Below are 112,080 nucleotides of genomic sequence, written 5' to 3'. Positions count from 1 at the left end.
GCGCCCATCGTCGCCAACGCGTTGTCGAGCAGCAGCGTGTTGGCGACATGGGTCCGGTAGTTCCGGGCGAACCAGATCTTGTACATGCCGTTGTCGAGGCAGACGATGCCGTCCTCCGGCATGACGGCACGGACATCGTGGACGATGCGCTGCGGCGTGATCGGGAAGCGGTCCTCCTCCGCGCGCTCGTTGATCTTGGCAAGAACCGCCTGGCGTAGGTCCAGCATCGAGGCATCGGGCTCGATCTTGCCTGCGAGCCTGTCGGAAAGCCCCGTCACGGTCGCGCCGATATCGCCGATCACCTCGGCATCGGGGTGATAGACCTGTTCGACGCTGGCCGACTGGTAGCCGATATGGATGACGTTGCAGCCGCCGGCGTTCGTCATCAGGAAAGGCGGTTTCTCGATCGTGTCGTGGCCGATGGCAATGATCAGGTCGGCATGCGCCACGGCCTGGTGGACGTAGTCGCGCTCGGACAGGGCGGCGGTGCCCATATAGAGGTTCGAACCGCCGGTGACGGCGCCCTTGCCCATCTGCGTGTTGAAGAAGGGCAGCCGCGTGCGCCGCACGAAGGACGAGAGTTCCTCGACCAGCCGGGGCCGGTTCCCGGCGGCGCCGACCATCACCAACGGGCGTTTAGCGGCCAGGATCATCTGCGCAGCCCGGTCGAGCACCGAGGCCGGGGCGACCGGCCGCTCCAGCGCATGGACAGGGATGACGAAGGCGTCATCCACCTCTTCGGCCGCCACATCCTCGGGCAGTTCGAGATGGACCGGACCCGGCCGCTCCTCCATCGCGACGCGGAAGGCGTCGCGGACCATGGCCGGGATGCTGGCGCCGCTGACGATCTGGCGCGTCATCTTGGTCAGCGGCTTCATCGAGGCGACGACATCGACGATCTGGAAGCGCGCCTGCTTGGCGGTCATGATCGCCTTCTGCCCGGTGATCATGATCATCGGCATGGCGCCAAGATGCGCATAGGCAGCCCCCGTCGAGAAGTTGAGCGCTCCCGGCCCCAACGTCGCGATGCAGACCCCGGGCCTGCCCGTCAGCCGGCCATGGGTCGCCGCCATGAAAGCGGCTGCCTGCTCGTGCCGGGTCAGGATCAGCTTGATGCTCGACGTGCGAAGCGATTCCAGCACGTCGAGATTCTCCTCGCCGGGAACGCCGAAAATGCGATCGACGCCTTCATTCTCCAGCGCCTTTACGAGGAGGTCGGAACCCTTGAACATCGCGCAGCATCCTTTCGATCAAACGACAAGGTAGTGACACACCCGGGAGATTTCAGCGTCGGGGGCCATGGCAACTTCGCGGCTGTCACCGCCTGCGGCGGTGTCGAGCGAACGAAGATGGCGAACGCCGAGCCATAAGAGATAGATGGCCCCGCAAGACGAAAGGCAGTGAAGAGCACAGCGTTGGCCGCAAGCAGCGCGCCGACGCCGACCGCCGACAGCGACGCCAGAATGATGATGGCCGCAAGATCGCCGCTCAACGCCACGATGGCACGCCGCGGACCGTAAGTGATCGCGTTATTGACCGGGAAGACCGTCGACGGGCCAGGCGTCGCGACCTGGGCAGTGCTGATCAGCACAAATGTCGCAAAGTCGTGAGGCTTATCCTGCGCACCAGACATCAGAGAATGATAGAGGCGTCACGACCGCTCGTCGGTCGGGACGTGCACGACGACTGGCTCGCCGGCGAACATCGGTTCGAGCGCCGCGATGAAGCGCGCATGCGCGTCACTCGGTTCGAAGGCCAGGGTGTGAGCGGCCAGATCCCGCCACTCGACCTGGAGCAGGTAAAGCTCAGCATCGTCGAGACTGGGAACGAGGCGGTGCCGCACGTAGCCGTCGGCACCCATAAGCAGTGAAGCGACGCGGGCGAAGGCGGCCTCAAAAGCGGGGCCGGCGCCCCGTTCCAGGCGCAGGAGCGCGAGTTCGGTCACCATTGGATTTCTCCCAAATAAGTGGAGGACGGACGACCGAGGTAGAGGGTACCGCCGGTCTTCCGTCCGAAGCGTCAAGCCCCTGGTATGATGGGGGGTAACGCAAGCGACTGGCCCGTCACGTCGATCGCGACCTTGCCGCGCAAGCCCCGTGCGGTGCCGTTCTCCAACAGATCGTGGGCCTCGCTCATTCGTGCGAGCGGTAAAGTCGCGCCGATCACGGGCTTCACAAGACCGCGCTCGACAAGCTTCGTAAGGGCATCGAGCTTGCCCCGGTTTTGGCGAGTGAACACAAAGTGATAGGCGGCGTTCTTGCCCCACGCCTCGACGAGGTTCTGTGGTTTCGCGATGTCGACGATACTGACTACGCGCCCAAACGCCGCCAGCGCCAGCGGGCTTCTCGTGAGCGCATCGCCGCCAATCGTGTCGAAGACGACGTTGACGCCCTGTCCGCCGGTTAAGCGCGCGACCCCCTCCACATAATCTTCGACAGTGAAGTCGATGGCGTCATCGGCACCAAGCGAGCGCACGAAATCGTGGTGGCTAGCGCGCGCCGTCGTGATCACCCGGGCGCCAATTGCCTTAGCGACCTGAATCGCGATCGTACCCACGCCCCCTGCCCCGCCATGGATGAGGATTGTCTCGCCCACGCTTAACTGCGCGCGCTGAACGAACGCCTCCCAGACCGTGCCGCCAACGAGCGTCAGGCTCGCAGCCTCGAGGTGGGTTAGATTTCGGGGCTTGCGGCCTACGAGCTCGACGTCGGCGACGTGCTGCTCGGCATAGGAGCCCGCACCGCCGAAGATCTTCGGCGTGTAGTACACCTCATCGCCGACCGCGAACTCGTGAACATTCGACCCGATCTCCTCGACGACGCCCGAGATGTCGTGGCCGATGATGGCGGGCAGCGGGACGTAGTCGACATAGTCGCCGCGGCGGATCTGGTAGTCGAGCGGGTTGACCGCTGTGGCGTGGACCCGCACTCGAACCTGGCGCGGGCCGACCGGCGGCACCGGCACCTCACGCAACTCGAACGCGTCCGGTCCCCCAAAGCGAGTGAGAACGACGGCCTTCATGGTCTTGGTCATGTGAACTCTCCTTATGCAGGAAGGTCGGCAAACAGGCTCAGCGGCTCGCCAAGACCTCGACGGAGCCGGCGCCGGTCGGGCGGCAGACCCGGACCTCACGGCTGACCGGCGTCGGCGGAAACTTGCCCGGCGGGCCGTTGTGGCGTAGCTCGCGGCGCATTTCGATCCGGCAGCCCTCGACCGACGTGACTTCGGTGGGACCGGACACAGATGTGCAAGCGGCGAGAGGCAGGGCGATTGCGAGGAGCGAAACGCGCACCGTCGCACCGCCGGCAATGAAACCGGTTTTCATTCGAGATATCCTTTCCAGATAAGATCAGCCGATCGGCGGAAGGCCCGCGATGTCGATCACGATTTTGCCCAAGGCCCGTCCGGCCTCGGCCTTCTGGTGTGCGCGGGGCAGATCTGCGAGCGCGAAGTGCTCGGGTTCGATGAGCGGCCGGAGCTTGCCGGCCTCCGCCAGCGCCGCTGCCGCGCGCAGCAGGCGGCCATGCGCCTCGCGGCCGATGTCGTGGAGCATCGGGATCAGCATGAACACGACGTGGAGGCTCAGGCCCTTGGCATGCATGAGCACCAGGTCCGCCTCGTACTGCGAGACGATCGTCACCACGTGGCCGTTCAGGCGAGCCGCGGCGAAGGAGGCCGCGATGTCGTTGCCACCCGTGGCGTCGAACACGACGTCGAAGCCGCGGCCGCGGGTCAGCCGCGCGACGTAATCGGAGACACCCTCCTCGCGATAGTTGATCACGTGATCGGCGCCGAGGCGGTCGGCGATCGCCGCCTTTTCGTCGGAGGAGACGGTGGCGGAGACGGTCGCGCCCCGTGCCTTGGCGAGCTGGATCGCGATATGCCCGACGCCCCCGGCGCCGCCATGGATGAGCACGCTCGTGCCCGCGCCGACGCTGGCGCGCTCGAGGCCTTCCCAGGCGGTGATGGTGACGAGCGGAAGCGCGGCGGCTTCGCGCAGCGTGAGATTCGAGGGCTTGTGCGCCAGAAGGCGCGCGTCAGCAGCGATTTGCTCGGCATATGACCCGCCGCTCACGCCCGCCACGCCGCCCGCGCAGCCATAGACCTCGTCACCGATTTTGAAGTCAGTGACACCAGCACCGAGTGCTACGATGGTTCCGGCGACATCGCAGCCTAGTACGGCCGGCAGCGCCGGTGCGATGGAGGGGCCATGACGCCTCAGCTTGTAGTCGACCGGGTTGACGCTTGTGGCCGCCAGCGCCACGACCACCTCGCCAGGCGCAGGCCTCGGCTCGGGCAGCGACGTGAGCCGGAAAACGTCAGTCTCGCCGAAGGCATCGATGATCTGGGCACGCATGACCATCTCCTGTTCGTATCGGCAGGCTCGCAGGGCCGCCGTGGTGTCACGCCATTTGAAATTTCGCGATTGCGCCCGGTAGTGGCCGGAAACTAGGATGAGCTTCAACGAAATCTTGAAAGTGGACCGTGAATCTCGACGATCTCAGGCTGTTCACACGTATCGCTCAGTTGGGGAGCATCAGCGCGGCGGCTCGTGACCTCAGCCTGACGCCAGCCAGCGCCAGCGCGCGGCTCGCGGCATTCGAGAGGCGATTGGGCGCGCGGCTACTCCATCGAACGACGCGACAGGCGACGTTGACGGTGGACGGTCTTGCGTTCTTGCCGCATGCCGAGCATGTCCTCGACGCGGCCCATGCCGCTCAGGCGGTGCTGGGGCGCGAGCAGGCCGCCCCGCGCGGCACGCTCCGGGTGGCGGCTCCGGCCTCGTTCGCGCGGATGCACATCGTACCGGGCCTACCGGACTTTTGCGTCCGCTACCCTGACCTCGCGCTCGATTTTCGCATCTCGGACAGCGTGGTCGACCTCGTCGAGGGCGCATTCGATGTGGCGGTCCGCTACACTGAACTCGGCGACTCCTCTTTCATCGCGCGGCGCCTCGCGCCGGATCGGCGCGTCCTAGTCGCGTCGCCCGAGTACCTCAAGCGCCGCGGACGGCCGAAGACGCCCGACGATCTTGCCGGGCACACCTGCCTGGTCGTCAGCACGCTTGATCTCTGGACCTTCCTGGATGCGGATCGAAAACCGATCGTACGAAAGGTTTCACCCGCGCTGCGCATCAATGACGGAGCAGCCGTGCGGGATGCAGCCTGCGCCGGGCTTGGCATCGCGTGGATGGCGACCTGGTGCGCTGCCGACGAGCTTCGCAGCGGCGCCCTTGTGCCAGCGCTTCCCGAATTTCCGCTCGTCTCCACCCAGACCCTATGGGCGCTCTATCCGAGTTCGCGAGAGCTCGCGCCGAAAGTGCGGGCGTTCATCGACTGGATGGTCGATCGAATAGGACCCGATCCGTACTGGGATCGCGAATTGGAAGCTCTTTTTGGTCAAGAGGGTGGCAGGTTGGGACGCACGAATTCCGACTAACTTAGGCCGGCAGCCCCCCTTGGCCAACTACGCAAAGAGCGGCACATTCAAGCGCCGGCCCATGACCTCGGCAGTATCTCAAACAGCGACGCCTTCTTTGGCAGCGTCGTCCAAGGTCGATCCTACAGGGGCCTCCGCCATCGGCTCCTCGCGATTAGTGCAGACGGGCCTTCGTCCGGATCCAACATCGGTATGTCGTCGGAATGGGAGACGCGGCCCGCGAACGAAGACGATTGAAGTACGCTCAACGCCAGGCAGCGCCCACTGCCGACGAACTCTGCCGGCGGCGACCTTCCTGTGGAACGACTGGAAGCCCGTCCCGCGTGCAATCGACGTAGGTAGGCTTAAGCCCGACATCGGCACGATGGGCCCCAGAGAGTCGGATCCCGACGGCGTCTCCGGGCGGCACATGAGCCGTTAGCCTGAGGGGGAGGTCTGCGGCAGCGAGCGCGCCGTGTCGACGATCAGCGTCCGGAGCCATTGATGGGCGGGGTCGTGGCGGTAGCGCACATGCCAGGCGAGTTCGACCGGGAAGGTTCCGAGATCGACGGGGGTCGCTAACACTTTCAGGCGCTGGTCGCGCTGGAGACCGCGACAGATCAGGCTCGGCAAGGTCGCACAGTAATCCGTGACGGCAATCATCTCGGGAACCGCGAGGAAATGCGTGACCGAGACCGCGACCTCCCGTTTGAGGTTTTGCTTTTCCAACGCCTGGAACAGGCCGGCTCGGATTCGCCCCGGCGGCAGGACGTTAACGTGCTTCAGGCTCTCGAACTGATCGCGTGTGATATGGTCACCGACATCGGGATGGTCGCTTCGCACGATGCAGGCCAGTCTGTCGTCCATCAGATGCTGAACGACGAGATTGTCTGGGGGATCGACGACCCGTCCCAGAACCATCGCCGTCGTTCCCGACATGATCCCGGTCTCGGCGAGATCGTTCCCGAACGGCTGCATCCGCAGTTTGATACCGGGCGCCTGCTCCCGCAGCCTTGCGACCAGCGCCGGCATCAGGGTCAGCTCCACATAGCTGTTGGGCGCGATCAGGAACTGGCGCTCGGCATTGGCCGCGTCGAAGTCCTGCTGATGGACCACCAGCTCGTCCAGCTGGGCAAGGGCTGCCGCGATGGTCGGCGCGAGTTCCTCGGCCAGTTGGGTGGGCCTGACACCGTATCGTTCGCGGATGAACAGCGGATCGCGGAGCATGTCGCGCAGGCGGTTCAGCGCGTTGGAGAGTGCAGGCTGCGTGATCCCGAGCCGATTGGCCGCCCGCGTGACGCTCCGCTCCTCCATCAGGGCCATGAAGACCGGCAGCAGGTTGAGATCGTATTTCATCGAGATATGCTCTCACATGGATATCTAAAATCCAACAAATCAATTTGTTGAATAGCTGCGCGAATGACATCTTCCTCCCATCGAAAGGCCGATCCGGCTGATCGAAATCAGCCCGCCCCGGCGGCGATCAAGATGAACGCGGCACCAGCAAAGGATACGACGATGAAAGTTCTCATGGTTTTGACGTCTCACGACAGGCTCGGAGACACGGACAAAAAGACCGGCTTCTGGCTCGAGGAATTGGCCGCGCCCTACTACGTCCTCAAGGACGCCGGCGCGGAGATCACGCTGGCTTCGCCTGAGGGCGGCCAGCCGCCGCTGGACCCCAAGAGCGACGAGCCGGACTTCCAGACCGAGCACACGCGGCGTTTTAAGGCCGACGCCGACGCCAACGCCCAGTTGGCCCGGACGGTCCGGCTCGACAGCGTCGATCAGCGGGATTTCGACACGGTGTTTTATCCCGGCGGCCATGGCCCAATGTGGGATCTGGCCGAGGACGCGAATTCGATCCGGCTGATAGAATCCTTCATCGCCGCCGGCAAGACGATCGCGCTCGTCTGCCATGCCCCCGGCGTCCTGCATCACGTCAAGAACCCTGACGGCTCGCCATTCGTCCAGGGCCGTTACGTGACCGGCTTCACCAACACCGAAGAGGCAGCCGTCGGGCTCGACAAGGTCGTGCCGTTCCTGGTCGAAGACGAGCTGGTCAACCTCGGCGCGGTGTTCTCGAAGGTCAAGGACTGGGGCGTCCACACCGTGGTCGATGGCCAGTTGATCACCGGCCAGAATCCGGCCTCATCGGCTGAAGCCGCGGAAGCTCTCGTGGCGGCCCTGGGCCAGGCGCGGGCGCGGGTCGCCTGAGCCCAATCCAGCTGATGGACCGCCGCCGAGCCCAGGCTGGCGGCGGTCCACTTGAAGAACGGAGATCGCAATGGCCACGCTTTCGCTTACCGACGCGCGCGCGAGGATCGACAGAGCCATCGCCGCGGCCGAGGCCCTGAATGTCGCCTGCTCGATCGCAGTCGTAGGGCCGACCGGAGATCTGGTGTCCTTCGTCCGTCAGGACACGGCCATGTCGGGCTCGGCCGAACTCGCGATCAATAAGGCATTCACAGCCCAGATCTTCAACACGAGGACTGACGCGCTGGCGACCCTGGCTCAGCCCGGAGCGGAGCTGTTCGGCATCCAGCACTCCCATGGCGGCAGGATCGTCGTCTTCGGAGGCGGGGTCCCGATCAGGTTCGAGGGCGAGACCATCGGCGCCATCGGCGTCAGCGGCGGCAGCGTCGCCGAAGACGTCGCCATCGCCGAGGCCGGCGCCGTCCAAATGCTGGGCAGATCCCGAACAGGCTAGCGCCGATCTGGCACTACGCCCCGCCGCTCCCGGCGGCCACCGGCCTGAACGGCCACCACTTAACCCTATGGAGTTGAAAATGAGCGAAGGAATCGAAGGCAAGGTCGTCCTGATCACGGGCGGCAGCACCGGTCTGGGCGCCGAAACCGCGCGGCTGCTTGCCGCGCGCGGGGCAAAGGTCGCAGTCGCTGCGCGCCGCAAGGACAGGCTGGACGGTGTCGTGGCGGACATCGAGGCGTCGGGCGGAACGGCTAGGGCCTATGCGCTGGACGTAACCGACAAGAGGCAGGTCGAGGCGGTCGTCGCCGGTGTCGTCGCCGATTTCGGCCGGCTCGACGTGCTGGTCAACAACGCCGGCGTGATGCCGATCCGCCCGATGTCGGAGGTCAACACAGACGAATGGGACCAGATGATCGACGTGAACCTGAAGGGCGTCCTCTACGGCATCGCCGCGGCGCTGCCGCGCTTCCTGGCGCAGGAGAGCGGGCACATCATCAACCTGAGTTCGGTTGCCGGCATCAAGGTGTTCGCACCGGGCGGCACCGTCTATTCGGGCACCAAATTCGCGGTCAGCGCGATTTCGGAGGGGTTGCGGCAGGAGGTTGGCGACAAGCTGCGCGTGACCTCCATCGAGCCGGGCGCCGTCGATAGCGACCTCAAGCACGGCACGTCGGGCACCGCCACCGACACAGTGCTCGACTTCTATAAGCAGGCGATCCCGGCATTGTCGGTCGCTCGCGCGATCGCCTTCGCGATCGAGCAGCCGGCGAATGTCGACATCAACGCCATCGTGCTGCGGCCGACGAGCCAGCAGTTCTAAGGCGAACTGGTGCGCCAACAGTAAAAAAGGGGGCTTCGCCCGTGTAGGTATTCAAGATCGCCATAGCAGTTTTTGGATGCTGATGAGGAGATGAAATTGATCTTCAAGAGCGATGAGCTTCATCAAGCAAAAACGGCTGTCGCGATAAGCGTACAGTTGACAGCACATACTGCCGACGAGCTACCCGCGCAGCGACCATTCTTATTGGAATCCGGCCCACTAAATATTGATTCTGGCCCGCTTTGACCTGGTATCACCATTACAGGCTGGAGAGAGCCGGATTACGAACCGTGCGTAGGGAGCCCGACCGCGACCTGATTCTTGATAAATATTCGAGCGAGTACCTGGTTCGACGAGTAGCCGACCTCGGCTGCGATTTCCGTGACGGGAAGATCTGTCATTTCGAGAAGCTCGCAAGCTCGCTCCAGCCGCAGGCGCGTCAGGTAGACACGCAGCGGCACGCCGGCGCTCTCCTTGAACATGCGTGCAAAATGAAACGGCGAGACCCGCGCCTCTGCGGCCAGCTCGTCGAAGTTGATGTCCTCCGACAGCCGCTTCTGCATCAGTTCGAGGCAACGCCGCTTGGCCCACGGTGCGAGCCCGCCCCTTACCGGCGCGAGCGAAGCGTCGCTCAACTGGCACAGCTCGGCGAGAATCTCGCAACCCGCCGCGCGCGCCAGCAGACGCGACGCGCTCCCTCCTCGTCGCTCAACGCCCACAGGTTCCTGAGCGTCGATTGGATGGCCTGCCAACGAAACGGCCCCCTGAAGAGCTGCAGGCTCCCCAGCAAGTAGTCTCCACCGGCAGCTTCGTTAAGCACGCTCTCCCATTGCGCGCCGCTCGAGACGCAAGATCGGCACCCTCGACGCAGGGCCTGCAACGCATCGCGCCTCGGCCCCCAGTAGATTGCGTCGACGCTCGCAAGCGGCGATCTCTGCAACGGAGGCCTACCATGATCGGCACACGCGCAACTGCTGCGGCAGGCAAACCTGATATCATCATCGTCGGCGCGGGCTCGGCCGGCACAGTGCTGGCGACCAGGCTTAGTGAGGATCCTGCGCGCAAGGTGCTGCTGCTCGACGCTGGCCCGGATTTCGCGCCGAACGCCTATCCAAACGGCCTGACGGACGCCGGCAACGTCGCCAGTCCAGACTTCGACTGGAAGTATTCGAGCGACGACAAGGCGAAGCTCGGCCACGATATCCCAACGCCGCGCGGCAAGGTCATAGGCGGCAGCTCCGCCGTGAACGGCACCGTCGCGATACGGGCGCGGCCGTCCGATTTCGGCCGGTGGAGCAAGCGCGGCATTGAGGGCTGGTCGTGGGACGATGTGTTCCAAGTCTATAAGGCACTCGAGAACACGCCGGCCGGCGATGATCGCTGGCATGGGCGCACCGGCCCGTTCCCGATCCGCCAGCGCTCGATGGAAGAATTGACGCCCTCCGCGCGCGCATTCGTCGAGGCCGCGCGTACCAAGGGTCTGGCATCGGTTAGCGACTTCAACAGCGACGTGGCTGATGGCGTCGGACCCTATTCGCTCAATGTCATCGACAATGTCCGAATGAACACTGGCATCACGTACCTAACCGACGCGGTGAGGGCGCGGCCGAACCTGACGATCCGCGCAGGCGCTGAAGTCGATCAGCTGGTACTTGAAGGCAAGCGGGCGACCGGCGTGCGCCTGGCATCGGGTGAGGTGATTTCGGGCGGCGAGGTCATTTTGTCAGCCGGCACGTTCGGCAGCCCTGCGATCCTGATGCGCTCTGGCATCGGACCTGCCGCACATCTGCGAACCTTGGACATCCCGGTTGTGGTTGATCTCCCCGTCGGCAAGAGGCTTCAGGACCATCCGATCTATTATCATGTCTATGCGCTGAAGGCGGCGTACAAGTCGCAGCTGCCGGCCGCCGGGGCGTTAGTCTGGAAGGGCTCCAAAGGTGCAGCCGCCGGGGATCTCGATCTTCAGATCTCGGCCACTCATTTCTTCGATCCCAAGAACAGCCCGACCGGCGGCGCGATCGTGCTGGCATCCGCGGTGGTGCTTCCGCGCTCGGTCGGCTCGTTCCAACTCACCTCGAGAGACCCACGCGCGGCCCCACGCATCCACTACAACTTTCTCGACGATCCCAGCGACATGGACCGGATGATCGAGGTGGTCACGCTTGCGGATGCGATCGGGCGTAGCGAGCCTTTCGCCGGGATGGTCGAGGCGGACATCTTCCCGCCTACGCCGATCGCGGCCAACGAATTGCGAGAGCATCTGCGCACCAACGTCCAGACCTACGCGCATCCAACCTCGACCGTGCCGATGGGCTTTGACGGCGATCCGACGGCGGTTGTGGACCCCTGGGGCAAGGTTCGCGGCTTTGGAAACCTTCACGTCATCGATGCTTCGATCATTCCCGAGGTCCCCTCGACGCCGACCAACGTGACCACGATCATGATTGCAGAGCGCATCGCCGGCCGCTTCCGGGTCTAAGCCCGGTCCAATCGCGCGGTGCATGCCCCCGCGCCATTAAGACAGCCCCCCGGAAAAACCTAGGAGTTACATGTGACCACGAACACACAGCAGGATTCAGACATCGCCCTCAACTGGATTGACGGCGAATGGGTCGGCTCGGACACGATTTTAGAGTCGGTCAATCCGGCCACCTACGATGTCATCGGGCGCTATGCCGATGGCAACGAGGAAATCGCGAAGGCTGCGATCGTCGCGGCGAAGCGCGCGATGAAGGAAACAAACTGGGTCCATGACCGCAAGCTGCGCGCGCGGGTTCTCGACAAGCTCGCCGATGCCTTCGAGCGCAACCGCGAGGAGCTGATCAAAATCCTCTACACGGAGAACGGCAAGATCCAGATGGATGCGACGTTTGAGGTTGACCTGTGCGTGCCCTCGCTGCGCTATTTCGCGGCGGTCGCGCGAACCGAAGCGGGCCGGATCGTCGATTCCCGCCCAGGTCGCATCGCCATGATGGTTCGCCAGCCGATCGGCGTAGCCTGCATTATCGCGCCTTGGAACTCGCCCGTCATCCTGATGGTGCGCTCGCTCGGACCGGCGCTCGCCGCAGGCTGCGCCGTCATCATCAAGATGCCGGGCAAGAGCGCACAGATCAACGCGACGATGTCAAAAATATTCGCCGACGTTCCGGAACTGCCGCGCGGTGTCATAAACCTGTTTACCGAGCAGGAAGGCAACGGCGCCAAGCACCTCGTCGCTTCTCCTGACGTGCCGGTGATCAGCTTCACCGGCAGCACCGGGACCGGCAAGGCAATCGCGGCCAGCGCCGCAACGCAAGTGAAGCGCATCGGCCTCGAACTTGGCGGCAAGACACCGTCAATTGTGTTCGATGACGCTGATCTCGATCTCGCGATCCCTGTACTTACGACGGCGCTGACGCGCTTTGCCGGCCAGTTCTGTGTCACCGGCCAGCGCGTCATTGTGCAGGCCGGCATTGCCGATGAGTTTAAGATGCGCTTTGCGGAGCACCTCCGTGCGGTGAAGGCAGGGCCAGCCGCAGATCCTTCGAGCGAAATGGGGCCGATGATCGACCGCGAGAATGTCGCGCGGGTCGATGACATCGTTGAACGCGCCATTTCCGAGGGGGCCGAGGTCATTGTTCGTGGCGGTCCGGTTACCAAGGGGCCGCTCGGCAAAGGGGCGTTCCACTTGCCGACCTTCCTGGAAATTACCAATCCCAAGATGCAGGTCGCGCAGGAGGAAACGTTCGGCCCCGTCGTGACGATGCAGCGGTTCACAACGGAGCAAGAAGCGCTCGATCTCGCCAACGACAGCATTTACGGGCTAGGTTCGAGCATCTGGACGCGCGACGTTGCCAAGGCGCTGCGCATCGCGCCGAGCGTCGAAGCCGGCCTGGTGTGGATCAACGAGTGGGCTGCGCTCAGCGAGGACACCGAAGAGGGCGGCTCCAAGCACACCGGGCTGGGCCGCTTGAACGGCGCCACCGCGATCGACGACTTCACCGAGATCAAGACGATCACGCTGAGCCCCGGTCTGATGGAACGCTGAGACGACCTCTGGGTCGCACCATCGCCTGCGGCCGCGCTCGCCAGCGTGCGGTCGCAGTGCGGCGGGGTTGTCGAAACGGTGGAGCGGGCGCGCCAGCCGAGCTGACCGCAAGACGTCTGAGGAACCGACCTGGCAGACAACAAGAAACGGCAATTCCTGCTCAGCGCCCGACCAGAAATTCGGGCAAAAGGAGCGATTTGCCCTAATCTGTGTTTCGTCAGAACATTTGGCACAACTCGCGGCTTAGATTAGCGGAGTGCGGCCTCGTCTGAAGGTTGAATTTGGGCGGCGAAATTTCGGTGAGCTCCAGCAAGCGCCGATGCTCGATGGTCTGTCGCTTTATCCCTTCGTGCTGTTTTCGATGATGACTGGAGCCCTGTCGACGTAGGCGTCGGCGGGCGTCACGTTGTCCAGGCTCGCGTGGTAGCGCCGTGGATGTAGTGCTCGACGAACGCGCCGATCTGAGCTTCAAGATCGCCGAGCAGGAAGTAGTTTTCCAGCAGGATGCGGTTTTTCAAGGTCTGGTGCCTACGCCCAGTCTTGCCCTGAGTCTGAGGGTGGCACGGGGCGCGGCGCACGGGGCTCAACTTCCGGACCTCGATGTATCCGTCAGTTCCCCGGCGATGCAGCTGGGGCCATTCTCGCTGAGTAGCCGGGGCTTTGCGCAGCACCTTGGCGCTGTCGCAGCCCGAGGCCTTGAAGGCGGTCTAGCGTCTCGGTCACATCCTCGGCCCGCATGTTGGTGCACCGCTTTAAAGCGAAGATGTTGACCGTGATCTGGAGGAGCCCGGAGCGCTCGCCGCGAAGGGCTGAAGCAGCGATTATTGCTGCACCGACGTGGGCGAGCATGAAAGGATGAAGCCTCGGATCGACGCGCACCGTAAGGCGCCGCCAATCTGAGGGCTTTAAAATTCGCGTCAGGAGATTTTGTATTGTCCGCCGTCGACCGGCAGTGCCTGCCCGGTGATGAAGGCTGCATCCTGGCTCGAGAGGAACACGGCGGCCCCGGCGATGTCGCCCGGGTCCGCGAAGCGCTTGATCGCCTGACCTTTCCAAGTGCGTTGCTTCTCCTCCTCCGGCATATCCTTCACCAGCGCGGTATTGACCAACGATGGTAGGATGGCGTTCACAGTAATGCCATTCTCGGCAACGTCGTTAGCGAGGCCGCGCACGAAACCGAGGACGCCCATCTTGGTCGCCATGTAATGGCTCATTCCGGGGATCGCGATGCCGATCGAGTTGGATGAGATATTGACGAACCGACCCCAACCCTTCTGACGCATCTGTGGCACAAATTGCTTCGCGCTCAGGAAATGAGCGTCGAGGTTTATCGAAAAGATGTAGCGCCACTTCTCTATGTCCAATTCCTCGATATCGGTCGGGCCGCCGATACCTGCGTTGTTCACGACGATGTCGGTGCCGCCGAACTTTTGTTGGATCGTGTCATCGATCCGCTTCCAGTCGCTCGCGCTAGATACGTCGGCAGCGATCGTCAGGGTTTCCTCGGCGATGAGGCCTGCCGTCTCGCTCGTTTCCGCCAAATCTACCAGCACCAGGCGCGCACCATGTTCGGCGAGCCTCAGTGCAATCGCCTGCCCGATCCCCCGGGCTGCGCCCGTGACGAGGGCGACACGGCCCTCGTGACTCAACTTTGTTCCAGCCATAGCTAGGTCCTTCAGCTCGGAATTCACGATGTAATTGAGAACATAAATCCAGTCAGAAACGAGCGTCGCCCATGTTCTTGATGAACGTCATCGGATCCCAATACTCGCGGTAGTTAGTCATCAGCCCGTCGCGGAAGGTAACGAAGGTCGCGTACTTCATGTCGTAAATATTGCCATTGGGCAGAACCTCCCCAGAGACGCTCCATTCGATAATCGCGGTGTTGGGATCGTCGGTGGCGTAGGCCTTCCACGTCGGCATCGAGCGTATGTCGATCACACTCGGGTAATTCTTGATATACTCGTAAAGCGCGTCGCGCCCTTCCAGACGACGCGGCGAGCCCTCGGGGGCGAACGGGAATTCAGTCAGGATGTTCTCATCGGCGAGGGCAACCCAGCCCTTAACATCCTTTGACACGAAGGTCTCTACGCTGCGCTTTGCGAGCTCTACGGCGGTTGGCAGAGCCGCAAGGGTGGTGAGCTTGATCATAGTAATCTCCATTTGCATCATTGTTGATTGCTCGGCAGAGCAACGCGTTGCCTGTTTTCATCAAGTAAATGTCGATTTATATAGACATAATCTGAGATGTACGTGACATTCGATAGAACTGATCAGTATTAGAATCGTCGATCTATGCATGAAATCTAGCGGAAAATTGGTATGAGCGCGTATCTGATCCTGCTGCGAGAGTGTCGATTTTGCGGTTTCGTATGCATGAGTTGCAGTGTGTTGTCCCCACAGCAACACGGGGCTGGTGCTTGCACATCACCGGCACCCTGATCCGCCGCCATTGAAGTGGTCCGCCCTTAGGTATGGCTCGTTGAAGCCGAAGGAGGACGGAGGGATGTCGCGGAAGAGACATAGGTCCGAGGCGATCGTCGCGAAGCTGCGCCAGGTGGACGTTCTTGTCTCACAGGGCAGAGCCTGGCGGATGCCGTGCGCCCGATCGGGGTGACGGAGGTGACCCATAGCCGCTGGCGCCAGGAGTACGGCGGGCTCAGGTCGGACGAGATGCGGCGGATGAAGGAGCTTGATCTCGAGAACCAGCGGCTTCGCAAGACCTTGGCCGACCTCACCCTCGACAAGCTCATCCTGGCGAAGGCCGCCCGGGGAAACTATTGAGTCCCGCTCGCCGGCGCGCCCGCGTCGAGCCCGTGATGCTGACCCTGAACGTCTCCGAGCGCCGCGCCTGCCGGGCGCTCGTCACGGTGCAAGGTGCCGCGGGGCAGAGATGACGAGGAGCAGCTCACGGCGGAGCCGATCGAACTAGCCCGCCGCTACGGCTGGTATGGCTATCGCAAGATCAGCGCCCTGCTGAAGGATGCGGACTGGCTCGTGAACGACAAGCGCGTGGAGCGGATCTGGCGGCGCAAGGGCCTCATGGTGCCGGCCCGGCAGCCCACGCGCGGACGGCTGTGGCTGAACGACCGCTCCTGCGTGCGGCTTCGGCCCGAGCACCGGGATCACGTCTAGAGCTATGACTTGCTGTGCCATTCGTTGTAGAACGAGCAGGCACGCATGATCGTTCTCGTCTGAACTGGCTAAGTCGCTTCTTTTAGACGATCGGTACCACGGCTACCTAGTCGAATGGACGACTGGCAGGGCTTCAGGTGCGACGCGTCCCAACTACGTGACTGACTGGGCGACGCATTAACAAAAACAGCTCAACGCCGACCGCCAATAGGCTCCGCGGCTGAAGGAACTCGCTGGAGATCGTGCCGCTCGCCGGAGCGCGTCGGATCGCGGACCGCACGACGGTAATCGGTAGGGGTCATGTTCTGAGAGGCGAGGAACACGCGTGCGAGCACCTGGCTCGACGAGTACCCGACCTCGAAGGCGATCTGCGTGATGGGAAGGTCTGTCGTCCCGAGGAGCTCGCAGGCTCGCTCCACCCGCAGACGCGTCAGATGGACCCGAGGCGGCACGCCGACACTCTGCTTGAACATGCGGGCGAAGTGGAACGGAGAGAGCCTCGCCTCGGCCGCGAGTTCGTCGAGACTGATGTCATCCGCGAGACGCGCCTGCATCATGTCCAGACTGCGCCGTTCGGCCCACGGTGCGAGCCCGCCGCTCGCCGGCGCGATCGACGCCCCGCCCAGCCGACACAGCTCGGCGAGTATCTCGCAGCCGGCTGCCCGCGCCAGCAGACGCGACGGAGCGCCCTCCTCGTCCGAAAGGGCCCACAGTTTTCGAAGCGCGGATCGGACAGCCGGCGAACGGAACTGTCCCGAGTGGATCTGCGGCAACTCCAGCGTGAGCCCTCCATCGGCGGCATCGTCGAACACGTCCCGCCACTGCCCGACGGGAAACGACAGCGCGCGAAAATGATGCTCCTTGTCGATTACAACGCTGTTGGCGAAGTCGGGCGCGGCGACGAAGAAGCAACCCTGCTCGCTCCCCGCTCGAAACTTGCCCGATCCCAGATCGGCGTCCACGCGGTTGCCGCCCCGCATGTCCAGGTAGACGGTGATCTCCGGCAGGGCGGGCCGTGACACGTCGCCCGCGGGCTGCACCACCTCGATCAAATTCAGAACGCCACCAGGCGATTTCATCGAGCGGACGTACTGCGCAAGCTCGCCCTCCTTATACCACCGGACGAAAGACTGATCCGCAGAGGTTGTCATTTCGTGCCTCCATGCGGTTGGATGTCGCTGCCGCTCCGGCGGCGGCGCCTCGATCGCGCCACCGCCTCCAGGTGTCGGCAATTTATCTCCGTAGTACCAACCATAGTGCGCGATCGAATACCAAGTGAGAAGGGGTTCAGGGAGGCCGGCGCGAGCGGCTCGTACTGCTCCTGGCCGAACACGACCTTTTGGGTCATGACGGTCAGGATCAATCTCACCAGCTTTATCTCGTCCTCCGGCACGCCGGAAATAGTCGCGGTCGAGGACTGCGAAGTCCGCCAGATGGCCCGGAGCAATCATGCCCATCTCGGCCTGGGCGTCTGTGAACCACGCGGCTACCTTGGTGAATATGCCCAGCGCCTGGACGCGGGAGAGGCGATTGTGTTCCCCCAAGACCTCGGCGCCCGAGACGGAGTTGCCGTCACAGTACAAGCCATGACGACACACATATTGTACTTGGTGACTGGGAACGAGTCCATGGTCACGGCCAAGGGTAGCCCGCTGTCGAAGAGCGCGCGCAGGCGCGGTCTCCAGCGCCTTCTCGCGGCTGTAGGTCTCGATGAACGCATCGCCGTGCAGGGCCGCGCCTTATAGCGAGCGACTTCCCCGCCGCCCGCTCGAGGTAGGGCGCGGCCGCGAACCGAGAACGAGTCCTGTTCGTGCAGCACTAATTGGCGAAACAGCAAGATCGGCACCGTCGCGAGGAGTTCCGCGCCGCAGGCATCGCCATCGCTCGCTAAATTGAACTCACGGGCGCGGCGCTTCTGCCGCCTCGCCATCCGCCGCGCCCGCGTTCAGGCGAGACTTCGTGCTCGCCAGAGAGCGCCATTCGCAAAAGAGCCTCCCTCGGACAACAAGGCGCGACCCCATGGACAAGACCAAGCTCGGCATCATCATCGGCAGCACGCGCCCCGGCCGGTTCGCAGACACGCCGGCAGCCTTACTCGAGCGACTTGCCCTTGAGATGGAGGGCTTCGAGGTGGACGTCCTCGACCTGCGCGCGTTCGACCTGCCCTTCTTCGCCGAGGAGGCGTCGCCGGCGCGCGGCAAGCCGGCCTCGGATGCCGCGCGCGAGTGGGCCGCCCGGCTCGCCTCGTGCGACGCCTTCGTCGCGACCGTGGCGGAATACAACCACGGCCCCACAGCCGTTCTGAAGAACGCCCTCGATTATGCCTATGCGGAGTGGAAGCGGAAGCCCATCGGCTTCTTCGGGTACGGCGGCGTCGGCGGCGCGCGCGCGGTCGAGCAGCTGCGGCTCGTCGCGATCGAGCTTCAGATGGTTCCGGTCCACAACGCCGTCCATCTGCAGATGGCGGATTTCATGGCGGTGATGAAGGGGACGACCCCGCTCGGTGACCTCCCGCATATCCAACGCAGCGGACTGGACATGCTGGCCGAGCTGCGCTGGTGGGCCGAACTGCTCAAGGACGCGCGCCAGCACGCGCGAGGAAGGGACGACGGAGAACAAGACGGCCCTCGGCGGCAGCGTGAAGCGTTTTAAAGACGCCTCCGTATCCAGGTGAAACCTAGCGCACAGCTTCGGATGTCGGGCCGCGGCGAACGCCAAAGAGAGTGCAGCTCCCAGCGCCCGCTACATGACCAAGACGGGCGGCGATGTGGACGACTTCTACAGAGAGGCCGGCCCAGCGATGCGCCTGTGATCCTGGTTCTGCACGGCTTTCCGACTCGGGAGCCGTGGCGTCCGACGGCTATCTGTTGGACACCTTCTTCATGCACCGACCCAGGCACAGGAGATCCAGCTCGAACTGATCCTCAGCTACCGAACCAACGTCGCGCTCTATCCGGGTTCCCGGAAATACCTGCGCACCCACAGGCCACCCCTGCTGGCCGCCTGGGGCAGGCACGACGTCTTCTTCCTGCCACCGGGCGCTAGGCCAGTCGGCGCGACGTCGCCGACTCGGAAGTCCACCTGCTGGATGCAGGCCACTTCGTGCTGGAGACCCATCTCCGGGAGACCGCAGCGCCGATGCTTGACTTCCTCGGCCGCAAGCTCAGCACGTGAGGAGCGAGAACCGTGACAGTCTGCCCTGAGTCCTTCTGCCCGACGCGGCTGCCCAATGGAGATCCGGCCTCAGCGCGACGTAAGCCGGCGTGCCCTGGCGAGGTTGGCGATGAGTTCGGGCTTGGTCTGTTGATTGAGCGCGACCCAGGCCGGCTGACCGGGAGCGCTACGCCAGGCTTCGCTCAGCGGACTATTGTCGACGGTGTCGAAGCCGATGCGGTCGAGGAGGTCGGCGACGAGCGCGATCGCCTCGGGATAATTGCTCGAGATCGGCAAGGCGATCCGGTCCGGAGCGCCGGCCGGTCGCGCACGCGCGGCCATGTGCGGTGCCTGGATATGGGAGAAGGCCTGCACGATTTTGGCCGTGGGCAGTTGCTCCTGCCGCAGCTCGTAGATCGTTTTCTCGCCGGAATCGACCCGCGGATAGTTCCCGTCGCGCCAAATCATGTAGTTGTTCGTGTCGAGCACGATCTTACCCGCCAGTTCCTCGACGGGCATGTGGTTCACGAGCTTGAGCGGCACCGCGATCACGGCGAAGTCGCCAGCTGCGGCAGCCTCGGCAGCCGTTCCGGCGCGTGCGGACGGACCGAGTTGGTCAACCAATTGCTTCAGGGTCTCGGGGCCGCGCGAGTTCGCGATCACGACCTCGGAGCCAAGCCGGACCGCTGCCTGTGCAATCGCGGTGCCGACCTCGCCCGCGCCAATGATACCTATGGTCGTCATGGAGATCCTTTCCAGATTAGGTCGGGGCGGCGTAGGCCGCCGCCGCGCGGACTTCAGGCCGCAGCGACCAGTTGCTCGCTCTTTGCCCACAGTCGCTTCGCCTTCTCGCTATCGAGGGCGTAGAGGCGAACTCCATCGGCGAAGGGGTTGGGCGTATCGTCGATGGTCGCGACAGCGACGTCCTCGAGGTACTTGCCGCCAATCTCCTCGGGATCAGCAACGACCGCGGCCCAGACCGTGGTGGCGGCCGCTTGCGAGATGTCCTTCAGTTCCGCCGGAGGCAGCCCCGCCTCGGCGCGCGCGCTGCCCACGGTGGCGAACAGGTCCTGCAATTCCTCCTCGGAAAAATGCCGGGGAAGGTCGGTCAGGCTGTTGCCCGGCATAACCGAGGCCGCTCGCACACCACGGTGGCGGTGGCGGCGATCGAACTCGACGGCGAACAAAGCGTTGGCTGTTTTCGAACGACCATAGGCCACGAACGGTTCGTACTCCTGCCGCTCGAAGTTCGGATCTTCGAGGTCGACATCCGAAACGCGATGAGCCTGGGACGAGAGCACCACAAGACGCCCGCCGTCCGCGATCAGCGGCTCGATGGCCGTGATCAGGGCGAAGTGACCCAGATGGTTGGTCCCAAACTGCGTCTCGAAGCCGTCCACCGTCCGCCCCTCGGGTGTCGCCATCACGCCCGCGTTGGCGATGACCGCGTCGAAGCGCCGGCCGTCTCGCAGAAGCCTCTCGGCGCCAGCGCGCACGCTCGCCTGAGAAGCAAGATCAACCTGGACCAGCTCGAAACCACCACCAGCGTGCGCCGCCGCGTCCCGCACCTCGGCCGTGGCGGTCTCGGCCTTGGCCCGATCCCTGACCACGCCCACGACTTCGGCGCCGTGAGCCGCCAGCGCGCGAGCGGTCTCGCGTCCAATGCCGGACGCCGTGCCGGTCACCAAGAAGCGCCTGCCCTGCAGATCGGCGCCCTCGAGCACCTCGTCCGCGTTAGATTTCGCGTCAAAAACCTTCGTCATCTTTCGCTCCTCTCGTTTAAGCTGGAACAACCGGCGGCCGCGGAACGCTGGCCGCCGGTCGGTCGTCAGATGCCGAGTCCGCCAGCGATATCGTGCGTGCCGCCGGTGATGTAGCCGGCGTCCACTCCCGCGAGGAAGCAGACCAGGGCGGCCACTTCGTCGACGTGTGCGATGCGGCGCACCGGGTGCATGTCGAGGAAGGCGTCGGGCGCTTCGGTACTACCGAGAGCGTCCACCATCATATCGGTCGGCATGGCACCCGGCTGCACCACGTTCACGGTGATGCTGCGCGAGCCCAGGTCCCGGGCCACGCCCCTCGCATAGCCGTTGAGCGCCGCCTTCGACCCGGCATAGTCGGCAACTCCGGGGAACAGGGCGTGGCTGCCGTTGAGCGAACCGATGAAGATGATGCGCCCGCCATCGGACATCACCGGCGCGGCCGCACGGGTCGTGGCCACTGGACCCATGACGTTCACCTGCCACATTCGGTCCAGCGCGGCGGTGTCGAGATCGGGGTCGTCGATCTTCTTCCCACTCACCACGATCGCAGCGTTGTTGACCAGGATGTCGAGCTTGCCGAAGCGGCTGACAACCTCGTCTATAAGCGATTTTGCGGCCGCGAGGTCCGACTGGTCGCTGCGGAATGCCGCGGCTCGGACGCCCTTGGCCTCGAGCTTCGCGACGACCTGCTCCGCCTTATCTGCGGACGCGACATAGCTGATCGCCACGTCTGCACCGCGAGCCGCCAGAGACTCCGCGATCGCGGCACCCAGGCCTCGTGACCCGCCGGTTACCAGCGCAACCTTGCCCCTTAGTTCATCAGACATTTTCACACCTTTCCAATTTCATCGGCTCTCTCCGCGGACTACGACGCAGAAAAATCATAACGTTCGTTATCGTAACGGCAATTATGATACTGGACAGCGCTTGTCAACCTTTTTATAACGGTCATTATGGAAAATAGGGAGGTGTTCTGATGGGCCGCCATCGCGAGTTCGACGAGGAGAAAGTGCTGGACGCGGCCGTTTGCGTATTCTGGCGCAAGGGCTACGAGGGCACCACTTACGCTGACCTTGTTGAGGCGGCCGGTATCGAGCGGCCCGCCTTCTACTCCGCCTTCGGCAACAAGGAGGCGCTCTTCCGCAAGGCGCTCGTCCGCTACGACGAGCAGTTCCTCGAATACACGCGCGAAGCCTTGAAGGCGACGACGGCGCTCGGGGTGGCGGCGGGCATTCTGCGCGAGGCGGTGGAGCACAACACACGGTTCCCGGAACGGGGGGGATGTCTCGGCATCAACGGCGCGATCGCCGCGTCGGACGGCGCCGAGCCAATCAGGCAGGCGTTGGTGGATTTCAGGGCGGCAGGTCGCGAACGGCTACGCGAGCGCCTAGAGCGTGCGAAAGCTGAGGGTGACCTGCCGGCGTCGGCTAGCGCTGAAGCGCTCGCGGCCTTCGTGATGACGATCACCCAAGGAATAGCAGTCCAGGCGAAGGCGGGCTTGAGTCGCGATCTGCTTCATCAGGTTGTGGAGCAGGCGCTGACCTCCTGGCCATTGCCTGACGTGTCCATGACCTAACGAAAGCAAGTTCGCCTTGCTGGGAGCGCAACTGGCAGAATTCAGTGCCACACCGGCAAGCCGGCGTTGGATGCTTCGAGAGCCACGCGGCGCATATCGCTCCGCAATCCCTCCTCTCGGGCCCTGGTATCTGCTAACCCACAGGCGCAATTTCACCTCACTGAAGGCACCTCCAGGTCCTTAGGCTGGTGAGATAATGTCTCTAAGCCAACGGGTTGTTTCCACGACATCTTCGTCTGCCAGTTCATGACCCGCTGGAACGTCCCGGAAATCCACGCGGGCGCCACGGCCGATCAAGGGAGCCTTCAGTTGCGGCGCAGTGCGGACATAGGGATCGTCGCGCCCACTAAGCACCAGCACGTCGATCCCTGAGAGGTCTGCTTCCGGCGGGCTGTCCAGGGCCTGAAGGCCGCGCAGCAGCACGGCGCGGCGAACGAGATCGGGATGAAGCTGAATGACCGCCGCGAGGAAGTTCGCCCCGTTGGAATAGCCCAGGAAAACGACCCTGTCGGGGTCAAGCCCGTAACCCGTCACAGCGCCATCGACGAAGGCCGAGAATGCTTCGGCTTCGCTGCGGATATCCGCCTGGTCGAACGTCGTCGCATCGAGGCGACGGAACCAGCGATTGGTGCCTTCCTCGGTCGCCCTGCCACGCACACCCAGCAGAGTCGCACGTGGCGCGATGCGGCGGGCGATCGGCATCAGGTCGGCCTCGCTCCCGCCGGTGCCGTGCAGCAAGACCAGGGTCGTGCCGTCGGGGTCTTCCGGCCGATTGAAGCGATGGACGAACGGGAGGTCTCGAACCGGAAACCTCTCCTCGCCAGGCAAGGCAAACTGAGGGAGCATTGCTCTCAGATCCTGGGCGCGATCGGCCTCACGCGGTGGTAGAAACAGGGTCCGCCCAAGCTCGTCGGGGGTCTCGTCGACGGTCATGCCCGGCCCATCGGTCGCATATTCCATGAGGATGCCGGCCGGCTCGCGAACGTAGAGCGACAGAAAGTACTTTCGGTCGTGAACCTCGGTCGGTCCGTGCTCCTGCAGCGAAAGCCGCATCGACCGGATGGCCTCGGCATCCGGTGCGCGGAAAGCTACATGATCGGGCACGCCCGCCCCCGGCACGGACCGCACGAAGCCCGATACCTCCCTGACATCGGCGATATCGGTATCGGAGACCATCCGTTGCGTCTGGCCGGCGCGCTCGCCCGTCCTGTAGCCGAAGCGCGTCAGGAAGCTCGCGGTATCGGTCGCCTTGTCCGTCAGAAGCGTAACACCCCGGATCCGGGCGGGCGAGCCGGCAGTCGGAGCCGGCGTCGCCATATCGACGCCCACCAACTTCACGATCAGCCCATCCGGGTCCTTCAACCGGAGGGCTGACTCTCCAAACTCCCGAGTAGGCCCCTCAAGCGGGATGTTGGCGGCAAGCGCCTTGGTGAGCCAATCGCCAAGGGAGCTTGGCGGCACCGCCAGCGCAACCTCCGAGACCTGTCCAATGCCGGTGCCGCCACGGCCGGCAGCCTCCCAGACGAGGAAGGTCAGCAACGAGCCGGGGCTGCCGAGCCCATCTCCATAGATGAGGTGCAACTGCTCGGCATCCGCAAAGCCTCCGGTTTGCTTCACGAGCCTGAGGCCAAGAAAGCCGACGTAGAAATCGACGTTCGCCTGAACGTTGGACGTGATGCCGGTAAAGTGGTGGATGCCGCTGGTCATTCGTTTGATGTCCTTCGACGGTCAGCCGCCGGCCTCGCGTGCCAGCACTTTCCGCACGCTCGGATCGGCGGCCAGCCGGTCATGCAGCGCCAGTACATTCGGGTACCGGTCAAGGCCGCCAGGCAGGAGCTTCATCGCCCATCGGACCATCGGGAAGGCGTAAGCGTCAATCACCGAGCGACCTCCATCGAGGATATACTCCCGCCCGTCGAGATGGCGGTCCAAAACGTTGAGCTGCTTGGCGACCAGCCTGTGCCCTGCTTCGACAACCGACGCTCTGGCCGCCTCGCTTTGGTCTGTCGTGTAGCGATACGGCATGAAGATCGGCCAGAAGGCGGCGTGAAGGTCCGAGGTGAAGAAGGCGGACCAGCGATGTGCTTCGGCTTTGGCCCTCGCGCCGGCGCCGCCGGCGAGCCTGGCCTCGGGATGCTTGTGTGCCAGATAGTCGAGGATGGCGCCGGCCTGTGTCAAAAGCCAGCCGTCATCTTCGCGGAAGGTCGGCACCGCGCCAGCGGGGTTCACCGCAAGCAGCTCGTCGGAGCCGTATTGCACCTTGACCGCTTCGTACGGCCTACCGATCCATTCGAGCGTGATGTGGGGAGCCAGCGAGCAGGCGCCTACGGCATAGTAAAGTGTTGGCATTGAAGTTCTCGATCTCCGTGTTTCCTGTTGCCGGTATTGTCAGTTGTGGGGCGCCAGGCGGCGACGCCGTCCTCACCGGCTCCAGGCGGACTGGATGTGACCATCTCCTGTTTGGATCGGCGACACCGCGCGCCGCCTTGGTGGCAGCCCATTTGACATTTTTCCAGTTTGCGCCCGGTGGCGGCCTTAAAAACTAGGATCAACTTGACCGAAATACTGAATGTGGGCCGTTGGGTGCAATTATACTCTGGTGTCGTCCGTCTGAGTCCCTAGTTGTGCGGCGACGAACCTATCGGCAGTCCGCACGACGTCGGCGACCGAGTTCGCCCGCAGCTTCTGCATCACCTGGGCGCGATGGGCAGCGCGCCGTGAGCCGCAGCCATCCAGGGCGAGCGCCATCGTTGCGATCAACGGCCCTGGTTCAATCCACCGTTTCGTATCACGGAACGAGCAAGACACGTCCCAGACGCGTGCGCCCTTCGGCATAGCCATGGGCTTCCGCGGCTGCGGCGAGCGGGAACCTGCGGTCCACCATCGCGTCCAGCTCCCCATTTGCCGCCTGCTCCAGCATGCGAGACACCGCTTGATAGACATCTGGCTTTTCGAATTGCGTCCCCATGAAGACGCCGAAAGGCAACTGGTTCGCCTGTAGCGCAGGCCAGAGATCAAGTTGAAGCTTCGATCCGCCCGCGTTGCCGACGAATACCAGTCGCCCCTCGGACCTCGGCACGGCCAAGGAGGTCCGCAGGGTCGCGCCGACCGGATCCACGACGAGATCGACGCCCCGCCCTTCCGTCAGACGCTTAAACTCTTCGAAAACGTCCACCGCACGATGATCGATCGCGTGGTCGAGGCCTCGCAGGAGCAGTTGTCCGGCTCGCTTTGAGCCGGAGACCGTTGCCAGCACGGTGGCCCCCGCTCGACGGGCAAGCTGGATGGCGACAACTCCGACGCCGCCGGCGCCCGCCTGTATGAGGACCGTCTCTCCACTTTTGAGCTCGCCGCGGGCGAAGAGACAGTGCTGGGCGGTCCCGAAGGCGATCGGCAGCGCAGCGGCGGCTGCTATGTCAAGCCGATCAGGCACCAGCCAGGTCCGGCTGGCGGCAACGGCGCGCAGCTCGGCATGCGATCCCGACAGATCGAAGCTGGTCACCTTCTGCCCGATATGACGGGCGCCGACATCGTAGCCCACGGCAATGACTTCACGAGCGGCCGCATAACCGCCGACATAACCGGGGTGCGGTGGCGGCGAGGATGCCCGGTTGATCAGGTCGCCACCTTCAATGGAAACTGCCTGAACGCGGATAATGACACCGTTGGCTGGACATGCTGGATCAGGAACGTCCGCCTAATGCAGGACGTCAGCTGCTCAGCGTCGGTCGTAGATGGCTGCTTTCATAGCCTCCTCGATCAGATCCCGTCGCATCCGGTCGGTCTAGCGGTTTGGTGTGCCTAGGTGTTCAGTCCCAGCATGTCATGGCTTGGCTGACGAACGAAGAGCTCTGGCTTTTCGACGCTGATGGTTTTGATGGCCTCGAGTGGCGTTTTGAAGCGGAGTGCCTTTAGCTGTTTGGCGTAGTTGTAGGCGAGCAGCCAGTCCCGGACGTGGCGTCGCAGGTCGTCGATCGAGGCGTAGTGGAAGGCGCGGACGGTCGCCTCCTTGATCGTGCGGACCATCCTCTCGGCCTGGCCGTTGGTCCACGGATGATAAGGCTTGGTGAGCCTGTGCTCGACGCCGCGCTCGGCACAGACCCGCCCAAAAACATGAGCGACAGAGCCGCACTCGGCCTTTTTGTCGTGCTGGACGAACTGAACACCGTTGTCGGTCAGCACGGTGTGGATCCGGTAGGGAACGGCCATGAGCAAAGCCTTGAGAAAGCCGGCCGCGACCAGCTTCGTCGCCTTCCGGTATATCCGGGCGAAGACGAGCTTGGAGGTCCGATCGACCGCCACAAACAGGTAGGCCTTGCCGCCCTCGTAGCGCAGTTCGGCAATGTCGATGTGGAAGTAGCCGATCTCGTAGGCCTTGAACCGTTTGGGCTTCTCGCGGTCGGCCTTCGGCAGGCGGGAGATGCCATGGCGCTGCAAGCAGCGATGCAGCGACGACCGCGTCAGATGCGGGATGACGTCCTTCAGCGCGACGAAGACGTCGTCCAGCGGCAGACGGGCCTGGACGCGCAGCGCCACGATCGCGGCCTCCTCAATCGCGGAAAGAACTGAGCTACGTCGCTCCTTAGGGCCCATCGGCTCGTCCTCGACCACCGCGCGCGACCGCCACTTCCTCACGGTCTTCTCGTTGATCCCGAAGCGCCTTGCGAGCTTCGCGGACGAAGCTTGCGATCGCTGTAGCTCCGCTCGAACGGTGTGCGTCGTCTTGGCGCTCCCGTGAAGAACCTGGCCCATAGCGCGTCCCTCTCCAACGGCGACAAAGATACGCCATCACACTGCGGGACTAAACACCTAGGCCGCATCGCGCTCTTCACCAGCAGCGCCCGCCGTGACCTATTTCCCAAGCGGATCGCGCCACCGTCGATGCTGCGCGTTAAAGGTGCCGACCGAGAAAAACCCGGATGAACTGAGCTATTTCGTTAGCGTGCGTCTCGAGCGCGAAGTGGCCGGTGTCGAGCAGATACACCTCGGCATGCGGCAGGTCGCGCTTATAGGCTTCGGCGCCGGCCGGGATGAAAGCCGGATCGTGCCGGCCCCAGACTGCGAGGAAAGGCGGCTGATGATCACGAAAATACGCCTGGAACTCGGGATAACGCTCCAGATTGGTGCGATAGTCTCGAATGAGATCGAGCTGGATGTCTTCGGCTCCTGGCCTGGCCATCAAAGCGATGTCGAGCGTGTATCCGTCGGGGCCGAGGCGGCGCGGATCGGTGCCGGTACGATACTGCCAGTTCTCGATCACGTCTGCGGAAAGCGATGCCCTGCAGGCCTCGCGGTTCTCCGCGCTGTCGTCGCGCCAATAGGCTTGCCACGGTTCCCACTCGTCGCTGAAGCCGTCCAGATAGGCGTTGCCGTTCTGGCTGATCAGCGCCGTCACGCGTTCAGGATGCGCGGCCGCCAGCCTGTATCCGACGGGCGCGCCATAGTCGAAAACATAGAGCGCATAGCGGTCTAGCTTCAGGGCTTGCGTGAAGCCCTCTATAACTTTGGCCAGATTGTCGAAGGTGTAGTTGAACTCGCCACGCGCGGGGGCCTTCGTGCGGCCAAAGCCTGGCAGATCCGGCGCGATCACGCGGTAGCGGTCGGCAAGCAGCGGCATGAGCTCGCGAAACATGTGGCTGGACGTCGGAAAGCCGTGAAGCAGGAGGAGCGTCGGCGCATTCGTCGCACCGGCCTCCCTGTAGAACACATCAACATTGCCGACCTTTTGGGACTTGTAGCTGACCGTCATCGCCGCGTCCGATCGTTTGGCCGCCGTATGGGCCCGTCCCAACGGCTTCATGTCATAAATACTACCGATCGGTCGTTTGTAAAGAGGGGAGCAATCTGTTAGTGCCTGTTACGGCATCGCACTCGATCTTGCGGCAGTGGCGCAGACCGTTATCCAGGTAGCATCATGAAGGTCACGAAGGATGAGATCGTCGCTGCTGCGCGGCATCTGTTTCGCGAGAAGGGATACGCCGGCGCCTCGATGCAGGACCTTGCAAGTCTCGTCGGCTTGCGGAAGGCCTCCCTCTACATGCGTTTCCCCAACAAGGAGGCGCTCGTGCCCGAGGTGCTCGCGCTGACGCTTAGGGACACTTTTCCCGACGCACGTCTCATGACTGGTCCCTGGCAGGTCGCCTATGAAGCAGCTATCCGAGGAATTGCTGCCAATCTCTCGACAGGCAAGCGCTGCGTCGGCCTGCACCTTGCCTATGGCGTCGGTGACGACACTCCCGTTGCGAAGGAGGCCGTCCGGGAATTCTTCCAGTCAATGCGAACTTTCTTGAGCGATATTCTGGCCAGAGCCATGCCTCGGGAAACCGCCGACATAGTCGCTGCCGATGCGCTCATTCGATTGGAGGGCGCGACACTGCTGATCACGGTCTTCGACGATACCGAGACGATGCAACGGACCGCGCGAGCGGTAATCAAGGACGCGACCGAAGCGGCGTGGGCGGCGCGCTGAGACGTAGCGCTTGCCTTGGATGCCCTTAACGCCAACGACGACTGCCTAGTCCGTGCGCAGCCGCCTCATCGCCGGGTACGAATGAAGCGCTTAAAGCCGGTCCGACGCGACAGGATCGGAACTTGAGCTGCCGTTGGCAAGCGAATTGGTACCCTTAAGAGACGTCCGTGTCCCCCGCCCGAGCCCCGAGCCCGAGAGGGACCAGACGAGCAGGCTTCAAAACATCAAGCATCAGCTTCGGTCCGATTTGTGTTACCCAGTCAACGGATAGGGGCCACTTCTGGGCCGGTCGTGCATGGCGATGTGCGAGGTTTTGTGAGCGCGAACAAACTGATGCCCGGCGGGCTCTCGCCGCTGGCATCGCCGCCAGCCAGGAGCCAGTTGCGGTTGGCGGCGTGCCTGTCGGCCCTGCTGATCGGCGCGCTGCTCGTGGCCGCGCCCTACGCGCGCCAGCCCACCGTCAACACCGAGGCTCTGCTGCCCGCCTATGCTTCAGCCGTGTTGGTCGTCGAGCTGCTGACGTCGGCGCTGCTCATGGCACTGTTCTCCATGCATCGTTCCCGGCCGATGCTGCTGCTCGCGGTCGGTTATCTGTTCTCGGGTGTCATGGCAGTGCCGTGGGCGCTGACCTTTCCCGGGGTGTTCGATGAGCTGATGCTTGGAGACGCCCTGCAGAGCACAGCTTCAATTGCGGCGATTAGGCGCCTGGGTTTTCCGCTCTTCGTCATCGGCTATGCGGTGCTGTCCGATCGCAAATTTCCGCCGGGTGCCGCGAGAAGGATCATCCTTCTCAGCATCGCCGGCGTCCTGACGATCGTGAGTCTAGTGACACTGGTCATCGTCTCGAACGACGATGCACTACCGAAATTCATGGTCGATGCACGCAATGTCAGCGGGCTTTGGCACTTCGTGCCTGCGACGGCCATCGGGCTTTATTCAATCGGCCTGGTGACGCTCGGCCTGCGCCGGCGCTCGATGCTCGACATCTGGCTGATGGTCGTCCTGTTTACCCTCCTGATCGAGGTCATGCTGATCTCCTATATCAGCGGGGGCATCCGTTTGAGCGTTGGCTGGTGGGCGGGGCGATTCTATGGATTGGCTTCCGCCAGCCTCGTGTTGCTCGTTCTGTTGTCGGAGGCGACCACGGTCCATGCCCGCCTGGCGCTCTCGGTCCTCGCCGAACGGCGAGCCCGCCAGAACCGGCTGACTGCGATGGAAGCACTTTCGGCGTCGATCGCGCACGAGATCAACCAGCCGCTAGCCAGCATGGTGACGAACGCTTCGGCCGGGTTGCGCTGGCTTGAGCGCGATCAGCCGCGTATCGACAAGGCACAGGCGGCTTTGGGCCGGATCGTTTCGGAAGGTCACCGCGCCAGCAAGGTCGTCACCGGCATCCGCACCATGTTCCTTAAGGGGGCCCAAGAGCGTGAGCCGCTCAATCTCAACGATCTCATCGCAACTGTGCTGGCGCAGTGTGAGACTGAAGCCCGGCTCGGCCGCATCACCGTCTCGACAGCTTTGGCGAACGACTTACCTCACGTTGTCGGCAATCCGCTGCAGTTGCAGCAGGTGATCACCAATTTGGTTGATAATGCCATCGATGCCATGCGCGGCATCACGGACCCGCGCCAAATGCGCGTTACCACTCAGTGCCATGAGTTCGGCGAGGTGCTCGTCATAATCGCCGACAATGGGGCGGGTTTGGCCGCGATCGAGAAGGATCGTATATTTGATCCGTTCTACACGACCAAGCCGGATGGGATGGGCATGGGCTTGATGTTCTGCCGCACTGCTGTTGAGGCACATGGCGGACGACTCTGGGCGTCGGACAATGCGCCGCATGGAGCAGTATTCCAGTTTACGCTGCCTGCCTCTTTAGCGAAGCCAAACGATTCGGAGCTGGTCCGATGAGCAAGAATGGCTCCATCGTCTTCGTCGTCGATGACGATCCCGCAATGCGGATGTCGCTCGAAAGCCTGCTGCAGTCAGTTGGCCACACGGTTGCGGCCTTCGAAACCGCGCGTGAATTTCGCATGGCTCCGCGTCCGGACTTGCCGAGTTGCCTGGTGCTCGACGTCAGGCTGCCGGGGCAGAGCGGGCTGGAATTCCAGCGCGAAATCGGCCGCACCGCTAGTCCGCCCCCCATCGTCTTCATCACCGGGCATGGCGATGTGCCGATGTCGGTCGCCGCGATGAAGGCGGGTGCGGTCGAGTTCCTGACCAAGCCTTTCCGCGATCAGGATCTGATCGACGGCGTGCACCGCGCCATCGAGCTCGACCGGCGCCGGCGCGCCAAGGCGGCAATGCTGGGGGAGCTGCGCGAGCGCGTCGCGACGATGACGCAGCGCGAGCGCGAGATCCTGCCGCTCGTCGCGGCCGGCCGGATGAACAAGCAGATCGCCCAGACGCTCCAACTCAGCGAGGTTACGGTGAAGGTCCATCGCGCGCAGGTGATGCAAAAGCTCAAGGCGAACTCGGTGGCAGACCTCGTCCGGATCGCAGACAGGCTCGCCGCTATTGAACCCGAGGCTCAGATAGACGACACTATCGTATAATTGCTCCAGCGCATCCGCATCTCCCATGCTTGGCGCACTTGAACCCGGCGGTGGATCACGATCTAGCCGGATGCGCTGAGGCTAAGCCGTAACGGATGCCTGCTATTCTCCCGATCGCGGTGGTCGACGACGACGCCTCGGCCCGCGTGGCGATGGTCGATCTGATCATGGCCATGGGCTTCACGGCGATCGGCTTTCCAAGCGCGGCCGCCTTCCTCGGCTCCGATCAATTCATCCATGTGTGCTGCCTGATCGCGGATATGCGCATGGCCGGAATGAGCGGCCTCGAACTCTGCCGGCGCATCGCCGCCTCCGGCAGAACGCTCCCCACCATTCTGATGACGGCATACCCCGATCACGCGACCCGCGTGTTGGCGCAGGAGATCGGGGTCAGATTTTATCTGACTAAACCGTGCAATCCCGATGAGCTGCTGCAAGCACTGCGCTCGACCCTTGCCGGCTGACATCGGCCGAAGCCCATATCCCAACGCACAGGGTACGGGACACCTCAGGATAATTGTCCCGACCTACCGTCCATTCGTAAAACCTCATCGCCGTTCGCAATATGGCGATGGACGAGAAGGCGCTGGCCGCGAGAGCGCTGCTCGAAATTCTGGCATCCCGTCGAGGCTAGAACCAAGACGTCTCTCCCCAATTGCGGGAGAGAGTATCATAGGGCGCCTGCCGCTTACGCTTGCGTCGCGGCGGGACGCTGCGGTCCATCGTGAAAGGCGACGTTTCGCGTATTCCGATGCAGGAAGCGCATTCCGAAGTCGCCTCCCAAGGAGATATCCCGTGTGCCGCTTCCTGGCCTACCGGGGCAAGCCGGTCCTGATGTCGGATCTGGTGTGCGCCCCTGCCCATTCTCTCGTCCAGCAGTCCCTGCATGCTCACGAGGCGAAGACAGAGATAAACGGCGACGGTTTCGGCTTGGGCTGGTACGGGGAGCGTGAGACGCCCGGTGTCTTTCGCGAGGTCCGCCCCGCATGGTCTGACGAGAATCTCCGGTCACTCTGCGAACAGGTCCGCACACGGCTATTCTTCGCCCACGTTCGTGCCGCGACTAGTGGGACGGTCGCCAGGGCCGCCTGTCACCCGTTCGCCTATGGACGTCACCTGTTCATGCACAACGGTCAGGTCGGCGGCTATGAGCGGATCAGGCGGCGGCTCGAGAGCCACATACCGGACGCACTCTACGCCCACCGGCAGGGGACAGGTGACACAGAGGTTCTCTTCCTAATCGCGCTGGCTCAGGGGCTTGCTGACGACCCCATCGGGGCCGTGCAACGAACTCTCCGGCTCACCGTCGATGTCATGACGGAGGCAGGCATCCGTGAACCCCTCAGGTTCTCGGCTGCATACACGGATGGGTGTTCGATCCATGCGTACCGTTGGTCAACGGACTCGAGGCCGCCGACCCTCTACTACCGAGATGGGACCTCTGGCCTTATCGTGGCGTCGGAACCGTTCGACAACCAAACGGTCGGATGGAACGCGATCCCAAAGAACGCGGTTCTATCGGTGCATGGGGATGGCTCATTAACCATCCAACCGATGCGAGTGCATCCGAACCGGGTTGGAGACGTCACAAGCCGGCCTGCTGCGGCAGGAGCAGCCCAAACACATTAGGGTTAGTCCACTTCTACGGGGTCATGCCACGTCATCGATGCCCCCGCCGTCACGTCCGTAATGGGGGGCACAAGGGTAATGTGGCACAAGGGTAATCCGGTCCACCTTCGACACATCCAATGATGGCGCGCGATCGGACGGGTGTCACATGGGGCTGATCTCGCCACTCGGCCTGCGAGGCGATGGTTGGTCTGATACGGGCTTTAGGCTTCGTGGCGGTCGGTTATCCGAGCGCGGCTGCCTTCCTCGGCTCTGAACACTTTCTCCATGCATGCTGCCTGATCGTGGACATGCGGATGGCCAGCATGAGCGGCCTCGAGCTCTGCCGCCACATCGCCACCTCCGGCCGGGCGCTGCCCACCATTCTGATGACGGCATACCCCGATCACGCGACAAGGGTGTTGGCTCAAGAGATCGGGGTCAGATTCTATCTGACAAAGCCGTGCAATCCCGATGTTCTACTGAAAGCACTGCGCTCGACCGTTGCCGACTGACATCGGCCCAAGCGCCTATCCCAATGCACAGTATACGGGACACCTCAGGATAATTGTCCCGACCCACCGCCCTTTCGTAGAAGCTCATGGCTGTCAGTGAGCTGTCGAGACGAGAACGCGAGCGCCCTGGATCCTATTTGCTGGCGTTAGTGACCTCGGTTTGTGAGACGGACCATTTCTCGCGACCGGCGTCACGACGACTGACACTTCCGACAATCCATCCCCTCGTGTCCCTTTACCGGAGTCATCCACATGCCAACCGCTGTCGCCGCTCCCGGCAAGGCTCTTCTCTCGCCGCAGGACCACGCGCTGATCCTGATCGACTTCCAGTCGCAGATGTCCTTCGCGACCAAGTCGATCGACGCCGTCGCACTGCGCAACAACGCCGCTCTGATCTCGCATGCCGCCGCCGGGTTCGGCGTCTCGACGATCCTGACCACGGTCGCCGAGAAGAGCTTCTCAGGCCCGATGTTCGGCGAGATCACCGAGGCCTTCCCAGGCCAAGCGCTGCTCGACCGAACCTCGATGAATACCTGGGAGGATGCTGGCGTTATCGACAAGGTCAACGAGATCGGCAAGTCACGCATCGTGCTGGCCGGGCTCTGGACCAGCGTCTGCATCGTGGGCCCTGCCCTATCGGCGCTGGAGCAAGGTTTTGATGTCTACGTCATTGCCGACGCCTGCGGCGACGTCTCGACTGAGGCGCATGAGCGCGCCATGGAACGCATGATCCAGGCCGGCGCACGGCCGATGACCGCCTTGCAATACCTGCTCGAACTACAGCGCGACTGGGCCCGCACGGGGACCTACGACCTGACCACCGGCATCGCCAAAAAGCTCGGCGGCGCCTACGGACTCGGCATCGTCTATGCCAAGACCATGTTCGGCGCTCAGGAAGGTCACTGAGCCATGCCGACGATCACCACGAAGGACGGCGTCGCGATCTTCTTTAAGGACTGGGGTCCGAAGGATGCCAAGTCGATCATGTTCCATCACGGCTGGCCGCTGAGCGCCGATGAATGGGACAACCAGATGCTCTTCTTCCTGTCGAAGGGCTATCGCGTCGTTGCTCATGACCGGCGCGGCCACGGGCGCTCGGAACAGGTTGCCGATGGACATGACATGGACCATTACGCCGCCGACGCCTCCGCGGTCGTCGAGCATCTTGACCTGCGTGGATCGGTCCATATCGGCCATTCCACCGGCGGCGGAGAGGTCGCCCGCTATGTCGCGAGGCATGGCGAGCCGCAGGGACGGGTCGCTAAGGCGGTGCTTGTCAGCGCCATCCCACCGCTGATGGCGAAAGCCGAATCCAACCCGGGCGGGCTGCCGATCGCGGTCTTCGATGGATTGCGCAAGGCACTCGCCGATAACCGCGCACAGTTCTTCCTCGATCTGCCGACCGGTCCATTCTACGGCTTCAACCGGCCGGGCGCGACGGTCTCCCAGGGGGCCATCCAGAATTGGTGGCGCCAGGGCATGAGCGGCGGTGCCAAGGCGCATTACGACGGCATCAAGGCCTTTTCCGAGACCGACCAGAGCGAGGACCTAAGGGCAATCACCGTACCCACGCTGGTGCTGCACGGCGAGGACGATCAGATCGTGCCGATCGCCGCTTCGGCCCACCTCTCGGTCAAGCTGCTCAGGAACGGCACGCTCAAGACCTATCCGGACCTCTCGCACGGCATGCTGTCCACCCACGCCGACCTAATCAACGCGGACCTCTTGGCCTTCATCGAAAGCTGATCGGCAGGGGGCCGTTTTGGCCGGCCAATTATGGCGGAGATTGGAGGGCACAATGAAGCTGTACCTGATGGCGCTCAGTGCAGGCCTGCTGGTCGGCGTGATCTACAGCCTGCTCAACATACGCTCGCCAGCGCCACCGATCGTGGCGCTGATCGGACTGCTCGGCATTCTTGCCGGCGAGCAAATTGTCCCTGTCGCAAAGCGCTTGATGGCCGGCGAAAAGCTCAGCCTCGGCTGGCTTAGAAGCGAATGCGGCGAGCATGTCTTCGGGGCCTTGCCCGCTCGCACCGCTCTTAACGATCGCGCGAGCGACTCCGGAGGCACACCATCATGAACCCGACACGCAGACAGACGGCGCTTGGTGGCGCAGCGGGCGCACTTTCGGCCCTTATCAGCGGATCGACCGCCGCCCAGACTGCCGGTTCAGGAGCGATTGCCATGATCGCAGACCTTATTCTTGTAAACGGCCGCTTCACCACGCTCGACCAGACAAACCCAAACCCGCAGGCCGTCGCCATCGCGGGAGGGCGCTTCATCGGCACCGGTTCCGAGCCGGAGATGCGGGCGCTTGCCGGTCCCGCCACGCTGGTGGTCGATCTCGGCGGCCGCCGCGCGGTGCCGGGACTGATCGACAGCCACATGCACATCATCCGCGGCGGGTTGAACTACAATATGGAGCTGCGGTGGGACGGGGTGCGCTCGCTCGCCCAGGCCATGGAGATGCTGAAGAAGCAAGTCGCCGTGACGCCGCCGCCGCAATGGGTGCGCGTCGTTGGCGGCTTCACCGAGCATCAATTCGCCGAGAAGCGTCTGCCGACACTGGACGAGATCAACGTGATCGCGCCGGACACGCCGGTCTTCATCCTGCATCTTTACGACCGGGCTTTGCTCAACGGGGCCGCCCTGCGCGCAGCCGGCTATACCAAAGACACGCCCAATCCGCCGGGCGGCGAGATCCAGCGCGACAATGCCGGCAACCCGACAGGCCTGCTGCTGGCCAAGCCCAACGCCACGATCCTCTACTCGACCCTGGCCAAGGGCCCCAAGCTGCCGCCCGAGTACCAGCTCAACTCCACCCGGCACTTTATGCGTGAGATGAACCGGCTCGGCGTCACCACGGTCATCGACGCCGGCGGCGGCTTCCAGAACTATCCTGACGATTACGCGATCATCGAGAAGCTGCATGCCGAGGGACAGCTTACCCTTCGGATCGCCTACAACCTATTTACCCAGAAACCGAAGGAGGAGTTGGCCGACTTTGCTGGCTGGGCCAAGCAGGTCAAGCCTGGACAGGGTGACGATCTCTACCGCCATAACGGCGCCGGGGAGATGCTGGTCTACTCGGCCGCCGATTTTGAGGACTTCAAGTTCGAACGGCCGGAGATGCCGCCGTCGATGGAGGGGGATCTCGAGCCTGTGGTGCGGCTGCTGGCGGAGAACCGCTGGCCCTGGCGTCTTCATGCCACCTATAACGAGACGATCACGCGGGCCCTCGACGTCTTCGAGAAGGTCAATCGCGACGTGCCGCTGCAGGGCCTGCACTGGTTCTTCGACCATTGCGAGACCATCAGCGACCGAAATATCGACCGCATCGCCGCGCTCGGCGGCGGCATTGCTGTGCAACACCGGATGATGTTCCAGGGCGAGGATTTCGTCGAGCGCTACGGCGCCAAGGCGGCCGAGCGCACGCCGCCGATCGCGCGCATGCTGGAGGCCGGCGTCCCGGTCGGCGCCGGCACGGATGCAACCCGCGTCGCAAGCTACAACCCCTGGGTCTCGCTGGCCTGGCTCGTCACCGGCAAGACGCTGGGCGGCCTCAAGCTCTATCCGCAGCGCAACCTGCTCGACCGCGAGAGCGCGCTCCGGCTTTGGACGCAGGCCAATACCTGGTTCTCGACCGAGGAAGGCAAGAAGGGCCAGATCAAAGCCGGCCAGCTTGCCGACCTTGTCGTGCTCGACCGCGACTATATGAACGTGCCGGAAGACGAGATCCAGGACATCGAGAGCGTGCTGACGCTGCTCGGCGGCAAGGTCGTCTTCGGCGCCGGCGATTTTGCACCGATGAGCCCACCGTTGCCGCCGGTGATGCCGGACTGGTCGCCGGTCAGGAGCTTCGGCGGTTACCAGAAGCGCGCCGCGCTGGACGACCGCAAATACGCATTCGCGGCGTCGTGCGGCTGCGCCAGCGCCTGTGGCGTCCATGGCCACGCTCATGCAACCGCACTGACCGCGGCGGCGCCGGCCCGCGATGAAGGCGCCTTCTGGGGCGCGCTCGGATGCTCGTGCTGGGCCTTCTAAGCAGTACCTCTCAACGAAGGATTTGCGTCATGTCGGCTTCGCCGCTCTCCGCCGTCCAGTCGGCCGCCGAAAACCTGCTCGGGCAGTCTTGGCTGGCCATGATCGCTCGGATCGCGGTCACCCTGCCCTTCCTGCTCAGCGGCGTCGCGAAGCTCGCTGATTTCGGCGGCGCGACGGCCGAGGTGCGCGGCCTGACCGGGTTCGAGCCGGCGGCGCTCCTCGCCGTCTTAGTCATCATGACCCAGCTCGGCGGCTCGGCCCTGCTGATCGCTGGTGGGCGTTATGCCTGGATCGGCGCCGCGGCGCTCGCCGGCTTCACCGCCATCGCAACGCTCTTCGCCCATGCCTTCTGGTTGAAACCGGCGACTGAGCGCTTCCTGCACCAGAACATCTTCTTCGAGCATGTCTCGATCATCGGCGGCCTCGCCCTGCTGGCGATCCTCGCGGCCCGCTCCTGCAGAGGCCGAGCCCGATGACCGAAGCGCCACATGCCGCCCCCACAGCGCCGATCCCGTCATCGGCATTTTCGCCTTTGCGGCAGACGGTCTTTGCCGTGCTCTGGGCGGCGACCATTCTGGGAAACATCGGCACGTTCATGCGCGATGTTGCCAGCGCGTGGCTAGTGACGGATCTGTCCGGCTCGCCCTCTGCGGTGGCGATGATCCAAGTCGCCGGCACCCTGCCAATCTTCCTGCTGGCGATTCCTGCTGGCGTGCTGTCCGACATTGTCGACCGCCGTAAGCTTCTTATAGGCGTGCAGATCCTGCTCGGTCTGATCAGCGCATCCCTGCTCGCCCTGGCGCTTACCAACAGGCTGACCGTCGAGATCCTGGTCGGGCTGACCTTCCTTGGCGGCGTCGGCGCAGCGTTGATGGGGCCGACCTGGCAGTCGATCGTGCCCGAGCTCGTACCGAGATCCGACTTGCGCAACGCGATCGCGCTCAATTCACTCGGCTTCAACATCGCCCGCTCAATCGGTCCGGCGCTCGGCGGGGTCCTGCTCGTCACCTTCGGAGCGGCGGCGACCTATGGCGCGGACGTGCTCAGCTATGTCCTTGTCATCGCCGCCCTGGTCTGGTGGCGGCGTCCCGCCGGAGCCGATGACGAGCTGCGCGAGCATTTCGGTGGCGCCTTCCGAGCTGGGCTGCGCTACGCCCGCGCCAGCCGCGAGCTGCACCGGGTGCTGCTACGCGCAACGCTCTTTTTCATTTGCGCCAGTGCGATCTGGGCACTGCTGCCGCTGGTGGCCCGCCGGCTGCTTGAAGGCGGTGCCGGCTTTTACGGCCTTCTCCTCGGCGCGGTTGGCACCGGAGCGATCATCGGCGCGATCGTGCTGCCGCGGTTCCGGGCGCACATCGGCGTCGATCGCATAATGCTCGGTGCAACGCTCGTGACCGCTGCAGTCACCGCGGCGCTTGCGGCCGCGCCACCGCAATGGCTCGCGGTCATCCTGCTCCTCATCCTCGGCGGCGCCTGGATTGCGGCCCTGACCACGTTCAACGGCACGATACAGGCGATCCTGCCGAACTGGGTGCGCGGCCGGGGTCTGGCGATCTACCTGACGGTGTTCAACGGCGCCTCGGCTGCCGGAAGCCTTCTCTGGGGCCTCATTGCGGAAGCGATAGGACTTCAAGGCGCATTGGTCGCGGCGGCTTTGGCGCTGGTCGTCGTCGCCTTCGCAGCGTTACGCCTACCGCTGCCGGAGGGCGAGTCCGACCTGACCCCCTCGTCGCATTGGCCGGAGCCCGCCATCGCCGAGCCGGTCGAGCATGATCGTGGCCCGGTGACGATCACGATCGAATACCGCATCGCCCGCGAGAATCGCGCAGCCTTTCTGGCAGCCATCGCCCGGGTCGCCCCCGAGCGGAGGCGCGACGGCGCCTTCGCGTGGGGCGTCAGCGAGGATGCGGCCTCGCCCGAGCGCATCGTGGAATGGTTTATGGTCGAGTCCTGGGCGGAGCACCTGCGGCAGCACAAGCGCGTGTCGAAGGCCGATGCCGACCTCCAGGCCGAGGTGAGGCGCTTCCATGCTGGGCCTGAGGCACCGATCGTCACGCATCTGCTCGGGCTTTCGCCGCAACGGGAGGGCCGCAAGACTGGTGCGGCGGATCACGAGTCATGAGCTCGGCATGGTCGGATTCATGGCCGGATTGCCGCCTCCGCGATGTCGCCGGCGCAGCGCTGGTCGCGATCCTCGGACTGAGCGAGACCGCCGCCCTCGCACAGACCCCAACCAACCGCCCTGCCTATGAAAGCCACCGCTTCAACGAGGATTGGACGCCCCTGCGCGACCCAGCTCTGCAGACCGACCCGTTCGACCCGGTCAAATGGATTCCGCTAAGCGGCGACGGCTCGGTGTATCTGACGCTGGGCGGCGAGTTCAGGGCGCGCTTCGAATCCTCGCGCGATCCGGTCTTCGGACTCGGTTCGCCGCGCCGTAATGACTATACGCTGCTGCGCTCCTTCCTGTTCGCCGACCTCCATTTCGGCACCAATGCCAGGGCCTTCGTTGAACTGGCCAGCGGCCTCGCACCGGGCTGGGCCGGCAAGCCGCCGCCGACGCAGAAGGACCAGGTCGATGTCCTGCAGGCCTTCGGCGAGCTGTCGCTCCCGGCTGCTGGCGGCGAGATCATGCTGCGCGGCGGCCGCCAGGAAATGAGCTTTGGCTCCTCACGTCTTGTCTCGGTCCGCGAAAGCCCGAATATCCGCCGCGCCTTCGACGGCGCCCGCGCCGCCTGGATTGGATCAGGCGAGTCGCGGATCGACGCCTTCCTGATGCGTCCGGTCGCCCCGCAGCTCGGGGCCTTCAACGATAGCAACGATCGGGCCCAGCTATTTTGGGGCGCCTATGCGACAGCGGCGATCCCCTTGATGCCCGGCCTCAAGGCCGATCTCTACTATCTCGGCCTTGAGCGCGACGAGGCCCGCTTCGCCCAAGGCACAGCGACCGAGCGCCGGCACACGCTCGGCACCCGGCTCTTCGGCAAGCGAAGCGGTTTCGACTGGAATATCGAAGCGGCCTTCCAGTTCGGCAGCTTCGGCACGGCCGATATTTTCGCCTGGACCGTCTCGGGGAACCTTGGCTACCGCTTCGCCGATCTACCCTTCTCGCCGCGCCTCGGACTGAACGCCGACGCCATCAGCGGCGACGGGAACCTGCGCGACAACCGACTCGGCACCTTCAACCCGCTGTTTCCGAAGCTGCCATACTTCTCCGAGGCCAATCTCGCCGCGCCGGCCAACCTGATCGACATCCAGCCGAACCTGACCCTGTCGCTCACACCAAAACTCAGCGTCACGCTCGGTTGGAACCCGCTCTGGAAACAGGCCGAGGCCGATGGCTTCTATGCGCCGCCGCTCAGTCCGGTCCGCGGGACCGCCGGCGGAACCGGCCGCTTCATCGGTCAGCAGACCAGCGCGGCATTCGAGTGGAGCGCGACGGAGCACCTGACGATCGGCGGGACCTATGTCCACTACACGCCCGGCGAGCGGCTGAAGCAGGCCGGCGGGCGCTCGGGTGATTTTGTCGCCGGTTGGGCGCAGTTCATATTTTAATCGTCAGGCGTTGGCACACCGCGTACGCCTTCCCCATTACAGTGCGACAAGTGTAACTGCGGGGGCACGATCGCCAATCAAACCGGCCGAAGAGGACGTTCCTAGAGTTAGCTATGGGCCAGAATCGCTCTTGTTTCTCCCGGGTTTGATGCGCCAAACTCCGGCGGACGTGAAACTGGCTGGGGGACTAGGACTCTGAGACATTTCCAAAAATCGCCAAAAACAGCACAAATTCGCAGTTTTTGCGTGATTTCGGTCGATCCCTTCCATCTTCGCGCACCTCCAGTGGACCTGTTTGGTGGACCAACGTCAAGAGTCCGTTTCGGAAAATGCGCACCGTCGTGTTGAACGTCGATTGCTGCGATCTCCTTAGCCGAACTGCCGTGAGAAACCGGTAAGAGTCATGTTTTCGGCAATCGCATCATGCGGGATCAGCGCGTAGCGCCACGACTTGCCGCCGTAGCTTGCCGAATGATTGCTCGCGTGCCGGCACCATTCGAGCGCTGAATCGCGCTTCGCCAGCACCTCGGGCTCAGTCGTCTGGTTTGAGGCCTTGAGGGAACGGAGCCAGCCGCTACTATCTTGGCTGCATTCGACGGCAGCCTAAGCCTCTACACACCAAACGCTCTTGGCCCCTTTTTTTTGGCTTGGCGAGGACGTCGAGCCACTTGCGTCGGCAGGTTCACTGGACTGGTGCTGGCTCGTTGCCGCCAAAACTGCCGCCGACGCGTCCACCGGGCGTACTGCCGCGCTCCTCTGGATGGTCACGCCCAGATATCAAATTTGCCCCCTCCTCGGGACCACTCTAAACGACCAGTGACACCTTCCTCTCAACGAGACCGAACAATGGCCGATACACCCCCGGCAGCCGGCAAATTGGATCCAAATGGACGATTTTCGGTTTCAGCGGACGAATGGTTTGCTTTAGCCGAAGAGGCCCTTGCCGCGCTAGCTGGCGTTCAGCAGAAGCGACGCGGCAAGATTCTTGAAGATCTAAGTTCCCGCTTCGGTCCTCACCCTACGCACATTCGTCGTGCGGCCAAGGCAGGCGCCTTTTTGAGGGTCTTGGCCAGCTCTGAGCCGATCCTGGCAAAGGCACTTCAAAAGCAGTCATTTCAAGCAGTCGAGATCATCGAACGCTGGTATCGCAGCGATACAAGGGGCGCACGGCGAGCTGCACGGCGCCTCCTGAACGGGGATTATTCAATCGCGTCACTTGCTGCCGATCAGAGGAATCGCACCGTCCTGCAGGTCGACCTCGACGATGCACTCGATGAACAGCTTGTGGCGTCATTTTCGCGGCAAGCGTCACAACTGGCTCATAAAATTCTTGGGCCTCTGAGCAACGTGCAAGCGAGGCCGCCCGGTCTTGGGCTCGGATCCCTGGTCGATCAGATCGTCCGCGACGACGGCGACAAGGCCTATGCGATCTTTCTCGCCGAGCGTCTCACGAGCGCGTCAGAATTGGCTATCCGCGATTCCCTTCTCATAGGCGACATTTTGAAGTGTATCGCTTTGAACATCACGCCTGTCATCGCACACGATAAGGACCGGAACATGGGTCCCCTGCGGGATATGTTCCGGTCCTTCGGTATCGCAGAGACAAAGGCTGTCTTCGTCGCTGTTGATTTTACGCCGAGGCTGGCCACGCTTGAGATAGCTGGAGACTGAAAGTCCACGATTAGTTCTGAGAGGTGGCAGGCCCCCTACCAGCCGCTCCGATCACTTCATCCTCGATCTGGACTTCTTTCCGCACCGCCGCTTCGTGGGCCACTTGGAGATCCTGAATCGTCTGCTGGATGAAGGCGATGCCAGCGTCAGGATTCTTCTGGGCCTCTTCATAGGCAGTTTTGGACGGGGCCGCTCGTGCCATGCCGAGAGACATGGCGGCCCACTTAACAGCGACTGCCGGCTTCAGGTTCAGCTTGCCGTTGACGGCCGTCGCGTTGATCAACGCCATCGCGGCGTTGAAGATCAAGTTCGAGTCCCGGGTCGCGCTGTAGGGCTCGAATTCAACGGGCGCAGCCTGGCCCGTCCCCATAGCGAACGACTTCGATGCGTTCTCGTTCATGCGGTCGCTCCCACTAGGCCTGCGTGCCCGGCTTCTGCGAGCCGGACTGAACGGGCTGACCCGCCGACTGCGCCGCAGCGCGAGCGCGCGTTTCGGCATCGCGCTGCTGGATCACCTTGTTGACCTCATCGCGCAGCAGCTGCTCCTTCCGCATCTTCGCCTTGATCTTCGCCTCGTCGGACTTGCGCTTCCGCTCGGCGAGATAGCGGCTCTGTTCCTGCTGCAGCAGCGGCGTCCGCTCATCGAAGATCAAGCCGGCGTCGTAGGCGGTCCGCACGAGCTTTGCGACAACCTCATTCTTGCCGGCGCGGGTGGCGCGTTCGGCAATCTCCTCGATGAGGGCGACCGGCTTCCCGGCGGCGGCCCACGTCTGCCCGACACCATTCATCAGCTTCCCCTCGGCGGCGACGTCGTCGAACCGCACTCCCATCACACTATTAGCCATCTGAAGATCCTTTCACAGCCGCTGCCATGGCGACAGCACCCTGCATATGAATGATTCGCACACGGATTACAATGTATATAGTAAATCAGCAAATACCGTGTAGGGTGCCAGGAGGGTCCAGTGGAGGACGGCACGTCCTCCCGGCCCGCCTAGGCAATCCGAACAGCTCCAAGGTCGCCGTTCCAAATTGCGCGTGCCTGGCAGGGGCCTGTGAAGATCTTGATGGAGGAATGCGTGTTCCACTTCGGTGCCCGATGGGTTCGAGCTGATCCTGCGAAAGGCTCTTTCTCGGCGGGCTCAAAATCCGCTTATATTGCCGGCGAAACGCATTGGCTCGGACGAGCTTTGTCGCGTCCTCACCATCCAAGCGAGATCGCATGCGTCGGCATTAGCGTTCCTGCTGGTGTTACGCGCGACAAAGTGCAGCTTTGGCAGGCCGCTGACCAGATGGAGCGCCGGAAGGACGGCGAGTATCAGCGCCGGGCGGGCAAGGCGCCACGCGTTGCCGTTCATATTGACGCAGCCCTTCCATACGGGCTGACAACGCAGCAGGCTCAAGCAGCAACCGAAACTTTCGCGGCCGCGCTGGTCGGTCGGTTCGGTGTGTTCGCGCAGTGGGCGGTGCATCACAAGGAAGGCAGCGCTAACGACCATATGCACATCCTTATGTCGACCCGACGATTTGCGGAAACCGATTTCGGGCGCAAAGTTCGTGCGCTAGACGGCATCGCGGCCCGGAAGAAGGAACTTGCCGAGGGCAATCCGCTCATCGTCGAGACCCGCAATGGCACACGACAAATCTCCGGAGAGATGGAGTGGATGCGCTCGACCTGGGCTGATCTTATTTCCCAGTTCACCCTCGAGCGTGTCGACCATCGGTCCTTCGCACGCCAAGGCATTCCGGATGAACCGGTCACCATCCTCCGACGTGGCGAGATCGAATATCAGAAAAGGCTCGAACGTCGCGGCATCCCTCACATATCATGGCGCCAGACAAGGTCTGTCGAGTTGGAGGCGCGAGAAGTAACATCCTGGGGTTCGCCGTTACTCGCGTCGACATCGAACCTGAGCGCGTCCGACCGATCGCGGTCGCGGAGGAACCGGCTACGTCAACTGCATCGCGATGAACTCACGCCGATGCAAGGCGAGGTCGTTGCGGCGAGCACGACCCATCAGCACGATGTTTTGCTGGGCGCGAGCTCGGATGTCGATCTGTCAATCGTCACCGCCTCCTCCGCCTCAGTCCCAAACGCTTCATTATCGACGCGCTCCCGTAATGCTAAGCGCCGTCGGGCACGCATGAGGCAAAGCGGTATTGAGCGGCTTACCGCTAGGTTGGATGACGCGCCGCTGCTGGTTTTGCCTCCCCAGCGAAACCGCAGCGATCGTCTTGTTTCGGATCAGACAAGCGCCAGGCGCGCACGTCTTCGGCTGCAAAATGCTGCAGCGATGGTCGCCGTCGCTGCGCCCGATAAGCGAACAAGACAGTTTCGGGACGATTGCATCAAAGCGCTGAAGAAGCGGGGTAGAGCGATCCTTTTAGCAAAAATCAGCAAGGATGGTAGGCGAGCTGGCGACCTTGAACCAAGCCGTCTGAGGACGGCTATGCAACACGCAATCGAGGCCCAGATCGAAGACGCCAAGGGATCTTTAGGGAACGACACAAGGATCATCGATTTGTTTCGCCAGGCCGAACGTGAACGGCAGCGCCTCATTGTGGATCTGCATCGAGCTGCTGGAGTCCTAGCGCATCTAGGAAAGCGCGGCCGCAGGGCGACATTGGAGGCATTTAGGATCTTCCGCACATTGGAGGGGCGGCGCCTCGCTCTGGATCTCCGCCATGACGACGAAGCTAAAAATTTGATGGTTCAGACCATCAATCAACTAGGTGAGCTCCCGACTTGGGCGCAGGTCAGCCGGTCCGTGCCCGCGATCCAGCCCGACGCTCATTTCCTTTATCCGGTTTCGGTAGTTGATAACGCCGCGCCCACTCGTAACGCCGGGCCCACCAGCGCGCCTGCGGCTTCGAGGCGATCGGAATTCGAAGAGGTCCTTGGAGAGACCGCGTATCGAATGCATATCCATAACAAGCTGACAGGGCCTCGAATGGTCGCGATGTCAGCGGCAGCTAGCATAAACGCAAACGACCTTGCTAAGGCCGCACAGCGGTGGGCAGACCGGGGATCTGCTCCGCGCAGCTGGGGAGATCTAACCGAGGCCCTGTCTAAATTTGGTCGGGAGGGTCGACTCGTTTCTCAAATCGTCGCCAGCGTCCAAGTGATCCATCAACATCCGACGAAGCCCTTCGCAAAATCCGAAAACGCCACCGCACCCAAAAGCGCCACTAAACTGCCGGAAATTTAGCGTCCTCACGTCAGCCCAACCACACGCAGTCGAGATAATCACCTCCTCGTCTCGCAGGGCGAGGCCTGCGTAAAACGCGGGCGAACGAATGGTTCGCTGATGCGTTCGCCATGCATTTGCGCTACACGCGCCCTGCTCTGCACCCGGGTGGAATGCGCCAACAGCTGACGCTGGAGTGCCACCCAGGAACGGACTTTGAGGTTTCGAACAGTGTCGAATTACAAGCCCTCTAGATTGCACCTCGCTCGTCAGACAGACTTTAAGACGCGATGCTACGTCATACCGATCAGGCGCGCGCCATCGCGAAACAGCGTCTCGTCATCAGTGTTGAAATGCATCGCGGTGAGGAAATCATCGACGCCGTATTGCGGCAGTTCCGTACGGATGGCTTCGAGATGAGCCTGCGCCTTGTCGCGCCGGCCGGCGAGCCCAAGCGCCAGGGCGGCGATCGCTAGGATCTGGGCATGAGCATTCGGGCGAGCGGCGGCCTTGACCGCCCAATCAGCCGCCTCGTCGAACAGCCCAAGGCGAACCAGCGCCATGGCGCGGGCGCCGAGCATGCCGAACAGCATCGGGTCGAACGGGCTGAGCTGGCGCGAATGATCCGAGGATACAATGGCCGCTTCAGCATCGCCGGCCTGCGAGTGGATGAAGGCCAGGGCATAATGCCCCTGAGCGAAGTTGGGGCTGAGATCGATCGCCTGCTCCAGCTCCGTGACCGCCTGGTCGTGCCGGCCGCGCAGCCAGAGCGCCCTGCCCATGGCCCAATGCGCCGCCGGATCCCTGTCATCGACCATAAGGCTTTGCCCGGCCGCCTCAAAAGCCCGGTCGATTTGGGGCGCTCGGGCGGTCCAGCCCTGAAAGGCATTCTGGAAATGGGTGAAGGACAGCCCAGCATAGGCACGCGCGAAGGTCGGATCGAGCTTTACCGCCTTCTCGAAGAAATGCCCGGCCTGTTCGTTGTCGGCCTTGTTGAACCGGTACATATGCCAGAGGCCGCGGTGATGCGCCTCCCATGCGTTCAGGCTGCTCGGCGGCTTGAGGATCGCGCGGTTGCGCTCGGTGGTTTCGATCTCGCTGGCGACGCTGGCGACGATCCGATTGCCGATCTCGTCGAGCACGATGAACGTTTCGTCCAGGGCGCGGTTGAAGATCTCGGCCCACAGGATCCTGCCGCTGTGGCTCTCGCTCAGTTCGACCGTGACCGTCAGGCGGCTGCCGTGATGCCGCACCGAACCGCTGACGACGTATTCGACCTTCAGCATTCGGCCTGCCTGCTGTGGGCCGATATGCCGGTCATGCAGCCTGAAGACGGAACCCTGGGCGATGACGAAGAGGCTGCGCAGCTTCGCGAGCCGCGTGATGACGTCATGGGCAAGCGCTGCCGCAGCCCCGCCATTTTCGCCGGCCGTCACGGACTGATCGATGAATGGCATCACCGCGATGGAGGCCCGGTGCGCCGCGACGATGACCGGCTCGCTCTCGTCTGCGATGGCGTTGGCTGCAGCGAGGACGGCACGTGTTGGCGCACGATCCCCGTCGCGCGTCCTGGCTGCATGCCATGCCTTGCGAAGGGGGCTGCTATCAAACCCGTCGGCCTCGAACAGACGCATTGCTGCCGCCAGATGCTCGTCGCCATCCCGAATCTGGCCATTGCGTGCGAGCCGCTCGAACAGAACGCCGTGGGCGTTTAGATCAAACGGGGCGAGCTCCAACCAGCGATCGAGGCAACCGGCGCCATGGTCTTCGCCGCTGGCGACGAGCCTTTCGAGCAGCGCGATATGGCTGTGATGAAAACGCCGCCGTTGCGCGACGAGCCAGTTGCCATAGGCCGGACAGCGTTCGATCTCCAGACCATCAAGGATGTCGCCTTCGAACAGATCTGCGAGCGCTCTCAATCGGGCTGGGGAAAGCGCCGCGATGTCGCTCTGACTCGCGCGGACGATGTCGCGCGCATCGACGCTGCAATCCGACAGATCGAGCCGAACCGTGTCGGACTGCGTGACGACCCTTGACCGGCCCGGCTCGTCGACGAGGTGCCTGATCTTGCTGAGGCACCAGCGCAACTCACCGCGCGGGTCGTTGGGACCATCCCAGAGCAGTTCACAGAGCTTGGTCCGCGCGACCGGTTGCGGAGCGAGCACGAGATAGCCCAACAACGCGAGAACCTTGCGCGACGCAGGGAGCGCGAGGAGCGAGCCGTTGCGCCGGATCGCGAGCGGTCCCAGGAGCCGCAGCTGCAGGACCGATGCTGCACCGGACTCGCGGCTTATGTCGGATTCCACGGCCATATCCACGTCGGCTCCCACGCTCGGTTCCACGAGTGGCACTTACCGTCTGCAGTGTCGTCTCTCGTCTCGCAACGGCAGGCCAATGGACAGCCGCAGCGAGTCGAATTGCGACAGCACGACACTGCACATGGGAGAGCGATCGATGTCAGCCACAGCAGCAATCCAGGGCCAGGCCCCGCAGACCGTAGACTTCCCGGCAATCAAGGCACGCCAACAGGCGGCCTGGTCCTCGGGCGACTATGCCGTCGTCGGCACAACGCTGCAAATCGTCGGAGAGAACCTGTGCGAGGCCCTCGATCTACGCTCGGGCCAGACGGTGCTCGACGTAGCTGCCGGCAACGGCAACGCCAGCCTGGCGGCAGCCCGGCGCTGGTGCAAGGTGACGAGCACAGACTATGTCGGCGCGTTGCTCGATCGTGCTCGCGAGAGGGCCGGTGCCGAGCGGCTGGAGATGTCGTTTCGTGAAGCGGATGCCGAGGCGCTGCCGTTCGCGGACGCCAGCTTCGACGCCGTCCTCTCGACCTTTGGCGTGATGTTCACGCCTGACCAGGAGCAGGCGGCCGCCGAACTCGTGCGTGTCTGCCGGCATGGCGGCAAGATAGGCATGGCGAACTGGACGCCAGAAGGTTTCATCGGCCAGCTCTTCAAGACAATCGGCAAGCATGTCCCGCCGCCGCAAGGCGCGCGTTCGCCGGCTCTGTGGGGAACGCAGGCGCGGCTTGCCGAGCTTTTCGACCCCCGTCTCGCCACGATCGAGGCGACGGATCGTCACTTCGACTTCCGCTATCGCTCGCCGGAGCATTGGCTCGAAGTCTTCAAGGGCTATTACGGCCCCGTGCTCAAGGCGTTCGCATCGCTGGCGCCACCGGCACAGGCAGCACTGGAGCAAGATCTGATGGCGCTCATCGCCCGGTTCAACCGCTCGGGAGACGGTACCATGGTAGTGCCGAGCGCCTATCTGGAAGTTATCATCACGCGGCGTTGATAAAGGGCGTTGCAGCCGACAGAAGACGCCCGCGCTATGGCGCGGGCGCAACATGCGCCAGAAGGACACCGAGATCGCGGAGCTCACAAAAAGGGTTTCCGCCAGACGCGAGCTCGTCGAGCACGTTGGCTTTTTCTACGCCAAGAACGAGGCCGGAAAGGCAACGGGAATTCCGTTTTGCTCTGCATGCCTTGAAAAAGATGGTGCGCAAATTCGACCGGCGCATCAACTGGCGGGCGTTTACAAATGCCCGCGATGCAACGCTCTCTATGCAGACCTCGTGAAGCTGCCCTGACCTCAGATACACGCGGCCGCAGCGATCAGCCGGCCGGATTGGATCGGCGGCCTCTTGCGAGGCTGTGGACAGCCACAGTCGGGCGGTTGCTCGACGGCGCTTCATTGCCCAGCGTGCGGGTATGAGCCGATCCCTTCACTTCCGAGTTTGGGTCCCGCTTGGGCTTCTAGCTCTGCTTTTTATTCTCGGCGTCCTCTGGATCGCGGGAGGCGACGTCTGCACGGCTCGCTCTGACGATATCGAATTGAAGAAGGCCGCGAATTGCTTCGAATTTTGGTTCAATCGCTATCAGTCGCTGGCTGGAAACATCATTACCGCCGCGGTCGCCGCCCTTACCTTGCGTTGGGCTGCCAAGCAGCTGGGAGCTGCTGACAGGCAAGTGGCGGCCGCTAACCGTCAAGCCGCTGTGGCCGGCGCGGAAGCTTTGCGAGCAGTGGCTGCTGACCTCAACAAGATACGAGCCGATCTTGAGCTATGCGGTTCAGGAATCGGAAAATGGGCACGCGCCGCCGATCTCGGTGTAGAATTTGACGGAAGCGGCGCGACTGGCCTTTTGATGTTCCATCGACGCGTCGACGCAATTCTTTCCAGCGTCATCGAGGTGCTCTCGCCTCTCGAGACGGTCCAGCTTCAGAGCGGGGACGACGAGATATTTCAGCTTACGGAGCGTCTGCGGATGAGGCTCACAAGTGTGATCGTCGGCGCAGGTCAAATCAGGATATTGAGGGGCAGCGATATGCTCACCGGTGGGGATGGGCCCGCGTTGCACTCGATGACTACAATCCAGCAAGAATGCCGGGCGGGCATCGAGGTCAACAACGAGGCCCTGACGCTCATTAGGCGTCGCGTAGCGCAGACATGGAAGGCAATCAGGGCTTTTGAGGACGAGGCGATCGGACGCACCTCAGGACCGCCGCTGAAAGCCTGATGACACAATCGATTCTCAGCCCCCGAGCTCCTCCCGCTGCGCGATAAGCCTGCGAACGACCTCCCTTGTCACCCTGAGCCAGTGGTACATGGCGACGTCATCGTCAGCCGACGCTGCTGAATCCGTGCCTCGATTAGCGTCGTCTCGATGAAGTAGGCCATCGTGCCGAAGCCTCGCGCATCAGCGTCGGCTTTGACTGCCTCCAGCCTTTCGATCAAATCATCGACCCGTCGAAGCGGGATCAGCGGCACCACCGACATCACTCATCCTCACCACCAACATGCCGCCTTCGCCCATCTGCGCCGGCTTGGCCGAGAGAATGTCTGCCTTGCGGCCCTCGATCAAGAAGAGGCGGATCAAGCTGGGCGGAAGATCCCGTAGCCGGCCGGAACTGAGGTACGAGATGTGGGCAGCGGCGTCGCGGTCTGAAGAGTACCTTACGGCTCGTGTTCAAGCGCCACCCAGCGCTGGGCAATGCGCCTCCAACGAGCCCCGGACCTGGCCAGTCGTCAAGCGGCCTCTGTCAACGCGAGATTGTGCTGGCCCATCACGACTCGATTCCGGCCGGCGGATTTCGCCTGGTATAGCCCCTCATCGGCGCGGGCGATGACATCCTCGATATCCCGATCCCGCGGACCGGCCATAGCCGCGCCGACGCTGATCGTGATCGAGAGATGGGCCAGCCCCTGCGTCACGATCGTATTCTCGACGGCCTCGCGGATGCGGTTCGCCAGCAGCATCGCCCCGGCATCGTCGGTCTCGCGCAGCAGCACGACGAACTCCTCGCCGCCGAAGCGGGCGACCTTGTCCGTGGTGCGAACCTGCCCAGCGATGATCTTGCCGACCGCGCGAATGACTTCGTCGCCGGCGGCGTGGCCGAAGGTGTCGTTGACGCGCTTGAAATGATCGATGTCGAACATCAGCACGCCGACATCACGCTTGTAGCGCTTGAAATAGTTCATCGCGTCTTCTGCGAAGGGCAGGAAGGCGCGGCGATTGAAGAGGCTGGTCAGTGGATCGGTGTCGGCGAGAGCGCGCAGCGTGTGGATGTCCGCCCCGAGGCGGCGGGTCTTTTCGTCGGAGGCGCGGGCCTGTTCTTCCGCCCTAAGCTCGACCTCGCGCGCGGCCTCCCTGGCTTCCTGCGCGCCCCTTTCGGCAGTGCCGACGCGGCGCAACAGTGAGCGCACGGTTCCGGAAAGCTGAAGCAGATCGCGCGAGCCATGCTGGCGTTGGACGCTGTCGGCACCGGGATGGCGGCCGATCAGGTCGATCGCGCGACACAACCGCGTCAGCGGTCTTGTCACCGTGCCCGCGAGAAACCAGGCGAGGGCTGAGCCCAATGCCGCGATCAGCATGCCGAGCAGGCCGATCGTGAGCGCCAGGCGATTGGCCGGCGCCAGCGCAACATCGACCGGGCGCCGCGAGGCGACGATCCAGCCCAGCCCGGGATACTCGCCCTCGCCCTGTGTCGCAACGAGCGTCGTCAGCATCCGGCGCCCACCGCTCGTATCCTGGAACGTCGCCGGCTTGCCGGATCTCGCTGCATGCAACCAGGCGGCCGGCACTGCACCAGCGCGCTGCGGTCCCAGCAGGATATTGCCATCTCGGCCCAGCACCCAGATGTCGGATTCGAGCTGGCGATCGTATTTCCGTAGGAGATGAGAGCGGACCTCGCTGGCCCAGTTCCAGCTCAAATGCGCGCCGAGAACGCCTGCAAGCGCGCCGTTGGCGCCATAGACGGGCATGGCGACATCGACGAAGCGGAACGGCGCGGCGTCGGGGTCGCGGCGCAGCAGGCCGTCGAGCAGCTTGGCGTCGTGCACATCCTCGACGGTGCCGGTTGCCGAACGCGAGACTTGATCGACCGCCGGCGATCCTGAAAATTTTGATGCTACGCTCGCCGTTGACGTCGACAACGACGGCGTCGCCGTCCTTGGGCACCAGGCTACGGTCGACCGTAATCAGACTGCCGTCGAAGATGCCGACGTCGATGGCGCTGTCGCCGGCCACCGTCATGATGAAGGTCGCCGGGGCGTTCTGGATGAGCACCCGCGACAGGTCGATCGGCTGGTCCAGGTAGTCGTCAGCCGGCGACGGGAAGCCCGCGCGCACTGCCTTCAGATAGACCGGCAGGAAGATCGGCGGTCCAAGGACGGCGGGCGAGACGTGCATCGATTGCGTTCCTCAAAATGAGAACGTAATGAGAACGAACCCGCCTCCCGGAGTCAAGCCATGGCAAGCGTCGAGACCTTCTTCCTCCAGCCGTTCAAGACGCACCGCAAGCGCCTGGTGCCGGGGCAGCGCGTGCTGGCGAAGACGAAGCATCATGCGCTGCGCGATGGCGAGCGGCTCGGCCGCACGGCGGAGGGTCTGGCCGTGATCCATGTGACTGCGGACGACGAGACCGGCGAGGTTAGCGCGCTTGCAGTCCTCGCTCGCCACGGCGAAATCCCGGAGGCATTCGAGGAAGAGATCCGCGCGCTGTGAGCCTTCATCGCGGCAAAGACGTCGGCGAACCGACTGCCGGGTTTGCAAGCGGCGGGCTACGGCCTTCGGCGCGATCCGTCACACTATTGGGGCGATTCCAGGAGAGGCACCAAGGCTTGAAGGGCGCCGGCATCAGCGGTGCCAGGGATCCTTGCGGTCGGGCGCCTTGATCGCCCGAATTTTCCGCAGCAACCTCGTCTTATGCACAAACTCAAGCGTGCTCATGCCGTCACTTACACGGGGGATCCGTAGTTTCGCGCCTTCGTGACTGCCGCTAGGATTTAATTCTTAATTATATACGTGACAAAGCAGTTTTCGTGATGCATGATTCTCAGCGACAGGCCGGTGCTGAACTAGGGTGCGGAAACGTGGTAAGGCTCCCTTGCAACCGCTGGGGAGCCTTACGCGTGGAAAGAATTGACCTTTTTCAGCTCTACTCGATTGGCAGTGAGCTGCACCCAATCGCGGTGGTCGTATCGGACGACACGACGGTAGGGCGTCTGTTCATGCCCCTTATGAACGCGAGCGCTGCTATCGAACGCCTGCTTGGCCCCGATGCGCCGGCGCGTCTGGATTTCTGCCGCCCCGACGCGGCGCTTTTGCGTCGTGAACTGGGCAATTTGCAGAACACCTACTTCCGCGATGGGGAAGGGAATTGGACCTTCCCGCCTGACGGGAACCTGAAGATCGAAGCCTGGCGAATGTACGGGGCCAAGAACGCCATGGCCGCGTTTGAGGCGGTTTTCCGTACCGATATGCAGAGGTCTGCCACGTATCTTGTCCCGAAGCGCGGGACGTACGATTTGGGAGACCTTGTGGACCGCGCTAACGAGACGTTCCCGCCCGAAGTAAGAGTGACCATGGGGCCGCTTGCAAACGACGAGTATATCAGCGCCGGTCGTTGCTACGCTTTCGGGTTGTATACGGCTTCCGGCTACCATAGCTGCCGAGCGATCGAGGCTGTCTTCCGCGAGTATTACCGACTTTTCACGGGCAAGGCTGACAACGGCAAAGAGCAATGGGGCGATTTGATCGGGGGCTTGGAGAAGTGTTCAGGCGCCCTAGTCCCTGAGCCTAAAACGCTTAGCCACATTCGCCACGTCAAAGACTTTGATCGGAACCCGCTTGCGCACGTTCGCGCGGTATTGGATGCCACTGACGCGGACATGCTTTTTGCTTATTCCAAGGTCACAATCACGGCTATGGCAGCAGAAATCAACAAGAAGCGGCTGGCCGGATCGCCGGTTCTGGCGCTGGCGGTGAGCAATGCCGCAGCGTCCTGACGAAGACGAGAAACGCCGCGACGAGGTGTTGAAGCGGATGCTGGCGACGCCGCCGAAGCCGCATGATGCGAAAGCGCCGAAAGACGAGGGCAAGAACGTCAAAAAGAAAAAGAGCCCGGTCGTTAAACCGGGCTCTTAAGGTCTCGTTAACCGTATCATTCTCTAATCGGGCAGCCGTCTGATGCTGCGACAAGATTGATCGCATGCACGCAGTCGGCCTTGTTGATATAGCCTTCCCCGGAATTTGCGATCTTCCGGTTGTTGGCTCCGAAGAGCGTCCAACGCCATTGATTATTGGCGTCTCGGTAGAGATGGAACCACATGTCATCATCCTCTCATCAGCCGTTTGCGACGTTCCTCTTCGAATACCGGCACGACGGCGATGAGTGGGCTTTCACCATTCAAGCCAAGGATGCAGCCGATGCTCGTGAACGGCTGAAGGCTTTGACTTGGGCACGGTATCAAGGCCAGCTCGTCGCAGTCGTTCCCGCCGCCGCTGGCCCTTTGGCCAAAGCGGCGGTTTGGTTGAGGAACGCCTTCGTAAAGTAATACCTGATTCGCGGCGACTCGCTCCAGCGTCAACCGCCGTGGTGCACAGCCTTCGCGCGGCGTTTACGTAAAAGCTTCTTTGCCTTCTGCTTAAGCGAGCGCGGCGCCACCAATCCGCCGATAGGTGAGGCGCTTGCCGTCGATGCCCTTCAAGGCATTGTCGCGGCGCATGACGTCGTTGACGCCAAGCTTGGTGCGGTTGTTGTAGCGGAAGTCGAACTCGGCAAGGTAGCGATGAAGGTGCTTCTCAGCGCAGTGCTGATAGATGCCCTTCATGCCGCGCTTGAAGATAGAGAACATGCCCTCGACCGTGTTGGTATTCACGTCGCCGCGCGCATATTCCTTGGCTGAATGGCGCACCGTCTCATGGCGGGCGAACTCTTCGCGGGTCTTTGTGTAGAGGCGGCTTTCGTCGGTGTGTAGGCGGCTCTCGCGGCGGATGTTGGTGACGACGATCTCGCGGACGTTCTCGGCGTTGGCCTTATCGACATGGAAGGAACGGACACGACCGCCGCGCTCAACCAGCGCGACGACCGCGCGCTTACCAGACGGGCCGCCCTTGCCCTTTTTAATGAAGGGCTGGCCTCGGGTGTTCCCGCCGGCCGGGAGGGCGGTCCAATGACCGTCGCTGTCAACCCCGTTGGCATGACGCAACGTAGCATTCCGCATTCGTTCGGATTAGCCTTTGTTCGGCGAAATTGAGCTCCGGGAAAACCGAACCATGGTGAAGCTCGACGGCATCGCGACCTTCGTCGCCATCGCGGAAGCCGGTTCGCTGAGCGAGGCCGCACGCCGACTACGCCTGTCGAAATCCGTGGTCAGCGATCGCTTGGCCGAACTGGAACGCAGCCTCGGTGCGACACTGCTGCACCGCAGCGCGCGCCGGCTGACATTGACCGAGGACGGCACGGCGTTTCTCGAGCGCGCCACACGCATCACCCGCGAGATCGAAGAGGCTGCGGCCGACATGGCCGAACGGCGCGGCACGCTGGCCGGGCCGCTCCAGATCTCGGCGCCCGTCACCTTCGGCCGCATGCATCTCGGCCCCGCCATCTATCCGTTTCTTGCCCGGCATCCCGAGATCGCGCTGACGCTCGACCTCGATGACCGTCGGGTCGAGGCCGGCGCCGACAGCTATGACGCAGTACTGCGTCATGGGCCGATCGCGGATTCCCGCCTCGTTGCCTGGACTCTGGCCCCGAGCCGGAGGGTGCTCGTCGCATCGCCAGATTATCTGGAGCGGCACGGTAGCCCGGATTCGATGAGCGCGCTCAATGGACATGCCGGAATCTTCTACACCAATCGGGGCAGCGGTGACTGGTCGTTCCATGGACCGGAAGGGATGGTCAGCGTGCGTGGGCGTCCCAGCCTGCGGGTCAACAACGGCGACATGATGCGGGATGCGGCTCTGGCCGGCCTCGGCATCGCGCTGCTGCCTTTGTTCATCGCCGGCGCCGAGATCCGCAGCGGCCGGCTCTGCATTGTCGACATCGGTGTGCAGCCGGGGCCGGAGCTCATCTATCTCGCCCATCCCGAAGGCCGCCGGCCGTCAGCCAAGCTGCGCGCCTTCGCCGATTGCCTTCGTCAAGCTTTTGGCCAACCACCATATTGGGAGCGTTTCGAACCCGATGAACGCGCTCGAATGGGCTGATATCCCCGTGCCCAATGCGCCAACAGCTGACATTGCCCCACTGCCAGAAAGCTGACGCTCGTGGGCAAGCGGACGGGGGTGGTCCCTGGCCCCGAGATGCCTCCAGCAGCCTTCCCTGGAGACATCTCAAGCCGAGCAGAGGATTCCGAACGTGTGACGCCTCCCTGCAGATTGAGATCAGACGGCGCCTCGGGCCTTGCTGACCCATCCGTCAAACGCAGCTTTGTTCTGGGCGATCCATTCGTCGGCCATGCGGTTGATGTTGGCGCTGCTGGCCCCGTTCTTGTTGATGCTGAACTCCCAGGCCGACCAGCTGGCGAGCGGGAACTTGATCTGCTCGATCAGCGTCTTGATCGCCGGGTTGGCCGCGACGAACTGCTTGTTCGCGACAGAGGCCCAGTTCCAGGACGACATCGCCATGCGGCAGGGGTCGGCGCCGCCGGCGCAGCCCTTGACGCCGGGCACCAGCGCCGAGCCGCGGTTCGGCACGTTCGGCGGCAGCGCATCCTCCGGTGTCGGCAACCAGACGACCTCCTCGCCGGGGATCAGCGCATTGTTCACCCAGGACGGGCTCCAGGCATAGAAAAAGGCGGGCTCTCCGCGCTTCACGCGCGCCACCGCCTCGACCATCAGCGTCTCGTATTTGCCGCGCAGGGAGCGGACGGTGTCCTTGAGGCCGAACTTGTCGAGCTGGAAATCGACGACGTCGCCGCAGCTCCAGCCCGGATCGCAGTTGATCAGGTCGGCGCGCCCGTCCTTGCCGAACAGGGCGGCGAGCTTGGGATCCTTTATCTGCGCGAGGCTGGTGATGTTGTGGGCGGTCGCGGTCTTCTTGTCGATGAGGTAGCCGTTGATGCCGCCTCCGACGATCATGCCGGTGCCGATCAACTCGGCCTGCTTCTCGACCGCCCGGAAGGCGGGCTCGCGCTGGGGCATGTTGACGTCGGTGGCGAGGTCGAGATCGCCCTGCCCGGCAGCCTGGAAGAACAATGTCGTGTTGAGGGTCGAGAGTTTCACCTCGTAGCCCAGTTCCTTCATCGCCCGGCTGATGATCTGGGCGGTGACGTAGTTGGCGCCGAGGCTGTCGCTCTGGGCGTAGCGCACGGTCTTGCCCTTGCCCGGCATGGCCTGGGCGAAGGCCGCTCCCTGCAAGGTGACGGCGGCGAGCGCCGCGGCGGCAACGGTCCTGACGAATAGTCCGGCTGAAAGGCTGAGCATTGCGTTCTCCTCTTCGGTTGTGACTGGTCTGGTCCCCGGCCCGCCCTTGGCGGGCGGGTTCTTCTTTCAAAACTGATCGTTTCAGGCCGCTTGGCGACTGGTCTCCGGCGGCGACGGCGCGACGATCTCCTCGCGGCGCTCGCCCCGCGGGAAGCGCGTCAGCACCTGCAGCAGCGAGGTGCGCTGGCCACGCTTCGGCTCGGCGAGCTTCTGGGTGATGCGGTCGAGCATCATCGCCAGCAGGACGATGGCGATGCCGCCGACGGCGGCGCGGCCGACATCGAGCCGCCCGAGTCCCTGCAGGACGACCAGCCCAAGGCCCTCGGCGCCGATCATCGCGACGACGACCGACATCACCATTGCGGTCAGGACCGTCTGGTTGAGCCCGCCGAGGATGGTCGGAATCGCGAGCGGAAGCTGAATCTCCCAGAGGAGTTGGCGGCTGTCGGCGCCGAAGGCCAGGCCCGCCTCGACGATCTCGTGCTCGACCATACGGATGCCGAGATTGGTGAAGCGGATCAGCGGCGGCGCGGCGGCGGTGACGACAGCGACCTCGCCCGGCACCGTGCCGACGCCGAACAGCATCACCACCGGCACCAGGTAAACGAAGGTCGGCGTGGTCTGCATGATGTCGAGGATCGGGCGGACCACGTTCCAGACCCGGTCGCTGCGGGCGCAGAGAATGCCGATCGGAATGCCGATCACCGCGCAGAACACGATCGCGGTGGCGATCAGCGACAGCGTCGTCATCGCCTCGGCCCAGACGCCGAGCATGGCGATCACGATCAGCGAGACGACGCTGAAGGCCGCGACGCCACGGCCGGCGCTGCGCCAGGCTATCAGGCCGATCAGGACGAGCATGGCCGGAAAGGGAATCGCGTGCAGCACCCAGTCGTTGAAGCCGAGCAGGCTTTCGACCGGCCATTTGATCGCCTGGAACAGCGGCCGCAGGTTCAGCGCCAGCCAGCGCACCCCGTCCTGAATCCACTGGTCGATCGGGAAGATCGCGAGATCGTTAGCCTTGATCATGGGGCTTCTCCCGGGCTCGGCAGATTGGCGATGCGGGCGAGGATCTGCTCGGCGCCGAGCAGCCCGACCAGCCTGCCGCTATCGTCGACGACGCCCATGGCGCGCCCTTCGCGATAGCTGCGCGCGACATCGACGAGCTTGGCGTCTTCGGGAACGCAAAGATGCGGGCCGCGCCCGGCCGGCAGTTCGCCGGTCAGTCGCAGTGTGGCGATCTCTGCCTCGTTCAAGCCGGCGACGATCTGCTCCTGCCGGTCGAGCAGGAACCCGCCCTCTGCGCCGCCGACGACGATGCCGTCCGGGCCCCGCCAGAGCTCGGCCGGCGGCTTCATCACAGAGCGCGCGTCGAACAATCGCGCCCGATCGACCTCGCGGGTGAAGGCGGCGACATAATCGCTGCCCGGTTCGAGTACGATCGATTGGGGGGTGCCTTCGCGCACGAGGCGGCCTTCCGACATGATCGCGATGCGGGTGCCGAGTTTCAGCGCCTCCTGGAAATCATGGGTGATGAACAGGACGGTCTTGTTGAACGTGCGCTGCAGGCGCAACAGCTCGTCCTGCATCTCCGTTCGGATCAGCGGGTCGAGCGCGCTGAAGGCCTCGTCCATGATCAGGATGTCGGCGTCGGTCGCGAGCGCCCGGGCAAGCCCGACGCGCTGGCGCATGCCGCCCGACAGTTCATGCGGAAGGTGATAGCCCCAACGCGCAAGCCCAACGACCGAAAGCACCTCCTCGGCGCGTTTGCGGCGCTGGGCCGGCGCGACGCCGCGCAGCTTCAGCCCGAACTCGACATTCTCGATGACGCGCTTGTTGGGCAGCAGCGCGAAATGCTGGAACACCATCGACATGCGCGTGCGCCTGACCTCGCGCAGGGCCTTCTCGGAAAGCGGCACGATATCCTGCCCATCGAGCAGGATGCGTCCGGCGCTGGGCTCGTTCAGCCGGTTGACGCAGCGCGCGAGCGTCGACTTGCCGGAGCCGGACAGGCCCATGATCATGTACATCGAGCCGGACGGGACGCTGAGCGAGACGTCGTCCAGCCCGACCACCTGGCCGAGCGTCTCGGAGACGCCGTCCTTCGTTGCGCCCTCGCGCAGCATCCGCAAGGCTTCCGCCGGGTCCTTGGCGAAGACCTTGTAGAGGTTCTCGATCCGCAGCCTCTCGCTCACCGCTAATCCCCTTCCGGTCATGTTGCTCGGCAGGTCTCCGACCTGCCTCCAAGGGTGTCGCGCCGTCAGCGCAGCGGCGAAAAATCGGTCGGCAGCAGGATCTTGTTCTCGGCCTGCTCGATGTTCTCCGAGAGCTTGGGCAGGAAGGCTTGCCAGCGCGGATCGTCGGCAAGCTGCTGGCGGCGCTGGCGGCGATCTTCCAGATCGGCATAGGCCCAGAGATGTGTGACCTGGCTCAACGCCCCGATCTCGGTCGTGAAGTAGCCGACGAGATGGCCGAGAATGGGCTGCTGGATCGCTAGCCCCTCCTCGCGGACAAGCTTGAGATAGGTCCCCATCCTGCCCGTGCGGATGCGATAGATGCGTTCCTCGACGATCACTTGCGGTTCTCCGCGCCCGATTCCATTAGAAAGTCCCGCATCAGGGCCGCGACCTGGTCGGGCGCCTCGTTGAGCAGGGAATGGCGCAGCCCCGGCAGGATGTGCAGATGCGAGCCGGCGATGCGCTCGTGCATGTAGTGCGACATGCGCGGGTTCGAGCCCTGGTCGTGCTCGCCGGTGGCGATCAGCGTCGGCAGGCGGATCTGGTCGATCAGCCCGCCGAAATCGGTCTCGGCCAGCACGCGGTAGGCCGAGGCGTAGCAATCCGGATCGTTTTCCGCATTGCGGCGGCGCAGCTCCGCGATCAGCTCGGGATTGCGCGCCTGGAAATCCTCGGTCAGCCAGCGCGACAGCGAGGCGTTGTAATGCGAGCCGCGATCGCCGGCCTTGAGCGCCGCGAGGCGCGCCAGCACGCGCTCCCGCTCCTCGTCGGTCCTCCCTGAGACCGTCGACAGCAGCACGAGCCGTCGCAACCGCTCGGGGTGGGTCAGCGCGAGACGCTGCGCGATCAGGCCGCCGAGCGAGAAACCTGCGAGATCGAAGCGGCCAAAGCCGGTATGATCGGCTAGCGCCAGCACGTCCCCGGTGAAATCGTCGATCTCGTAGCGGCCCTTGACCCGGGCCGAGCGACCATGGCCGCGCAGATCGAAGCTCAGGATGCGGAAGCCGTCGGACAGGCGCGCGATAACGCCGTCCCAGGCTACGCAGTACGAACCGACGCCGTGCACCAGCACGAGCGGCAGATCGCCCGAGCCGCTCAGCCGGTAGTTCAGCTCGACGCCGTCGCGAACGAGCGTGCCGTTCACGTCAGGCGTCCGCATCAAGGCATCAGCTTCGGCCATCCGCTCAGGCTCCGACCGCTGCGAGACGGGGCCGGGCGGCTTCGCGCTCTCGATTGGCGAAATGCGGCATCACCTCGTTGATGAAGAGCCTGAGCGTCCTGACCTGCAGTTCGAAGGGCAGATTGTAGGAGAGGCCGAGGCAGAACTGGTCGACCCCGGCGGCCTCATAGACCTCGAGCTTGGGAATGACCTCTTCGGGCGTGCCGAAGACAAGGTTGTCGCGGATCGCCTTCGGATCGTAATTGCCGCGATTGGCGACGGTTTCGAACGGCACGGCCTCGGGGAAGCCGTCCTTCACCGTGCCGATGTTCTGCATCAGATTTTCGAAATAGCGCCCATAATCGACGCTGTAGCGAACGATCTCCTGCCAATCCTGCCGGCTGTCGTAGACGCAGCTTCGGCGCTGCATCATGAATTTCGGGCGCGGGCGCTCGGGGTGATCGGCGCAGGCCTTGCGGAACTTCTCGGCGAGCACGCCGATCTCCGCGACCGGCGCCGAGAGCGGCGTCGACAGGATGCTGGCGCCGACGCCGACCGCCCAGTCGAAGGTGCCGGGATCGCGCGCCGCGACCCAGATACGCGGATGCGGCTTCTGCAATGGCTTCGGCACCGAGGTCGCGAGCGGGAATTGCCAATACTGCCCCTCATGGGCGTAGTCGCCGGCCCACAGCTTCTGAACCGCCGGGACGAGCTCCTTCATATAGGCGACGCCCTCCTGCTGGGGCATGCCGCCGGCCATGCGGTCGAACTCATATTGGTAGGCGCCGCGCGCGATGCCGAATTCGAGCCGTCCGCCGGTCAGGTGGTCGCAGAGCGCAGCCTCCCCGGCGAGCCGGATCGGCGACCAGTAGGGCGCGACCAGCGTCGCGGTGCCGAGCCTGATGCGGCTGGTGTGCTGCGCCAGCCAGCCCAGCGTCTGGAACGGGTTCGGCGAGATCGTGCATTCGATGGTGTGGTGCTCGGCGGTCCACAGCGTCTCGAAGCCGCCCTCATCGGCCATGCGGGCGAGCGCCAGCATGTTGGACATGGCGTCCTGCATCGATTCGTCGGGCGAAAAGCGCTCCATATTGATCGAGAGAGCGAATTTCATGGCTAGCCTCCGTACAAACGGGCGGGACAGCGCATCAGCGCAGGCGGATGACGAACGGGTCCTGCATGGCGCCCGAATAGTCGATGACGACGTTCTTCAGGCGCGAGAACTCGCGCATGACCTCGAAGCCGCCGCGGCGGCCGTAGCCGCTCTTCTTCGTGCCGCCATTGGCGGACATGAAGGCGGCGGAGCGATAGGTGTTGATCCAGACCGTGCCAGCCTCGACGTTGCGGGCGAAGCGCATCGCGCGGTCGATGTCGCGGGTCCAGATGCCGGAAGCGAGCCCGTATTCGCTGTCATTGGCGAGCGAGATCATCTCCTCCTCGCTCGAAAAGGGTACGACACCGACGACCGGACCGAAGATCTCGTTGCGCATGAAGCTCATGTCGTTGCGCGCTTCGGTCAGCACCGTCGGCTCGTAATACCAGCCGCGCGCCAGCGCCTCGTCCTGGGGCCTGCGACCGCCGACGGCGACTTTCGCGCCCTCGCGCACGCCGGAGCCGACGAAATGCTCGACCTTGTCGAGCTGCGCCGCCAGCGCGAGCGGCCCGATATCGGTGTCCTCGGCCATCGGGTGGCCGACCCTGACGCGCCTGGTGCGTTCGACCAGCGCCTCGACGAAGCGCTCATAGACCGGCGCCTCGACGAAGCAGCGCGAGCCGGCGACGCAGGTCTGCCCCGCCGCGGCGAAAATGCCGGAGACGACGCCGTTGACCGCGCGCTCGATGTCGACATCCGAGAACACGACATGGGGTGACTTGCCGCCGAGCTCCATCTGGCAGGGCACGAGATTGCCCGCCGCGTTTCCGGCGATCTTGCGGCCGGTATCGGTCGAGCCGGTGAAAACGTACTTCGCGATGCCGGGATGGCGGGTCAGTGCATCGCCCGTCGTCATGCCGTCGCCGGTCACGACATTGACGACGCCCGGCGGGATGCCGGCCTCGATCACCAGCTCCGCCAGCGCCAGCGCCGAGGCGGTGGCGTGTTCCGAGGGCTTGACCACGATGGTGTTGCCGATGGCGAGGCACGGCGCCAGCGTGCCGGTCAGCATCATCAGCGGCGAGTTCCACGGAATGATCATCCCGACCACGCCGATCGGCTCGAGCAGGTTGAAGTTCAGCGTGTCGAGTTTGTTGACCGGGATCGTGTCGCCCTGCAGCTTGTCGGCCATGCCGGCGAAATAGCCGTAGGAGTCGGGAAGCGCCCGCATCTGGGCGCGCATCTCCTTGAGCAGCTTGCCGTTGTCGCGGCATTCGAGCTGGGCGAGTTCCTCGGCATTGGCGAGCACGAGTTCGCCGAGACGGCGCACCAGCTTGCCGCGATCGGTCTGCGTCATCCGCCGCCAAGCCGGATTGATCAGCGCCGCGCGGGCGGATCGGACGGCGGCATCGACGTCGCGCGCGTCGCCCTGGGCGAACTCATACCAGGGCTCGGCGGTGGTCGGATCGAAGCTGGGCGCATATACGCCGCTCTGCGGCGCCACGAAGGCCCCGTCGATGAAATGCCCGATGCGCGAGCCCCGGAGGGTTTCGACCGTCGTCTTCATGATGCGCCGCCGCGCTGCCAGGGTTGCGGAATGCCAGCCCAGGGCTTGGTGTCCTCGACCATCGCGAAGCGCCCGCCATCATGGGAATCGATGTAGATGCCGAAGCGGCGCCCGTTGCTCTCGCTGACATAGCGGCGAAGCACGCTGCGGGTTTCGCGCGTCAGGATCTCCTCGTAGGGCAATTCGTCGAAGCCGAAGAAGCGCACGCCTTCCGGCAGGGTGATGCCGCCGGCATCGCCAGCGAGCCGGGCCCGGTAGACCAGATGGCCCGGATCGCCATCGGCGACGTCGAATATCGAATAGAGGAAGGTGTCTTCCGGCAGCAGCGGCAGGCTCTCGCCATTGGCGAGAGGCAGCCTTCCGTCGAGAATGCGACGCGTCGCCTGCGGCAGGGCCCAGCCACCACCACCCTCGCGGCAGAGCAGCAGCTTGCCGTCCGACTCGACAAGGTAGTTCACGACCATGCTGCTGGAAGCGAGCCAACCCGGCGGCAACGGGTCCTTCACCGCCGCGTAGCGACCACGGCAGAAGGCCAGCGGCGCAGAAGGGCTGGTGCCGAAAGCCTGCACCTGGCCGATCAGCACGATATGGTCGCCGGCATCGACGCGCTGATGCAGGCTGCAGTCGAACCAGGTCAGGCAATCGCCGAGGACAGGCGCGCCGGTATGGACGCTGTCATAGGAGACATCGGCGAATTTGTCGGGCGATTTGGAGGCGAAGAGATTGGAGAGGTCCTTCTGGTCCTCCTGCAGCAGGTTGACCGCGAAGCAGTCAGCCGCGTCGAAGGCCGGAAAGCTCGATGCCCCCTTGCCGACGCAGACCAGCAGCAGAGGCGGGTCCAGCGAGACCGAGGTGAAGGAATTCGCGGTCATGCCACGCGGGCGGCCCTCCGCGTCGTGCGTGGTGATGATCGTCACGCCGGTCAGGAAGGTGCCGAAAGCCCGCCGCAGCGCGACGGGATCGATCATGGCAGAGTGTTGGGGCGCCGTCGCCAGCATGGCGATCCTCTTCGGTGCTTGTCACCAATGAGGGTGAGGCTAGGCAGGCGCCTGCCAGCTTTCTTCCTCCGAAACGGAGGACAGACGCGCAAAAGGATTCGCCGCTTCAGGGGTGGGCGACGGTTCGGCTCTCGATGACGTCGTGCATCTTGAGCGCCAGTTCCAAGGCAAAGCGCCGTTCCGGCGTATCCGCATCGATCTGGAACAACTCCTCGATCCGCGCGAGCCGGTAGCGCAGCGTCGTGACATGCAGCCCCATCGCGTCCGCGCAGGGCTGGCTGCGGCAGCCGGCGCGCAGATAGGCGGCGAGCGTTTCGAGATAGGGCGTGCCGTGCTCGCGATCATGGGCCGCGACCCTGCCGATGCTGCCCTCGACGAAGCTGCGGACCTCGGCGGAGTCGGCGGCGCCGATCAGCATCGGCAAGGGCCCGAAGTCGAGCGCCGAGAGCACGCCGCTGCGCCGGAAGCTGCGCGCGATCCGCAGCATGCGCCAGGCGCGATCCCATTCGCCGGAATAGTCGTTCAGCCCATGACAAACCCCGCCGATAACGGCGATCGGCTCACTCGGCAGGGCATGGCGCAGCATTTCGACCAGGCGTTGCGCAAAACGGTCGATTCGTTCGCGGTCCTCGGCCGACTGTGCGGGCAGAAGGCAGACCAGGCCCGTGCCGATCGCGATGACGTGGCAGGTCAGCCCCTGCTGCCGGGCGAGCCGCTGCACGCTTTGATGGGCGTTCAGCGATCCGTCACGCTCCCCACCGGCCGTTCCGGGAAAATCGACGACGAGCATGCGCAGCGGGCGCGACAGCGGCAGGCCGAGATGGCGCGCACGGCGCGCAATATCGTCCGGGTCGCGCCAGCGCCGCTCGATGATCTCGAAAAACAATTCGGTCAGCGTGCGCGTCTCGAAGCGGAACTGGATCACGCTGCGCATCATCTGGACGCTAAGGGCGAATTTCGCACTGTCCAGCATGAGCCGTCGCAGATCGTCGCCCGGCTCGGCATCGAACAGGACGAGCGCGCCGACGACCTCCGCATCGACACTCAAGGGCTCTATCAAGGCCGGTAGCGCCAGTGTTCCGCCGCCGGCCTCGACGGAGATTGCGGTCTCCTTCGCCTCGCCGCGGCCGACCGCAGCCTTGACCGTGGCGACGATTGCATCGGCCTGTCCCGAAGCCAGCACGGCCCGCCATGCAGCATCGTCATATGAGGCGGCGACGGGCGATCCCGCAGCGACGAGGCCGTTCTCGGCGAAATCGACGACCAGAACGGCACAGCGGAGGAGTTCGTTCAGCCGCGCCGCCAGCGAGTCCGCCGATCCGCCCGAGAGGACCTCCTGCAAGAGGGCGCCCTGCGCATGCAGCGCACGGCGCTGCTCCTCGCCCGCACGCCGCTCGGCCCGCAAGCGATGCTCGCGCTCGACCGCGATGGCGCCGAGATGGGCGATCATCCCCATATAGGCGAGGTCGTCGGACGGCAGCGGCTTGCTCTCCCGCGAGATCAGGCTCAGCACCATGGGGCGCCCATCGGCATCGACGCTGGTCAGGGGCATCACCAGCACCGAGCGATAATCGCGCTCGAAGGCCTCGCGCCGATAGCCCGGAAACTGCTCCGACGCTCGCGCATCGGGGATATAGACCGGCTCGCCGGTTCGCAGCGCGACGAGCGCGGGGCTCGTCGCCAGTTCCCAGCGATCCTCGAGCGGGCGGCGCAGCAGCGTCGGATCGTGGCGGACGGAGACATGCGTGAAGCCGTGCGCCACGTCGACGGACATGATCGAACCCATGCTCCAGCCGCCATGCTCGCAGGCGGCCTTGACCAGATCGAACAGAATGCCGGGCAGGTCGACGCCCGAGTTGATCCGGCTGGCCACCTCCCTGAGTGAATGCATTTGCGAAACAGGCGTGAGCATGCACCTCGTCCAATTTGCCTCTGCGCAGCCTCGCAGCATTCCAGAGCCCGGACTTCCTCACAACCGTAGGAAGACATCTGGCTTTCGGAGACTAACCTTCGCCATCATCGCCGCTGAACTGCCGGGAGAAGGCCATGGATATCGGGGTGCGCAAGATCGCGACCTTCGTCGAGGAGACGATCATCGAGGGCGGCAGGACGGCGCCTCGACCGATCACCATGACCGTCGTCGCCGCGGTGGTGAAGAACCCCTGGGCCGGCCAGGGCTTCGTCGAGAACCTGCGCCCGGAGATCCTGCGCATCGCGCGCCCACTAGGACTGGAGATGACCCGCCGGCTGATCGCCGTGCTGCCGGATGAGCGCGTCGAAGCCTATGGCAAGGCTGCCATCGTCGGCGTCAACGGCGAGATCGAGCACGCCTCGGCGCTGATCCATACCCTGCGCTTCGGCAACACTTTTCGCGAGGCAGTCTCGGGAACCGCCTTTCTGAGCTTCACAAACACCCGCACCGCGCCGGGCGCGCTGATCTCGCTGCCGATGATCCACAAGAGCGAGACCGGCAAACGCTCGCATTTCATCACCGCGACCTTCCAGATCGCGGATGCTCCCGGCCCCGACGAGATCGTGGTCGCGATCGGCGCGTCCGATGGCGGCCGCGCCCATCCGCGCATCGCCGACCGCTTCGAGGATATGAAGGAGATGGAGGCGGAGCTAACCGCGCGTGAGGTCGTCAGCGTCTAACCGACACCGACGTTGATGACGCCAGTCCGCCTCATGCGTGGGAAGTTCGGTATGCCTTCGGCGCCGATGCCCAGCGCGGCCACGCCATAGAGATATTCCTGGCACACCTGGCTCTCAGCAGATTGCCCTGAAGCCGACGTCCCAGACGTCAGCTAGGGGCCACGGCCAGTCCAGCAGGCTCTCTATGTGGCGGTTCATCCCATCTACTGCGAGGGCTCGCTGTCAGCGCGCGCGGGACTTTGGATCCGAGGCGTCGCGTAGCGCGTCGCCGAGTAGGTTCAGCGCTAGCACGGTCGCCAGGATTGCAAGGCTGGGAAACACAGCGAGCCACCAAGCGTCGAGAATGTTCTCGAAACCCTCTCGGATCATGCCACCCCAGGTCGCAGTCGGCGGCGGCACGCCGAGGCCGATAAAGCTTAGCGATGCTTCTGTGCGGATGGCCGAAGCCAGCCAGAGCGAACTCATCACGACAACGTCAGAGATCATGTTGGGCAGGATATGCCGCGTCATGATCCTGACTGGCCCGCAGCCATAAGAGCGGCTGGCCTCGACGAAATCGCGCTGGCGCAGTGAGATGGTCGGCGCGCGAGCGACGCGGGCGAAGGGCGCGACCTCGGTCACCGCGATCGCGATGATCAGGTTCTCGAGGCTGGCGCCGAGCATGGCCGCAATCATCAGACCGAGCAGCAGGGTCGGAAACGCCAGCAGCACGTCGAGTACGCCCATCACGATTTGGTCGAACAGCCCGCCGATATAGCCGGCAAGAACGCCGATGGTGGTGCCGACGAGCATCGCGATCAGGATGGCCACGAAGCCGACGATAAGCGAGATGCGCGCGCCGTAGATCAGGCGTGAGAGGACGTCGCGACCATAAGAATCAGTACCGAGCCAGAACTCGGCCGAGGGTGGCTCGAGCCGGGCAACGATATTCTGCTCAAGCGGATCATAAGGTGCCAACCAAGGTGCGAGGATCGCGACCAGCACGATCAGCGCGAGCAGAACCAGACCGATCCAGGCCAACCGGTTCTGTGAGAATGCGAGCCAGAGCCCGCCTGGCCGTTGTGCGACGGCCGTGGTGCCGACATCGCTCATGTGAACTTCACCCTTGGATCGACGAGGCCGTAAGCGAGGTCCGTCAACGTGTTCACGACGATCACGCAGATCGCGAAGATGATCATCAGCCCCTGAAGCAGCGTGTAGTCGCGGGCGTTGAGGGCGCCGATGATCAGCTTGCCCAGACCGGGCCGGTTAAAGATGATCTCGGTCAGCACAGAATTGCCGATCAGCGTGCCAAAATAGAGCCCCACCACCGTGATGATCGGGATCAGGCTGTTGCGCAGTGCATGCGTCGCGACGAGTTGGCCGGGACCGACGCCCTTGGCGCGGGCGGTGCGGATATAGTCCTCGGTCAGCACGCCCAGCATCGCCGCGCGCGTCACCCGCATCACATAGGCCGTCATGATGATGCCGAGGTTCAGCGCGGGCAGCGCAAGCGCATGCAGCCGCGCCGCGGGGCTGGCGGAGCCGCTGGTGTTGCCGAGAACCGGGAACCAGCCGAGCTGTATCGAGAATACGATCAGCATCAGGATGCCCGAAACGAAGGCCGGGAACGACAGCCCGACCAACGAGACGACGCGAGAAACGTAGTCGACCCAGCCGTTGCGGCTGAGCGCGGCGGCGACGCCCAGTGGCAAGCCGAAGACCAAGCCGATGGCGACGGCCGCTATGGTCAGTTCGATCGTCGAGGGCAGGACGAGCAGCACCTCCTGGATGACGCTGCGACCGCTGCTCAGCGACTGGCCGAGATCACCCGTCAAAACCTTGCCGAGGAAGGTGAGATATTGCACGTGCACCGGCTCATCGAGCCCGAGCTTGCTGCGCAGAGCGGCAAGCGACACCGCGCTGGCCTGATCGCCCAGGATCACGGATGCCGCATCGCCCGGAACGAGGCGCACCAGAACGAAGATCGCGGTCAGCATCACCAGCAGCGTTGGAATGGCGAGCAGGACGCGCCTGACGACATAGCCCATCATGCTGCGGCCCTTTCCTGCATCAGGCGCTGCGGCGCGAAGGCCGCGATGTCGCGTCGGGTTGCGCCCTGGGTGACGAGATCGGCCAGGATGGCGCCGACGACCGGCACGAGCTGAAAGCCGTGGCCGGAGAAGCCGAAGGCGTGGAACAGTCCGGGAGCCTGCGGCGAAGCGCCAATCACCGGGAGATGGTCGCGCGTCTGTGCTTCGATGCCCGTCCAGCAGCGCGCGATGCGCACGCCCTTGACCGCCGGGAACAGATCACTTGCGGCGCGCGCACCCTTGGCGAGTTCGACGAAATTGACCGTGCTTCCCTCATGCTCGATATCGGCCGAGCCCTGCAGGCCGCCGCCGATCACTAGCGTACCCTGGTCCGACTGCTTGAAGGACAGTGCGCGGCCAACCACGCTGACCACCGGGGCAAGCAGCGGCGCAAGCCGTTCCGTCACCATCATCATCGAGGCGCGCACGCCAAGCGCGATCTCGTCGCCGAACAACGCAGCGAGCTGCGCGCCCCAGGCGCCCGCGGCATTGACGACCACAGGCGAGCGCAGTCGAAGCCCGCCGCAGACCACGAGCCAGTCGGCCCCTTGCCTGTTGATCGCCTCGACGCCGCAATCCTCCTTGATGACGACGCCATCCGCCTCGCAGGCGCGGCGGAAGGCGAGGACGGTGCGGTGCGGATCGGCGGCACCGTCGTGACGGGCGATGAGCGCACCGACGCAGTGCGGGCTCAGGGCCGGCACGAGCCGGCGCAGTTCATTGGCGCCGATGATCTCCTCGTGACCATATCCGAGCGCCCGAATCTGGGCTTCGCGCTGCCTCAGCGCCGGCATGTGCTCCTCTCGCTCGGCGATGCGCATCTGGCCATGGGCGTGGAAGCCGCAATCATCGCCGACGATCGCCTCGATCCGGTGCCACATCTCCATGGCTTCGAGCGAAATCGGGATCTCGGCGATGTCGCGACCCAGTGTTCGCACGCCGGCCGCCGTCGCGCCCGAGGCGTGCCTGCCGGTCCAGCGCCGCTCGACGACAGCGACGCTCCGGCCGACGCGCGCGAGATGCAGCGCCGCCGACAGGCCATGCAGCCCGCCGCCGACCACGACTGCGTCGAAACGATCGGCGGTCACGCCGCCGGCTCCTGCATGTCGAGGCTGGCGAGTTCTCCCAGCGTGACGGGCTTGAGCGGCGGGCGGACGCGATAGCCTTCGACCTCCTCGATCGGCCTCTTTTGCGTGGCTGCGATGATCTGCATCAGCGTCGCCGCGCATTGCCGGCCTTGGCAGGGTCCCATTCCGGCGCGGGTGAAGGCCTTGAGCTGGTTCGCCCCCGGCCGTCCCTGCTGGGCGCGGGCGCGCAGTTCGCCGGCCGTGACCTCTTCGCAGCGGCAGACCAGCGTCTCGTCGGCCGGAGCGAAGACCTGTGCACGCGGCGCGTAGAGCGCGTCGAGGAATGGCCGCAGCGCCAGCGCCCGGGCCAGCAGACCACGCTCGGCCCCGGCGGATGTCTCTGCGGCGTGGTCGTCGAGCTTCCCGAGCTTAACTGCAACCCGCAATGCCGCCAGCCGCCCGCGCGGCTCGGCGGCCTCCGCCCCGGCGATACCTGCGCTGTCCCCGGCGACGAAGACGCCGGCAAGCGTGGTCTCGCCCCAGCCATCGAGCACCGGCACCGGGCATTGCTGCGAGGCGTTCCACGTCACCGCGCAGCCCAGAGCAAGCGCAGGATGGATGTTCGGCACGATGCCTTCATGGACGAGGAGCAACTCGGCTGCGACCTCGCCTTCGCTTCCTGCGCTGGTGCGGTAGCGCAGGCGCTGGAGCTTGTCCTTGCCCTCGGCGCGCAGCTCCGTCACATGGCGGATAATCGGAAATCCGGCCCTTCTCAGCGCCCATGACCAGGACAGGCCCTTGGCGAGATCGCCCAACCGCGCGACGGCCTGCGGCAGATGGCGCAGCGCGCTGCCTAGGCGCCCGGGCGGGGTCGTGTCCAGGAAGCCGGCGATCTTGCCGCCTGCTGCCAGCAATTGCGTCATGTAGAGCAGCGGCAGCGGTCCGCAGCCGGCGATCCAGGCCGGTTTTTCCGGGATCGAATCCGCCGTCTTGAGCAGGATCTGCGCTGCGCCGACCGTCAGCACGCCCGGCAGCGTCCAGCCGGGAAACGGCACAGGTCGCTCCTGCGCGCCTGTCGCCAGAATGACCTGCGACGCGGTGAAGCTGCGCGCGCGGCCGTCGCGCGTGACAAAGGCCCTGAAGCCGGGCTCGATCTGCCAGAGCTGGCTCTGCGCTTCATAGATCCCTCCGCAGGCCCGGAATGCGGCGGTCCGGTCGAGGCCAGCACGGTACGCCTCGCCGAGGCGACCCAGTCGGGGCGTCGCCGCAACCGTCTCGATCGCGCGCCAGATCTGGCCGCCAGGCGCCGGCTGGTCGTCGACGACCCGCACCGTGAGACCATGGCGGCGGGCTGTCACCGCGGCGACCATTCCGGCAGGTCCCGCGCCGACGATCAGCAGATCGGTGTGCGTATCGCTCATGCTATGAGCCTCCTGCGGCCGTGCTGGCGGATGACCTGCATGCCGTCGCGCACCGGCGTCAGGCAGGCCTGCACGGAGCCCTGCCCGTCGATCTCGACCAGGCATTCGAAGCAGACGCCCATCATGCAGTATGGCGCGCGCGGGCTCTCGGAGACCGGCGTGGTCCGGTTCCAGAGTTCGGGTTGGCGCAGCAGCACGGCGGCGACGCTCTCGCCGGTCTCGGCGATGACGGGGCTGCCGTCGATATGGACCGTGACGGCGTCGCGCCCGGGATCATGCAGCTTGCGGAACATCAAAGCGCTTCTGGTGAAATGGCGAGAGGGAAGCCGGCAGGGAGCCGGCGGCGATTGCGTCGGCGAGGTTATCCGCATGGACCGCGGCCAACGTCACGCCGGAATGGCACAGCGCCACGAAAGCACCGGGATGGCTCGTCGACTGCGCATAGATCGGGTAGCCGTCCGGCGTCATGATGCGCAGCCCCGCCCATTGGCGCACCAGTCGGGCCTGCGCGAGTGCCGGCACGATGCCGACCGTCTTGCGGCTGAGTTGGGCGGCAGCCTCGGCGGTCGCCGAGACATCGAAGCCATTGTCGTCCTTCGTCGCGCCGATCATCACCGTGCCCTCGCTCGTCTGCCGCAGCCCGCTCGCCGGCAGCGGCAGAAACGGTGCGAGGCGCTCGGTCACCAGCACCTGGCCGCGCTCGGGGCGCAGCGGCACGTCGAGCCCGACCTGGCGAGCCAGCGCGGGCGAGCCAAGGCCGGCCGCGATGACGATGCGCGGCGCGACGACCGTGTCACCCTCGAGAACCATGGCGAAATCGGTGCCAGCGGTTTCGATCCGCTGGACGCGTGCCCGATGCCGGATCGTACCGCCGTGTCGGATCAGCGCCCCATGGAGCGCAGCCAGCAGCCGCAGTGGATTGGCGTGGCCGTCGCGCCGGCCGAAGCTCGCGCCGGTAGCCTGCTTGCCGAATGTGATTTTGGGCAGCAGGCGCTCCAGGGCCGGCCGGTCAAGCATCTCCCAGTCCGGCTCCCCCCCGCCGCGCTGATTGTGCAGGCGCAGCAGATCGACGCTGCGCTTCTCGAAATCCTTCTCCCCGAGACAGAAGGCGAGCCCACCATTCTGCTCATAGCTCAGGTTGGATTGCGTCTCGGATTCGAGTTCGTCTGAAAAGCCGCGCCATAAAGCGATGCTTTGCCTCGTCAGCGCCTGATAGCCCGGCATGCCGACGCCCTTGCCCTGCAGCCAGACCAGTCCGAAATTCGCCTGCGCAGCGCGAAAATCGCCGTCCTCGCCATCGAGCAGCAGCACGTGCTGGCGGCGCTTGGCGAGCCCGTAGGCGATCGCGGCGCCGACCGTTCCTCCCCCGATGACGACGATGTCAGGCCGCATGCGAAAACCCCTTGTCGATCGGGAGGCTAGCGGCCGATAGTGTATTTCGTCCAAGTCGTATTTTTCACGCTCCTATTCTCCAGGGTTATGACATGGTCCGCCGGCTGAATCTGCGTCAGATCGAAGCCTTCAAGGCCGTGATCGAATACGGAACGGTCAGCCGCGCTGCCGAAATGATCAACATTTCGCAGCCGGCCATGAGCAAGCTGATTGCTCATCTCGAGGACGATACGGGTTTGCGCCTCTTCGACCGCATCAAGGGCCGTCTCGTGGCGACGCGGCGCGGCATGCGGCTCTATGAGGAGATCGACCGGATTTTCGCCGGCGTCCGCCAGATCGAGAACGCCGTCGACGCGATCCGCCGCGACGAGCAGAGTCGGTTGCTGATCGGCGTCATGCCGGCGCTGTCGGGCTCGTTCATTCAGCAGGCGACCTCGCGTTTCCAGGCGAGCCAGCCGGGCGTTTTCTGCTCGGTGCAGTCGCGCAGCTCGCAATGGATCGCCGATGGCCTGGTCTCGCGGAAGCTCGATGTCGGCTTCACCGTCGCGCCGGTCGACAATCCATATGTCGTCTCCGAGCCGCTGATGGCCCATCCGCTCGTCTGCATCCTGCCGCTCGGTCACCCGCTGACGGGGAAGGGCGTCATCACGCCGCGCGATCTCGACGGCGTCGCCTTCGTCTCGTTCGATCCCGAGAGCTTCACCAGCCGGCGCATCGGCCATGTCTTCGCCGCCGAGGGCGTCGCGCCCGACATCGTCATGGTGGTGAGCATCTCGCCAACGCTGTGCGAGTTCGTCGCCGCCGGTGCGGGCGTCTCGCTGGTTCATCCCTCAGCCGTGGGCGGCCTGCGTGGCAGAGTGGCGATCCGCAGCTTCGAGCCTGCAGTGCAGCTCGACTATCAACTGTGCCGGATCCGCGACAGCCGCAATGCCCGCCTCGTCGATGCCTTTCTCGAGGGAGCTCGGCATGCGGCAGCCGAGGTCTCCCGGACGATCCTCATGCCTGATTGAGCCGCAGCGTGGCGAAGGCCTGCAGCAAGGGCACGTGCTCGCCTTCGCGCAGGCGGCGCAGCGCGGCCTCGATGCGATGCGGGTCAATGCGGTTGTCTGCGATGAGGCCGAGCAGCGCCTCGGCCGGTGCGTGGACATGCCGGCAGCAGGCGTGAAATTTCATGTAGTTGCGTGTGATGTAACGCTGCCGGCCGAGGCCGTCGACGAGGCCGTCCAGAACGAAATGCTCGTGGTTGTCCAGAAGTCCCAACGGCCCCGAATGCCCGGCTTCAGCCAGCCGCACCGACTGCGCCGCCGTCACGCTCGACCACGGGATGCCCTCCTTGACATCGCTGCCTTCCTGGGCGCGGAAGGCGGGACCGGCCCCTGCATGAAGCTGGTTCGGCGCGCTGATGCCGGCAATGGCGAAGGCTTGCGCCAGATGCTCGGCGGATGTGCGCCTCAGAAAACCGATCGCTGCGACGACCCCATAGCCCGACCACATCCCTGTATTGGCATAGAATCGCCGCGCAGCGCCGACAGCGACGCCGACCTCGTAGCCGATGACTATCGCCTGCAGAAGTTCCTCGGTGTTTGCGCCAGCCTCCTGCGCCGAAGCAAAGACAGCCGGGATGATCGCGGCGCCGGGATGGCCGCGCGCGATCCGGTGCCCGTCGTCGAGATCGAGCGCAGCCGCCGCCGTGGCATTGGCCCAGATCGCCCCAGTAAGACCCGACCTCTGTCCCGTGAACCAGATCGGCAAGGAGCCGGCAGCCATCGTGACGGGAACGGCCTGCCGGACCGCAATCGGCCCCGGTGCGTCGATGCCGCCTGCAGCGGCCGCGACGAGGTCGATCGTGGCGCGGCAGGCCGCCTCCCGCAGGTCGTCTGTCAACGGCTGGGGGGCGGCGACATAATGCGCCAGGTGACGCACGATCTCCATCGACGAGCCTCTCCGGCGTCCGTGGCCGTCAGCGCGCCTTCAGCGTTGCCGCCTCAGTGATCGGCGGGGCGAGGTTCATCGACCCCTGCAGGTCGTAGCCGAGGTCCAGCCTGTCGCTGCGCGCCCAGACCTGGCGCAATTCGAACAGCGGAATTGCGCAAACATCGTCCATGATCTTGCGCTGCGCTTCCTTCCAGAGCGCCTTCTGGCCCTCTGCGTCCGGCGCGGTGCGCGCCCGCTCGATCTCGGAATCGGCCACCTTGCAGTGCGAGAAATTCGTCGCGGCAGTCGGCGTGCCCACCGTGGCGCGAGAATGGAAGAACTCGCTGAGATAGGTATCGGCGATCGGGAAGCGCGCCGCGCCGTAGAAGACGAGGCCGCTGAGATCCTTGCGCGTCTGGCTTTGGTAGGTCGCATGGTCGACGACCTGCATGTCGAGCTTGATCCCCGCCTTGGCGAGTTGCGCCTGAATGATCTCCATGATCGGCTGTTGGGCCGAGATGTTCGAGACGATCGCCTTTATCGTGATTCCTTCCTTGTGGCCCGCCTCGGCCAGCAGGGCTTTTGACTTGGCCAGATCGAAGCCGTAGCGGACGGTGCAATCTTCGCCGAGATAGCCAGGCGGCACCACCGAGCACCCCTTGGGCCCGACATCCTTGCCGACATACCGCACGAGATCGTCGACGTTGATCGCGGCGCCGATGGCGCGCCGCACCCGGATATCGTCGAGCGGCGGCACGCTCTGATTGATGTGGAGCAGGCGATATTCGCCCGGCCGGAAGATCTCGACGTTGAGACCGGGACGCCGCCGCGCGGCATCGACCCAGCGCTGCTCTCGTTTGGCGTACATCAGGTCGATTTCGCCGGACGCGAAGGCGAGCTCACGAGCACTGTCGGAGGGAATCGCGCGCAGCATGATGGTATCAATCTTCGGCTTGCCCCGGAAATACGTCGGGTTTGCGCTGAGCTTGACGTATTGCTGGGTAACCTGCTCGATGAAGACGAATGGGCCGGTGCCGACCGGCTGCATCGCGAACTTCTCGCCCAGTTCCTCGGCTGCCTTGCGGCTGACGATGTTGCCGCCATGATAGGCCGAAACGCGGCCGAGAAAATTGACATCGGAATATTTCAGTGCGACCCGCACGGTCATGTCGTCGAGCTTCTCGACCTTGTCGATCGCCGCGAAATCCGACGAGAATGTCGAGCGTTTCGGGTCGGCGGAACGCTGCAGCGAATAGACCACGTCGTCGGCACTCAGCGTCCCCCATTTCCCCTGGAAGGCGACGCCTTTGCGCAGGTAAAAGGTCCAGGTCTTGCCATCGGGCGACTGCTCCCAACGCTCGGCCAGATCCGGCTCAATATCCTTGGGATCAGCACTGCCCGGCTTGAACCGGACCAGGCCATTGTAGATCCATCCGACCACGGTCTTGTCGGCGGTTGAGCTAGCGCGATGCGCATCCAACGTCGAAACGCCGCCATCGCCCGCGACGCGCAAAACCACCTCTTGGGCCGAGCCCGAGACCGGCTGAGCGGCGGCAAGAACCGCAGTGACGAGCCCTATGGAAGAATATCTGTTCATGCGATCCCCTCGACTTTCAGCCGTTGACCCAATCTGACCGCAGCCATCCCAAGCTGTCCAAGTCGAAATCGGAGGAGGATTATTCCGCATGGTTATGGAAGGGACGACCCGGGTCGTATGAGGTGTTTCGCCTGTCAGCCGCGGGGAAATCGCGATCGCCAACACCCAAATGGGTCAGTTCGGCCGGCCGCTAAAGACCTTACTTGGACGTTCCTTCAGCTCCCATCGACCAGCTTTGCAGGTGGCGCTGCTGGGCCAGACGGATTGCCGACAAGCGGACCTTCCCGGCGTCCGCAAGGGGCCAGAACCGCCCAAACTGCGCCGCGCAAAGTAGAGTATGGCAACGCATTGACGGCTATTGCGCGCTCGACATCTTGCGATAAATCGATGGTGTCATTCCGGTAGCATCGCCGAAAGCACGCGCAAAATGCCCAGGATTGGCAAAACCGACAGTCGCACCGATCGACACAATCGAAACGTCCGTGGACGCCAAAAGGAGCCGTGCGCGTTCTATTCGCTGTTTGACCACGTAGCTCAGCGGCGTGACGCCGGTGGTCACCTTGAACGACCTTTGAAAGTGGCGTTCCGACAGACCGCACAGGGTCGCCAGTTCCGACATAGACAACTTCGAGCCGAGGTTGGCATCAACGAAATCCTTAATGCGCCGGAGTTTGAAAGGCGGCAAAGCGTAGCTGCGATCTTCCGCCCGAAGCCGATCGAACCGGTTTGCGATATACAACGTCAAGGCGCCGGCCATGGTCTCAGAGTAAATGGGCTCCAAGCCGCCAGACATGGCGTCGATCCGATCCATCTCTTGAAGCAGACTAAAGATGAAGTGCTCTTCGTTCACGGCGAGCGATGGCACGCGGCCGATCGCATCCATAGGACCTTCGCGGGTCGCATCGAGGGCGATGGCCGCCCAACGCCACTCGACGTCGTGCAACTCAAGCTGGCGGGTACAACCTGCCGGCAGGAATGACACCGATCCGGTGAGATCCGGACCGTCATGACGCTGGCCGTCGGCATTGGTGAACGTGTGCCGTCGCGCGCCGCCCCTGAGCGTCGCCATGATCAGGTGGCGGCTGGATGCGATTTCACCAATGACGTGCGCCGTGCGGGGCCGATAGGCCGTCTCGAATGACCCGGCGCGCCAAGACGACCGCCGCCAGCCGTCCGGTCGGGACGACAGCTTGCCAAGCGACGGTGGATCGGTCTGAGCGCACGTCATGTAAAGAGGAGGCTCCCGCGTAAACGCACATCAGAATGGTGGAAGGCCCAGAATTTTCAAGAGCCCATGCGTTTTGTCCGGATTCGATTGTTCGTGGCAGGATTTGAGGCGACAGAAGACAGATTGAGCTTCACTTCTCTACCCGGAAGTTCAACGACAGACGGTGGAGAAGACAGTGAGCGATAAACCCCGAATCATTGCCCTCGGAACCGACCGTAGAACGCTTCTTGGCGCGGTTGGTTTAGCTGGCGCTGCTGCGGCGACGGGCGCGGCGCTGAGCGGAGTGCAGACAGCGCAGGCGCAGGTCAATGCGCCGTCCGACGGTCGCCCTATGGTCACACGGACCATCGGGCGCACGAGCGAGACATTGAGTGCCCTCGGTCTCGGCACGTTCCTGACCTTCGACCTTCTGCCAGGCGCGATCCGGGACCACCTGCGCGATATCACGAAGACCTACATCGCCGCCGGGGTTGGCGTCGTTGACACTTCGCCGCTTTATGGGACCGGCGAAGTCTCGGTCGGAGGCTTTTTGAGCGCGATGGGGGTGACGGACCGACTCTTCATCAGCAACAAAATCTGGTCAACCGGCGATTTCCTGGCTGACGAGAGCCATGCGCAAAGGAGCCTCGATCAATCGCTTTTGCGCCTCTGGCGGGCCAAGCTGGACCTGATGTTCTGCCACAGCCTAGTCAACGTCGATGTGGCGTTGCCCATTATGAGGGCTTGGAAGAAAGAGGGTCGCATCCGCTTCGTCGGCGCGTCGCATCACGAAAATACCTATCATCCGATCCTGACCGACCTTCTCGAACGCAACCAGCTCGATTTCGTGCAGGTCAACTATTCGATTTTCAATCGAGGCGCGGAGGAGCGCCTGCTGAAGGCGGCGGCCGACAAGGGATCGGGCGTCTTCATCAACATGGCGCTTGAAAAGGGTCGTCTGCACAAGATCGTCGGCAACCAGCCGTTGCCGGATTTTGCCAAGGAATTCGGCGCTGCCACATGGGCGCAGTTCTTCATCAAATGGGTCATGTCGAATCCCGCCGTAACGACGGTGCTGACCGGAACGTCCAATCCGGCTCACGCCATCGAGAACGTTGCGACCTTGCGCGGACCGTTGCCCGACCAGGCGATGCGCCAGCGCATGGTGCGACATATGGAAGGAATGTCCGGCTTCAACTCCGTCGCCTCGCTGCCATGGTACCCGGACAAGCAGAGCCAGTATCAAGGCGTAATTCGACGTTCTCAGGCACAATTGCGCCAGCGCTTGAGCTAAACGCTACCCTCCAGGCTCCGTCCGGTGATGGTGCCTGTCTCCTTGGCGAACAATCGGAGGCGACCGATGCTCTCATACTCCAAAGCAGGCCTGGCGTCGGTCGCATCCTTACTGCTCCTTACAATGTCGGTCGAAGCTGAAGGGTCTCAGGGCAGCGATCGCATTTCCATCGGCAATTTTGCCATCGACAGGTTCGAAGTTAGCATCGGCCAGTTCCGGGCCTTCGCTGCTGGGCGTGCTTTGCAGACAGCGGCCGAGCGTGAGGGCGGCGGATATGAGTTCGCAGCGGGCTGGACGAGGCGCAAGGGCTGGACCTACGCCGCGCCCTCGGGTCAGCCGGGTTCGGACCATGAACCGGCAGTGCACATCTCCTGGACGGAGGCTCGCGCCTATTGCGAACACGCCGGCGGCCGTCTGCCCACATTCGCGGAATGGCGGCTTGCAGCTTACACTGAGACCCGCACGAGCCCGACCGACGATTTCATAACCGGGAGAACTTACGCCTATCCGGTAGGCGACAGCCCCGCGGGGATGAACAATTCTCGTCAACGGCATGTCGCAATCGGAACCACCAAACGCGGCGTCAACGGCCTTCACGAGATGGGGGCGAATGTCTGGGAATGGCTTGCTGACCGGCGCGGCGATGAAGCGCTGACCGCCGGGGGCTCATGGTGGTACGGCGCAGAGAATACTCGCGCCGAGGGTGCACAATGGAAGAGCGCCTCCTTCTTCGCACTCTACGTCGGTTTTCGCTGTGCGTATGATGTCTGAAGGTGAGCATGCACCGCTACTCTTCGACTTGTCTGATTTTGCACGATCGATTCCGATCAGGCATGTGCCGCGTAGATCCAGAGCCATCAGATCCTCGTCGTGGCCGCGAGGAGCCGAGCCCTGTCCTGAGACTACTATTTTGATACTTTTCGAGGAGCATGTGGCAGCCACTCCTCCAATATCACCTCAAATGTAACGCAAACAGGATTTCCTCCGGCAACGAATGCGCCGCCGTATACCCTGCCATCAGGGTCGGCCACGACGCCCGACAGCTCCGCTGCGAGCGTACCATTGGGTCGAGAGCGTACTTCACCCGCGAAGCTGACCACTTCAACTGCCGGTCCGCTGACATGCATATTCATACCATTTTGCGCACATAGTGATGCATCGACGAGGCTGCCAAGAGCACCTCGAACGAACGCGTTGCGAAATCCCACCTCCAGGCACAGCTTTTGGATGCCCAACATGAGGTCTTCGTTTGGCGCGACCCGGGCGTACGCCACGCGGCCCATTGTGCCAGCTTCGATAACGGTATCACTGATCATGAGTCTTCTCCGTTGTTGGCCGTAGAAGGAGCATGTTCGTCTCGGTATCCAAGGCTTGCTGCAGTACGAAGGTGTCGAACGCGGTCGCCAGCGCGGGTATGGGGAATGCGCCAACGACCGCGCTTTCCGGAATGATGTGACCGCCGCAAACCGCCCCTGACTCAGTCTGAATGGCGCCGTGGCAGTGGATTAAAGGCTTGCCATCCATGCCGAGGCCCAGCGTAGCGTTACCGAACAGGAGGTAGGATTCGCCCGCCTCGCGCGGTTGCGAATAGGCGACGATGGAGCGGCGCTCGGGGTCAGGCGGCGCAACGCAGTACTTCAGGCGTTTGAATGATCCAGCCAGGATTGTCATGAACGCACTGCGAACGCCGGCCAATTTCAGCGGCATGACCAACGCTTCAAACAAGCTCAGCCCAGGCTGCAGCGCGAGCCGGTAGTGCCGGGCTACAGGCGCGCTCATGCTGTGGATGCGGACGGGATCGTAGCGCCCTGGATGGACCAGCGTGCGAGGTCGTGGGTACAAGCTTCGAATAGCTGAAATCACAACGATTCCCTCTCAGACACTATTTTTGTACACTGGAAGCTGGTGTTGGAAATTCGGAATTCTGACGGTACGACGCAATCGATATGCCTAGGATTATAAGCGAAAGGCCGAATATTAGACTGCTCTCGACCTTTTCACCGAGAACGATCACGCCAAAGATCGCGGCTGTGACTGGATTAACGGCAACAGAAATGGCGACAAGAGTTGGCGACGTCTTTCCGAGAGCAAATGCCCACAGAAAGAATATCAAGGCCCCGCAGACCAGAGCGAGGTAGCCAGCCGCGATCATCGCTTGTCGATCGAGCAGAAACACATCTCCCGCGCGGCCAGAAACGATGGAAATCGTGCTAAGGACGATTGCTCCCACCATCATGCCGCAGGCTGCGAATGACAGGGCGCCACATCGCGCGATGAAGGGTCGCGACCAGACATTATAGAGCGCCATGCAGACAGCGGCGGCTATCATCAGCATGTCACCGCGCCATGCTCCTTCCGGGGCGTTGGCAAGGTTTGATGCCAGTGCGGCCGACAGCCCGATCATAGCGATGAGAACGCCGGCAATCTTGCGTCGCGTGGCTCGCTCGATCCCAAAAATTGCCCCTGCGGCCATCGTCAGAAGTGGGAGGGTCGACAATGCGAGCGCTCCCCGCGCGGACGTCGTGTAGATCAGCGAAGCATTGAACAGCACGGGAAAAAGCGCGAAGAACAGCCCTCCCAACGCGATGACGCCCGGCCACTCCGATCGTGACGGCAGCCGCTCTCGCAGTGCCCACGCGACGATTGCCAGGACCACAAACCCTCCGGCAAACCGAACCGCACCCATCGTGATCGGGTCGAGTACCGGCGCCAGAAACCGGGTTGTGACGACGGCCGTCCCCCCCAGCGCGCTCGATAGTACGGCCGACAACAGGCCGAGCAGCTCCATCGCCTAGTTCACAGATTTGGAGAAGAGGGGATCGTTTACGGACATCGGCTCGGATCTCATCGCCCGGTGCGGCTCAGCGTATAATAGTCGAACCCGTATTCCGCGACCCTGAACCAGAGACGAGCATCGTCTCGAAACGCTTTCCACGGTTCGTAGATCGCATTGAAATCAGGGTTTCGCGACGCGATCTCGTCGAGGACTTGTTGTGTCGCGGTATGACCGGCATCGAGGATTTCGCGGGAGAAGGCCTTTAACTGAGCGCCTCCGGCGACGAGCCGTTTCAGGGCGGCCGGATTTTGCGCGTCGTAGCGAGCGACCATATAGTGGTTTGCCTCGGCGCTGGCCGCACGAATAGCTGCCTTGTAGGACGGGGGCAGTTCGTTCCAGCGATCGAGATTGACGAACAGGTGGATCATGGCCCCGCCTTCCCAGAAGGCCGGGTAGTAATAATATGGCGCGACCTTCGCAAAGCCGAGCTTCTCGTCGTCATAGGGGCCGATCCATTCGGCGCCGTCGATCGTTCCTCGTTCCAAGGCCGGATAGATGTCGCCGCCTGCAATTTGCTGCGGCACCACACCGAGCTTCAACATGACCTGACCGGCCAGTCCGGCGATGCGGAATTTCAGCCCCTTGAGGTCGTCGGGGGTGTTGATTTCCTTGCGAAACCAGCCGCCCATCTGGGCGCCGGTGTTGCCGCATGGCAATCCGTAGACGTTACTCTTGCGATAGAGGTTGTTCATCAGCTCTATGCCGCCGCCCTGGTACATCCAGGCGTTTTGCTGCCGGGTGTTCAGTCCGTAAGGAACGGCGGTGCCGAAGGTGAAGGCCTCGTTCTTCCCGACAAAAAAGAACGAGCTCGTATGGCAGGCCTCGACCGTACTGATCGAAACGCTATCAAGAACTTGAAGCGGCGGGATGATCTCTCCCGCGGCAAAGACCTGGATCTGGAAGCGACCATCGGTCAGTTCGGCGACCGCTCTCGCAAACACCTCGCCGGCGCCGTAGATCGCATCGAGCGATTTCGGAAAGCTCGATTGCAGGCGCCAGCGGATCGTAGGCTGCGACTGCGCTATGGCGGGCGACGCCATGGCGGTTGCCGCGGCGGCGGCCAGCCCAGCAGTCGAGATGAGCGCACGACGGTCCATGCAGATTCTCCCCTATAGTCGGCCTTGTACCGGCCGCGTGCGGGGAGGTTAGGAAGCCTCTCAGGGTCCAGGAAATGAATTCGGCCGATGCTGAAGATCGGACTCGTCGATGGCGACATCGTTGCCATAGGGCAATGCCAGCGCGGCGCACAAATGATCATGGAAGGCGCGGATTGCAGGACTTGGCCTGCCCGGCGCAAGATGGAGCGCGATCTCGGAGGGTGGTAACGGCGGGAGGCCCATGTCGGCGCCGATCAGCCGCAAGCCGGGACGTGCGGTCCCCGCCTTGACGACAGTCACCGCCGCGCCAGACACCGCCATGGCTTCGACCGCGCTGATGCTCGAACTGCTGAACAGAACGCGCCAGGATCGCCCGGCAGCCGTCAGCGCCTCAAGGGCCCATTCACGGTACATGTTGGGGGCTTTGAGCAAAGCGAGCGGGACGCGATCCATCTCGAAAGACTCCCGACCGTCGGAGCAGGCCCAGGACGTCTGTTCAGTGCGCAGAACCTGACCACGGCCGTCACCCGCCTTTTGCGTCGCCAGAACGACGTCGAACGCTCCGCCGAGATCGTTCAGCAGGTCGCGCGTGAACCCGGTGGTGACTTCGAGTTCGACGCCGGGATGCGAGCGAACGAAACGTGCCAGCGTTTGCGGAAGCACAATCGTCGCATAGTCGTCCATGACGGCCAGCCGAACCGATCCGCTGACGCTTTGGGCGTTGATCACGTCCAAAGCTTCATCATGAAGCGAAACGATCCGGCGCGCATATCCAAGGAAATCTTCGCCGGCGCGGGTCAACGCAACTTCATGTGGCGATCGCTGCAGGAGGCTTTGACCTGCTAGTTCCTCAAGCCGCCGGACCTGGGTGCTGATCGTGGACTGGCTGCGAAACAGGGCGGTGGCGGCACGGGTGAAGCTGCGCAGGTCTGCGATGGTGACGAAGCAACGCAGTAGATCGATGTCGATGTTGCGCAGCATGGACGGTCTCTCCGCGCAGTTGCAGCCTGTTGCTCTATAGACCGGCCAACTTCCAGAATTTCGACATCTAAGATGAAATTCGTCGATGCGGCCGAACGGAAAATCGCATTATGGCCGGCAGACCTTGGAGCTTAGCTTGTCGAGAGTCTGCACCTCAACCGCTCCGCCGAGATCATCATGCCCGCCTATCGCTCCCGCACCACCACCCATGGCCGCAATATGGCCGGCGCGCGCGGCCTCTGGCGCGCCACCGGCATGAAGGATTCGGACTTCGGCAAGCCGATCATAGCAGTCGTGAACTCCTTCACGCAGTTCGTGCCCGGCCATGTCCATCTCAAGGACCTCGGCCAGCTGGTGGCGCGCGAGATCGAAAAGGCCGGCGGCGTCGCCAAGGAGTTCAACACCATCGCGGTCGATGACGGCATCGCCATGGGCCATGACGGGATGCTCTACAGCCTGCCCTCGCGCGAACTGATCGCCGACAGCGTCGAATACATGGTCAACGCCCATTGCGCCGATGCGATGGTCTGCATCTCGAACTGCGACAAGATCACGCCCGGCATGCTGATGGCCTCGATGCGCCTCAACATTCCCACCGTCTTCGTCTCCGGCGGGCCTATGGAGGCCGGAAAGTACATCGCCGAGGGCGTGCTCAAAAAAGTCGACCTCGTCGACGCCATGGTCGCCGCCGCGGACAGCACGTACTCCGACGCCGAGGTCGAGGCGATCGAGCGCTCGGCCTGCCCGACCTGCGGCTCCTGCTCGGGCATGTTCACCGCCAATTCGATGAATTGCCTGACCGAGGCGCTGGGCCTGGCGCTGCCGGGCAACGGCTCGGTGCTGGCGACCCATGCCGACCGCAAGCGCCTCTTCGTCGAGGCCGGGCATCTGATCGTCGACATCACCCGGCGCCATTACGAGCAGGACGATGCCAGCGTGCTGCCGCGCAATGTCGCGAGCTTCAAGGCCTTCGAGAACGCGATGACGCTCGACATCGCCATGGGCGGCTCAACCAATACGGTGCTGCATCTGCTGGCGGCGGCGCACGAAGCCGAATGCGCGTTCAGCATGGCCGACATCGACCGGCTGTCGCGGCAGGTGCCGGTTTTGTGCAAGGTCGCGCCCTCGGTCGCCAACGTCCATATGGAGGACATCCATCGCGCTGGCGGCATCATGGCGATCCTGGGCGAACTCGACCGCGCCGGCCTGATCGACAGCTCGCTGCCGACCGTGCATGCGACGAGCATAGCCGAGGCGCTGGAGCGCTGGGACGTGGCGCAGACGACGAGCGAGAGCGTGCGCTCCTTCTATAGCGCCGCGCCCGGCGGCGTGCCGACGCAGGTCGCCTTCAGCCAGGAGCGGCGCTACGAGGAGCTCGACCTCGACCGCAGCGGTGGCGTGATCCGCGACAGGGCCCATGCCCATTCGCAGGATGGCGGGCTCGCCGTGCTCTACGGTAATCTCGCGCTCGACGGCTGCATCGTGAAAACGGCGGGCGTCGATTCGTCTATCCTGACCTTCTCCGGCCCCGCTGTGATCTTCGAGAGCCAGGACGCGGCGGTAGACGGCATCCTCAACGGCAAGGTCAAGGTCGGCGACGTCGTGGTGATCCGCTATGAGGGGCCGCGAGGCGGGCCGGGCATGCAGGAGATGCTCTATCCGACGAGCTATCTGAAGTCGAAAGGGCTCGGCAAGGCCTGCGCGCTGATCACCGACGGGCGCTTTTCTGGCGGCTCGTCGGGACTCTCGATCGGCCATGTCTCGCCGGAAGCGGCTGAGGGCGGCGCGATCGGCCTCGTCGAGCCCGGCGACATGATTGCGATCGACATCCCCGGCCGCAGCATCGTGCTCTATGTCGGAGACGAGGAACTCGCACGCCGTCGGGCCGCCATGGACGCAACGGGCAAGTACGGCTGGAAGCCGGCGGTTGCGCGCAAGCGCAAGGTAACCACCGCGCTGAAGGCCTATGCCGCTTTCGCGACGAGCGCGGCCAGGGGCGCGGTGCGCGTCACGTCCTAAAGGTTGCCGTCACCCGAACTCAAACGCGCAAAGAAGATGGTACGCAGAGATATGACTGTGGAATTGTCGTGAATAGATACAGTCGGCCCGAACGAACGGATAGCATTACGTAACCTCGCGTTCTTTGAAAAACCCAGTCGGCGTTTCTAATGGGGTTCTACGAAGCGCTCGACCGAACACTGAAGGAACACGCCATGGCCACCGAGGCAGCTGCCAACCCGAAAGACCTGGCGAAAAAGGGCCGTACGCCTTTCCCCGGCGAAAGCGATGCGTATCGCAACGCGCGCCAGGCGTTGCTTGCCGACGAAATCAAATTCCGCCGTGACATGACCCGCTTGAGCGAGCAGCGCCGTGCGCTTCCTCCAGGCCCTGTTATCGAAAAAGACTATCGCTTCAAGGACGGGAACGGCAATGACATCGGTCTGATCGACCTGTTCGGCGATCATGATGCGCTCGTGACCTATTTCTGGATGTATGGCCCCAAGCGAGAGCGGCCTTGCCCGATGTGCACGAACTGGCTGGGCGCGGTGAACGGCAACGCCGCCGACATCAAGCAGCGAGTAGCACTAAAGATCCTTGGCCGTAGTCCGGTCGAGCGGCAGCTTCGTTTCGCCTTCGAGCGCGGCTGGGAGCACCTCGATTTTGTCCAAACGATCGGCGATGACTATGCCAGCGACCTAAAACTGCTCAACGACGATGGCACCGAAAACCCCGCGCTAGTCGTGTTCAGGCGCGATGGCGGCAAGGTGCGGCTGTTCTGGGCCAGCGAAATGTCGATGGAGCTTGCGGACCCTGGTCAGGACCCGCGCGACGCGCCGGACATCGCGTCGCTATGGTCGATTCTCGATTTGACGCCCGGGGGTCGCGGAACCGACTGGTATCCCAAGTTGGAGTATGGATCGTAAGCGCTACGGAAAAAGGTGCGATACGCGCCTTAATCGCGGCGCGCGGAGACGCAGTCGCGATGGGTGATGTCGAAACAATCGTCTCGTCGATCGCTGAGGACATCACCGTGTTTGACATGTTCGGTCTGCTGCACAGCGGCGGCAAAGCCTCGGTGCGCGAGGGGACCACGGGCTGGCTCGTCCTCTACGAAGCGCCGCCGCGTTGGGAGGATCGCGACGTGACTGTCGCCGCCTCTGGCGCCGTCGCCTTTACCCATTCGCTCGGCCATTCACCGGCAAGCGCAAGGATGGCGTTGATGTCGAAATATGGTTCGGACGACGCTGGGGTTCCGAGGCGTCGACGGCAAATGGCGCATCGTCCACTAGCATCACTTTGAGCCTTTCGCTTCTACCGGCACCATGCCCCCTCCGTTTATAACAACACATGGATGCTGCCAAACCCCGGCGGAACTACAGGGATCAACCGGTCGGCTCGAAGCCGGTCAAAAGGTCTGTTGACGCCCCCAAGATCAAGAGACGCCTCGGGAGCGGATGGGGATCGTCGAAGCCAGTCAGGATTCGCAATGACCTGATTCCACGAGTCATCCTACCAAAAAGCAGACATTTCGAGCGCCTGCTATGGGCCACAATTGCCCGTTGGATCACTTTAGGATCAGACCGCTTCGATGGCCGTGCAGAGATACAACCCTGCCGGCGCTCCGCAGAAGAGAGCGAACAAGTCGGGAAACGGAACCCATTAGGGGTGACCCCCGGAGAAAAGTGCCCATGGAGCGGGCCCCCGGGCCCGCGCTCCTATGGACGAACAACATGACGACCAAGAATTTTGCCGGCGGCGACGAAGCGCTGCCGGAGGATAGCGAGATGAGGTTGTACGCGAGGGCCTATGCGTCCCCGCAGAGTGCCGATGCCCTCTTCCTCAAATGGGAAACCGCCCATGCGCATGCGATGCTGTTGGGCGAGGCGCCCGAGCGCGTCTTCAGCGACCATGGCCTCAACGGCCAGCAGCTGGCCGAGGGCGCGAGGATCGCGGCGCGCCGGATGGCGCTGCTGATGGCTGAGGCGCCCACGACGCTGCGCGACGTGCTGGCCCTCAAGGTGCACGCCTATGAGGCCATGGGCCAGCTCAAGGGCGAGGTCGCACGCTCGCACGCCGTCATCATGATCGAGGCGGCGATGAAGGCCGATGCGGAGCGCCTGAACATGGTGCTCATGCCGCTCGACCAGCCCTTCGGCCGGACGCAGTGATCGCCATGGCATTTCTCTACTTTGATCTGGAGGCGTCCGGACTCGGTCCCTGCGTCGATATGCCGCTGCAGGCGGCGTTCGTACAAGCCGACGCAGATCACCGCGTCCAACGCGAGCTGACGCTGCGCTGCCGCTTGCCCGTGCATGTCGTGCCGTCGCCGGATGCGCTGCTAATCACCGGTGTCACGCCGGCGATGCTGGAAAACCAGCCGCTAAGCCATCTCGAGATGATGGCGCAGATCGCCCGGATCCTCGCCGACTGTAAGCCAACTATGTTAGTCGGCTACAATAATATTCGGTTCGACGACGAGATGGTTCGGCAGTCGTTCTTCCAGACACTGCTGCCGCCCTACGCAGCCTCGATGACCGGTCACGGCCGATTAGACGTGCTGACGAGCCTGCGCGCGATCGTGATGGTCGAACCGGAGGCCGTCATGATCCCGCGCGACGCCGCCGGCAAGGCCGTGCTCAAGCTCGGCGCGGTGTGCAGGGCGAATGGAATAGCGCTCAGCGAGGACGACGCCCATGACGCGCTCGCCGACGTCAGGGCGACCCGCGAGCTGTTCATGCTGTTGCTCGACCAGGCGCCGATGACAATGGCGACGATGCTGGGTCACGCCAAGAAATCAGGCCCGATCGCCCTGATGGAACCGGGAGAGCCGCTGATCCTTGGTGGAACTTCGCGCCTGACGCCGGTGCTGCCCACGATCGGTTCGCCAACCAATCCCAACGCCCGGGTCTGCATCGACCTCAGCCAGGACCCCGCCGGGTTCATCGACCTGGCCGCCCCGGACCTGCTCGTCCGGATCCGGTCGAGCCGGTCACCGGTGCGACAGGTGAAGACGAACGCCATGCCCATCCTGTTCGCATGGCACCAGGCCGCCCATGCCCTGGTCGATCCCGAACCCGATCATGTCTATCGCGATCGGGCCCGGGCGCTGTGGGCGCACCCGACATTCCTTCGTCAGCTCGCCCTCGCGCTCAAGGACCAGTACGTCGATCGCGAGGTATCGCCCTGGCCCGAAGCGCAGCTTTATTCGGGCGGCTTCGTCTCGGACGCCGATGTCGCCGCTTGCCAGCGCTTCCACGAGATCGAGTGGAAGTTCCGCGAGAACTTCACCGCCTGGCACATCAGAGACCCTCGGCTGCGCAGCCTGGCGCTTCGGCAGATCTTCCTGAACGCGCCGGAGGCGCTCTCGCCCGAGGCTCGGCGCAGGGGCCGGGACTGGCTGCAGCACCGCCTCACGACCGAGGACGAGGTGCCATGGCTGACTTTTCCCAAGGCGTTGGCGCGCTGCGACGAACTGGCCGCGACGATCGAACCTGGCTTGCTGGCCGCGCTCGATGAGATCAGGGCCTGGCTCCTGCAGCGCCGCGACGCGCTGCCGCAAGGGGTGGAGGAAGTACCCGTCTTGGCCGCCTCCTGAGGGTCTTCCGTAGATGATGACGACAGGAAGGGCGCGGCCGCGAGGTCCGCGTCCTTTTCTCATGACGCGGCACGGGAACGGCCTGAGCGGGGCGAGACGAGGAAGTGGCGAGGCGAAGGGGACCACACCCCGGGGAACTCAGGCCGACATTCCAGGACGATCACATCATGACCAAATCCCATCGCGAGCGGGCGCCAGCGACCCTGCGCGACCTCAGGATCGACAGGACCCTGCGTCCCGTCATCGACGAGCTCGCTGCCGTGTCGCTCAACGCGCCGACGCTGCGCGACTATTCCGGATTCTTCTCCCATCCGCCGGCCATCGTCGCGATGACCACGCGGGCTTTCCAGCACGCCCAAGAGCACGAGCGCTTCATCGCGCTGACCGACGGCAGCGATCCCGACATCTTCTTCCGGCATGTCGGCCAGCTCCACGCTGTCGTTCGGCTCAACTCTGTTGCCAGCATCGCGGTGGCGCTGATCCCGGCCCGGAGCGGTGCAGACCGGCATGCCCGCCGCGAGCAGGGCCACGCCATGTTGCACCGGCTCGAGGAGCCGGAAACCAACGATCTTCGGGAGGTGATCGAGATCGCCTTCGAGCTCGGCGACATCGACGCCGAAGAAGTCACTTCGGACATTCTCTCCTACATCGCCCGTCTGCTGGGGACGGGCGCCGAGAGCCCGGCCACCATTCACCGGCTGGAGGAGCACGGCACCCTGCTGGCCTATCTCGAGGCCCAGCCGGATATCGACGCGCTGGTTCGCGAGGCGCAGCATCATGGCGAGATGGCCGACCGCTTCAGGAAGAGCCTGCGTCGCCGCGACCTCTCGCCGGAGGATAGGGGGCTGACGGGTGCGGCGGCTGAGGGGGCAACCCTTCAGCAGCGCATTGCGCTTGCGAGACTGGCTCTCGCCGCGCACCTGTCCGACCGCGATGCCGCCCTCGATCACGTCTACGCGGCGATCAACGATGCGCCGCCGCAGGTGGCGGCAACCTTGATCCTGGCGCTCTCCGTTGGCGATCGGCTCCGAGTTATGGCCGCAGCCCACCCGCCGCGCGTCTAGCGCTATGGCTGGCCATCGCGAACAGGGAGGCCTCGAAGACACCAACCGTGACCCTGGCCTCCCCCAGCGGCGTCCCAGCACAAAAAGCCAGGGCAGGCCGGGGCTTGCCCGTGGGAGCCAAACAGGGACGGACTCCCTGGCCTCTCCCCGCGGCGTCCCACCACAAAACCCGTGGGAAGGCCGGGGCTTGCCCGAGGAAGCCAAACGAGGCCGGTCTCCCTGGCCTGTCCCTACGGCGTCTGGTCCACAGGCCCGTGGGAAGACGAGGGCTTGCCCGTGGAAGCGCGATGGCGTCGCGCTAGGACATTCATGCCCCTGGATCCTGCCTTCTGCGTATGGAGCTAGGCTGGTCATATCCAGACTGCCCGAACGGTGTTCGAAACCGAAATCTGCTCTCCGAACAATGTTCTAGGGTCAGCGAACAACGTTCGGCGGGAGTCCGCTCGAAAAACGAACATCGTTCGAAAACGCGACAGGCGGCGCCGCGAGGCGTCGCCTGTTTCCGTTCGAGCCGCGCGCGTGGAGGGCCGGACCGGCCACCCCGCGACAGGACGTTCCCGCCGCGGACTTGGGACGTGACCAGACATGACCATTCGCCGCCGCAGGGGCTCGCCTGAACGCTACATCACCGAGATGGCCGACGAGGAGGTCCTCACAGTCGCGGCGCAGGATCCGCCCGCGGCGCCGGTGCTGCCGGCTGAGCCACCGATCCCCGAGGCGGTTGTCGACGCGGCCCCGTCGGTCCCCGTCTACGACCACGGTGTCGCCCTACGGCAGATCGAGCTGATGATCGGTCGCCGCTGGCACGGCGATCGGGAGGAATATCTCGGCTCACCCCTGCCGAGCTTCAGCGAGCCCGACCAGCTCCGTTTCGACCGACTGGTCGCGCTCTACAACGATGCCCAAGAAGGTCGCCGGCCCCTGCTGTTCGGTACCGACGCGATGGTCAGCGCGCTGACGCGGACGCGTCGCCTCTGCCCCGGCTTCGAGGCGGTCATCGACCTCGTCATCCGCGCCACGATCCTGTCCCGGCGCACGGGCACGCCGCTCTTCGTCCCGCCCATCCTGCTGCTCGGACCTCCCGGCACCGGTAAGACGCATGCAAGCCAGCAGATCGCCCGCGCGCTCGGGACCGAGATCCACGCGATCAGTTGCGCCACCAACAGCGACGCCCAGGCGCTGGTCGTCGGCCACCCGACGTCGTGGAAGGCAGCGCGCATGGGGCAGCTGACCGAGGCCATGGCCATGGGATCGACGGCGCAGCCCGTCATCCTGCTCGACGAAGTCGATAAGCTCTCGACCCACTCCTCGGAGAAGCCATACCACACGCTCCTGACCGTCCTCGAAGGCGAGAACAGCCGCGCGCTCCTGGACGAGTTCGTGCGCGTGCCTTTCGACCTGTCGGCGGCGATCTTCATCGCCACTGCCAATGACGTCGATGCACTCCCGGACTTCATCATCGACCGCCTGACGGTGTTCACCATCGCCCAGCCGCGTGACGAGGCGCTTCTGGCCATCACCGGGCTGATCGCCGCCAACATCGTCGCCGAACTGCGCGGCGGCGTCGCCATGCCCACCGAGGACGTCCTGCGCCGGGCCGCACGGCACAATCCGCGCCGCCTCGGCAAGCTGTTGCGCCTGGCCTTCGGCTTTGCGGCCGCTGAGGGGCGCGACGGGCTGACGATCGCCGACATCGTCGCGGCCGAGACGCTTGTCGCTGGAGCGGTGCGGGCGCGGCCGATCGGCTTCCTCGCCGCGAGGGGTGAACGGGACGGGGCGGGTCCCTAGGCCAGCGACATCAGCCGGTCCCGTTGAAGAGACCCAAGGTCGACGAGCCAGGGGAAATCGAAAGGACGCAAGCTCTGGGAAAAGAACCCCCAGGGACCTGTGCACGACCAGAAGCAAAGAAAGCTCAAGACCATGTCGAACAAGAAGACCTCGGGCCGGATCGGCCGCCCGATCCAGCCCGCCCATTCCGCCGCCGCCGTCACGAAGTGGTACCCGACCGATTGGGAGCACATCGGCGGCAATGGCATCGCCGCGCTGCCGGCGGACGCGTTCACCCGTCCCCGCTTCACCGAAACCTATCAGGCGGGCTACGTCGTCAACGTCTACGTCGGAGCGTGCGGCGAGAGCTACGCGAACCCGAGCGTCCGCACCGGTCTCCTCGGCGTCGCCCGAGATCTCCAGCTGCCGATCTACAAAGTGTCCTCGACCCAGTGCGCCGATCCCCGCGATCGTCTCAGGGCAATGAACGCCGACCGCTACGGGTCGTACCGCGAGACGTCCTCGGGGCCGGTCAACGACCTCGGCTTCGACGCCTGGATGCTGCAGCAGATCCTTCCAACCCGGGCACCCAAGGCCGGCGCGCCGGTCGAGCTGCAGCCGCGCGCGATCTCGGTCGTTCTCCCGCACGACCTCTCGGCCCGCGCGTTCGACAAGCGGCTCCACGCCGCCATGCAGAACGCCTCCCTCAACGGGTGGCTCGTCTCGCCAGCGGGAACGGCGCACTGCTCGCTGCTCGGCCTCGCGCCGCAGGATCTGCAGCGCGCGACGGTCTATCGCTTCGGGCGCGCGACGCGGATCTCGCCCGCCGACGAGCTCTATCTCTTCCGGCCGCGCGGCGAGGACGCCGATCGCCTGCTCGCCATCATCGAACAGATCCTCTTCCAGCACGTCACCGGCATCGCCCCAGTCGCCTGCCAGAGCTGGGCGAGCCCGAGCCAGCACGCGCTGCGGCGTCACAACCAATCCGCAGGCCCGCAGCCGGTCGCGGCCTAATCGCCACGCCGGGCGCGCTCGCCGCGTCCGGCACTTCGTCCCCATCCTGATCCGTCGCCCCAGGGGCGATCACCCAATCGATCCAGAGACAGACATGACCACCGCCAGCAGCCATTCCAGCCCGATCTCCCTGCACCACCTCGCCTTCGACGACACGATCCGTCCCGTCATCGGCGAACTCGCCGCCATGAGCCTCTCGAACCCGACCGACCGCGACTATGCCGCATTCATCCGCAACGGCCCCTCGCTGGTCGCCATCGCGGCGCGCTGCACCCAGCGCACCGCGGAACTCGAGCGCTTCATCGAACTCGCGCAAGTGTCCGCTCCCTACTTCGTGCGCAATCACGTCGCGACGCCGCATGCCCTCGCCATCCTGAACGAAGAAGCGACCCTCGCGCTCGCGCTGCTGCCGGCGCGAGCTCCGGCTGACCGCCACGCCCAGCGTGAGCATGGCTTCGCTCTCATCCGGGCAGTCCAGGAGCTCGATGACCCGGCGCTCGAACCGCTCGCCCGCGCCGCGTTCGGGATCGAAACCCTCTCTGCGACCACCGCCGGCGCGGTCGCCACGAACGCGCTCGCCCATGCCGTGGCGCGCTATCGCGAGGGGGCCTCGGACCAGAGCCCGGCGACCTCCCATAGCGTCGAGGACGCGGCAGCGCTGCGCGCCTTCGTCGTGCAGGTCCCGGACTTCGAGGCGCTCTACCGCGACGTCGACGTTCACGCTCGGGCGGCCGCGCGGCTTGCGGCGATGCTCGTCGAGCGCGACCTCGCGCGCCAGCAGCATGACGACATCGCCATGGCGCTCGAGGGCGCGGAGCTCCAGGCCCGGATCGCGCTCCTGCGCATTGCGGTCGCTTCGGCCCACACCGAGATCGAGCGCTGGTCGAGGCTCGCCGGCGAGGTCATCCCGCACCCGACGCCGAAGTTCGCCGCGACGCTGACGCTGGCCGCGAAGATGGGGGAGTCCCTGCGCGACATGCTCGCGGCGCACCCGCTCGACTGAACGACCGTCATAGCCACGACAGCAAGGGGCGTCCCGCTGTGGGGCGCCCTTTGTCTTGAGAGGGAGGAGATGCAGCCGACTGGTTGTCACCCCTAAAACAGGACTTTTTCTCATGACCAACAAACTCGAGTTCCAAGCGGTCCCGCAGGACGATCGCGAGAGCCACGAGCACGCCGATCCCATCATGGCACTCCTCGCCCGGCTTCATGACGACCCCGCGATCGCTGACATGGTAGCGCTGCGTCAGTCGAGGCCGGATCTGCGCGATGCCGCCGTCAAGGCCGTGGCTCATCGCAATGCTTACGGCTGGAGCGTCAGCCAGGACGGCATCGGCGCGCTCGAACGTATCGCCCTGCTCACCATCGCCGGGGCGCATGCGATGATCGTCGCGATCTTCCCTGTCGGTAACCTGGACGATGTGGACGCCAAGGTCGCCATGCAGCCCAACCGCGAGTGGCTGGCCAATTGGCAAGGCAGTGGCGACTACGTCCGCGGGCGCATCGCACAGGCTGCCTTCAGCCCGGGGCAGCTCGCGGTGCCGCCGCAGCCCAACGTCTCGGAACGGGAGAGTGCCCTATACCCCTGGCCCGTCACTGGGTTCGACCTCGACGCGGAGATCGAGAGCTTGCCGACGCGGGAGATCTATACGCCCGAGCAGCTCCCCATGCTGGCTGCCTTCGCGGCGGAGGGTCTCGACATGAAGGCCGCGCTGGAGAAAGCGCGGGACTATTTCGCTGCCGCCGATCGTCTGTTCGCGGAAGCGCTTCGTCCTAGCCCGGCGATGCATCGGACACGGCTCGCGGCCGAAGGTGCGCTTATCGCCGCCTATCTGTCCTGTGCCCAAATCGCGGTCTGGCCAGCGCGGCGCGGGACCGGCGATCGCGACGCCAAGCTCGCGGTGCAGGAACTTGTCAACGGGCGCGCGACGACTGACGATCCGCTGCACCTCCAAGCGGCGATCCGGCACGGATTCACCTTCACCGGAACCGTGTCTCGCGGCTCGCCACAGCTGTTCGTTGAGGTCAAGCTCAGCCAGTGGGTCGGGAACGTTTAGAACCGCTCTCGAGCTGCTGCGCGTTGGAATCCCAAGTTGGCCCAAATCAGACTCAGTCCCTCTGCCGGCTCAGAAGCCGCCAGAGGGTACCAGCGCACTTCTCGATCTTCACATTCGGGTTCAGACTGCGATCGTAGCCGGTTCGGCACAACCGAGGCCCACGACTGGTGGGTTGAGGCAACGCGCCGTGGGCAGCCGTTACGCTAACTTATCGAGGGCTTCGTACACAATTGCCATGCGATCGGTCGCATTGTCGTCTTCCGGATAATCCGGAGCGTCTGAGGCCCAAGATTCTCGCCGCTCCCGTTCCTTCAAATCCTTGTCGTAAGCGAAATTCACTACGTGAGCATTGTGATCGTTGTGATTGCTGTGATCGCCCGTAGCCGGCCACGCAGCATTTGCGGTCTGACTGACATAATGGCCTCGGGCAACTCTGGCGATTTCGCCGGCATCAACCATCTTCTTGAGAAGCTGACGCACCGCATCGTTCGTTTGCCCAGTCGCCTTCTCGATATCTCGCGACGAGAGTGGGGTCCGGCTGGCGGCCAAGAGTTGAACGATACGGTCGCGCTCGGGATGAGTGCTGACGACGGCGCGCGGCTGAGCGAGACGCCAGTGCTTCGCCAAGTCATCGAAGGCCAGCTCCTGTGCGATTTCCTCGATATCTCGGCCTCGTGCCAGCAGGCGTGTTCCTCCTCGCCCCCTGTCCAGCACAATCAGCGTGTCGGAGGCTCCCTGGAAGCCGCTTGATCCAGTGATGCGGTCGAAGGGATCGCCGCCGGACTTCCTGAGGTGATGGATGAGGAGAATTCCGATCTCCTTCTCCATGGCAAGCTTCTGAAGCTCGGTAATGTCATCATAATCCTTGTTATAGCCCCCTCGTCCACCAGCTCTCGAACGGACCTTCTGGAAGACGTCGATAATGACCAGGCGCGCTTCGGGCGTCCCTTCTATCCATCGGCGAATTCGCAGCAGGCCATCGGCATCCATTCGAGGCCAGTCTGTCTCGAAGAAGAGATTGGCGGGCCACTCCTGGCTACCGCCAAGCATCAGCGCGATACGGTCCTTGATCCGCCGCTGGCTATCCTCAAGCGCGAGGTAAAGCACAGCGCCCTTGGGGCATAGGTTCTTCCGCTTATCGAGGCAGGCTTCGCCGCGCGCCACCGACAGCGCGATATCCAGCGCGAGCCAGCTTTTTTTCGCCTTCGGTTCACCAGCCAGCACTGTCAGGCCAGTCGGAACCAGACCCTCGACAACGAACTTCAGCGGAGCAAATGAGCGCGCTTTCAACTGGTTCGCGCTGATCGGCCCATCGTCTGAGCCTGAAGTCGAGATCGTCATCGGCGATGGATCCTTTTGTCTCCGAGAGCTTGACGTAAAGCCGTAAAAGCCGAGACCAGGTTTTCCATAAAATTTTAGCGTATCGTCCAATCGACAGCAGATTCGGTGATTCTCTCACGTTGAATTAAAATTAGAGAATGTTGATTCGGGTATGGAGTTGCATGTGTCGGTACTCATGTTCTGGAAGACGATCCCCATACTAATCGCGCAGTTTCTGCGGCGACCTGGGCAGGTGAGCCATCCCATTCCCGTACGCTTCGTCTCATCTCGGGTGGGCGGCGCTAACGCTTTCCCGGGCGGGGGAGCTGGCGCTCCGGCACGAACCGATCTTGAAAATCGGCTCGACGCGATCCAAGCCCTGTTGATCTCGGACTTAAACACAATGGTCCGCGCGCTGGCGGCAGTCGTACGGAATTCACACAAGCAAGCGCCAAAGCCAACTCAAGTTCCCGACTTGGATGCCGTGCTTCACGGCGTTTGGCTTGGTCCTTCGGACAGCCAAACCTTGCTGCGTAAGGGAAACGTTTTGGCCGCCACTCGCGATCACACGTGGGACGATCAGTATCGCGGCCATCTGCCGACGGCCAAAGCCGTCCACTTCCAGGCGACTGGAAATGTCGCTGGCTTAAAGGCGATGATCGAGAGCCAGAGGCGCGCGATCGCGCTTGTTGGCAAGGCGCGGAATGCGGCGCAACTCATCGCATCAGGGATGCGAAAGGTCTTCAATCAGGCCCAGAAGGGCAACAGGCCGGCTGACGAGACCATCGCGCGCCATGTGCTCGATGGTCTGCCAAAACTGAGCATCATGGAGATGACCGAATTTTCCTTTGTTAGCGGCGTCAACGCGGCCGACATTTGGCCGTTCGTCCACGGCGAGCCCGCGAAGATCGACTATCGGCGGGTCTTCGATCTTGCTGTCTTCGCCGGCTGCTTGGCGAGGGGCGAGCCAACGATCCTCCGATGGGATCTCGTGCGCTACTACATCGCGCATCGCGCCACCCCGAACATCCGCAACCGGCGGAAGCGGGCTCTCTACCCGAACACGGCCAGGGTCCATAAAGCGATCGAGTGGACATTGGCGCGCGTGGACCACGCTTACAACATTCATACATTCACAGGGCAGTTGGTCCTCAGTGGCCAGCCTGGCACACACAAGATATTTCGGGTTGCTCCCTGTGGTGCCTGAAGCGTCCACGCTCGCAGCGTGACCAAGCCTGCTCGTAACCCGGACGGACCGTCTGGCGATCCTCCTCGCGCCCGACGGCGTAGGCATCGGCGGGGACCGAGCAAGTCGCGAACAACGGCGGCGCCACCAGCGCCGCCGTCTCTAATTCTACTGAAAAAAGCCCTTACCAATTAGATTCATGTCGGTCGCAGTGCGACGCTGGCAGCCTTCTGCTCCTGGACAGGAGCAACCGGCGTGGACCGCAGGACGGCGATCGAGCAACAGACGCAGACACGCACGGGAACGCGCTCGGCGGCCAGGAGGGTCGTGTTGGGCTCAAGGCCTGCCGGTGGGCGCAGGATGGCGTCGAGGCGCCATGCTAGCGAGGCAGCGTGATGCCCAGCGTTCCTCGCTCTTGCCGCGTAAGATTTTCGGTAGACCCACGAGACGTTCCACCCGCCAAGGCGGCGCGGCGGCTCCATCTCACCATCGATGAGTTCGAGGCTCTGCTGCCGCAGCTGGTGAAGCGGGGCTTCCCTACCGCGGATGCAGACACCGGCAACTATGACCTGAAGAGGATCGACGAGTGGATGGACAACAGGTCCGTCCAAACCCCCAGGAATCAGGCGCTCGACGCTCGGGAGGTGGTGAATGACCGCATCGAGCGAATGTGACATGGGAAAAGACAAAATCCGACACCTGATCTTCATGGGACGGCGTTGGCGCTACAAGCCGTCGAAGGACATGAAGCCGCACGGCTTCAGGTTCACGACGCTGAGTGCAGGCGTGGTGATCGCAGGCAAGAACTATCCAAGCGCTCAGGACAAGACCCGCGCTATCGGGTGGAACAACGAGTGGGATCAGATCCGATGCGGCGAGACGACCTCACGCCCTCGGTGGCCCACCGGCAGTGTTGGTGAGGCCTACGATCGGGCTCTGAGATTGCGTGCCGCTACTCGCGTCACCAAAGGCCAGCGGCAAACGAAGGACCAAGAAAGTCGTGATGACTGGCTGCGCGCCTGGAAATGGCTGGAGCCGGTCTTCGGCGACGTCGATCCGGCAACGATCGAGACGGAGCATTTTCTTCGCCTCGAACCGGTCAGCGGCTTGGCGAAGGGCCTGATTCCAAAGATCGAGACAGCGGTATCCACGACGGAACGCCATCGCGTCATCAAGGTCTGGCGAGCCCTGTGGGTTCTTATGGAGGCGATGGGATACACCCACGGTAAAAAAGACCCATCGCTTGCAATCGCCAATTCGACCGCGCCGCCCCGCCAAGCGGTCTGGACCGAGGGCGAGGTCGTTCGCCTCTGCAAGCGCGCATGGCGGATGGGCTACAAGGGCCTAGCGGCCTGCATGGCTACGGCATGGGATAGCCAGCTCTCGCCCATCGACCTGCGTTCTCTGACGACGGGGCAGCGAACCGACGATCTGCAGGGGGCCATTTTTGCTCTCGCTCGCGCCAAAACCAATCGGGCCGCTGCCGGGTCGCTCGGTAAGCGGGCTACCCATCTTCTCGACGGCTACATCGCATCGTTGCCCTTCGAACTGATGCCCAACGCACCGATTTTCAGGACGCGTGGCAGCGCCACAACCACAAAGGGCGGCAAACCCCAACAGCCCGCGCCCTACACGAAGAACAAGCTTGGTTTTGATTTCCGGGTCGTTCGCACCGCCGAATTCGGTCTCGTTGAGACGCGTCAGCTTGCCGACATGCGCCGATCGGGAACTGTTGAAGCGACGGCCGGAGGCGCAAGCGCCCAAGCCATCTCGACGAAGATGGCAAATACCTTGGCAACGTCGACCAGGCTTCAGCAGACCTACAACCCGGTGAATGTTGTGACGGTCCGAGACGTCGATTCGCATCGGCGGGAGGGCCGCGCGAAGCTCAGAAAGAACAAACCGGGCCGAAAAGTGTAATGAGGGCGTTGGAGAAAGTGTAATGACCCACAGGTCAATCGGGCTAAGCCCTTGAAATATATGGCGCGGGCGACGGGGCTCGAACCCGCGACCTCCGGCGTGACAGGCCGGCACTCTAACCAACTGAGCTACGCCCGCGCAGGGCAGTGAGGGGCTCGCCCCCAGCGGCGTTCGGATTATGGCGCGGGGCGGGAAGTGTCAAGCGCGCAGCGCCGGCAAATCGATTGTTCGGCGGATTTGGGCGGGATGAAAGGAAGGGAAGGCGCCCAATGGCATCGCCCATCACGCACGACTCGCTTCGGCGCTTGATGGAACGGCCCAGACGCCGTAAACCCGCGCCCGAGGGGCGGTTAGCTCAGTTGGTAGAGCGTCTCCTTTACACGGAGAGGGTCGGCGGTTCGAGCCCGTCACCGCCCACCAGCCTTCGCCCTGCGGGCTACGGCTTGGCAAGCCAGAGGCGAACTGGACCGCAAGGCGAAGGCTGCCTCGCCGAAGGTGCGCAGCAACGGAGGCGGGCGTGCGCTACGTCTATATCCTTCACAGTCTTGCATCCTCCGGGCGCTTCTATGTTGGATTGACAGGAGACCTTCGCGACAGGCTGCAGCGGCACAACCGTGGCGAAGTCACACATACAGCGAAATATGCGCCGTGGGAGATTAAGACATATGTTGCGTTTTCCGACGAAACACAGGCTGTCGCATTCGAACGGTACTTGAAGTCCGCATCCGGACGGGCATTTTCAAAGAAGCGGCTGTAGCACGTTTCGACGAATCGACAGGTTATCGTTGCTGCTTTGCTCAACAAAAGCCGCCGGCGTCGTGCGCCGGCGGCTTCGTCTTTTACGCGATCAGACTCAGTGGGCGACGAAACCACCCGCAGCGTCGTCCTCCGCGGCCTTGGGGCGGATGGCGCTGAGGTCCTCTTCCCAGACGATCGGCACGGGCTGGCGCGTCAACGCATGTTGCAGCACCTGTTCCATGCGCGACACCGGGATGATCTCCATGCCCTCCTTCACCGACTTGGGCAGGTCGATCAGATCCTTGGCGTTGTCCTCCGGGATCAGCACCTTCTTGATGCCGCCACGCAGGGCCGCCAGGAGCTTCTCCTTGAGGCCGCCGATCGGCAGCACCCTGCCCCGCAGCGTCACCTCGCCGGTCATGGCGACGTCGCGCTGGGTCGGGATGCCGGTCAGCACCGAGACGATCGACGTCGCCATGGCGATGCCGGCCGATGGCCCATCCTTCGGGGTCGCGCCCTCGGGAACGTGGACGTGGATGTCGCGCCTGTCGAACAGAGGCGGCTCGATGCCGAAATCCATGGCTCTGGAGCGGACATAGGACGCCGCCGCAGAAATCGATTCCTTCATCACGTCCTTCAGGTTGCCGGTGACGGTCATCTTGCCCTTGCCGGGCATCATGACGCCTTCGATCGTCAGAAGCTCGCCGCCGACCTCGGTCCAGGCCAGCCCGGTGACGACACCGACCTGATCCTCCGTCTCCGCCATGCCGTAGCGGTAGCGCGGCGGGCCGAGATACTCCTCGAGCACCGGGGTGGTGACGGCAACCTTCTTGGACTTCTTGAGCACGATGTCCTTGACCGCCTTGCGAACGGTGTTGGAAAGCTCGCGCTCCAGATTGCGGACGCCCGCCTCCCGCGTATAGCGGCGGACCACCGTCATCAGCGCCTCGTCGTCGATCGACCATTCCTTCGATTCGAGGCCGTGCTTCTTGATCGTGTTGGGGATCAGGTGACGGCGCGCGATCTCGACCTTCTCGTCCTCGGTGTAGCCGGCGATGCGGATGACCTCCATCCGGTCCAGCAGGGCCGGCGGGATGTTCAGCGTGTTGGCCGTGGTCACGAACATCACGTTCGACAGGTCGTAGTCGACCTCGAGATAGTGGTCGTTGAACGTGCCGTTCTGCTCCGGGTCGAGAACCTCCAGCAGGGCCGCCGACGGATCGCCGCGGAAGTCCTGTCCCATCTTGTCGATCTCGTCGAGCAGGATGAGCGGGTTGGAGGTCTTGGCCTTCTTCATCGACTGGATGATCTTGCCGGGCATCGAGCCGATATAGGTGCGACGGTGACCACGGATCTCAGCCTCGTCACGCACGCCGCCGAGCGACATGCGCACGAATTCGCGCCCCGTCGCCTTGGCGATCGACTTGCCGAGCGAGGTCTTGCCGACGCCCGGAGGGCCGACGAGGCACAGGATCGGGCCCGCCAACTTGTTGGCGCGCTGCTGCACGGCGAGATATTCGACGATGCGGTCCTTGACCTTGTCGAGACCGAAATGATCGTCGTCCAGCACGCCCTGCGCGATGGTCAGATCCTTCTTGATCTTCGACTTCTTGTTCCAGGGTATGCCGAGCATCCAGTCGAGATAGTTGCGCACGACGGTGGCTTCCGCCGACATCGGCGACATCTGGCGCAGCTTCTTCATCTCCGCGATGGCCTTGTCGCGGGCCTCCTTGGAGAGTTTCGTGCTGGCGATACGCTCTTCCAGTTCGGCAAGCTCGTCGCGGCCTTCCTCGCCGTCGCCAAGCTCCTTCTGGATCGCCTTCATCTGCTCGTTGAGATAGTACTCGCGCTGGGTCTTCTCCATCTGGCGCTTGACGCGCGAGCGGATGCGCTTCTCGACCTGGAGCACCGACATCTCGCTTTCCATCAGCGAGAGAACCTTCTCCAGCCGATGCGCGACATGGGTGATCTCAAGGACCGCCTGGCGGTCTGCGATCTTGACGGCGAGATGCGACGCCACGGTATCGGCAAGCTTGGACGGCTCGTCGATCTGCGCGACCGCAGCGACGATCTCGGGCGAAATCTTCTTGTTGAGCTTCACATAGCTCTCGAACTCGCTGATGACCGAACGGCCCAGCGCCTCGACCTCGACCTTCTTGCCCTCTTCCTCGGCCATGCCGACGGCCTCGGCCTGATAGAAGGCGTCGTCGGCGACATAGGCGACCGCCCTGGCCCGGCCGACACCCTCGACCAGCACCTTGACGGTTGAGTCAGGCAGCTTCAGCAGCTGCAGCACGCGTGCCAGCGTGCCGATCTCGTAGATATCCTTGGTTTCCGGATCATCGTCGCCGGCATTCTTCTGAGTGGCGAGCAGGATCAGCCCGTCGGTCTTGACGACCTCCTCGAGCGCGCGGATCGACTTCTCGCGGCCGACAAAGAGCGGCACGATCATATGGGGGAAAACGACGATGTCGCGCAGGGGGAGAACCGGATAGAGGCCGGTCTCGCCGGGAACGAACGGAGCGCGGGGCGCCGAGCCAGTCATGACGAATCCTTTGTTGTTGCGCCAAGCCTACCCCCGAATGGGCGGAGACACCTGACGTATGCGGCCGTGGCGACTATTCACCGCGTCCGCCCTCGCGCATCGCACCCTCGACAGGCATGCGACTCTCGCAAGTGAAGCTAAAGTGGAGACTTCCTCGCCGGCTTTCAAGCGAGCCCTCGAACCGTCCACCGGCCGGATCGTCGCAGCGCGCGCCGCACCGGCCCTAAACCCTCCATCACGCAAAACGCGCGCCAGCGGGCGCGCGTTTGTCGTTCCGGAGAGGACGTCCGAAGTCTGAATCACGCCGAAGCCGACTTCGCCTCTTCCTCGCGCTCCGAGTAGATGAAGAGCGGGCGAGACTTCGATTCGACGGCTTCGGGACCGATCACGACCTGCTCGACGCCTTCCAGCCCCGGCAATTCGTACATGGTCTCGAGCAGGATGCCTTCCATGATCGAGCGCAGGCCGCGCGCGCCGGTCTTGCGGTCGATCGCCTTGCGGGCGATCAGGGCCACCGCCTCGTCGGTGAAGGTCAGTTCGGTGTCCTCCATCTCGAAGAGGCGCTGATACTGCTTCACCAGCGCGTTCTTGGGCTCAGTCAGGATGGTCTTGAGCGCCGCCTCGTCGAGGTCTTCCAGCGTCGCCAGCACCGGCAGACGGCCGACGAATTCCGGGATCAGACCGAATTTCAGCAGATCCTCAGGCTCGACCTCGCGGAAGATCGCGCCGCTGCGGCGTTCGTCAGGGGCCTTCACGGTCGCGCCGAAGCCGATCGAGGTGCCCTTGCCGCGGCTCGAGATGATCTTGTCGAGACCGGCGAAAGCGCCGCCGCAGATGAACAGGATGTTCGTCGTGTCGACCTGCAGGAATTCCTGCTGGGGATGCTTGCGCCCGCCCTGGGGCGGCACGGAGGCGACGGTGCCTTCCATGATCTTGAGCAGAGCCTGCTGCACGCCCTCGCCCGAAACGTCGCGGGTGATCGAGGGATTGTCCGACTTGCGGCTGATCTTGTCGATTTCGTCGATGTAGACGATGCCACGCTGGGCGCGCTCGACATTGTAGTCGGAGGCCTGCAGCAGCTTCAGGATGATGTTCTCGACATCCTCGCCGACATAGCCGGCCTCGGTCAGCGTCGTCGCATCGGCCATGGTGAAGGGCACGTCGAGGATGCGGGCGAGCGTCTGCGCGAGCAGCGTCTTGCCCGAGCCGGTCGGCCCGATCAGCAGGATGTTGGACTTCGCCAGCTCGACGTCGTTGTGCTTCGTCGCGTGGGACAGGCGCTTGTAGTGGTTGTGAACCGCGACCGAGAGCACCTTCTTGGCGTGGTCCTGGCCGATGACGTAATCGTCCAGCACCTTGCGGATTTCGCGGGGTGTCGGAACGCCGTCCTTGGATTTCACCAGCGCGGACTTCGACTCCTCGCGGATGATGTCCATGCAAAGTTCGACGCATTCGTCGCAGATGAACACGGTCGGGCCCGCGATCAGCTTGCGCACCTCGTGCTGGCTCTTGCCGCAGAAGGAGCAGTAGAGCGTGCTCTTCGAATCGCCGCTGCTGACCTTACTCATCGTTCATCTCCATTCTCGGAGCCGGGCGACCACATCAGCCTGCGCCGATGCAACCGTCGTCTCTCCGTCATCATAGGCGTCCAGATCACCAGCAATGGGTTAACGTCCCAGTCCGGCACACCCGAAAAAACAAAGCCGCCTCAAAATCGGACCCGGTGAAACGCTGGCCCGCTTATCCGATTCCCCATGCAAACATGGGGCCGGTTACCGCGCAATATGGACCCTGCGGGCGGCTGCGCCAACCCACAGGGCGCGGGGCTGCTGGTCGCAGCCCCTGAGGCATTAGACTGTCGCGTCTTCAGGACGCTTGTCGATGACCTTGTCGATCAGGCCGAAATCGCGCGCCGCCTCGGCCGTCATGAAGTTGTCGCGCTCGAGCGCGGCCTCGATGTCCTCGTAGGACCGGCCGGTGTGCTTGACGTAGATCTCGTTCAGCCGGCGCTTCAGGCTCTCGACCTCGCGGGCGTGGATCAGGATGTCGGTGACCTGGCCCTGGAAGCCGCCGGACGGCTGGTGGACCATGATGCGGGCGTTGGGCAGCGCGAATCGCATGTCCTTGGCGCCGGCGGTGAGCAGAAGCGAGCCCATCGACGCGGCCTGGCCGACGCACAAGGTTGTGACCGGGCAGCGGATGAACTGCATCGTGTCGTAGATCGACATGCCCGAGGTCACCACGCCGCCGGGCGAGTTGATATAGAAGGAGATTTCCTTCTTCGGGTTCTCTGCCTCGAGGAACAGCAGCTGCGCCACGATCAGCGAGGCGGAATAATCTTCGACCGGGCCGGTCAGGAAGATGATTCGCTCACGCAGCAGGCGGGAATAGATGTCGAAGGCACGCTCGCCGCGGCTCGACTGCTCGACCACCATCGGTACGAGATTGTTGTAGGTCTCGATCGGATCGCGAAGCATGAAGATGTCCTTGGGGTGGCGTGCGCCGGTTCGACAAAAAAGAGAATCAGCGGATGTCCGGGAGGACAACCACATAAGCATGGCAAAGGCGGCTGAAAAGAGAAGCGCCGCCCGGCACGGTGCCGGGCGGCGCGAATGTTTGTGATTAAGGTTGCCAGCAATCAGGCAGAGGCGTCGTCGACAACCTCGTCCGGCTTGGTCTCGGCCTTCTTCGCGGTCTTTTTGGCAGCCTTCTTCGGCTTGGCCTCGGTGGCAGTCTCGTCGCCATCCTCGTCGGCGTAAAGGACTTCGCGCGAAACGCTCTGGTCTTCGACCTTCACCTGCTCCAGCAGGTGGTCGACGACCTTTTCCTCGAAGATCGGGGCCCGAATCTCGGCGAGCGCCTGCGGGTTCTTGCGATAGAACTCCCAGACTTCCTTCTCCTGGCCGGGGAACTGGCGGGCGCGCTCGACCAGCGCCTGCGTCACCTCGTCGTCTGCGATCTGGATCTTGGCCTGCTCGCCGATCTCGGCCAGCACGAGGCCCAGACGGACGCGGCGCTCGGCGATCTTGCGATAGTCGGCCTTGGCGGCCTCCTCGGTCGTGCCTTCGTCCTCGAAGCTTTTCTTCGCTTCCTTCATGTCGACCTCGACATGGCTCCAGACGCTGGCGAACTCCTGCTCGACCAGGGTCGGCGGCAGTTCGAAGGTGTATTTCGCGTCGAGCGCGTCGAGCAGGCTCTTCTTGAGCTTGCGGCGCGACTGGGCGCCGAAATCGCGGCCGATCTGCTCGCGGATCGCGCTTTTCAGCGCATCGAGCGATTCCATGCCGAAGGCCTTGGCCAGTTCCTCGTCGATCTTGACCGCCTCGGGGGCCTGGACCTCGGTCACGGTGACCTCGAACTCAGCCGGCTTCCCGGCGAGATGGGTCGCGGTGTAGTTCTCGGGGAAGGTGACGTTGACGGTGCGCGTATCGCCGGCCTTGGCGCCTTCGAGCTGCTCCTCGAAGCCGGGGATGAACTGGCCGGCACCGAGATCGAGCGGAATGCCCTCGCCCGTACCGCCGTCGAAAGGCTTGCCTTCGAGCGTGCCGACGAAGGAGATCATCAGGCGGTCGCCGCTCTCGGCCACGGCCGTCTCGCCTTTGTTGGAATAGGTACGGTTCTGGCCGGCCATGCGCTCCAGGGCGGCATCGACATCGGCATCGGGCACTTCCGCGACGGGCTTGGTCAGCGAGACGTCGGAGAGATCGGCAAGCTCGATCTTAGGCAGAACCTCGAGCGCGACGGTGAAGGCGAGATCGCCCTTGGCCTCCATCGCGGCCTCGATCTCATCCTTGTTCTCGGGGAACTTGATCTGCGGCTCGAAGGCGAGCTTCAGGCCGTTGTCGGCGACGATCTTCTGGTTGGCCTCGTTGACCGCGTTCTGCAGCACGTCGGCCATGACCGAGCGGCCATAAAGCCGGCGCAGATGGCCGACGGGCACCTTGCCGGGGCGGAAGCCGTTGATCTTGGCCTTGCCCTGCAGGCCCTGGAGGCCGTCATCGAGCCTGGTCTTGAGGTCGGCGGCGTTCAGCACCACCTCAAATTCGCGCTTGAGGCCCTGGGACACGGTTTCGGTCACGTTCATTGTTCTGATCCGCCAACAGCTCGTTATTCAAATATCCAAAACGCGACGCCGGGTTCCGCCGCCGCGCTCGCGAAACTCAATCAGCCTGCAGCGAACGATCCACGCATCCCGACGGGACGTCATGATGCGCTCGCGTGCCGACTGGTGCGGGCGGAGGGACTCGAACCCCCACGACTTTCGCCGCTGGTACCTAAAACCAGTGCGTCTACCAATTCCGCCACGCCCGCCGACCCGATGCGTCGCGCGAAAAAACGCAAGCCACGCCATCGTTGGGCCGCGGTGCTATACGCATTTGCGGAGCGGCGCGCAGCAAAAAAATGACGGTTCTGCGAACTGCCCCGACCGACGCCGGGTATTCGGGGCTCGGCCAAGCCTTTGTCGCCTGCTCACTCGCCAGACGATGCGGCAGCGATTATGTCGATCGTCATGAACGATGCGCCCGGACTCCACTCCCCTCACCCACCGCGACAGCCGACACGCCGAGAGGTACTTGCGGGCCTGAGCGCGGCAGTGACGCTGACCCTCGCCCAGGACGCGGAAGCCCAGGCAGTGCCAGCCACCAAGGCCGAAACCACAGAGCCGCCGCCGCGGACCATCGTCGCGGCGACGGGAAAGGTACGGTTACGGCCAGCGTCTGCCGCCGAGACCGAAATTTGGACGCTGGACGGGTCGAGCCCCGGGCCGGCATTGCGAATCAGGCAGGGCGAGACGCTGCGCCTGAAGTTGGAGAACCGCACGACGCGGCCGCTTGCGCTGCATTGGCACGGCTTGCGCGGCACCGCCGCAATGGACGGCGTCGGTGGCTTTACCCAGGCCCCGATCGCGCCCGGCGATAGCTTTGAATACCGATTGGCACCGCAGGAGCCCGGTACGATCCTCTATCGGCCGCTTATCGTCAGCGGCTCTTCCGAGCCGGCCGGAAGGGGGCTGAGCGGCATCCTGATCGTCGAGGAGAAAGAGCCGCTGAAGGTCGATCTCGACCTGCCGGTCCTGGTATCGGACTGGCTGCTCGGCGACGATCATGTCGTGCAGCCCTTCGCGGCCGATGCCCCCGAGAATGCCGCGGCTGGCCGGCTCGGCAGCTGGCTCACCGTAAACGGCGGCTCGCCGCCGCAGCGTATCACGGTCGCGCCCGGCGCACGGGTGCGGCTACGTCTCGCCAATGCCTGCAATGCCCGCATCATGCGGCTGCGCTTCGATGGGGTGAAGGCGACCGTCGTCGCCATCGACGGACAGCCGACCGACAGCTTCGAGCCGGTGCGCGCGCAACTGCCGTTCGGCCCGGGCACGCGCTACGACCTGATCGTCGACATGCCGGAGGAGGCAGGTGCGACCGCGATCGTCACCGCGCTGGTCGGCTCGGGCGTGCCGCTGGTGCGACTGGTTGCCGAGGGTGCCAAGGTGACGGCCACGACGGTGCCGGCTGCCCTGAAGCCCAATCCGACCCTGCCCCCGGCTGTGCGCATGCAGGACGCCACGCGCCCGGCGATCGTCATCGAAGGCGGCGCCAAGGTCACGCCAGACCTCAAGCTCGACCTCGCAGGTCTCGATCCTGCCCGTCCCTGGCTGGTCAATGGTGGCATCGGCATGGCCGACGGCAAGCCGCTGTTCAGCGTCAGACGCGGCATGCCGGTCGTGCTCGCGATCGAGAACAGGACGGCGTTCATCCAGCCGATCCATGTCCATGGGCATTGCTTCCGCCTGCTGCATCCGCTCGACGATGGCTGGGAGCCCTATTTCCTCGACACGGTGCAGATTCCGGACGGAAAGCGACTGCATATCGCCTTCATCGCCGAAAACCCGGGCCGCTGGATGATCTCCTCGACCGTACTTGAACGCTTCGACCGCGGACTTTGGACCTGGTTCGAGGTGACGTGACCCTGCGCACCGTCATGCGCTGGCTGATGGCGGCGTTCTATCTCGGCGCCGGCCTGCTGCATCTGCGATCGCCCGAGGCCTTCCTGCCGATCGTGCCCGCCTGGGTGCCGGCCCCTCGCGAGGTCGTCATCCTCACCGGCATCTTGGAAATCCTCGGCGCCAGCGGGCTGATGATCTCGCGTTTGCGCAAAGCGGCCGGGATCGGGCTGGCGCTCTATGCACTCTGCGTCCTGCCAGCAAACATCAAACACGCTGTGGAAGACGTTGCGATTCCGAGTCTTCCGACGAGTTGGTGGTATCATGGCCCACGGCTCGCCATGCAGCCCGTGCTGATCTGGTGGGCGCTGTTCTGTGCTGGCGTGACGGACTGGCCGATCCGGCGCAGGAATAGGTCGCCGGACTGACGTTCAACCCAGACCGAGTTGCTGCAAGACTCGCCGCACGATCTCGTCCTTGGGTAGTTCGACCGATATCACCAGCGGGCGCTCGTCGGCGCCGGGCTCTTCAAGCGCCGCGAACTGGCTGTCGAGCAGCGCTGGCGGCATGAAATGGTGCTGGCGCTGGGCCATGCGGGCGCCGATCAGCTCGCGCGAGCCTTTGAGGTAGACCAGCGCGACGTCGGGGCGGTCGCCGACGATGACGTCGCGATAGCGCCGCTTCAAGGCCGAACAGGTGACGATGCCGTGCTTGCCGGTCGTCCGCAGTTCGTCGATCCAGGCCGCGATCGCTGCGAGCCACGGCTTGCGGTCATCGTCGTTCAGCGGCGTGCCGCCGGCCATTTTTTCCACGTTCTGGGGTGGGTGGAAGGCATCGGCGTCGCGGAAAGGCCAGCCGAGCCGCTCGGCCAGACGCTCGCCGAGCGAGGTCTTGCCGGAGCTGGCGACCCCCATGACGATGATGACGGCAGGCCTGGGCCGCGCGCTCTCGACCGTTTCCACGACTCAGCCCTGCTTCCGGGGAGAGGTCGACTGGGGAACAGGCTCGGCACCAACCGCAACGGGCCCTGTCGGCAGCACGGTTCCTGGCTTCGGCTCGACATGGCCGCCGAAGCCCGCGCGCATGGCCGACAGCACCTTTTCGCCGAAGGTGTGATCGACGCGCGAGCGGAAGCGGGCAAACAACGCAGAGGTCAGAACCTCGGCCGGGGTCGCGGTCTCGACGGCGGCATCGACGGTCCAGCGGCCCTCGCCCGAATCTGAGACAGTGCCGGAATAGGCGGCGAGATCCTCATCGGCGGCGAGCGCTTCGGCCGTCAGGTCGAGCAGCCAGGAGGTGACGACGGAGCCCCGGCGCCAGACCTCGGCGATCTCGGCCGTGTCAAAATCAAAGCCGTATTCGGGCGGCAGGCCCTCCTTGGCAGAGGCATTGCGCAGCAAATCGAACCCTTCGGCGAAAGCCTGCATCATGCCGTATTCGATGCCGTTATGGACCATCTTGACGAAGTGGCCGGCGCCGACCGGCCCGCAATGCAGGTAGCCTTCTTCCGAGCGCGGATTGCGGCCGTTGCGATGCTTCGTCGGTTCGATCCCGCCCTTACCGGGCGCGAGCACCTTGAAGATCGGCTCAAGCCTGTCGAAGGCCTCCTTGTCGCCTCCGATCATCAGGCAATAGCCGCGATCGAGGCCATGCACGCCGCCCGAGGTGCCGACATCCATGTAGTGCAGACCCTTTGCCGCGAGGTCCCTGCCGCGCCGCACATCGTCTTTCCAGAAGGCGTTGCCGCCATCGATCAGCGTATCGCCGGGCGAGAGCAGGCCCGCGAGTTCGGCCAATGTCGCCTCGGTGATCTTGCCGGCAGGCAGCATGACCCAGATCGCGCGTGGCGCCTGGAGCTTAGCGACCATATCCTTCAGATCGGAGGCGACGACTGCGCCATCGGCGGCGAGAGCCGCGCCCGGCTTCGGATCGCGGTCATAGACCACGCAGTCATGGCCCGCGCGCATCAGCCGGCGCACGATGTTGCCACCCATCCGGCCGAGGCCGATCACTCCAAGCTGCATGACGCGGTGCTCCTGCCGGGGGATTGCTGAACCGGCTTCGGAGATGGTTCATGCCGCTTCAGAGGCAATGGGGCAAGTGTGGGAGCGGGGCGTCCGTCATGCTCGGGCTCGACCCGAGCATCTCCCGATGCGTGAGGCTCCGCCCGACATGGGCCTCATCCTCGACCAGATACTCGGGTCAAGCCCGAGAATGACGGCGGGCTTTAAACCTGGATCAGCCGCTGGACCTGGTTGGCATCGAGGTCCTTCATCGGCCCCGACAGCACGACCTCACCGCGATCCATCACGAACATCGTGTCGGCGAGATCGCGGGCGAAGTCGAAATACTGCTCGACCAGCACGATCGCCATGTCGCCCTTGGAGCGCAGATAGTCAATCGCGCGGCCGATATCCTTGATGATCGAGGGCTGGATGC

The 112,080-nt window shown here is 63.9% G+C and carries 106 protein-coding genes, 3 tRNA genes and 5 pseudogenes (2 of these 114 only partly in view); 51 read left to right on the top strand and 63 right to left on the bottom strand.

Annotated features, from left to right (window positions below; genetic code table 11):
* From AXW83_RS06605 to AXW83_RS06580, 6 genes are all read right to left on the bottom strand, one after another.
* Positions 1-1,232 carry the 5' portion of an acetolactate synthase large subunit gene (locus AXW83_RS06605; RefSeq protein WP_066611704.1) on the bottom strand. It extends 424 nt beyond the left edge of the window, so the window shows 1,232 of its 1,656 coding nt (coding positions 1-1,232); its start codon is at positions 1,230-1,232; the stop codon falls past the left edge of the window.
* Positions 1,205-1,633 (bottom strand): LysE family translocator, encoded by a 429-nt coding sequence (locus tag AXW83_RS06600; protein ID WP_236841841.1) that lies wholly within the window; start codon positions 1,631-1,633, stop codon positions 1,205-1,207. Before AXW83_RS06600 ends, AXW83_RS06605 begins: the two co-directional genes overlap by 28 nt.
* 18 nt (positions 1,634-1,651) lie before the next feature.
* Positions 1,652-1,948 carry an antibiotic biosynthesis monooxygenase family protein gene (locus tag AXW83_RS06595; protein WP_066611697.1) on the bottom strand — a complete coding sequence of 99 codons (297 nt, stop codon included), beginning with the start codon at positions 1,946-1,948 and terminating at the stop codon, positions 1,652-1,654.
* A gap of 71 nt (positions 1,949-2,019) precedes the next feature.
* Entirely contained in the window at positions 2,020-3,033 is a 1,014-nt protein-coding gene (locus AXW83_RS06590) for a zinc-dependent alcohol dehydrogenase family protein (protein WP_066611695.1), read from the bottom strand.
* A 37-nt stretch (positions 3,034-3,070) separates the two neighbouring features.
* Entirely contained in the window at positions 3,071-3,325 is a 255-nt protein-coding gene (locus AXW83_RS06585) for a hypothetical protein (protein ID WP_066611693.1), read from the bottom strand.
* Between the two features lie 24 nt (positions 3,326-3,349).
* Positions 3,350-4,357: a zinc-dependent alcohol dehydrogenase family protein gene (locus AXW83_RS06580; protein WP_066619991.1), complete on the bottom strand. Its 1,008-nt coding sequence runs from the start codon at positions 4,355-4,357 to the stop codon at positions 3,350-3,352.
* A gap of 128 nt (positions 4,358-4,485) precedes the next feature.
* Here AXW83_RS06580 and AXW83_RS06575 point away from each other — a divergent pair, with 128 nt between their 5' ends.
* Complete coding sequence (locus AXW83_RS06575) at positions 4,486-5,439, top strand: LysR family transcriptional regulator (protein ID WP_066611690.1); 954 nt, start codon at positions 4,486-4,488, stop codon at positions 5,437-5,439.
* Between the two features lie 417 nt (positions 5,440-5,856).
* Here the strand turns inward: AXW83_RS06575 and AXW83_RS06570 are convergent, their stop codons facing one another.
* On the bottom strand, positions 5,857-6,774 hold the full coding sequence (locus tag AXW83_RS06570; RefSeq protein ID WP_066611688.1) for a LysR family transcriptional regulator: 918 nt from the start codon (positions 6,772-6,774) through the stop codon (positions 5,857-5,859).
* A gap of 162 nt (positions 6,775-6,936) precedes the next feature.
* On the opposite strand from AXW83_RS06570, the gene AXW83_RS06565 reads away from it, so the two are divergent.
* The 3 genes from AXW83_RS06565 (at position 6,937) to AXW83_RS06555 (ending at position 8,948) form a co-directional block, all read left to right on the top strand.
* Positions 6,937-7,635 carry a type 1 glutamine amidotransferase domain-containing protein gene (locus tag AXW83_RS06565; protein WP_066611686.1) on the top strand — a complete coding sequence of 233 codons (699 nt, stop codon included), beginning with the start codon at positions 6,937-6,939 and terminating at the stop codon, positions 7,633-7,635.
* 70 nt (positions 7,636-7,705) lie between these two features.
* Positions 7,706-8,128, top strand: a complete 423-nt coding sequence (locus AXW83_RS06560) for a GlcG/HbpS family heme-binding protein (protein WP_066611684.1) — start codon at positions 7,706-7,708, stop codon at positions 8,126-8,128.
* Positions 8,129-8,207: 79 nt separating this feature from the next.
* Positions 8,208-8,948, top strand: coding sequence for an SDR family oxidoreductase (locus AXW83_RS06555; protein WP_066611682.1), 741 nt, complete (start codon positions 8,208-8,210; stop codon positions 8,946-8,948).
* 281 nt (positions 8,949-9,229) lie between these two features.
* Here AXW83_RS06555 and AXW83_RS27470 read toward each other — a convergent pair whose 3' ends face one another.
* Positions 9,230-9,700, bottom strand: coding sequence for a helix-turn-helix domain-containing protein (locus AXW83_RS27470; RefSeq protein ID WP_168166029.1), 471 nt, complete (start codon positions 9,698-9,700; stop codon positions 9,230-9,232).
* On the opposite strand from AXW83_RS27470, the gene AXW83_RS06545 reads away from it, so the two are divergent.
* Together AXW83_RS06545 and AXW83_RS06540 are read left to right on the top strand one after the other, a co-directional pair.
* Complete coding sequence (locus tag AXW83_RS06545; RefSeq protein WP_236841840.1) at positions 9,685-11,427, top strand: GMC family oxidoreductase; 1,743 nt, start codon at positions 9,685-9,687, stop codon at positions 11,425-11,427. The two genes, AXW83_RS27470 and AXW83_RS06545, sit on opposite strands and share 16 nt — an antisense overlap.
* A 72-nt stretch (positions 11,428-11,499) precedes the next feature.
* The gene (locus AXW83_RS06540) at positions 11,500-12,975 is read left to right on the top strand and encodes an aldehyde dehydrogenase family protein (RefSeq protein WP_066611676.1); all 1,476 of its coding nucleotides are present in this window, start codon (positions 11,500-11,502) and stop codon (positions 12,973-12,975) included.
* 310 nt (positions 12,976-13,285) lie between these two features.
* On the opposite strand, the pseudogene AXW83_RS06535 reads toward AXW83_RS06540, so the two are convergent.
* The 3 genes and pseudogenes from AXW83_RS06535 to AXW83_RS06525 form a co-directional block, all read right to left on the bottom strand.
* Positions 13,286-13,740: pseudogene (locus tag AXW83_RS06535) on the bottom strand (integrase core domain-containing protein); the annotation flags it as partial.
* A gap of 152 nt (positions 13,741-13,892) precedes the next feature.
* Complete coding sequence (locus AXW83_RS06530) at positions 13,893-14,639, bottom strand: SDR family NAD(P)-dependent oxidoreductase (RefSeq protein ID WP_066611670.1); 747 nt, start codon at positions 14,637-14,639, stop codon at positions 13,893-13,895.
* Between the two features lie 52 nt (positions 14,640-14,691).
* On the bottom strand, positions 14,692-15,126 hold the full coding sequence (locus AXW83_RS06525; protein ID WP_066619989.1) for a nuclear transport factor 2 family protein: 435 nt from the start codon (positions 15,124-15,126) through the stop codon (positions 14,692-14,694).
* A 355-nt stretch (positions 15,127-15,481) separates the two neighbouring features.
* Here AXW83_RS06525 and AXW83_RS27005 point away from each other — a divergent pair.
* Positions 15,482-16,107 (top strand): annotated as a pseudogene (locus tag AXW83_RS27005) (IS3 family transposase); the annotation flags it as partial.
* A 194-nt stretch (positions 16,108-16,301) separates the two neighbouring features.
* Here the strand turns inward: AXW83_RS27005 and AXW83_RS06510 are convergent.
* Entirely contained in the window at positions 16,302-17,261 is a 960-nt protein-coding gene (locus tag AXW83_RS06510) for an AraC family transcriptional regulator (protein WP_066611668.1), read from the bottom strand.
* Positions 17,262-17,561: 300 nt separating this feature from the next.
* A pseudogene (locus AXW83_RS28225) lies at positions 17,562-17,708 on the bottom strand (hypothetical protein); the annotation flags it as partial.
* A 421-nt stretch (positions 17,709-18,129) separates the two neighbouring features.
* On the opposite strand from AXW83_RS28225, the gene AXW83_RS06500 reads away from it, so the two are divergent.
* Positions 18,130-18,762, top strand: a complete 633-nt coding sequence (locus AXW83_RS06500; RefSeq protein ID WP_066611662.1) for an NADPH-dependent FMN reductase — start codon at positions 18,130-18,132, stop codon at positions 18,760-18,762.
* A 591-nt stretch (positions 18,763-19,353) separates the two neighbouring features.
* Here the strand turns inward: AXW83_RS06500 and AXW83_RS06495 are convergent.
* The 3 genes from AXW83_RS06495 to AXW83_RS06485 form a co-directional block, all read right to left on the bottom strand.
* The gene (locus tag AXW83_RS06495) at positions 19,354-20,007 is read right to left on the bottom strand and encodes an NADPH-dependent F420 reductase (RefSeq protein WP_066611660.1); all 654 of its coding nucleotides are present in this window, start codon (positions 20,005-20,007) and stop codon (positions 19,354-19,356) included.
* A gap of 53 nt (positions 20,008-20,060) precedes the next feature.
* Complete coding sequence (locus AXW83_RS06490; RefSeq protein WP_066611658.1) at positions 20,061-21,026, bottom strand: SDR family NAD(P)-dependent oxidoreductase; 966 nt, start codon at positions 21,024-21,026, stop codon at positions 20,061-20,063.
* A 65-nt stretch (positions 21,027-21,091) separates the two neighbouring features.
* Complete coding sequence (locus AXW83_RS06485; protein ID WP_066611656.1) at positions 21,092-21,853, bottom strand: SDR family NAD(P)-dependent oxidoreductase; 762 nt, start codon at positions 21,851-21,853, stop codon at positions 21,092-21,094.
* Between the two features lie 149 nt (positions 21,854-22,002).
* Between AXW83_RS06485 and AXW83_RS06480 the strand changes: the two genes are divergently transcribed.
* Complete coding sequence (locus tag AXW83_RS06480; protein WP_066611654.1) at positions 22,003-22,602, top strand: TetR/AcrR family transcriptional regulator; 600 nt, start codon at positions 22,003-22,005, stop codon at positions 22,600-22,602.
* Positions 22,603-22,782: 180 nt separating this feature from the next.
* Here AXW83_RS06480 and AXW83_RS06475 read toward each other — a convergent pair whose 3' ends face one another.
* The 5 genes from AXW83_RS06475 to AXW83_RS06455 form a co-directional block, all read right to left on the bottom strand.
* Entirely contained in the window at positions 22,783-24,309 is a 1,527-nt protein-coding gene (locus tag AXW83_RS06475; protein WP_066611652.1) for a VOC family protein, read from the bottom strand.
* 21 nt (positions 24,310-24,330) lie between these two features.
* The gene (locus tag AXW83_RS06470; RefSeq protein WP_066611650.1) at positions 24,331-24,951 is read right to left on the bottom strand and encodes a glutathione S-transferase family protein; all 621 of its coding nucleotides are present in this window, start codon (positions 24,949-24,951) and stop codon (positions 24,331-24,333) included.
* Positions 24,952-25,390: 439 nt separating this feature from the next.
* Positions 25,391-26,143 (bottom strand): quinone oxidoreductase family protein, encoded by a 753-nt coding sequence (locus tag AXW83_RS06465; RefSeq protein ID WP_236841839.1) that lies wholly within the window; start codon positions 26,141-26,143, stop codon positions 25,391-25,393.
* 260 nt (positions 26,144-26,403) lie between these two features.
* Complete coding sequence (locus AXW83_RS06460; protein ID WP_066611647.1) at positions 26,404-27,354, bottom strand: IS481 family transposase; 951 nt, start codon at positions 27,352-27,354, stop codon at positions 26,404-26,406.
* 139 nt (positions 27,355-27,493) lie between these two features.
* A complete protein-coding gene (locus AXW83_RS06455) occupies positions 27,494-28,351 on the bottom strand; it encodes an alpha/beta fold hydrolase (protein WP_066611644.1) in 858 nt (285 codons plus the stop codon).
* 165 nt (positions 28,352-28,516) lie between these two features.
* Between AXW83_RS06455 and AXW83_RS06450 the strand changes: the two genes are divergently transcribed.
* The 13 genes from AXW83_RS06450 (at position 28,517) to AXW83_RS06390 (ending at position 41,348) form a co-directional block, all read left to right on the top strand.
* Complete coding sequence (locus tag AXW83_RS06450) at positions 28,517-29,071, top strand: TetR/AcrR family transcriptional regulator (RefSeq protein WP_066611643.1); 555 nt, start codon at positions 28,517-28,519, stop codon at positions 29,069-29,071.
* Positions 29,072-29,386: 315 nt separating this feature from the next.
* On the top strand, positions 29,387-30,982 hold the full coding sequence (locus AXW83_RS06445; RefSeq protein WP_236841838.1) for an ATP-binding protein: 1,596 nt from the start codon (positions 29,387-29,389) through the stop codon (positions 30,980-30,982).
* The gene (locus AXW83_RS06440) at positions 30,979-31,626 is read left to right on the top strand and encodes a response regulator transcription factor (protein WP_066611641.1); all 648 of its coding nucleotides are present in this window, start codon (positions 30,979-30,981) and stop codon (positions 31,624-31,626) included. Before AXW83_RS06445 ends, AXW83_RS06440 begins: the two co-directional genes overlap by 4 nt.
* 152 nt (positions 31,627-31,778) lie before the next feature.
* On the top strand, positions 31,779-32,090 hold the full coding sequence (locus tag AXW83_RS06435) for a response regulator transcription factor (protein WP_236841837.1): 312 nt from the start codon (positions 31,779-31,781) through the stop codon (positions 32,088-32,090).
* A 331-nt stretch (positions 32,091-32,421) separates the two neighbouring features.
* A complete protein-coding gene (locus AXW83_RS06430; RefSeq protein ID WP_082766985.1) occupies positions 32,422-33,255 on the top strand; it encodes a class II glutamine amidotransferase in 834 nt (277 codons plus the stop codon).
* A 182-nt stretch (positions 33,256-33,437) separates the two neighbouring features.
* Positions 33,438-33,749 (top strand): response regulator, encoded by a 312-nt coding sequence (locus tag AXW83_RS06425; protein ID WP_066611638.1) that lies wholly within the window; start codon positions 33,438-33,440, stop codon positions 33,747-33,749.
* Between the two features lie 252 nt (positions 33,750-34,001).
* The gene (locus AXW83_RS06420; protein ID WP_066611636.1) at positions 34,002-34,655 is read left to right on the top strand and encodes a hydrolase; all 654 of its coding nucleotides are present in this window, start codon (positions 34,002-34,004) and stop codon (positions 34,653-34,655) included.
* A gap of 3 nt (positions 34,656-34,658) precedes the next feature.
* Entirely contained in the window at positions 34,659-35,495 is an 837-nt protein-coding gene (locus AXW83_RS06415) for an alpha/beta fold hydrolase (RefSeq protein ID WP_066611634.1), read from the top strand.
* A 52-nt stretch (positions 35,496-35,547) separates the two neighbouring features.
* Complete coding sequence (locus AXW83_RS06410) at positions 35,548-35,829, top strand: XapX domain-containing protein (RefSeq protein WP_066611633.1); 282 nt, start codon at positions 35,548-35,550, stop codon at positions 35,827-35,829.
* Entirely contained in the window at positions 35,826-37,793 is a 1,968-nt protein-coding gene (locus AXW83_RS06405; protein ID WP_082766984.1) for an amidohydrolase, read from the top strand. The genes AXW83_RS06410 and AXW83_RS06405 overlap by 4 nt, the downstream gene beginning before the upstream one ends.
* Positions 37,794-37,822: 29 nt before the next feature.
* On the top strand, positions 37,823-38,269 hold the full coding sequence (locus AXW83_RS06400; RefSeq protein ID WP_066611630.1) for a DoxX family protein: 447 nt from the start codon (positions 37,823-37,825) through the stop codon (positions 38,267-38,269).
* Positions 38,266-39,915 carry an MFS transporter gene (locus AXW83_RS06395; protein WP_066611629.1) on the top strand — a complete coding sequence of 550 codons (1,650 nt, stop codon included), beginning with the start codon at positions 38,266-38,268 and terminating at the stop codon, positions 39,913-39,915. The genes AXW83_RS06400 and AXW83_RS06395 overlap by 4 nt, the downstream gene beginning before the upstream one ends.
* Positions 39,912-41,348 carry an alginate export family protein gene (locus AXW83_RS06390; RefSeq protein WP_066611628.1) on the top strand — a complete coding sequence of 479 codons (1,437 nt, stop codon included), beginning with the start codon at positions 39,912-39,914 and terminating at the stop codon, positions 41,346-41,348. Before AXW83_RS06395 ends, AXW83_RS06390 begins: the two co-directional genes overlap by 4 nt.
* Positions 41,349-41,717: 369 nt before the next feature.
* Here AXW83_RS06390 and AXW83_RS26995 read toward each other — a convergent pair whose 3' ends face one another.
* A complete protein-coding gene (locus AXW83_RS26995; protein WP_210179651.1) occupies positions 41,718-41,873 on the bottom strand; it encodes a hypothetical protein in 156 nt (51 codons plus the stop codon).
* 321 nt (positions 41,874-42,194) lie between these two features.
* Between AXW83_RS26995 and AXW83_RS06385 the strand changes: the two genes are divergently transcribed.
* On the top strand, positions 42,195-43,019 hold the full coding sequence (locus AXW83_RS06385) for a hypothetical protein (protein WP_066611626.1): 825 nt from the start codon (positions 42,195-42,197) through the stop codon (positions 43,017-43,019).
* Between the two features lie 10 nt (positions 43,020-43,029).
* Here AXW83_RS06385 and AXW83_RS06380 read toward each other — a convergent pair whose 3' ends face one another.
* Together AXW83_RS06380 and AXW83_RS06375 are read right to left on the bottom strand one after the other, a co-directional pair.
* Entirely contained in the window at positions 43,030-43,419 is a 390-nt protein-coding gene (locus tag AXW83_RS06380) for a hypothetical protein (protein WP_066611624.1), read from the bottom strand.
* A 13-nt stretch (positions 43,420-43,432) separates the two neighbouring features.
* Positions 43,433-43,864, bottom strand: coding sequence for a hypothetical protein (locus tag AXW83_RS06375; protein ID WP_156639846.1), 432 nt, complete (start codon positions 43,862-43,864; stop codon positions 43,433-43,435).
* Positions 43,865-44,074: 210 nt separating this feature from the next.
* Between AXW83_RS06375 and AXW83_RS06370 the strand changes: the two genes are divergently transcribed.
* On the top strand, positions 44,075-46,228 hold the full coding sequence (locus tag AXW83_RS06370) for a MobA/MobL family protein (RefSeq protein ID WP_156639844.1): 2,154 nt from the start codon (positions 44,075-44,077) through the stop codon (positions 46,226-46,228).
* Between the two features lie 272 nt (positions 46,229-46,500).
* Here the strand turns inward: AXW83_RS06370 and AXW83_RS06365 are convergent, their stop codons facing one another.
* Positions 46,501-48,519 (bottom strand): tetratricopeptide repeat protein, encoded by a 2,019-nt coding sequence (locus AXW83_RS06365; protein WP_066611621.1) that lies wholly within the window; start codon positions 48,517-48,519, stop codon positions 46,501-46,503.
* A gap of 142 nt (positions 48,520-48,661) precedes the next feature.
* Between AXW83_RS06365 and AXW83_RS06360 the strand changes: the two genes are divergently transcribed.
* The 3 genes from AXW83_RS06360 (at position 48,662) to AXW83_RS06355 (ending at position 50,727) form a co-directional block, all read left to right on the top strand.
* Positions 48,662-49,504: a class I SAM-dependent methyltransferase gene (locus AXW83_RS06360; protein ID WP_066611619.1), complete on the top strand. Its 843-nt coding sequence runs from the start codon at positions 48,662-48,664 to the stop codon at positions 49,502-49,504.
* Positions 49,505-49,556: 52 nt separating this feature from the next.
* Entirely contained in the window at positions 49,557-49,799 is a 243-nt protein-coding gene (locus AXW83_RS26990) for a hypothetical protein (RefSeq protein WP_156639842.1), read from the top strand.
* A 244-nt stretch (positions 49,800-50,043) separates the two neighbouring features.
* Positions 50,044-50,727 carry a hypothetical protein gene (locus AXW83_RS06355; RefSeq protein ID WP_156639840.1) on the top strand — a complete coding sequence of 228 codons (684 nt, stop codon included), beginning with the start codon at positions 50,044-50,046 and terminating at the stop codon, positions 50,725-50,727.
* A gap of 68 nt (positions 50,728-50,795) precedes the next feature.
* Here AXW83_RS06355 and AXW83_RS06350 read toward each other — a convergent pair whose 3' ends face one another.
* The 3 genes and pseudogenes from AXW83_RS06350 to AXW83_RS28220 all read right to left on the bottom strand — a co-directional run.
* Entirely contained in the window at positions 50,796-50,987 is a 192-nt protein-coding gene (locus AXW83_RS06350) for a hypothetical protein (RefSeq protein WP_066611616.1), read from the bottom strand.
* 249 nt (positions 50,988-51,236) lie between these two features.
* Positions 51,237-52,550, bottom strand: coding sequence for a GGDEF domain-containing protein (locus AXW83_RS06345; RefSeq protein ID WP_066611614.1), 1,314 nt, complete (start codon positions 52,548-52,550; stop codon positions 51,237-51,239).
* Between the two features lie 88 nt (positions 52,551-52,638).
* A pseudogene (locus AXW83_RS28220) lies at positions 52,639-52,899 on the bottom strand (LexA family protein); the annotation flags it as partial.
* A 60-nt stretch (positions 52,900-52,959) separates the two neighbouring features.
* On the opposite strand from AXW83_RS28220, the gene AXW83_RS06335 reads away from it, so the two are divergent.
* The 3 genes from AXW83_RS06335 (at position 52,960) to AXW83_RS26985 (ending at position 54,636) form a co-directional block, all read left to right on the top strand.
* A complete protein-coding gene (locus AXW83_RS06335; protein ID WP_066611607.1) occupies positions 52,960-53,214 on the top strand; it encodes a hypothetical protein in 255 nt (84 codons plus the stop codon).
* A gap of 407 nt (positions 53,215-53,621) precedes the next feature.
* The gene (locus AXW83_RS06330) at positions 53,622-54,497 is read left to right on the top strand and encodes a hypothetical protein (RefSeq protein WP_066611605.1); all 876 of its coding nucleotides are present in this window, start codon (positions 53,622-53,624) and stop codon (positions 54,495-54,497) included.
* Positions 54,481-54,636 (top strand): hypothetical protein, encoded by a 156-nt coding sequence (locus AXW83_RS26985; protein WP_156639839.1) that lies wholly within the window; start codon positions 54,481-54,483, stop codon positions 54,634-54,636. The genes AXW83_RS06330 and AXW83_RS26985 overlap by 17 nt, the downstream gene beginning before the upstream one ends.
* Positions 54,637-54,652: 16 nt before the next feature.
* Here AXW83_RS26985 and AXW83_RS26440 read toward each other — a convergent pair whose 3' ends face one another.
* Positions 54,653-54,820, bottom strand: coding sequence for a YegP family protein (locus AXW83_RS26440; protein WP_082766982.1), 168 nt, complete (start codon positions 54,818-54,820; stop codon positions 54,653-54,655).
* Between the two features lie 316 nt (positions 54,821-55,136).
* Positions 55,137-55,634: pseudogene (locus AXW83_RS06320) on the bottom strand (IS1595 family transposase); the annotation flags it as partial.
* Positions 55,635-55,767: 133 nt separating this feature from the next.
* Between AXW83_RS06320 and AXW83_RS06315 the strand changes: the two are divergent.
* Positions 55,768-56,697: a LysR family transcriptional regulator gene (locus tag AXW83_RS06315; protein WP_066611601.1), complete on the top strand. Its 930-nt coding sequence runs from the start codon at positions 55,768-55,770 to the stop codon at positions 56,695-56,697.
* A 177-nt stretch (positions 56,698-56,874) separates the two neighbouring features.
* Here the strand turns inward: AXW83_RS06315 and proX are convergent, their stop codons facing one another.
* The 9 genes from proX to AXW83_RS06270 all read right to left on the bottom strand — a co-directional run bounded on the left by proX (position 56,875) and on the right by AXW83_RS06270 (position 66,878).
* The gene (gene proX, locus AXW83_RS06310) at positions 56,875-57,915 is read right to left on the bottom strand and encodes a glycine betaine/L-proline ABC transporter substrate-binding protein ProX (RefSeq protein ID WP_066611598.1); all 1,041 of its coding nucleotides are present in this window, start codon (positions 57,913-57,915) and stop codon (positions 56,875-56,877) included.
* A gap of 81 nt (positions 57,916-57,996) precedes the next feature.
* On the bottom strand, positions 57,997-58,944 hold the full coding sequence (locus tag AXW83_RS06305) for an ABC transporter permease (protein ID WP_066611596.1): 948 nt from the start codon (positions 58,942-58,944) through the stop codon (positions 57,997-57,999).
* Positions 58,941-60,110 (bottom strand): quaternary amine ABC transporter ATP-binding protein, encoded by a 1,170-nt coding sequence (locus AXW83_RS06300; protein ID WP_066611594.1) that lies wholly within the window; start codon positions 60,108-60,110, stop codon positions 58,941-58,943. Before AXW83_RS06300 ends, AXW83_RS06305 begins: the two co-directional genes overlap by 4 nt.
* A gap of 65 nt (positions 60,111-60,175) precedes the next feature.
* Positions 60,176-60,448, bottom strand: a complete 273-nt coding sequence (locus AXW83_RS06295; RefSeq protein ID WP_442855243.1) for an NIPSNAP family protein — start codon at positions 60,446-60,448, stop codon at positions 60,176-60,178.
* 38 nt (positions 60,449-60,486) lie between these two features.
* Positions 60,487-61,311: an alpha/beta fold hydrolase gene (locus AXW83_RS06290; protein ID WP_066619982.1), complete on the bottom strand. Its 825-nt coding sequence runs from the start codon at positions 61,309-61,311 to the stop codon at positions 60,487-60,489.
* 25 nt (positions 61,312-61,336) lie between these two features.
* Positions 61,337-62,422 carry an LLM class flavin-dependent oxidoreductase gene (locus AXW83_RS06285; RefSeq protein WP_066611590.1) on the bottom strand — a complete coding sequence of 362 codons (1,086 nt, stop codon included), beginning with the start codon at positions 62,420-62,422 and terminating at the stop codon, positions 61,337-61,339.
* 34 nt (positions 62,423-62,456) lie between these two features.
* The gene (locus tag AXW83_RS06280) at positions 62,457-63,968 is read right to left on the bottom strand and encodes an aldehyde dehydrogenase (protein ID WP_066611588.1); all 1,512 of its coding nucleotides are present in this window, start codon (positions 63,966-63,968) and stop codon (positions 62,457-62,459) included.
* Positions 63,965-64,966: a flavin reductase gene (locus AXW83_RS06275; RefSeq protein ID WP_066611585.1), complete on the bottom strand. Its 1,002-nt coding sequence runs from the start codon at positions 64,964-64,966 to the stop codon at positions 63,965-63,967. Before AXW83_RS06275 ends, AXW83_RS06280 begins: the two co-directional genes overlap by 4 nt.
* Before the next feature lie 106 nt (positions 64,967-65,072).
* Positions 65,073-66,878: a helix-turn-helix domain-containing protein gene (locus tag AXW83_RS06270; protein WP_066611583.1), complete on the bottom strand. Its 1,806-nt coding sequence runs from the start codon at positions 66,876-66,878 to the stop codon at positions 65,073-65,075.
* A gap of 134 nt (positions 66,879-67,012) precedes the next feature.
* On the opposite strand from AXW83_RS06270, the gene AXW83_RS06265 reads away from it, so the two are divergent.
* Positions 67,013-67,618 (top strand): amino acid synthesis family protein, encoded by a 606-nt coding sequence (locus tag AXW83_RS06265; RefSeq protein ID WP_066611581.1) that lies wholly within the window; start codon positions 67,013-67,015, stop codon positions 67,616-67,618.
* Positions 67,619-67,840: 222 nt separating this feature from the next.
* On the opposite strand, the gene AXW83_RS06260 is transcribed toward AXW83_RS06265, so the two are convergent.
* From AXW83_RS06260 to AXW83_RS06235, 6 genes are read right to left on the bottom strand one after another with little or no spacing between them, the layout of a single operon-like run.
* Positions 67,841-68,710 (bottom strand): ABC transporter permease, encoded by an 870-nt coding sequence (locus AXW83_RS06260; RefSeq protein WP_066611579.1) that lies wholly within the window; start codon positions 68,708-68,710, stop codon positions 67,841-67,843.
* Positions 68,707-69,651: an ABC transporter permease gene (locus AXW83_RS06255; protein WP_066611577.1), complete on the bottom strand. Its 945-nt coding sequence runs from the start codon at positions 69,649-69,651 to the stop codon at positions 68,707-68,709. The genes AXW83_RS06260 and AXW83_RS06255 overlap by 4 nt, the downstream gene beginning before the upstream one ends.
* Entirely contained in the window at positions 69,648-70,778 is a 1,131-nt protein-coding gene (locus tag AXW83_RS06250) for an NAD(P)/FAD-dependent oxidoreductase (RefSeq protein ID WP_066611575.1), read from the bottom strand. The genes AXW83_RS06255 and AXW83_RS06250 overlap by 4 nt, the downstream gene beginning before the upstream one ends.
* Complete coding sequence (locus tag AXW83_RS06245; protein ID WP_066611573.1) at positions 70,775-72,178, bottom strand: NAD(P)/FAD-dependent oxidoreductase; 1,404 nt, start codon at positions 72,176-72,178, stop codon at positions 70,775-70,777. The genes AXW83_RS06250 and AXW83_RS06245 overlap by 4 nt, the downstream gene beginning before the upstream one ends.
* Positions 72,175-72,471: a (2Fe-2S)-binding protein gene (locus tag AXW83_RS06240; protein ID WP_066611571.1), complete on the bottom strand. Its 297-nt coding sequence runs from the start codon at positions 72,469-72,471 to the stop codon at positions 72,175-72,177. Before AXW83_RS06240 ends, AXW83_RS06245 begins: the two co-directional genes overlap by 4 nt.
* Positions 72,452-73,570: an NAD(P)/FAD-dependent oxidoreductase gene (locus AXW83_RS06235; protein WP_066611569.1), complete on the bottom strand. Its 1,119-nt coding sequence runs from the start codon at positions 73,568-73,570 to the stop codon at positions 72,452-72,454. The genes AXW83_RS06240 and AXW83_RS06235 overlap by 20 nt, the downstream gene beginning before the upstream one ends.
* A 92-nt stretch (positions 73,571-73,662) precedes the next feature.
* Between AXW83_RS06235 and AXW83_RS06230 the strand changes: the two genes are divergently transcribed.
* Positions 73,663-74,580, top strand: coding sequence for a LysR substrate-binding domain-containing protein (locus tag AXW83_RS06230; protein ID WP_066611567.1), 918 nt, complete (start codon positions 73,663-73,665; stop codon positions 74,578-74,580).
* Here AXW83_RS06230 and AXW83_RS06225 read toward each other — a convergent pair.
* The 3 genes from AXW83_RS06225 to AXW83_RS06215 all read right to left on the bottom strand — a co-directional run bounded on the left by AXW83_RS06225 (position 74,567) and on the right by AXW83_RS06215 (position 78,309).
* Positions 74,567-75,502 carry an MmgE/PrpD family protein gene (locus AXW83_RS06225; RefSeq protein WP_082766980.1) on the bottom strand — a complete coding sequence of 312 codons (936 nt, stop codon included), beginning with the start codon at positions 75,500-75,502 and terminating at the stop codon, positions 74,567-74,569. The two genes, AXW83_RS06230 and AXW83_RS06225, sit on opposite strands and share 14 nt — an antisense overlap.
* Before the next feature lie 28 nt (positions 75,503-75,530).
* The gene (locus tag AXW83_RS06220) at positions 75,531-77,081 is read right to left on the bottom strand and encodes an ABC transporter substrate-binding protein (RefSeq protein WP_066611565.1); all 1,551 of its coding nucleotides are present in this window, start codon (positions 77,079-77,081) and stop codon (positions 75,531-75,533) included.
* A 355-nt stretch (positions 77,082-77,436) separates the two neighbouring features.
* Positions 77,437-78,309 carry a helix-turn-helix domain-containing protein gene (locus tag AXW83_RS06215; RefSeq protein ID WP_082766979.1) on the bottom strand — a complete coding sequence of 291 codons (873 nt, stop codon included), beginning with the start codon at positions 78,307-78,309 and terminating at the stop codon, positions 77,437-77,439.
* 175 nt (positions 78,310-78,484) lie between these two features.
* On the opposite strand from AXW83_RS06215, the gene AXW83_RS06210 reads away from it, so the two are divergent.
* Positions 78,485-79,582, top strand: a complete 1,098-nt coding sequence (locus AXW83_RS06210; RefSeq protein ID WP_066611557.1) for an aldo/keto reductase — start codon at positions 78,485-78,487, stop codon at positions 79,580-79,582.
* Positions 79,583-79,648: 66 nt separating this feature from the next.
* A complete protein-coding gene (locus AXW83_RS06205) occupies positions 79,649-80,353 on the top strand; it encodes a formylglycine-generating enzyme family protein (RefSeq protein WP_066611555.1) in 705 nt (234 codons plus the stop codon).
* Positions 80,354-80,487: 134 nt separating this feature from the next.
* Here the strand turns inward: AXW83_RS06205 and AXW83_RS26435 are convergent, their stop codons facing one another.
* The 5 genes from AXW83_RS26435 to AXW83_RS06185 form a co-directional block, all read right to left on the bottom strand.
* Positions 80,488-80,898 carry a PPC domain-containing DNA-binding protein gene (locus tag AXW83_RS26435; RefSeq protein ID WP_082766978.1) on the bottom strand — a complete coding sequence of 137 codons (411 nt, stop codon included), beginning with the start codon at positions 80,896-80,898 and terminating at the stop codon, positions 80,488-80,490.
* A complete protein-coding gene (locus AXW83_RS06200) occupies positions 80,888-81,361 on the bottom strand; it encodes a PCC domain-containing protein (protein WP_236841835.1) in 474 nt (157 codons plus the stop codon). The genes AXW83_RS26435 and AXW83_RS06200 overlap by 11 nt, the downstream gene beginning before the upstream one ends.
* Positions 81,362-81,464: 103 nt before the next feature.
* Positions 81,465-82,370, bottom strand: a complete 906-nt coding sequence (locus tag AXW83_RS06195) for a DMT family transporter (RefSeq protein WP_066611553.1) — start codon at positions 82,368-82,370, stop codon at positions 81,465-81,467.
* A 56-nt stretch (positions 82,371-82,426) separates the two neighbouring features.
* Positions 82,427-83,515: a TRAP transporter substrate-binding protein gene (locus AXW83_RS06190; protein WP_066611550.1), complete on the bottom strand. Its 1,089-nt coding sequence runs from the start codon at positions 83,513-83,515 to the stop codon at positions 82,427-82,429.
* Between the two features lie 60 nt (positions 83,516-83,575).
* Complete coding sequence (locus AXW83_RS06185) at positions 83,576-84,496, bottom strand: LysR substrate-binding domain-containing protein (protein ID WP_066611545.1); 921 nt, start codon at positions 84,494-84,496, stop codon at positions 83,576-83,578.
* 177 nt (positions 84,497-84,673) lie between these two features.
* Here AXW83_RS06185 and ilvD point away from each other — a divergent pair, with 177 nt between their 5' ends.
* The 10 genes from ilvD to AXW83_RS06135 all read left to right on the top strand — a co-directional run bounded on the left by ilvD (position 84,674) and on the right by AXW83_RS06135 (position 95,994).
* Entirely contained in the window at positions 84,674-86,515 is a 1,842-nt protein-coding gene (gene ilvD / locus AXW83_RS06180; protein WP_066611543.1) for a dihydroxy-acid dehydratase, read from the top strand.
* 194 nt (positions 86,516-86,709) lie between these two features.
* Positions 86,710-87,420: a DUF899 family protein gene (locus AXW83_RS06175; RefSeq protein ID WP_066619963.1), complete on the top strand. Its 711-nt coding sequence runs from the start codon at positions 86,710-86,712 to the stop codon at positions 87,418-87,420.
* Between the two features lie 59 nt (positions 87,421-87,479).
* Positions 87,480-87,797: a Cif family virulence factor gene (locus AXW83_RS06170; RefSeq protein ID WP_066611537.1), complete on the top strand. Its 318-nt coding sequence runs from the start codon at positions 87,480-87,482 to the stop codon at positions 87,795-87,797.
* A 430-nt stretch (positions 87,798-88,227) separates the two neighbouring features.
* A complete protein-coding gene (locus AXW83_RS06165; RefSeq protein WP_156639835.1) occupies positions 88,228-88,665 on the top strand; it encodes a hypothetical protein in 438 nt (145 codons plus the stop codon).
* Between the two features lie 5 nt (positions 88,666-88,670).
* A complete protein-coding gene (locus AXW83_RS06160) occupies positions 88,671-90,092 on the top strand; it encodes an exonuclease domain-containing protein (protein ID WP_236841924.1) in 1,422 nt (473 codons plus the stop codon).
* Positions 90,093-90,259: 167 nt separating this feature from the next.
* Positions 90,260-91,156, top strand: a complete 897-nt coding sequence (locus tag AXW83_RS06155; RefSeq protein WP_066611534.1) for a hypothetical protein — start codon at positions 90,260-90,262, stop codon at positions 91,154-91,156.
* Between the two features lie 585 nt (positions 91,157-91,741).
* Positions 91,742-92,944, top strand: coding sequence for an AAA family ATPase (locus AXW83_RS06150; RefSeq protein ID WP_066611533.1), 1,203 nt, complete (start codon positions 91,742-91,744; stop codon positions 92,942-92,944).
* A gap of 132 nt (positions 92,945-93,076) precedes the next feature.
* A complete protein-coding gene (locus AXW83_RS06145; protein ID WP_156639833.1) occupies positions 93,077-93,937 on the top strand; it encodes a hypothetical protein in 861 nt (286 codons plus the stop codon).
* 94 nt (positions 93,938-94,031) lie between these two features.
* The gene (locus tag AXW83_RS06140) at positions 94,032-94,940 is read left to right on the top strand and encodes a hypothetical protein (protein ID WP_066611530.1); all 909 of its coding nucleotides are present in this window, start codon (positions 94,032-94,034) and stop codon (positions 94,938-94,940) included.
* A 112-nt stretch (positions 94,941-95,052) separates the two neighbouring features.
* Positions 95,053-95,994 carry a hypothetical protein gene (locus AXW83_RS06135; protein ID WP_066611529.1) on the top strand — a complete coding sequence of 314 codons (942 nt, stop codon included), beginning with the start codon at positions 95,053-95,055 and terminating at the stop codon, positions 95,992-95,994.
* Between the two features lie 198 nt (positions 95,995-96,192).
* Here the strand turns inward: AXW83_RS06135 and AXW83_RS06130 are convergent, their stop codons facing one another.
* Positions 96,193-97,335 (bottom strand): AAA family ATPase, encoded by a 1,143-nt coding sequence (locus AXW83_RS06130; protein WP_066611527.1) that lies wholly within the window; start codon positions 97,333-97,335, stop codon positions 96,193-96,195.
* Between the two features lie 163 nt (positions 97,336-97,498).
* Here AXW83_RS06130 and AXW83_RS06125 point away from each other — a divergent pair, with 163 nt between their 5' ends.
* Positions 97,499-98,521 carry a hypothetical protein gene (locus AXW83_RS06125; RefSeq protein ID WP_156639831.1) on the top strand — a complete coding sequence of 341 codons (1,023 nt, stop codon included), beginning with the start codon at positions 97,499-97,501 and terminating at the stop codon, positions 98,519-98,521.
* 630 nt (positions 98,522-99,151) lie between these two features.
* Positions 99,152-100,420 carry a hypothetical protein gene (locus AXW83_RS06115; protein ID WP_156639828.1) on the top strand — a complete coding sequence of 423 codons (1,269 nt, stop codon included), beginning with the start codon at positions 99,152-99,154 and terminating at the stop codon, positions 100,418-100,420.
* A gap of 61 nt (positions 100,421-100,481) precedes the next feature.
* Here AXW83_RS06115 and AXW83_RS06110 read toward each other — a convergent pair.
* Positions 100,482-100,558: transfer RNA gene (locus tag AXW83_RS06110), tRNA-Asp, on the bottom strand.
* A gap of 206 nt (positions 100,559-100,764) precedes the next feature.
* On the opposite strand from AXW83_RS06110, the gene AXW83_RS06105 reads away from it, so the two are divergent.
* Together AXW83_RS06105 and AXW83_RS28215 are read left to right on the top strand one after the other, a co-directional pair.
* Positions 100,765-100,840 (top strand) — tRNA-Val (locus tag AXW83_RS06105).
* Positions 100,841-100,937: 97 nt separating this feature from the next.
* Positions 100,938-101,177, top strand: coding sequence for a GIY-YIG nuclease family protein (locus AXW83_RS28215; RefSeq protein WP_168166067.1), 240 nt, complete (start codon positions 100,938-100,940; stop codon positions 101,175-101,177).
* Positions 101,178-101,273: 96 nt separating this feature from the next.
* Here the strand turns inward: AXW83_RS28215 and lon are convergent, their stop codons facing one another.
* From lon to AXW83_RS06080, 5 genes are all read right to left on the bottom strand, one after another.
* On the bottom strand, positions 101,274-103,703 hold the full coding sequence (gene lon, locus AXW83_RS06100) for an endopeptidase La (RefSeq protein ID WP_066611517.1): 2,430 nt from the start codon (positions 103,701-103,703) through the stop codon (positions 101,274-101,276).
* A gap of 299 nt (positions 103,704-104,002) precedes the next feature.
* Positions 104,003-105,271, bottom strand: coding sequence for an ATP-dependent Clp protease ATP-binding subunit ClpX (gene clpX, locus AXW83_RS06095; RefSeq protein ID WP_066611515.1), 1,269 nt, complete (start codon positions 105,269-105,271; stop codon positions 104,003-104,005).
* Between the two features lie 282 nt (positions 105,272-105,553).
* On the bottom strand, positions 105,554-106,180 hold the full coding sequence (locus tag AXW83_RS06090) for an ATP-dependent Clp protease proteolytic subunit (protein ID WP_066611513.1): 627 nt from the start codon (positions 106,178-106,180) through the stop codon (positions 105,554-105,556).
* Between the two features lie 161 nt (positions 106,181-106,341).
* Positions 106,342-107,787, bottom strand: coding sequence for a trigger factor (gene tig, locus AXW83_RS06085; RefSeq protein WP_066611511.1), 1,446 nt, complete (start codon positions 107,785-107,787; stop codon positions 106,342-106,344).
* 142 nt (positions 107,788-107,929) lie between these two features.
* Positions 107,930-108,014: transfer RNA gene (locus AXW83_RS06080), tRNA-Leu, on the bottom strand.
* Positions 108,015-108,297: 283 nt separating this feature from the next.
* Between AXW83_RS06080 and AXW83_RS06075 the strand changes: the two genes are divergently transcribed.
* Entirely contained in the window at positions 108,298-109,665 is a 1,368-nt protein-coding gene (locus AXW83_RS06075) for a multicopper oxidase family protein (protein WP_236841834.1), read from the top strand.
* Positions 109,662-110,069 (top strand): DoxX family protein, encoded by a 408-nt coding sequence (locus AXW83_RS06070; protein ID WP_335339339.1) that lies wholly within the window; start codon positions 109,662-109,664, stop codon positions 110,067-110,069. The genes AXW83_RS06075 and AXW83_RS06070 overlap by 4 nt, the downstream gene beginning before the upstream one ends.
* Positions 110,070-110,072: 3 nt before the next feature.
* On the opposite strand, the gene AXW83_RS06065 is transcribed toward AXW83_RS06070, so the two are convergent.
* The 3 genes from AXW83_RS06065 to urtE all read right to left on the bottom strand — a co-directional run.
* The gene (locus AXW83_RS06065; protein ID WP_236841833.1) at positions 110,073-110,603 is read right to left on the bottom strand and encodes a gluconokinase; all 531 of its coding nucleotides are present in this window, start codon (positions 110,601-110,603) and stop codon (positions 110,073-110,075) included.
* 3 nt (positions 110,604-110,606) lie between these two features.
* A complete protein-coding gene (gene gnd / locus AXW83_RS06060) occupies positions 110,607-111,665 on the bottom strand; it encodes a phosphogluconate dehydrogenase (NAD(+)-dependent, decarboxylating) (RefSeq protein WP_082766976.1) in 1,059 nt (352 codons plus the stop codon).
* A gap of 203 nt (positions 111,666-111,868) precedes the next feature.
* On the bottom strand, positions 111,869-112,080 hold the 3' end of the coding sequence (gene urtE, locus AXW83_RS06055) for an urea ABC transporter ATP-binding subunit UrtE (RefSeq protein ID WP_066611509.1). It continues 484 nt past the right edge of the window; the window shows 212 of its 696 coding nt (coding positions 485-696); the start codon falls outside the window, past its right edge; its stop codon occupies positions 111,869-111,871.

It is taken from the genome of Bosea sp. PAMC 26642 (assembly GCF_001562255.1).
In the GTDB taxonomy this organism is placed as follows: domain Bacteria; phylum Pseudomonadota; class Alphaproteobacteria; order Rhizobiales; family Beijerinckiaceae; genus Allobosea.
Note: the sequence above shows the minus strand (reverse complement) of the source record. Positions and strands in the feature narration are given on the sequence as shown.

What these genes read in the sequence shown, in the direction of transcription:
- AXW83_RS06600 (WP_236841841.1), bottom strand. Translation starts at nt 1,633, where the DNA reads ATGTCTGGTGCGCAGGATAAGCCTCACGACTTTGCGACATTTGTGCTG.
- AXW83_RS06595 (WP_066611697.1), bottom strand. Translation starts at nt 1,948, where the DNA reads ATGGTGACCGAACTCGCGCTCCTGCGCCTGGAACGGGGCGCCGGCCCC.
- AXW83_RS06590 (WP_066611695.1), bottom strand. Translation starts at nt 3,033, where the DNA reads ATGACCAAGACCATGAAGGCCGTCGTTCTCACTCGCTTTGGGGGACCG.
- AXW83_RS06585 (WP_066611693.1), bottom strand. Translation starts at nt 3,325, where the DNA reads ATGAAAACCGGTTTCATTGCCGGCGGTGCGACGGTGCGCGTTTCGCTC.
- AXW83_RS06580 (WP_066619991.1), bottom strand. Translation starts at nt 4,357, where the DNA reads ATGCGTGCCCAGATCATCGATGCCTTCGGCGAGACTGACGTTTTCCGG.
- AXW83_RS06570 (WP_066611688.1), bottom strand. Translation starts at nt 6,774, where the DNA reads ATGAAATACGATCTCAACCTGCTGCCGGTCTTCATGGCCCTGATGGAG.
- AXW83_RS06565 (WP_066611686.1), top strand. Translation starts at nt 6,937, where the DNA reads ATGAAAGTTCTCATGGTTTTGACGTCTCACGACAGGCTCGGAGACACG.
- AXW83_RS06560 (WP_066611684.1), top strand. Translation starts at nt 7,706, where the DNA reads ATGGCCACGCTTTCGCTTACCGACGCGCGCGCGAGGATCGACAGAGCC.
- AXW83_RS06555 (WP_066611682.1), top strand. Translation starts at nt 8,208, where the DNA reads ATGAGCGAAGGAATCGAAGGCAAGGTCGTCCTGATCACGGGCGGCAGC.
- AXW83_RS06530 (WP_066611670.1), bottom strand. Translation starts at nt 14,639, where the DNA reads ATGGCTGGAACAAAGTTGAGTCACGAGGGCCGTGTCGCCCTCGTCACG.
- AXW83_RS06525 (WP_066619989.1), bottom strand. Translation starts at nt 15,126, where the DNA reads ATGATCAAGCTCACCACCCTTGCGGCTCTGCCAACCGCCGTAGAGCTC.
- AXW83_RS06510 (WP_066611668.1), bottom strand. Translation starts at nt 17,261, where the DNA reads ATGACAACCTCTGCGGATCAGTCTTTCGTCCGGTGGTATAAGGAGGGC.
- AXW83_RS06500 (WP_066611662.1), top strand. Translation starts at nt 18,130, where the DNA reads ATGGACAAGACCAAGCTCGGCATCATCATCGGCAGCACGCGCCCCGGC.
- AXW83_RS06495 (WP_066611660.1), bottom strand. Translation starts at nt 20,007, where the DNA reads ATGACGACCATAGGTATCATTGGCGCGGGCGAGGTCGGCACCGCGATT.
- AXW83_RS06490 (WP_066611658.1), bottom strand. Translation starts at nt 21,026, where the DNA reads ATGACGAAGGTTTTTGACGCGAAATCTAACGCGGACGAGGTGCTCGAG.
- AXW83_RS06485 (WP_066611656.1), bottom strand. Translation starts at nt 21,853, where the DNA reads ATGTCTGATGAACTAAGGGGCAAGGTTGCGCTGGTAACCGGCGGGTCA.
- AXW83_RS06480 (WP_066611654.1), top strand. Translation starts at nt 22,003, where the DNA reads ATGGGCCGCCATCGCGAGTTCGACGAGGAGAAAGTGCTGGACGCGGCC.
- AXW83_RS06475 (WP_066611652.1), bottom strand. Translation starts at nt 24,309, where the DNA reads ATGACCAGCGGCATCCACCACTTTACCGGCATCACGTCCAACGTTCAG.
- AXW83_RS06470 (WP_066611650.1), bottom strand. Translation starts at nt 24,951, where the DNA reads ATGCCAACACTTTACTATGCCGTAGGCGCCTGCTCGCTGGCTCCCCAC.
- AXW83_RS06460 (WP_066611647.1), bottom strand. Translation starts at nt 27,354, where the DNA reads ATGGGCCAGGTTCTTCACGGGAGCGCCAAGACGACGCACACCGTTCGA.
- AXW83_RS06455 (WP_066611644.1), bottom strand. Translation starts at nt 28,351, where the DNA reads ATGACGGTCAGCTACAAGTCCCAAAAGGTCGGCAATGTTGATGTGTTC.
- AXW83_RS06450 (WP_066611643.1), top strand. Translation starts at nt 28,517, where the DNA reads ATGAAGGTCACGAAGGATGAGATCGTCGCTGCTGCGCGGCATCTGTTT.
- AXW83_RS06440 (WP_066611641.1), top strand. Translation starts at nt 30,979, where the DNA reads ATGAGCAAGAATGGCTCCATCGTCTTCGTCGTCGATGACGATCCCGCA.
- AXW83_RS06435 (WP_236841837.1), top strand. Translation starts at nt 31,779, where the DNA reads ATGGTCGATCTGATCATGGCCATGGGCTTCACGGCGATCGGCTTTCCA.
- AXW83_RS06425 (WP_066611638.1), top strand. Translation starts at nt 33,438, where the DNA reads ATGGTTGGTCTGATACGGGCTTTAGGCTTCGTGGCGGTCGGTTATCCG.
- AXW83_RS06420 (WP_066611636.1), top strand. Translation starts at nt 34,002, where the DNA reads ATGCCAACCGCTGTCGCCGCTCCCGGCAAGGCTCTTCTCTCGCCGCAG.
- AXW83_RS06415 (WP_066611634.1), top strand. Translation starts at nt 34,659, where the DNA reads ATGCCGACGATCACCACGAAGGACGGCGTCGCGATCTTCTTTAAGGAC.
- AXW83_RS06410 (WP_066611633.1), top strand. Translation starts at nt 35,548, where the DNA reads ATGAAGCTGTACCTGATGGCGCTCAGTGCAGGCCTGCTGGTCGGCGTG.
- AXW83_RS06405 (WP_082766984.1), top strand. Translation starts at nt 35,826, where the DNA reads ATGAACCCGACACGCAGACAGACGGCGCTTGGTGGCGCAGCGGGCGCA.
- AXW83_RS06400 (WP_066611630.1), top strand. Translation starts at nt 37,823, where the DNA reads ATGTCGGCTTCGCCGCTCTCCGCCGTCCAGTCGGCCGCCGAAAACCTG.
- AXW83_RS06395 (WP_066611629.1), top strand. Translation starts at nt 38,266, where the DNA reads ATGACCGAAGCGCCACATGCCGCCCCCACAGCGCCGATCCCGTCATCG.
- AXW83_RS06390 (WP_066611628.1), top strand. Translation starts at nt 39,912, where the DNA reads ATGAGCTCGGCATGGTCGGATTCATGGCCGGATTGCCGCCTCCGCGAT.
- AXW83_RS06385 (WP_066611626.1), top strand. Translation starts at nt 42,195, where the DNA reads ATGGCCGATACACCCCCGGCAGCCGGCAAATTGGATCCAAATGGACGA.
- AXW83_RS06380 (WP_066611624.1), bottom strand. Translation starts at nt 43,419, where the DNA reads ATGAACGAGAACGCATCGAAGTCGTTCGCTATGGGGACGGGCCAGGCT.
- AXW83_RS06375 (WP_156639846.1), bottom strand. Translation starts at nt 43,864, where the DNA reads ATGGCTAATAGTGTGATGGGAGTGCGGTTCGACGACGTCGCCGCCGAG.
- AXW83_RS06365 (WP_066611621.1), bottom strand. Translation starts at nt 48,519, where the DNA reads ATGGCCGTGGAATCCGACATAAGCCGCGAGTCCGGTGCAGCATCGGTC.
- AXW83_RS06360 (WP_066611619.1), top strand. Translation starts at nt 48,662, where the DNA reads ATGTCAGCCACAGCAGCAATCCAGGGCCAGGCCCCGCAGACCGTAGAC.
- AXW83_RS26990 (WP_156639842.1), top strand. Translation starts at nt 49,557, where the DNA reads ATGCGCCAGAAGGACACCGAGATCGCGGAGCTCACAAAAAGGGTTTCC.
- AXW83_RS06350 (WP_066611616.1), bottom strand. Translation starts at nt 50,987, where the DNA reads ATGTCGGTGGTGCCGCTGATCCCGCTTCGACGGGTCGATGATTTGATC.
- AXW83_RS06335 (WP_066611607.1), top strand. Translation starts at nt 52,960, where the DNA reads ATGGCAAGCGTCGAGACCTTCTTCCTCCAGCCGTTCAAGACGCACCGC.
- AXW83_RS26985 (WP_156639839.1), top strand. Translation starts at nt 54,481, where the DNA reads ATGCCGCAGCGTCCTGACGAAGACGAGAAACGCCGCGACGAGGTGTTG.
- AXW83_RS26440 (WP_082766982.1), bottom strand. Translation starts at nt 54,820, where the DNA reads ATGTGGTTCCATCTCTACCGAGACGCCAATAATCAATGGCGTTGGACG.
- AXW83_RS06315 (WP_066611601.1), top strand. Translation starts at nt 55,768, where the DNA reads ATGGTGAAGCTCGACGGCATCGCGACCTTCGTCGCCATCGCGGAAGCC.
- proX (WP_066611598.1), bottom strand. Translation starts at nt 57,915, where the DNA reads ATGCTCAGCCTTTCAGCCGGACTATTCGTCAGGACCGTTGCCGCCGCG.
- AXW83_RS06305 (WP_066611596.1), bottom strand. Translation starts at nt 58,944, where the DNA reads ATGATCAAGGCTAACGATCTCGCGATCTTCCCGATCGACCAGTGGATT.
- AXW83_RS06295 (WP_442855243.1), bottom strand. Translation starts at nt 60,448, where the DNA reads ATGGGGACCTATCTCAAGCTTGTCCGCGAGGAGGGGCTAGCGATCCAG.
- AXW83_RS06290 (WP_066619982.1), bottom strand. Translation starts at nt 61,311, where the DNA reads ATGCGGACGCCTGACGTGAACGGCACGCTCGTTCGCGACGGCGTCGAG.
- AXW83_RS06285 (WP_066611590.1), bottom strand. Translation starts at nt 62,422, where the DNA reads ATGAAATTCGCTCTCTCGATCAATATGGAGCGCTTTTCGCCCGACGAA.
- AXW83_RS06280 (WP_066611588.1), bottom strand. Translation starts at nt 63,968, where the DNA reads ATGAAGACGACGGTCGAAACCCTCCGGGGCTCGCGCATCGGGCATTTC.
- AXW83_RS06275 (WP_066611585.1), bottom strand. Translation starts at nt 64,966, where the DNA reads ATGCTGGCGACGGCGCCCCAACACTCTGCCATGATCGATCCCGTCGCG.
- AXW83_RS06270 (WP_066611583.1), bottom strand. Translation starts at nt 66,878, where the DNA reads ATGCTCACGCCTGTTTCGCAAATGCATTCACTCAGGGAGGTGGCCAGC.
- AXW83_RS06265 (WP_066611581.1), top strand. Translation starts at nt 67,013, where the DNA reads ATGGATATCGGGGTGCGCAAGATCGCGACCTTCGTCGAGGAGACGATC.
- AXW83_RS06260 (WP_066611579.1), bottom strand. Translation starts at nt 68,710, where the DNA reads ATGAGCGATGTCGGCACCACGGCCGTCGCACAACGGCCAGGCGGGCTC.
- AXW83_RS06255 (WP_066611577.1), bottom strand. Translation starts at nt 69,651, where the DNA reads ATGATGGGCTATGTCGTCAGGCGCGTCCTGCTCGCCATTCCAACGCTG.
- AXW83_RS06245 (WP_066611573.1), bottom strand. Translation starts at nt 72,178, where the DNA reads ATGAGCGATACGCACACCGATCTGCTGATCGTCGGCGCGGGACCTGCC.
- AXW83_RS06240 (WP_066611571.1), bottom strand. Translation starts at nt 72,471, where the DNA reads ATGTTCCGCAAGCTGCATGATCCCGGGCGCGACGCCGTCACGGTCCAT.
- AXW83_RS06235 (WP_066611569.1), bottom strand. Translation starts at nt 73,570, where the DNA reads ATGCGGCCTGACATCGTCGTCATCGGGGGAGGAACGGTCGGCGCCGCG.
- AXW83_RS06230 (WP_066611567.1), top strand. Translation starts at nt 73,663, where the DNA reads ATGGTCCGCCGGCTGAATCTGCGTCAGATCGAAGCCTTCAAGGCCGTG.
- AXW83_RS06225 (WP_082766980.1), bottom strand. Translation starts at nt 75,502, where the DNA reads ATGGAGATCGTGCGTCACCTGGCGCATTATGTCGCCGCCCCCCAGCCG.
- AXW83_RS06220 (WP_066611565.1), bottom strand. Translation starts at nt 77,081, where the DNA reads ATGAACAGATATTCTTCCATAGGGCTCGTCACTGCGGTTCTTGCCGCC.
- AXW83_RS06215 (WP_082766979.1), bottom strand. Translation starts at nt 78,309, where the DNA reads ATGACGTGCGCTCAGACCGATCCACCGTCGCTTGGCAAGCTGTCGTCC.
- AXW83_RS06205 (WP_066611555.1), top strand. Translation starts at nt 79,649, where the DNA reads ATGCTCTCATACTCCAAAGCAGGCCTGGCGTCGGTCGCATCCTTACTG.
- AXW83_RS26435 (WP_082766978.1), bottom strand. Translation starts at nt 80,898, where the DNA reads ATGATCAGTGATACCGTTATCGAAGCTGGCACAATGGGCCGCGTGGCG.
- AXW83_RS06200 (WP_236841835.1), bottom strand. Translation starts at nt 81,361, where the DNA reads ATGAGCGCGCCTGTAGCCCGGCACTACCGGCTCGCGCTGCAGCCTGGG.
- AXW83_RS06195 (WP_066611553.1), bottom strand. Translation starts at nt 82,370, where the DNA reads ATGGAGCTGCTCGGCCTGTTGTCGGCCGTACTATCGAGCGCGCTGGGG.
- AXW83_RS06190 (WP_066611550.1), bottom strand. Translation starts at nt 83,515, where the DNA reads ATGGACCGTCGTGCGCTCATCTCGACTGCTGGGCTGGCCGCCGCCGCG.
- AXW83_RS06185 (WP_066611545.1), bottom strand. Translation starts at nt 84,496, where the DNA reads ATGCTGCGCAACATCGACATCGATCTACTGCGTTGCTTCGTCACCATC.
- ilvD (WP_066611543.1), top strand. Translation starts at nt 84,674, where the DNA reads ATGCCCGCCTATCGCTCCCGCACCACCACCCATGGCCGCAATATGGCC.
- AXW83_RS06175 (WP_066619963.1), top strand. Translation starts at nt 86,710, where the DNA reads ATGGCCACCGAGGCAGCTGCCAACCCGAAAGACCTGGCGAAAAAGGGC.
- AXW83_RS06170 (WP_066611537.1), top strand. Translation starts at nt 87,480, where the DNA reads ATGGGTGATGTCGAAACAATCGTCTCGTCGATCGCTGAGGACATCACC.
- AXW83_RS06165 (WP_156639835.1), top strand. Translation starts at nt 88,228, where the DNA reads ATGACGACCAAGAATTTTGCCGGCGGCGACGAAGCGCTGCCGGAGGAT.
- AXW83_RS06160 (WP_236841924.1), top strand. Translation starts at nt 88,671, where the DNA reads ATGGCATTTCTCTACTTTGATCTGGAGGCGTCCGGACTCGGTCCCTGC.
- AXW83_RS06155 (WP_066611534.1), top strand. Translation starts at nt 90,260, where the DNA reads ATGACCAAATCCCATCGCGAGCGGGCGCCAGCGACCCTGCGCGACCTC.
- AXW83_RS06150 (WP_066611533.1), top strand. Translation starts at nt 91,742, where the DNA reads ATGACCATTCGCCGCCGCAGGGGCTCGCCTGAACGCTACATCACCGAG.
- AXW83_RS06145 (WP_156639833.1), top strand. Translation starts at nt 93,077, where the DNA reads ATGTCGAACAAGAAGACCTCGGGCCGGATCGGCCGCCCGATCCAGCCC.
- AXW83_RS06140 (WP_066611530.1), top strand. Translation starts at nt 94,032, where the DNA reads ATGACCACCGCCAGCAGCCATTCCAGCCCGATCTCCCTGCACCACCTC.
- AXW83_RS06135 (WP_066611529.1), top strand. Translation starts at nt 95,053, where the DNA reads ATGACCAACAAACTCGAGTTCCAAGCGGTCCCGCAGGACGATCGCGAG.
- AXW83_RS06130 (WP_066611527.1), bottom strand. Translation starts at nt 97,335, where the DNA reads ATGACGATCTCGACTTCAGGCTCAGACGATGGGCCGATCAGCGCGAAC.
- AXW83_RS06115 (WP_156639828.1), top strand. Translation starts at nt 99,152, where the DNA reads ATGACCGCATCGAGCGAATGTGACATGGGAAAAGACAAAATCCGACAC.
- lon (WP_066611517.1), bottom strand. Translation starts at nt 103,703, where the DNA reads ATGACTGGCTCGGCGCCCCGCGCTCCGTTCGTTCCCGGCGAGACCGGC.
- clpX (WP_066611515.1), bottom strand. Translation starts at nt 105,271, where the DNA reads ATGAGTAAGGTCAGCAGCGGCGATTCGAAGAGCACGCTCTACTGCTCC.
- AXW83_RS06090 (WP_066611513.1), bottom strand. Translation starts at nt 106,180, where the DNA reads ATGCTTCGCGATCCGATCGAGACCTACAACAATCTCGTACCGATGGTG.
- tig (WP_066611511.1), bottom strand. Translation starts at nt 107,787, where the DNA reads ATGAACGTGACCGAAACCGTGTCCCAGGGCCTCAAGCGCGAATTTGAG.
- gnd (WP_082766976.1), bottom strand. Translation starts at nt 111,665, where the DNA reads ATGCAGCTTGGAGTGATCGGCCTCGGCCGGATGGGTGGCAACATCGTG.